This window comes from Nocardia sp. NPDC019219, assembly GCF_040632645.1.
Lineage (GTDB): Bacteria > Actinomycetota > Actinomycetes > Mycobacteriales > Mycobacteriaceae > Nocardia > Nocardia sputorum.
Genome location: NZ_JBEYCG010000012.1, coordinates 57281 through 170177, shown reverse-complemented (window position 1 = coordinate 170177; position 112897 = coordinate 57281). Strand labels below are relative to the sequence as shown.

At 66.8% G+C, this 112897-nt stretch carries 108 protein-coding genes and 6 pseudogenes (2 of these 114 cut by a window edge); 46 read left to right on the top strand and 68 right to left on the bottom strand.

Annotated elements, in window-relative coordinates:
• Both ABZ552_RS22505 and ABZ552_RS22500 read left to right on the top strand, forming a co-directional pair.
• A protein-coding gene (locus ABZ552_RS22505) for a hypothetical protein (RefSeq protein ID WP_039798577.1) crosses the window boundary here: on the top strand, nt 1–78 show its 3' portion. Its footprint begins 270 nt before the window's first position; only the last 78 of its 348 coding nucleotides appear in the window; the start codon falls outside the window, past its left edge; it ends in the stop codon at nt 76–78.
• Entirely contained in the window at nt 71–766 is a 696-nt protein-coding gene (locus ABZ552_RS22500) for a Dabb family protein (protein WP_281880296.1), read from the top strand. The genes ABZ552_RS22505 and ABZ552_RS22500 overlap by 8 nt, the downstream gene beginning before the upstream one ends.
• Here ABZ552_RS22500 and ABZ552_RS22495 read toward each other — a convergent pair.
• From ABZ552_RS22495 to ABZ552_RS22445, 11 genes and pseudogenes are all read right to left on the bottom strand, one after another.
• Complete coding sequence (locus ABZ552_RS22495; protein WP_281880295.1) at nt 763–1629, bottom strand: alpha/beta fold hydrolase; 867 nt, start codon at nt 1627–1629, stop codon at nt 763–765. The genes ABZ552_RS22500 and ABZ552_RS22495 overlap by 4 nt on opposite strands.
• 342 nt (nt 1630–1971) lie before the next feature.
• Nucleotides 1972–2526, bottom strand: a complete 555-nt coding sequence (locus ABZ552_RS22490) for a flavin reductase family protein (RefSeq protein ID WP_281880292.1) — start codon at nt 2524–2526, stop codon at nt 1972–1974.
• Between the two features lie 177 nt (nt 2527–2703).
• Entirely contained in the window at nt 2704–4671 is a 1968-nt protein-coding gene (locus ABZ552_RS22485) for an NAD(P)/FAD-dependent oxidoreductase (RefSeq protein ID WP_281880290.1), read from the bottom strand.
• Complete coding sequence (locus tag ABZ552_RS22480; protein ID WP_281880289.1) at nt 4668–5552, bottom strand: SDR family NAD(P)-dependent oxidoreductase; 885 nt, start codon at nt 5550–5552, stop codon at nt 4668–4670. Before ABZ552_RS22480 ends, ABZ552_RS22485 begins: the two co-directional genes overlap by 4 nt.
• On the bottom strand, nt 5552–6439 hold the full coding sequence (locus tag ABZ552_RS22475; RefSeq protein ID WP_281880288.1) for an SDR family NAD(P)-dependent oxidoreductase: 888 nt from the start codon (nt 6437–6439) through the stop codon (nt 5552–5554). Before ABZ552_RS22475 ends, ABZ552_RS22480 begins: the two co-directional genes overlap by 1 nt.
• A pseudogene (locus ABZ552_RS22470) lies at nt 6436–7173 on the bottom strand (alpha/beta hydrolase); the annotation flags it as partial. The pseudogene ABZ552_RS22470 and the gene ABZ552_RS22475, both read right to left, overlap by 4 nt.
• Before the next feature lie 228 nt (nt 7174–7401).
• Nucleotides 7402–8997 (bottom strand): annotated as a pseudogene (locus tag ABZ552_RS22465) (NAD(P)/FAD-dependent oxidoreductase); the annotation flags it as partial.
• Nucleotides 8998–9185: 188 nt separating this feature from the next.
• Nucleotides 9186–10136 (bottom strand): VOC family protein, encoded by a 951-nt coding sequence (locus ABZ552_RS22460; protein ID WP_281880287.1) that lies wholly within the window; start codon nt 10134–10136, stop codon nt 9186–9188.
• Between the two features lie 27 nt (nt 10137–10163).
• Entirely contained in the window at nt 10164–11348 is a 1185-nt protein-coding gene (locus ABZ552_RS22455) for an acyl-CoA dehydrogenase family protein (RefSeq protein ID WP_281880286.1), read from the bottom strand.
• 43 nt (nt 11349–11391) lie between these two features.
• Nucleotides 11392–12591, bottom strand: coding sequence for a Rieske 2Fe-2S domain-containing protein (locus ABZ552_RS22450; RefSeq protein WP_281880285.1), 1200 nt, complete (start codon nt 12589–12591; stop codon nt 11392–11394).
• Between the two features lie 131 nt (nt 12592–12722).
• Entirely contained in the window at nt 12723–13805 is a 1083-nt protein-coding gene (locus tag ABZ552_RS22445; protein WP_281880284.1) for a ferredoxin--NADP reductase, read from the bottom strand.
• A 246-nt stretch (nt 13806–14051) separates the two neighbouring features.
• Here ABZ552_RS22445 and ABZ552_RS22440 point away from each other — a divergent pair, with 246 nt between their 5' ends.
• A complete protein-coding gene (locus ABZ552_RS22440) occupies nt 14052–14855 on the top strand; it encodes an IclR family transcriptional regulator (protein ID WP_281880283.1) in 804 nt (267 codons plus the stop codon).
• Nucleotides 14856–15124: 269 nt separating this feature from the next.
• Here ABZ552_RS22440 and ABZ552_RS22435 read toward each other — a convergent pair whose 3' ends face one another.
• The 4 genes from ABZ552_RS22435 to ABZ552_RS22420 all read right to left on the bottom strand — a co-directional run bounded on the left by ABZ552_RS22435 (nt 15125) and on the right by ABZ552_RS22420 (nt 19208).
• The gene (locus tag ABZ552_RS22435) at nt 15125–16087 is read right to left on the bottom strand and encodes an alpha/beta hydrolase (protein ID WP_281880282.1); all 963 of its coding nucleotides are present in this window, start codon (nt 16085–16087) and stop codon (nt 15125–15127) included.
• Nucleotides 16088–16389: 302 nt separating this feature from the next.
• On the bottom strand, nt 16390–17955 hold the full coding sequence (locus ABZ552_RS22430) for an FAD-dependent oxidoreductase (RefSeq protein WP_357439509.1): 1566 nt from the start codon (nt 17953–17955) through the stop codon (nt 16390–16392).
• 96 nt (nt 17956–18051) lie between these two features.
• The gene (locus ABZ552_RS22425) at nt 18052–18453 is read right to left on the bottom strand and encodes a VOC family protein (RefSeq protein ID WP_281880280.1); all 402 of its coding nucleotides are present in this window, start codon (nt 18451–18453) and stop codon (nt 18052–18054) included.
• Entirely contained in the window at nt 18450–19208 is a 759-nt protein-coding gene (locus tag ABZ552_RS22420) for an SDR family oxidoreductase (protein WP_281880279.1), read from the bottom strand. The genes ABZ552_RS22425 and ABZ552_RS22420 overlap by 4 nt, the downstream gene beginning before the upstream one ends.
• 134 nt (nt 19209–19342) lie before the next feature.
• On the opposite strand from ABZ552_RS22420, the gene ABZ552_RS22415 reads away from it, so the two are divergent.
• From ABZ552_RS22415 to ABZ552_RS22390, 6 genes are all read left to right on the top strand, one after another.
• Nucleotides 19343–20143, top strand: a complete 801-nt coding sequence (locus ABZ552_RS22415; RefSeq protein WP_281880278.1) for an enoyl-CoA hydratase-related protein — start codon at nt 19343–19345, stop codon at nt 20141–20143.
• Complete coding sequence (locus ABZ552_RS22410; RefSeq protein ID WP_357439505.1) at nt 20140–21297, top strand: acyl-CoA dehydrogenase family protein; 1158 nt, start codon at nt 20140–20142, stop codon at nt 21295–21297. Before ABZ552_RS22415 ends, ABZ552_RS22410 begins: the two co-directional genes overlap by 4 nt.
• Complete coding sequence (locus ABZ552_RS22405) at nt 21294–22394, top strand: acyl-CoA dehydrogenase family protein (protein ID WP_357439502.1); 1101 nt, start codon at nt 21294–21296, stop codon at nt 22392–22394. The genes ABZ552_RS22410 and ABZ552_RS22405 overlap by 4 nt, the downstream gene beginning before the upstream one ends.
• Nucleotides 22391–23650 carry a CaiB/BaiF CoA-transferase family protein gene (locus tag ABZ552_RS22400; RefSeq protein WP_357439499.1) on the top strand — a complete coding sequence of 420 codons (1260 nt, stop codon included), beginning with the start codon at nt 22391–22393 and terminating at the stop codon, nt 23648–23650. Before ABZ552_RS22405 ends, ABZ552_RS22400 begins: the two co-directional genes overlap by 4 nt.
• A complete protein-coding gene (locus ABZ552_RS22395) occupies nt 23647–24372 on the top strand; it encodes a GntR family transcriptional regulator (protein ID WP_281880274.1) in 726 nt (241 codons plus the stop codon). The genes ABZ552_RS22400 and ABZ552_RS22395 overlap by 4 nt, the downstream gene beginning before the upstream one ends.
• A gap of 61 nt (nt 24373–24433) precedes the next feature.
• On the top strand, nt 24434–25345 hold the full coding sequence (locus tag ABZ552_RS22390; protein ID WP_357439562.1) for an alpha/beta hydrolase: 912 nt from the start codon (nt 24434–24436) through the stop codon (nt 25343–25345).
• A gap of 69 nt (nt 25346–25414) precedes the next feature.
• On the opposite strand, the gene ABZ552_RS22385 is transcribed toward ABZ552_RS22390, so the two are convergent.
• The 5 genes from ABZ552_RS22385 to ABZ552_RS22365 form a co-directional block, all read right to left on the bottom strand.
• Nucleotides 25415–26698 (bottom strand): FAD-dependent oxidoreductase, encoded by a 1284-nt coding sequence (locus tag ABZ552_RS22385; protein ID WP_357439496.1) that lies wholly within the window; start codon nt 26696–26698, stop codon nt 25415–25417.
• Nucleotides 26699–26701: 3 nt separating this feature from the next.
• Nucleotides 26702–27022 carry a 2Fe-2S iron-sulfur cluster-binding protein gene (locus tag ABZ552_RS22380; protein WP_281880270.1) on the bottom strand — a complete coding sequence of 107 codons (321 nt, stop codon included), beginning with the start codon at nt 27020–27022 and terminating at the stop codon, nt 26702–26704.
• Between the two features lie 8 nt (nt 27023–27030).
• Entirely contained in the window at nt 27031–28005 is a 975-nt protein-coding gene (locus ABZ552_RS22375; protein WP_281918401.1) for a cytochrome P450, read from the bottom strand.
• A gap of 281 nt (nt 28006–28286) precedes the next feature.
• Nucleotides 28287–29192, bottom strand: coding sequence for an SDR family NAD(P)-dependent oxidoreductase (locus ABZ552_RS22370; RefSeq protein WP_281918400.1), 906 nt, complete (start codon nt 29190–29192; stop codon nt 28287–28289).
• A gap of 36 nt (nt 29193–29228) precedes the next feature.
• Nucleotides 29229–30176, bottom strand: a complete 948-nt coding sequence (locus ABZ552_RS22365) for an SMP-30/gluconolactonase/LRE family protein (RefSeq protein WP_281880265.1) — start codon at nt 30174–30176, stop codon at nt 29229–29231.
• 294 nt (nt 30177–30470) lie between these two features.
• Here ABZ552_RS22365 and ABZ552_RS22360 point away from each other — a divergent pair, with 294 nt between their 5' ends.
• Nucleotides 30471–30911 (top strand): nuclear transport factor 2 family protein, encoded by a 441-nt coding sequence (locus ABZ552_RS22360; protein WP_357439491.1) that lies wholly within the window; start codon nt 30471–30473, stop codon nt 30909–30911.
• Nucleotides 30912–31059: 148 nt separating this feature from the next.
• On the opposite strand, the pseudogene ABZ552_RS22355 reads toward ABZ552_RS22360, so the two are convergent.
• The 8 genes and pseudogenes from ABZ552_RS22355 to ABZ552_RS22320 all read right to left on the bottom strand — a co-directional run bounded on the left by ABZ552_RS22355 (nt 31060) and on the right by ABZ552_RS22320 (nt 40635).
• A pseudogene (locus tag ABZ552_RS22355) lies at nt 31060–31850 on the bottom strand (SDR family oxidoreductase).
• Nucleotides 31851–31912: 62 nt separating this feature from the next.
• Complete coding sequence (locus tag ABZ552_RS22350) at nt 31913–33385, bottom strand: FAD-dependent oxidoreductase (protein WP_281918398.1); 1473 nt, start codon at nt 33383–33385, stop codon at nt 31913–31915.
• A gap of 303 nt (nt 33386–33688) precedes the next feature.
• On the bottom strand, nt 33689–34414 hold the full coding sequence (locus ABZ552_RS22345; protein ID WP_281880260.1) for a 3'(2'),5'-bisphosphate nucleotidase CysQ: 726 nt from the start codon (nt 34412–34414) through the stop codon (nt 33689–33691).
• A gap of 6 nt (nt 34415–34420) precedes the next feature.
• Nucleotides 34421–36343 carry a sulfate adenylyltransferase subunit CysN gene (cysN, locus tag ABZ552_RS22340; protein ID WP_357439487.1) on the bottom strand — a complete coding sequence of 641 codons (1923 nt, stop codon included), beginning with the start codon at nt 36341–36343 and terminating at the stop codon, nt 34421–34423.
• A complete protein-coding gene (gene cysD, locus ABZ552_RS22335) occupies nt 36343–37272 on the bottom strand; it encodes a sulfate adenylyltransferase subunit CysD (RefSeq protein ID WP_281880257.1) in 930 nt (309 codons plus the stop codon). Before cysD ends, cysN begins: the two co-directional genes overlap by 1 nt.
• A gap of 55 nt (nt 37273–37327) precedes the next feature.
• A complete protein-coding gene (locus ABZ552_RS22330; protein ID WP_357439484.1) occupies nt 37328–38071 on the bottom strand; it encodes an SDR family oxidoreductase in 744 nt (247 codons plus the stop codon).
• Nucleotides 38068–39306: an alkyl sulfatase dimerization domain-containing protein gene (locus ABZ552_RS22325; RefSeq protein WP_357439559.1), complete on the bottom strand. Its 1239-nt coding sequence runs from the start codon at nt 39304–39306 to the stop codon at nt 38068–38070. Before ABZ552_RS22325 ends, ABZ552_RS22330 begins: the two co-directional genes overlap by 4 nt.
• A 57-nt stretch (nt 39307–39363) precedes the next feature.
• Nucleotides 39364–40635, bottom strand: a complete 1272-nt coding sequence (locus ABZ552_RS22320; RefSeq protein WP_357439481.1) for a sulfotransferase — start codon at nt 40633–40635, stop codon at nt 39364–39366.
• A gap of 134 nt (nt 40636–40769) precedes the next feature.
• Between ABZ552_RS22320 and ABZ552_RS22315 the strand changes: the two genes are divergently transcribed.
• From ABZ552_RS22315 to ABZ552_RS22305, 3 genes are all read left to right on the top strand, one after another.
• Nucleotides 40770–41792: a zinc-binding dehydrogenase gene (locus tag ABZ552_RS22315; RefSeq protein ID WP_357439479.1), complete on the top strand. Its 1023-nt coding sequence runs from the start codon at nt 40770–40772 to the stop codon at nt 41790–41792.
• Between the two features lie 56 nt (nt 41793–41848).
• Nucleotides 41849–42748 carry a helix-turn-helix domain-containing protein gene (locus ABZ552_RS22310; RefSeq protein ID WP_281918392.1) on the top strand — a complete coding sequence of 300 codons (900 nt, stop codon included), beginning with the start codon at nt 41849–41851 and terminating at the stop codon, nt 42746–42748.
• A 454-nt stretch (nt 42749–43202) separates the two neighbouring features.
• Nucleotides 43203–43580: a nuclear transport factor 2 family protein gene (locus ABZ552_RS22305; protein WP_281918391.1), complete on the top strand. Its 378-nt coding sequence runs from the start codon at nt 43203–43205 to the stop codon at nt 43578–43580.
• Nucleotides 43581–43588: 8 nt separating this feature from the next.
• On the opposite strand, the pseudogene ABZ552_RS22300 reads toward ABZ552_RS22305, so the two are convergent.
• A pseudogene (locus ABZ552_RS22300) lies at nt 43589–43996 on the bottom strand (VOC family protein); the annotation flags it as partial.
• Nucleotides 43997–44468: 472 nt separating this feature from the next.
• The gene (locus tag ABZ552_RS22295; RefSeq protein WP_281918390.1) at nt 44469–45320 is read right to left on the bottom strand and encodes a TetR family transcriptional regulator; all 852 of its coding nucleotides are present in this window, start codon (nt 45318–45320) and stop codon (nt 44469–44471) included.
• Between the two features lie 117 nt (nt 45321–45437).
• Here ABZ552_RS22295 and ABZ552_RS22290 point away from each other — a divergent pair, with 117 nt between their 5' ends.
• Complete coding sequence (locus tag ABZ552_RS22290) at nt 45438–46343, top strand: hypothetical protein (RefSeq protein WP_357439476.1); 906 nt, start codon at nt 45438–45440, stop codon at nt 46341–46343.
• On the opposite strand, the gene ABZ552_RS22285 is transcribed toward ABZ552_RS22290, so the two are convergent.
• Nucleotides 46340–47146 carry a metal-dependent hydrolase gene (locus tag ABZ552_RS22285; protein ID WP_357439473.1) on the bottom strand — a complete coding sequence of 269 codons (807 nt, stop codon included), beginning with the start codon at nt 47144–47146 and terminating at the stop codon, nt 46340–46342. The genes ABZ552_RS22290 and ABZ552_RS22285 overlap by 4 nt on opposite strands.
• 1071 nt (nt 47147–48217) lie before the next feature.
• Nucleotides 48218–48853, bottom strand: coding sequence for a hypothetical protein (locus tag ABZ552_RS22280; RefSeq protein WP_357439471.1), 636 nt, complete (start codon nt 48851–48853; stop codon nt 48218–48220).
• A gap of 99 nt (nt 48854–48952) precedes the next feature.
• Here ABZ552_RS22280 and ABZ552_RS22275 point away from each other — a divergent pair, with 99 nt between their 5' ends.
• Genes ABZ552_RS22275 through ABZ552_RS22265 form a run of 3 tightly spaced genes read left to right on the top strand, consistent with a single transcriptional unit; the run spans nt 48953 to nt 50889 of the window.
• Nucleotides 48953–49627: a TetR/AcrR family transcriptional regulator gene (locus ABZ552_RS22275; RefSeq protein ID WP_357439468.1), complete on the top strand. Its 675-nt coding sequence runs from the start codon at nt 48953–48955 to the stop codon at nt 49625–49627.
• Nucleotides 49624–50262 carry a polysaccharide deacetylase family protein gene (locus ABZ552_RS22270; protein ID WP_281880245.1) on the top strand — a complete coding sequence of 213 codons (639 nt, stop codon included), beginning with the start codon at nt 49624–49626 and terminating at the stop codon, nt 50260–50262. The genes ABZ552_RS22275 and ABZ552_RS22270 overlap by 4 nt, the downstream gene beginning before the upstream one ends.
• 54 nt (nt 50263–50316) lie before the next feature.
• Entirely contained in the window at nt 50317–50889 is a 573-nt protein-coding gene (locus ABZ552_RS22265; protein WP_350356391.1) for a Tn3 family transposase, read from the top strand.
• Here the strand turns inward: ABZ552_RS22265 and ABZ552_RS22260 are convergent.
• From ABZ552_RS22260 to ABZ552_RS22250, 3 genes are all read right to left on the bottom strand, one after another.
• The gene (locus ABZ552_RS22260) at nt 50790–51650 is read right to left on the bottom strand and encodes a fumarylacetoacetate hydrolase family protein (RefSeq protein ID WP_357439465.1); all 861 of its coding nucleotides are present in this window, start codon (nt 51648–51650) and stop codon (nt 50790–50792) included. The two genes, ABZ552_RS22265 and ABZ552_RS22260, sit on opposite strands and share 100 nt — an antisense overlap.
• Nucleotides 51651–51735: 85 nt before the next feature.
• The gene (locus ABZ552_RS22255; protein ID WP_357439463.1) at nt 51736–52422 is read right to left on the bottom strand and encodes a VOC family protein; all 687 of its coding nucleotides are present in this window, start codon (nt 52420–52422) and stop codon (nt 51736–51738) included.
• A 5-nt stretch (nt 52423–52427) separates the two neighbouring features.
• Nucleotides 52428–53270, bottom strand: coding sequence for an alpha/beta fold hydrolase (locus tag ABZ552_RS22250; RefSeq protein ID WP_357439460.1), 843 nt, complete (start codon nt 53268–53270; stop codon nt 52428–52430).
• 95 nt (nt 53271–53365) lie between these two features.
• Between ABZ552_RS22250 and ABZ552_RS22245 the strand changes: the two genes are divergently transcribed.
• The 3 genes from ABZ552_RS22245 (at nt 53366) to ABZ552_RS22235 (ending at nt 55283) form a co-directional block, all read left to right on the top strand.
• Nucleotides 53366–54013, top strand: coding sequence for a TetR/AcrR family transcriptional regulator (locus ABZ552_RS22245; RefSeq protein WP_357439458.1), 648 nt, complete (start codon nt 53366–53368; stop codon nt 54011–54013).
• Nucleotides 53965–54648 carry a polysaccharide deacetylase family protein gene (locus ABZ552_RS22240; RefSeq protein WP_357439556.1) on the top strand — a complete coding sequence of 228 codons (684 nt, stop codon included), beginning with the start codon at nt 53965–53967 and terminating at the stop codon, nt 54646–54648. Before ABZ552_RS22245 ends, ABZ552_RS22240 begins: the two co-directional genes overlap by 49 nt.
• A gap of 281 nt (nt 54649–54929) precedes the next feature.
• Nucleotides 54930–55283, top strand: coding sequence for a DoxX family protein (locus ABZ552_RS22235; protein ID WP_357439456.1), 354 nt, complete (start codon nt 54930–54932; stop codon nt 55281–55283).
• Nucleotides 55284–55467: 184 nt separating this feature from the next.
• On the opposite strand, the gene ABZ552_RS22230 is transcribed toward ABZ552_RS22235, so the two are convergent.
• Genes ABZ552_RS22230 through ABZ552_RS22220 form a run of 3 tightly spaced genes read right to left on the bottom strand, consistent with a single transcriptional unit; the run spans nt 55468 to nt 58337 of the window.
• Entirely contained in the window at nt 55468–56373 is a 906-nt protein-coding gene (locus ABZ552_RS22230; protein WP_357439453.1) for a LysR family transcriptional regulator, read from the bottom strand.
• Nucleotides 56374–56423: 50 nt separating this feature from the next.
• Nucleotides 56424–57359, bottom strand: coding sequence for a dihydrodipicolinate synthase family protein (locus tag ABZ552_RS22225; protein ID WP_281880238.1), 936 nt, complete (start codon nt 57357–57359; stop codon nt 56424–56426).
• A gap of 24 nt (nt 57360–57383) precedes the next feature.
• The gene (locus tag ABZ552_RS22220; protein WP_281918384.1) at nt 57384–58337 is read right to left on the bottom strand and encodes an SDR family oxidoreductase; all 954 of its coding nucleotides are present in this window, start codon (nt 58335–58337) and stop codon (nt 57384–57386) included.
• Nucleotides 58338–58480: 143 nt separating this feature from the next.
• On the opposite strand from ABZ552_RS22220, the gene ABZ552_RS22215 reads away from it, so the two are divergent.
• Both ABZ552_RS22215 and ABZ552_RS22210 read left to right on the top strand, forming a co-directional pair.
• Entirely contained in the window at nt 58481–59494 is a 1014-nt protein-coding gene (locus ABZ552_RS22215) for a zinc-binding dehydrogenase (protein WP_357439449.1), read from the top strand.
• Nucleotides 59481–60641, top strand: a complete 1161-nt coding sequence (locus ABZ552_RS22210; RefSeq protein ID WP_357439446.1) for a DUF3500 domain-containing protein — start codon at nt 59481–59483, stop codon at nt 60639–60641. The genes ABZ552_RS22215 and ABZ552_RS22210 overlap by 14 nt, the downstream gene beginning before the upstream one ends.
• A 98-nt stretch (nt 60642–60739) precedes the next feature.
• Here ABZ552_RS22210 and ABZ552_RS22205 read toward each other — a convergent pair whose 3' ends face one another.
• A complete protein-coding gene (locus ABZ552_RS22205; protein WP_357439443.1) occupies nt 60740–61534 on the bottom strand; it encodes a TetR/AcrR family transcriptional regulator in 795 nt (264 codons plus the stop codon).
• 242 nt (nt 61535–61776) lie between these two features.
• Between ABZ552_RS22205 and ABZ552_RS22200 the strand changes: the two genes are divergently transcribed.
• Entirely contained in the window at nt 61777–62892 is a 1116-nt protein-coding gene (locus ABZ552_RS22200) for an MlaD family protein (protein ID WP_357439441.1), read from the top strand.
• A gap of 160 nt (nt 62893–63052) precedes the next feature.
• Here the strand turns inward: ABZ552_RS22200 and ABZ552_RS22195 are convergent, their stop codons facing one another.
• Nucleotides 63053–63250: a ferredoxin gene (locus tag ABZ552_RS22195; RefSeq protein ID WP_357439438.1), complete on the bottom strand. Its 198-nt coding sequence runs from the start codon at nt 63248–63250 to the stop codon at nt 63053–63055.
• 12 nt (nt 63251–63262) lie between these two features.
• A complete protein-coding gene (locus ABZ552_RS22190; protein WP_357439436.1) occupies nt 63263–64447 on the bottom strand; it encodes a cytochrome P450 in 1185 nt (394 codons plus the stop codon).
• A 235-nt stretch (nt 64448–64682) separates the two neighbouring features.
• Between ABZ552_RS22190 and ABZ552_RS22185 the strand changes: the two genes are divergently transcribed.
• Nucleotides 64683–65348, top strand: coding sequence for a TetR/AcrR family transcriptional regulator (locus ABZ552_RS22185; RefSeq protein WP_281880231.1), 666 nt, complete (start codon nt 64683–64685; stop codon nt 65346–65348).
• A 114-nt stretch (nt 65349–65462) separates the two neighbouring features.
• On the opposite strand, the gene ABZ552_RS22180 is transcribed toward ABZ552_RS22185, so the two are convergent.
• From ABZ552_RS22180 to ABZ552_RS22165, 4 genes are read right to left on the bottom strand one after another with little or no spacing between them, the layout of a single operon-like run.
• Nucleotides 65463–65798 carry a hypothetical protein gene (locus ABZ552_RS22180; protein WP_281880230.1) on the bottom strand — a complete coding sequence of 112 codons (336 nt, stop codon included), beginning with the start codon at nt 65796–65798 and terminating at the stop codon, nt 65463–65465.
• Nucleotides 65795–67384, bottom strand: a complete 1590-nt coding sequence (locus tag ABZ552_RS22175) for an FAD-dependent monooxygenase (protein ID WP_357439432.1) — start codon at nt 67382–67384, stop codon at nt 65795–65797. The genes ABZ552_RS22180 and ABZ552_RS22175 overlap by 4 nt, the downstream gene beginning before the upstream one ends.
• A complete protein-coding gene (locus ABZ552_RS22170; RefSeq protein ID WP_357439429.1) occupies nt 67381–68277 on the bottom strand; it encodes an alpha/beta hydrolase in 897 nt (298 codons plus the stop codon). The genes ABZ552_RS22175 and ABZ552_RS22170 overlap by 4 nt, the downstream gene beginning before the upstream one ends.
• Nucleotides 68274–69128, bottom strand: a complete 855-nt coding sequence (locus tag ABZ552_RS22165; protein WP_357439426.1) for an alpha/beta hydrolase — start codon at nt 69126–69128, stop codon at nt 68274–68276. Before ABZ552_RS22165 ends, ABZ552_RS22170 begins: the two co-directional genes overlap by 4 nt.
• 112 nt (nt 69129–69240) lie before the next feature.
• On the opposite strand from ABZ552_RS22165, the gene ABZ552_RS22160 reads away from it, so the two are divergent.
• On the top strand, nt 69241–69951 hold the full coding sequence (locus ABZ552_RS22160; protein WP_281918377.1) for a TetR/AcrR family transcriptional regulator C-terminal domain-containing protein: 711 nt from the start codon (nt 69241–69243) through the stop codon (nt 69949–69951).
• Nucleotides 69952–70134: 183 nt separating this feature from the next.
• Here the strand turns inward: ABZ552_RS22160 and ABZ552_RS22155 are convergent, their stop codons facing one another.
• Together ABZ552_RS22155 and ABZ552_RS22150 are read right to left on the bottom strand one after the other, a co-directional pair.
• A complete protein-coding gene (locus tag ABZ552_RS22155; protein ID WP_281918376.1) occupies nt 70135–71430 on the bottom strand; it encodes an amidohydrolase family protein in 1296 nt (431 codons plus the stop codon).
• A 487-nt stretch (nt 71431–71917) separates the two neighbouring features.
• Nucleotides 71918–72346, bottom strand: coding sequence for an SRPBCC family protein (locus tag ABZ552_RS22150; protein WP_281880224.1), 429 nt, complete (start codon nt 72344–72346; stop codon nt 71918–71920).
• 293 nt (nt 72347–72639) lie between these two features.
• On the opposite strand from ABZ552_RS22150, the gene ABZ552_RS22145 reads away from it, so the two are divergent.
• Nucleotides 72640–74475: an acyl-CoA dehydrogenase gene (locus tag ABZ552_RS22145; RefSeq protein WP_357439420.1), complete on the top strand. Its 1836-nt coding sequence runs from the start codon at nt 72640–72642 to the stop codon at nt 74473–74475.
• Nucleotides 74476–74619: 144 nt separating this feature from the next.
• Here ABZ552_RS22145 and ABZ552_RS22140 read toward each other — a convergent pair whose 3' ends face one another.
• On the bottom strand, nt 74620–75237 hold the full coding sequence (locus ABZ552_RS22140; protein ID WP_357439417.1) for a PadR family transcriptional regulator: 618 nt from the start codon (nt 75235–75237) through the stop codon (nt 74620–74622).
• A gap of 181 nt (nt 75238–75418) precedes the next feature.
• Here ABZ552_RS22140 and ABZ552_RS22135 point away from each other — a divergent pair, with 181 nt between their 5' ends.
• Complete coding sequence (locus ABZ552_RS22135; RefSeq protein ID WP_357439554.1) at nt 75419–75544, top strand: hypothetical protein; 126 nt, start codon at nt 75419–75421, stop codon at nt 75542–75544.
• Nucleotides 75496–75849: pseudogene (locus ABZ552_RS22130) on the top strand (integrase core domain-containing protein); the annotation flags it as partial. The gene ABZ552_RS22135 and the pseudogene ABZ552_RS22130, both read left to right, overlap by 49 nt.
• A 180-nt stretch (nt 75850–76029) precedes the next feature.
• Here ABZ552_RS22130 and ABZ552_RS22125 read toward each other — a convergent pair.
• The 4 genes and pseudogenes from ABZ552_RS22125 to ABZ552_RS22110 all read right to left on the bottom strand — a co-directional run bounded on the left by ABZ552_RS22125 (nt 76030) and on the right by ABZ552_RS22110 (nt 79334).
• Nucleotides 76030–76695 (bottom strand): hypothetical protein, encoded by a 666-nt coding sequence (locus ABZ552_RS22125; RefSeq protein WP_357439415.1) that lies wholly within the window; start codon nt 76693–76695, stop codon nt 76030–76032.
• A 20-nt stretch (nt 76696–76715) separates the two neighbouring features.
• Nucleotides 76716–77405 carry a hypothetical protein gene (locus tag ABZ552_RS22120; protein WP_357439412.1) on the bottom strand — a complete coding sequence of 230 codons (690 nt, stop codon included), beginning with the start codon at nt 77403–77405 and terminating at the stop codon, nt 76716–76718.
• 394 nt (nt 77406–77799) lie between these two features.
• Nucleotides 77800–78016: pseudogene (locus tag ABZ552_RS22115) on the bottom strand (DDE-type integrase/transposase/recombinase); the annotation flags it as partial.
• An 88-nt stretch (nt 78017–78104) separates the two neighbouring features.
• Nucleotides 78105–79334: an alpha/beta hydrolase gene (locus ABZ552_RS22110; RefSeq protein ID WP_281880218.1), complete on the bottom strand. Its 1230-nt coding sequence runs from the start codon at nt 79332–79334 to the stop codon at nt 78105–78107.
• Nucleotides 79335–79515: 181 nt separating this feature from the next.
• Here ABZ552_RS22110 and ABZ552_RS22105 point away from each other — a divergent pair, with 181 nt between their 5' ends.
• Nucleotides 79516–80076, top strand: coding sequence for a helix-turn-helix domain-containing protein (locus tag ABZ552_RS22105; protein WP_357439409.1), 561 nt, complete (start codon nt 79516–79518; stop codon nt 80074–80076).
• 455 nt (nt 80077–80531) lie between these two features.
• Nucleotides 80532–81932, top strand: coding sequence for a DEAD/DEAH box helicase (locus tag ABZ552_RS22100; RefSeq protein ID WP_357439406.1), 1401 nt, complete (start codon nt 80532–80534; stop codon nt 81930–81932).
• A gap of 448 nt (nt 81933–82380) precedes the next feature.
• Here ABZ552_RS22100 and ABZ552_RS22095 read toward each other — a convergent pair whose 3' ends face one another.
• Nucleotides 82381–83088, bottom strand: coding sequence for a hypothetical protein (locus ABZ552_RS22095; protein ID WP_357439404.1), 708 nt, complete (start codon nt 83086–83088; stop codon nt 82381–82383).
• Nucleotides 83089–83152: 64 nt separating this feature from the next.
• On the bottom strand, nt 83153–83527 hold the full coding sequence (locus ABZ552_RS22090; RefSeq protein ID WP_357439402.1) for a hypothetical protein: 375 nt from the start codon (nt 83525–83527) through the stop codon (nt 83153–83155).
• Between the two features lie 70 nt (nt 83528–83597).
• On the opposite strand from ABZ552_RS22090, the gene ABZ552_RS22085 reads away from it, so the two are divergent.
• Nucleotides 83598–83804 (top strand): hypothetical protein, encoded by a 207-nt coding sequence (locus tag ABZ552_RS22085; protein ID WP_357439399.1) that lies wholly within the window; start codon nt 83598–83600, stop codon nt 83802–83804.
• Nucleotides 83805–84277: 473 nt separating this feature from the next.
• Here the strand turns inward: ABZ552_RS22085 and ABZ552_RS22080 are convergent, their stop codons facing one another.
• The gene (locus ABZ552_RS22080) at nt 84278–84586 is read right to left on the bottom strand and encodes a DUF6802 family protein (RefSeq protein ID WP_043701241.1); all 309 of its coding nucleotides are present in this window, start codon (nt 84584–84586) and stop codon (nt 84278–84280) included.
• 547 nt (nt 84587–85133) lie between these two features.
• On the opposite strand from ABZ552_RS22080, the gene ABZ552_RS22075 reads away from it, so the two are divergent.
• Both ABZ552_RS22075 and ABZ552_RS22070 read left to right on the top strand, forming a co-directional pair.
• Nucleotides 85134–85781, top strand: a complete 648-nt coding sequence (locus tag ABZ552_RS22075; protein WP_357439396.1) for a hypothetical protein — start codon at nt 85134–85136, stop codon at nt 85779–85781.
• Nucleotides 85782–85801: 20 nt separating this feature from the next.
• Nucleotides 85802–86404 carry a hypothetical protein gene (locus tag ABZ552_RS22070; protein ID WP_357439393.1) on the top strand — a complete coding sequence of 201 codons (603 nt, stop codon included), beginning with the start codon at nt 85802–85804 and terminating at the stop codon, nt 86402–86404.
• A 283-nt stretch (nt 86405–86687) separates the two neighbouring features.
• Here the strand turns inward: ABZ552_RS22070 and ABZ552_RS22065 are convergent, their stop codons facing one another.
• The gene (locus ABZ552_RS22065) at nt 86688–87623 is read right to left on the bottom strand and encodes an AraC family transcriptional regulator (protein WP_281880207.1); all 936 of its coding nucleotides are present in this window, start codon (nt 87621–87623) and stop codon (nt 86688–86690) included.
• 130 nt (nt 87624–87753) lie between these two features.
• On the opposite strand from ABZ552_RS22065, the gene ABZ552_RS22060 reads away from it, so the two are divergent.
• Nucleotides 87754–88446 carry an NAD(P)H oxidoreductase gene (locus tag ABZ552_RS22060; protein WP_357439390.1) on the top strand — a complete coding sequence of 231 codons (693 nt, stop codon included), beginning with the start codon at nt 87754–87756 and terminating at the stop codon, nt 88444–88446.
• A 209-nt stretch (nt 88447–88655) separates the two neighbouring features.
• Here the strand turns inward: ABZ552_RS22060 and ABZ552_RS22055 are convergent, their stop codons facing one another.
• A complete protein-coding gene (locus ABZ552_RS22055) occupies nt 88656–90335 on the bottom strand; it encodes an RDD family protein (protein ID WP_281880967.1) in 1680 nt (559 codons plus the stop codon).
• A 976-nt stretch (nt 90336–91311) separates the two neighbouring features.
• Here ABZ552_RS22055 and ABZ552_RS22050 point away from each other — a divergent pair.
• Together ABZ552_RS22050 and ABZ552_RS22045 are read left to right on the top strand one after the other, a co-directional pair.
• Nucleotides 91312–92247, top strand: coding sequence for a hypothetical protein (locus ABZ552_RS22050; protein WP_281880204.1), 936 nt, complete (start codon nt 91312–91314; stop codon nt 92245–92247).
• A 47-nt stretch (nt 92248–92294) separates the two neighbouring features.
• A complete protein-coding gene (locus ABZ552_RS22045) occupies nt 92295–92894 on the top strand; it encodes a hypothetical protein (protein WP_357439386.1) in 600 nt (199 codons plus the stop codon).
• Between the two features lie 116 nt (nt 92895–93010).
• Here the strand turns inward: ABZ552_RS22045 and ABZ552_RS22040 are convergent, their stop codons facing one another.
• Both ABZ552_RS22040 and ABZ552_RS22035 read right to left on the bottom strand, forming a co-directional pair.
• Nucleotides 93011–93379: a hypothetical protein gene (locus tag ABZ552_RS22040; protein WP_281880201.1), complete on the bottom strand. Its 369-nt coding sequence runs from the start codon at nt 93377–93379 to the stop codon at nt 93011–93013.
• Between the two features lie 68 nt (nt 93380–93447).
• Complete coding sequence (locus ABZ552_RS22035) at nt 93448–93915, bottom strand: MarR family transcriptional regulator (RefSeq protein ID WP_357439383.1); 468 nt, start codon at nt 93913–93915, stop codon at nt 93448–93450.
• Between the two features lie 99 nt (nt 93916–94014).
• Between ABZ552_RS22035 and ABZ552_RS22030 the strand changes: the two genes are divergently transcribed.
• Together ABZ552_RS22030 and ABZ552_RS22025 are read left to right on the top strand one after the other, a co-directional pair.
• Nucleotides 94015–95142, top strand: coding sequence for an NADH:flavin oxidoreductase (locus ABZ552_RS22030; protein ID WP_357439380.1), 1128 nt, complete (start codon nt 94015–94017; stop codon nt 95140–95142).
• 351 nt (nt 95143–95493) lie between these two features.
• A complete protein-coding gene (locus ABZ552_RS22025; RefSeq protein ID WP_281880198.1) occupies nt 95494–95952 on the top strand; it encodes a hypothetical protein in 459 nt (152 codons plus the stop codon).
• An 81-nt stretch (nt 95953–96033) separates the two neighbouring features.
• On the opposite strand, the gene ABZ552_RS22020 is transcribed toward ABZ552_RS22025, so the two are convergent.
• Entirely contained in the window at nt 96034–96501 is a 468-nt protein-coding gene (locus ABZ552_RS22020) for a hypothetical protein (protein WP_281880197.1), read from the bottom strand.
• Between the two features lie 154 nt (nt 96502–96655).
• Nucleotides 96656–98068, bottom strand: a complete 1413-nt coding sequence (locus tag ABZ552_RS22015) for a PQQ-binding-like beta-propeller repeat protein (RefSeq protein ID WP_357439377.1) — start codon at nt 98066–98068, stop codon at nt 96656–96658.
• A 594-nt stretch (nt 98069–98662) separates the two neighbouring features.
• On the opposite strand from ABZ552_RS22015, the gene rox reads away from it, so the two are divergent.
• From rox to ABZ552_RS21995, 4 genes are all read left to right on the top strand, one after another.
• Nucleotides 98663–100099, top strand: a complete 1437-nt coding sequence (gene rox / locus ABZ552_RS22010; protein ID WP_357439374.1) for a rifampin monooxygenase — start codon at nt 98663–98665, stop codon at nt 100097–100099.
• Between the two features lie 206 nt (nt 100100–100305).
• Nucleotides 100306–100701, top strand: a complete 396-nt coding sequence (locus ABZ552_RS22005) for a nuclear transport factor 2 family protein (RefSeq protein WP_281918356.1) — start codon at nt 100306–100308, stop codon at nt 100699–100701.
• Nucleotides 100702–100889: 188 nt separating this feature from the next.
• Complete coding sequence (locus ABZ552_RS22000; protein WP_281880190.1) at nt 100890–101426, top strand: VOC family protein; 537 nt, start codon at nt 100890–100892, stop codon at nt 101424–101426.
• On the top strand, nt 101419–102222 hold the full coding sequence (locus tag ABZ552_RS21995) for a MerR family transcriptional regulator (RefSeq protein WP_281880189.1): 804 nt from the start codon (nt 101419–101421) through the stop codon (nt 102220–102222). Before ABZ552_RS22000 ends, ABZ552_RS21995 begins: the two co-directional genes overlap by 8 nt.
• Nucleotides 102223–102321: 99 nt before the next feature.
• On the opposite strand, the gene ABZ552_RS21990 is transcribed toward ABZ552_RS21995, so the two are convergent.
• Nucleotides 102322–103158 carry a glutamate ABC transporter substrate-binding protein gene (locus ABZ552_RS21990; RefSeq protein ID WP_281880966.1) on the bottom strand — a complete coding sequence of 279 codons (837 nt, stop codon included), beginning with the start codon at nt 103156–103158 and terminating at the stop codon, nt 102322–102324.
• A 261-nt stretch (nt 103159–103419) separates the two neighbouring features.
• Between ABZ552_RS21990 and ABZ552_RS21985 the strand changes: the two genes are divergently transcribed.
• Nucleotides 103420–104526: a class II histone deacetylase gene (locus tag ABZ552_RS21985; RefSeq protein WP_281880188.1), complete on the top strand. Its 1107-nt coding sequence runs from the start codon at nt 103420–103422 to the stop codon at nt 104524–104526.
• 108 nt (nt 104527–104634) lie between these two features.
• Here the strand turns inward: ABZ552_RS21985 and ABZ552_RS21980 are convergent, their stop codons facing one another.
• Nucleotides 104635–105846, bottom strand: coding sequence for a glycosyltransferase 87 family protein (locus ABZ552_RS21980; RefSeq protein WP_281880187.1), 1212 nt, complete (start codon nt 105844–105846; stop codon nt 104635–104637).
• On the opposite strand from ABZ552_RS21980, the gene ABZ552_RS21975 reads away from it, so the two are divergent.
• Entirely contained in the window at nt 105839–106093 is a 255-nt protein-coding gene (locus tag ABZ552_RS21975) for a hypothetical protein (RefSeq protein WP_281880185.1), read from the top strand. The genes ABZ552_RS21980 and ABZ552_RS21975 overlap by 8 nt on opposite strands.
• 127 nt (nt 106094–106220) lie before the next feature.
• Here the strand turns inward: ABZ552_RS21975 and ABZ552_RS21970 are convergent, their stop codons facing one another.
• The 5 genes from ABZ552_RS21970 to ABZ552_RS21950 form a co-directional block, all read right to left on the bottom strand.
• The gene (locus ABZ552_RS21970; protein WP_357439368.1) at nt 106221–107039 is read right to left on the bottom strand and encodes a class II glutamine amidotransferase; all 819 of its coding nucleotides are present in this window, start codon (nt 107037–107039) and stop codon (nt 106221–106223) included.
• 120 nt (nt 107040–107159) lie between these two features.
• Entirely contained in the window at nt 107160–108209 is a 1050-nt protein-coding gene (locus ABZ552_RS21965; RefSeq protein ID WP_357439365.1) for an ABC transporter ATP-binding protein, read from the bottom strand.
• Nucleotides 108206–108964 (bottom strand): molybdate ABC transporter permease subunit, encoded by a 759-nt coding sequence (gene modB / locus ABZ552_RS21960; RefSeq protein WP_357439549.1) that lies wholly within the window; start codon nt 108962–108964, stop codon nt 108206–108208. Before modB ends, ABZ552_RS21965 begins: the two co-directional genes overlap by 4 nt.
• 50 nt (nt 108965–109014) lie before the next feature.
• Complete coding sequence (gene modA, locus ABZ552_RS21955) at nt 109015–109797, bottom strand: molybdate ABC transporter substrate-binding protein (protein WP_281880182.1); 783 nt, start codon at nt 109795–109797, stop codon at nt 109015–109017.
• 5 nt (nt 109798–109802) lie between these two features.
• Nucleotides 109803–110201, bottom strand: coding sequence for a TOBE domain-containing protein (locus tag ABZ552_RS21950; protein WP_281880181.1), 399 nt, complete (start codon nt 110199–110201; stop codon nt 109803–109805).
• A gap of 310 nt (nt 110202–110511) precedes the next feature.
• Here ABZ552_RS21950 and ABZ552_RS21945 point away from each other — a divergent pair, with 310 nt between their 5' ends.
• Nucleotides 110512–111708, top strand: a complete 1197-nt coding sequence (locus tag ABZ552_RS21945) for a helix-turn-helix domain-containing protein (protein ID WP_357439360.1) — start codon at nt 110512–110514, stop codon at nt 111706–111708.
• A gap of 167 nt (nt 111709–111875) precedes the next feature.
• On the top strand, nt 111876–112897 hold the 5' portion of the coding sequence (gene lpdA / locus ABZ552_RS21940) for a dihydrolipoyl dehydrogenase (RefSeq protein ID WP_357439357.1). The gene runs 430 nt beyond the window's last position; 1022 of the gene's 1452 nt are visible here — the first part of the coding sequence; the start codon lies at nt 111876–111878; the stop codon falls past the right edge of the window.

Genomic DNA, 112897 nt, shown 5'->3' with positions numbered 1-112897 from the left:
ATGGCGCCGATGATCGTCGAGCGCACCCGGTCGATGGCGAGCCGTTCCGAGGACGTGGAAGGACTTTGCGATGTATAAGGTGACCCGCTTGCTGCACCTGACCGATCCCGGCGACGACATGGTCACAGAGGTGACGATCAAACGCATCACCGCCGCGGCCGAATCGGCCGGCGCACGGCAGTCGCTGGTCATTCGCACCCTGCCGGGAGCGCGCAATGGCGGAGATGTCCTCGCCCACTTCCAGTTCCCATCGGAAACCCGGTGGAGACGCAGCCGCGCCGCGATCGACGAGGCGATGTCCGTGCCCACGATCGGGCACATCGACGGAGTGGAGTATGTGGGCGGGTCGCCTGCGGACGGGCGCGCGGGACGGCGGTGGACATCACGCCCGCCGCGGGTATACCGGACGCTGCTGCTACGCGTGGACGCCGCGGCAGACCCGGCGGAGATCCGCCGGTTCGAGCACGCCACGCTGCAGATGCCCCGCCACATCCCCGCCATACTGGCCTGGCAGCTGAGCCCGGTGCGGCGCGCCACCGGGATGTCGCAGTGGACGCACGTGTGGGAGCAGGAGTACGCCGATGTCGACGCCCTGCTCGGGCCCTATATGAATCACCCGATCCACTGGGGGCATGTGGACCGATGGTTCGATCCGGAGTGCCCCGAGCAGATCATCAAGGACCGGGTCTGCCACAGCTTCTGCGCGATCCCGGCGCCGGTCATCGACGCGGCGCCGGTGATGCCGCCGGCCGCGGGCGAAGGCTAACGACCGAGGAAGGCCAGGACGGTGGCCTCCCATGCCTGCTTCTGCTCGATCATCACCCAGTGCCCGCAGTTGGGGAAGATGTGCACCTCGCCGTTGCGCAGGGTGCGCATCGGCAGCAGGGCCATGTCGACCGGGCTCACCCGATCGTCCCGGCCCCAGGTCACCAGCACCGGGACCGTGATCCGGCCCAGCTTCGCCCACCCCGGGACGGTGTCGGCGTTGCGGCCCGCCTCGGCCATCCGGGCCAAGGCGGCCTTGCCGTACATGCGCCGCGAATTCTCCAGGGTCGCCGGATCTGTCGCCTGCTGCCAGCGCTCCTCGATCAGTTCCTCCGTCACCAGAGCCGAGTCGTACACCATCGAGTGCAGCCAAGCTGTCAGCGCTTCACGAGTGGGGTTCTCGACGAACTCGCTCAGCCGCACGATCCCCTCCCCCGGCTGGGCGCTGAAGACGGGCGTTCCGATCCCGCCGATGGTGACCAGCCGATCGACCCGGTCGGGGTTCGCGAGGGCGAAATCCGTAGCGACGAACCCGCCCATGGAGTTTCCGACGACGCGCACGCGGTCCAAGTCCAGCCCGTCCAGGAAGGCGCCGACCGCCTGTTGCGCGGACATCATGGGGTGTGGGGCGCCGAAATCGTCGCTGACCCCGAAACCGGGAAACTCCAGCACCAGTGTGCGGTAGTGCTGCGCGAAAACCGGGACATTGGCTCCGAAGTTGCGCCATCCCGTCACCCCGGGACCGGAGCCGTGCAACAGCAGCAGGGGCGGACCGTCACCGATCTCGCGGTAACGCAGGACGCCGTGCTCGGTGGGCAGTTCACGCAACTCGGGAACTACTCGGGATTCGACTGAGGTACTCATGGCCTGAGCCTGCCACCGCCGAGACAGACTGTCCGGCAGCGTTCCCGGTGAGCGGCACACCCTTTCGAGCTGGTCGCGCCCCTGCTCAGTGCAGGCGTGGAATAGCGTCGCCGGTGGGGAGCTGTATACGGGACTCGGGCAGTTCCTGCGCCCGTACCGCCCGATCGATGCTGCGGTGCAGCGCGTCGCACCCGCGCTCCTGGTGACCGACTCCCCGATGCTGGGCCGCGATCACAGGGCAACGGCCCGCGTCACCGGTCCACTGGACCGAAGTGTGTGCGGGACTGAATTTCTCGATCAGGACACGCTGGCCGCAGCGCTCGCAATCCAGCGGGCGCATCGTCATCGCGGTCTACCAGCGCTCGGGCCGACACTGCCGTAGCGGCCGCGGAAGAAGATCAGCGGAGCCGAGTCGGAGGCGTACAGGTGCCGCACCCGGGATACCACGATCGTGTGGTCGCCCGCGGCATGCTCGGCCTCCAGCTCGGCTTCGATCCAAGCCAGGCAATCCGCGAGAATCGGCGCCCCCGCCGGCGACGGCTGCCATTCGATGCCCTGGAACTTGTCGGCGCCGCGGGTGGCCAGCTGCCGGCACACCGGCTCCTGAGCCTCGGACAGGATGTTGACCGCATAGCGGCCCGCCGCCCGCACCCGGGGCCACGAAGTGCTGGTCGCGGCTACACAGAAGGCGATGAGCGGCGGATCCAGCGACACCGAGGTGAACGAGTTCGCGGCCAGGCCCGTCGGCGCCCCGTTGTGCGGATCGATGCCCGTGATCGCGACAACGCCGGTGGCGAAGTGCCCCAGGACAGTGCGCATCAGAGCCGGATCCAGCTCCGGAAGATCCGTTCCACCCGTGTCCCGGGGCGCCTCGCGGTCGATGCCGATGGATGTCATCCCCTGCTCCTCATGGGTTGATGGACACACGCCGTGACGGTATCGGCCGGCACTACATCGGGGCCGGACCTCTCCCGTTGGCCGGAACACCCGATGCCGTGCACGCGGCAGCCGGAGACGACTTTTCCACCAGCGGGTTTCACGGCCGACCGGCGCATCGGAAATCGAACTTCGGCATCATGACGCGGTCCGATGCGGAAGGAAGATCAGATCCTCGGGGTGCGGCTCGCGCAGCATCGTCCAGTAGTCGACCAGGCGCCACGGGCACGGCACGACCGCCCGGCCCGCGCTGTTGCGGTAGTAGCCGTTGACCTGCGCACCCGGATGCACCCACACGGTTTCATCGAGCGCTTCGTCGACGCGGCGGTTGTACTCGTCCAGCGCTTCCTGTTCGACGTCCATGGCGGCATGGTCGTTCTCCAACAGGTACTGCAGGCACTCGATGATGTAGTGCACCTGTTCCTCGCCGGTGATGTTGTGCCCGGCGCCGTGGTTCGGCGCGGCGTTGGGCCCGGCGGTGACGAACAGATTCGGGAAGCCCGACGCCTGCACACCCAGGTAGGCGCGCGGGTCCTCGCCGCCCTTCCACACCTCGGCCAGGGTCCGGCCGTCCCTGCCGGTGATGTCGATCGTGGTGGTGAACTGGAGTTTGAACCCGGTGGCAAGAATGATCACGTCGGCGGGGATGAACGAGCCTTCCGTGGTGACTACGCCTTCGGGCGTCACACGCTGGAACGAGGCGCGGTGCAGGGTCACATGCTCGCGGTTGAGTGCCGCGAAGAAGCCGGGGTCCTTCACGATTCGCTTGGCATACGGGCGGAAGTCCGGGGTCAGCTTCTCGACCAGGTCGGGACGGTCCGGGAAGCTCTTGTCCAAGTACTCCAGTGCGGTGCGCAGCACCATGTCGTTGGCGGGTGACGCGGACAGGTGGGTGGCCGCCCACTCTTTGTCGATCCGCGGCAGCGGGTAGAGGTTGTCCGAGGCGAACCAGTAGGTGCGCAGCCGGAACCACTTGTCGTAGAAGGGCAGGTTGGCCATCGCCCACTTCTCGCCCGCGGGCACGTCGCCTCCGACGGTCTTCTCGGGCACCAGCCAGTGCGGGCTGCGAACGACGACATCGAGGGTGTCGACCTCGTCGACGATGCTCGCCACGACTTGCACCGCCGTGCAGCCGGTGCCCAGGACCACGACCCGCTTGCCGTGCAGGTCGATGCCGGTGTCCCATTCGGCGGTGTGCGCGATCGTGCCCGCGAAGGTGTCCAAACCCTCCACGTGGGGAATATTGGGCGCGTTGAGCATGCCGAGCGCGGTGATCACGGCGCGAGCGCGGTGACAGGTGACCATGCCGTCGCGGTCCTCGGTCACCACTTCCCAGCGGTTGTCCTCTGCCAGCCAGGTCGCCGACCGCACCCGCTTGCCGAATCGGATGTGCTCGCGCAGCCGGTACTTCTCGACCACATCGAGCAGGTAGTTCTGGTACTCGGGGCCGGTCGGATAGTAGCGGGTCCAGTTCGGGTTGAGCTCGAACGAGTAGGAGTAGTAGTGGCTGGGAGTGTCCACCGCCGCGCCGGGATAGGTGTTGCGATGCCAGGTACCGCCGATATCTTCGCGTTCTTCGAAGATGGTGAAGGGGAAACCGGCCTCTCCGAGCTTGATTCCCGCGTTGATGCCGACGATGCCCGCACCGATCACGATCACTTCGAAGTCGGCAGGCGGTGTCACCGTCACCGGGACGTGGCGTCGATCCTTGGTGAATCCGGCCTGCTCCAGCAGGATCGGCACGAACTCCGCATCCACCCGCTGAGCGGTGCAGACGGTCGCCATTCGGCGGAACAACTCGTCGTCCGGCACCCCGAGCGCGGCGACGGAATCCGGGGTGAGCACCTCGCGGGCGCGGGCGCGGATGTCGGCGGCGACGTCGTCGGGATAGGTGCCGGGCGGTACCGTCGGCCGTGTGCCGGTGCGGTAGTGGTTACCCGGCTCCTCGAGCGACAGGCGCGCGCCGAACTCGTCGAGCAGTCCGAGATCACCGGTCACGTGCACCATCGACATCAGAAGCGGCGCCGGCTCGCATTCCGCGATCGCCTGTTGCAACGCGGCTTCTCGGCCTGCGGCGGAGACGCCGGCGACGATGGTCTCGGTCATGAGCTACCTTCCGGGAGTGGCACGCCCATCCGGGCGAGCATGTCTCGTGGGTTGGAGGGCGGGCTGAGCGACAGCAGTTGCTCACCGCGCCGGGTCGCCGAGGCGGTGCACATGGCATCGTCGGAGAAGACCCAGAAGTCGCCGCGGGCGATCTGTTCGACCATGTGCTCGGCGGCCTCGAGCGGGTCGAGCCCCTTCTCCACGTTGTCCCGCTGCATCGCGGCGAACACCGCGTTGGCGGTCGGGTCGGTGGTGGGCGCGTCGCGCTGGGCCGCGAGGAAGATCTCGCTGCGGATCGAATGCGGCACCACCGCGCTGACTTGGATGGGAGCGCCGACGACCGCTAGGTCCTGCCACAGGCACTCCGTCATCGCCTGCACCGCGAACTTGCTGACGATGTAGGGCGACTGCACGGCGACGGTGTTCAGACCGCCGACCGAGGACAGGTTGGCGATGCATGCTGGGGTACCCGCCTCGATCATGCGCGGCACGAAGGACTTTAAGCAGTAGAAGACCCCGTCCACGTTGATCTGCATGAGCCTGCGCCACCGGGCGGGATCTATTTCCCACAGCAGTCCCGCCGACTCGACCCCCGCGTTATTGATCAGTAGTTCGACGCTGCCGTGCCGGGCGAAGATCGTCGCGGCCATGTCCTCGACCGCGCCCGCGTCGGCGACATCGACCCCGAAGCCCTGGGCGTTGCCGCCGTGCTCGACGATCTCCGCGGCCACACCGGCGGCGCGGTCCTCGTCGATGTCGGCGACGACGACGGTCATGCCGAGGACGCCGAGGTGGCGGGCCAGGCCGCGGCCGATTCCTGCCGCCGCACCGGTGACCACGGCCGTGCCGTGGGAGAACCGTTCTCGTGCGGTCGTGGCCATCACACTCCCTCCGGGAGGATGTGGGGGTTGGCCCATGCCGGTGGTTCTCGCCGTGGCAGTTCGGTGCGCCCGTCGAGCGACATCACCGGGGTGTTCGTCGCCCATGGGAAGTGCAAGCTGAAGGCCACCAGGCCGGTACGGCCGACGGCGGGCATCGTGCACATCTCCAGCACCGTTTGGGCGAGGTATTCGACCGGCTCGGTGTCGTAGTCCTCCGGAAGGAGCGTCGCCGCTCCCGGAGTCATGATGGCGGTCGAGGGTCCCACGGCGTTGACCGCTATGCCCTCGTCGACCAACTCCGCGGCCAGCCCCTGGGTGAAGCGGTGCAGCGCGGCCTTGACCGAGGCGTACACGACGTCGCCGGAGGTTTTGTTGTACTCGCGGAACGGCCGGATGGGGCTCAGACCGGTCGATGATCCGATATTGACGATCCAGCCGCTGCCCTGCTTGCGCAGGTGCGGGATCGCGGCGCGGCAGAGCGCGAACGGCACCTCGAGGTAGTGCTGGACGGTCCGGTGGAACGTCGCGTCGCTCATCTTCTCGATCACGCTGTAGTCCGCGAAACCCGCGTTGTTGACCAGGATGTCGATGCCGCCGAGTTCCTCGACGACCTTGTCGACAAGGCCGGCACGTTGTTCGACGTCCTCCAGGTCGGCCGGGATGGCGATCGCCCGACCGCCTGCCGCTTCGATCAGCTGCACGGTTTCCCCGAGGGAGCCGGACAGCACGTGAGTGGCGCCGTCACGGATCGACGGTCGCGGGGAGTTCGACCGGGCCGTGACGACGACGGTCGCGCCTTCTGCGGCCAAACGCTGCGCGATGGCCCGGCCTATCCCCCGGCTGCTGCCGGTTACCAGGGCGATCTTCGTCGTAAGTCGCTGTGTCATGACACCTCCAGCACGTCGCGCATCAGCTGCCAGAGCACCTCTCGCGCCGGACCGGTCAGCGAGAGGCTCGGGAAGGTCAGGAATCCGTGGAATAATCCGTCGAAACGATGAGCGGTGACCGGGACACCCGCCTCCGCGAGCCGCCGGGCGTAGTCTTCCCCCGCCGAGCACGGCGGATCCAGCTCGGCGGTCGCCACCACCGCCGCGGGCAGCCCAGCCAGCGATTCGGCCCGGCTCGGCACCAGGTACGGGCTGTCGGTGCCGTGCGGCGCGTACTGCTGCCAGTACCAGCGCATGGCCTTGGTGGTGTTGTAGTAGCCCTCGCCGTAGAGCCGGTAGGACTCGGTGGTGAAGTCGTCGTCGATCACCGGATACAGCAAGATCTGGGCGGCGATCGGCGGCCCGCCGCGGTCACGCGCGGCCAGGCTGACGGTGGCAGCCAGATTGCCGCCCGCGCTGTCACCGGCCACGGCGAGCCGACCCGGGTCGCCGCCGAACTCGGCGGCATGCGCGGCCGCCCAGGTCAGCGCCGCGTACATGTCCTCCATCGCCGCGGGGCCGGGATGCTCGGGCGCGCGCCGGTAGTCCACCGAGACGACCACGACGCCGACCGCGTCGGCCATCGATCGGCAGAATTCGTCATGGCTGTCCAGATCGCAGAAGACGAATCCGCCGCCGTGCGCGAAAACCACCACCGGCAGCGGCGCTTTCGCGTCGCGCTCGGGCACGTACACGCGCACCGCCAGATCACCGCCAGGGCCTTCGATCACCCGGTCCTCGGCGATGCGCATGCGGGGCAGGCGCGTCAGCGGCGCCCGCCGGGACACGATGAGCTCGCGCAGTTCGGCGGCCTCGTGCTGCGTCACATCCGGGAACGACTCCAGTGCCGCGAGCATGGCCTCGACATCAGGGTGCAGGTCCGGCCGTCGCCGCGAGCCCGCCGCTGGGACCCTGGCGCCGCCGAGGTCGAATCCTTTGTATCCGGCGGCGGCCACCTCCGAGCAGATGCTGTTGTAGTTGCCGAACCCGCCGATGTAAGGCATGAAGACCCGCGGCTTGCCCGGGATGTTCGCGCCCATGTACCAAGAGTTGGCGGAGGGGAACAACGTGGCCGCCGCCTTCGCGTTGCACTCGGCCACCCACTCCTCGACCGACTCCTCGGTCGCCTCGATGGTGGTGTGCCCGTGTTCGTCGAGATGGTCCAGGCAGCCCGCGATCCAGTCCACGTGCTGCTCGGCCATCAGCACCATGTTGGCCAGCACGCTGGGGCTGCCCGGACCGGCCAGGATGAACATGTTCGGGTACCCGGCGACCGCCAGCCCGAGGTAGGTCCGCGGGCCCGCCGACCAGTCCTCGCGCAATTCTCGTCCGCCGCGGCCGCGGATATCGATGCGCGACAACGATCCCGTCATGGCGTCGAAACCGGTGGCGAAGATCAGCACGTCGAGGTCGTAGGACTGCGCCGTGGTCCGCACCCCCGTCTCGGTGATCTCCTCTATCGGCGTGCGCCGCAGATTCACCAGGGTGACGTTGTCGCGGTTGTAGGTCTCGAAGTAGCCGCTGTCGGTGACGATCCGCTTGGTACCGATCGGATGGTCGTTCGGGATCAGCTGATCGGCGAGCTCCTGATCGCGCACCATCTCGCGGATCTTGGCCTCGACATACTCGCGCGCGGTGTCGTTGGCGGCCAGGTTCGTCGTCTGGTCCGGAAATGCCTTGGCGAACAGGTAGCCGCCGCGCTGCCACCACTCGTCGTAGATCCGGGTCCGCTCGGCGGCATCGATCTCCAGTGCGCCCTTGGGGTACGGGCTGTTCGGGGTGCCGCCGCCGCTGATTCTCGACAGCCTGCGCCGCTCGGCGTAGTTCGCCTTGACCTCGGCCACGAACTCCGGATCCAGCGGGCGGTTGCCCGCCGGGATCGAGTAGTTCGGCGTGCGCTGGAAGACATACAGGTGCTCGGCGTGCTCGGCGATCACCGGGATGGCCTGGATGGCGGAGGAGCCGGTGCCGATGACGCCGATCCGCTTGCCGGTGAGATCCACGGACTCGTGCGGCCATTCGCCGGTGTGGTAGACCTCCCCGCCGAAGGTGTCGCGGCCCGGGATGTCGGGCATGTTGGTCGCGGACAGCACACCGGTGGCCAGGATGCAGAAGCGCGCGGTCACGGTGCGGCCGGTGTCGGTGGAGATCGTCCACCGCTGGGCCTGCTCGTCGTAGACAGCGGCGGTCACCCGGGTCAGGAAGTCGTAAGCAGAGCGCAGATCGTGCCGGTCGGCGACGTGATCGAGGTAGCGCAGGATCTCCTCCTGCGTCGCGAACCGCTCCGACCAGGTCCACTCCTGCTGCAACTGCTCGTCGAAGGAGTAGGAGTAGTCGATGCTCTCGACATCACAACGCGCACCGGGGTACCGGTTGTGGTACCAGGTGCCGCCCACGCCTTCGGCGGACTCGAAGCCGTGCACGCGCATACCGCGGCCGCGCAGCTTGTACACCGCGTACAGGCCGGATATCCCCGCCCCGACGACGACGGCGTCGAAATCGCTGTCCTGAGTTGTCACTTGATTCACTTCCCTCGATGAGGTGATCGTCGGCTGGAGCCACACCGTAAGTCGCGCAATGCCTTCCGGAACGGCGCGCTCCCATCCAGCGGTCTTCGGGTTCCCCGAGCCGGCGGCACTGCCCGCGGCGACGCCGGGGCGGGCGGCGCACTCCCGCCCCGGCACTGGTCATCCGATGCTGGTCGCGCTCACGCGCCGACCGACTCCCCCGTGTCCGCGGCCGCCGCGGCCTTCTGCGCTTCCTTCATCTCCCGCATCCACATCCACTCGTGACCCCAGTAGCTGTCCGCGGTGATCTCTTCGGCGGTGTAGTAGCTCTCGTCGACGAGCTTGCCGCCGTAGCCGTACTCGATGTCCCAGCCGCCGGGCACCCGGACGTAGAAGGAGATCATCTTGTCGTTGGTGTGCCTGCCCAGCGTGGAGGAGACCGGGAAGTCCCGGGCCAGCACCTGGTCGTAGGCGCGGCCGACCGCGTCGAGTTCGTCGACCTCGACCATCACGTGGATCAGGCCCGGATCGCGGCCTTCCAGGCTCGGCATGATCGCCAAGCTGTGGTGGCGCTGATTGACACCCATGAACCGGATCCGCAATGGCGGGGCCTCCGGCGGCGAGGGCATCCGGAACGCGCCACGAGACAGGAAGCCCAGCGTCTCGTTGTAGAAGGCGAAGGACTCGTCGAAGTTGGTCGTCGGCATCACCACATGGCCCATGCCTTGCTGTCCTGTGACGAAACGCTGACCATACTTGGTGAGCACCGGGCTGTGCTCGAGCACCGGGCCGTGGAAGAACTCGAGCGGGGTGCCGCCGGGATCCTTCATGCTGAACCCGGCCTCGACCTTGCGCCGGTCGGCCAACTCCTGTGACATCGGGGTGGTCTCGAATCCGGCGGACCGCAGATGCTCGGCCAGCCGGCGCAGCGCGAGGCCGTCGCGAACCTCCCAGCCGACGGCGGTAACCCGGTCGACGTCACCGCGTTCGACGGTGATGCGGGCCGGCCGCTCGTCCATCCGGAAGTGCAGGGCATCCTCTTCCGGACCGAAGCCCGGCGCGAATCCCAATACCTCGAAACCGAGTTCGCGCCAGCGCTCCATATCGGTGGCGAGAACCCGGACGTAGCCGAGCCCCTTGATTTCGGTCATCGTTGCTCGTGTTCCTTTCCGAACCGGTCAGATCATCACGCGCAGCGGTCCCGGCGGGACCTCCACGCCCAGCGACGCCAGGGCAGCGGCGTGGTAGGTGGTGCTCGTGACGTGAATGGCGTGGTGCAGGCCCGCGTGGGCGTCGCGCCAGAACCGTTGCAGCGGGTTGTCCATACGCAGCGCGTTGCCACCGGCCCGGTCGAAGATCTCGTCGGCGGCGCGGACCGCGCGCCACGCCGCACGCGCCTGGTCCCGGCGCACCCGGGCGCGGGTCTCGAAGTCGATCTCCTCGCCCCGGTCGACACTGTCGTAGATGCGGTCGACGTTGGCGAGCAACTGCTGACGGGCGGCGTCGATCTCCGAGGCGGACTCACCCAGCGCGTGCAGCACGTACGGATCGTCCTTGACGACCGTGCCGGTGGCGCCGACGCGGTTGCGCTGGTAGGCGATTCCGGCGGCGAGCACGCCCTCGCAGATGCCGATGGTCGCCGAGGTGATGCCCAGCGGGAACATGGTCGACCAGGGCATCTTGTACAGCGTCTCGGTGACGCCGTACTCCTTGGCCGCGGTGCCGTCCATGACCTTCGCCGAGTCCATCACCCGGTAACTCGGGATGAAGGCGTTTTTCACGACGATGTCCTTGCTGCCGGTGCCGCGCAGCCCGACCACATCCCAGGAATCCGCCACGATCTCGTAATCCGAACGGGGCAGGATGACATGCAGGCCCTGCGGCGGCATCAGCGGCTTGCCGTCCGGGCCGCCGACCATGGCGCCGAGGAAGATCCAGTCACAGTGGTCGGTGCCCGAGGAGAACTGCCAGCGCCCGTTCATCACGTAGCCGCCGTCGGCGGGCACCGCGACCCCGCCCGGCATGTAGGGCGAGGCCTGCCAGGTGTCGCCGTCCGCGCCGAGCACCTCGTCCTGCACCTTCGGGTCGGCGAAGGCAAGCTGCCAGGGGTGCACCCCGACGATGCCGCCGACCCAGCCCGCCGAGCCGTAGATGCTCGCGGTCTTCATGACGGTCTCGGCGAACTCGCGCGGATGTGCCTCGTAACCGTTGTACTTCTTGCGCTGCAGCAGCCGGATGAGGCCGGCTTCCTTGAGCTGGGCGGCCATGCCGTCGGTCAGCCTGCCCAGCGAATCGGATTCCTCCGCGGCGGCGCGGATCTCGTCGGCGATGGCGACGATGTTGTCGAGGACGGTGTAGGACATCGGAACTCCTGGTCCGTGAAGTCTGAATGGGAGGATTGGATTGTCAGGAACCGGTGGAAGCGGCCTCGCGGTTCGCCGCCAGGTTGGGGGCGATAGCGCTGCGGCCCGCGGCCAGGTTGGCGTCCACCTCGGCCTGCCAGTTCTGCAGGGCGCGTTCGGTGTCGATTTCGAACTCGAACCGGTTGACCATCTGGGGCTTGACGTCTTCGACGTCGACGTAGAACTGCTCGTACCAGCGGCGCAGCTGATAGACCGGGCCATCCTCTTCGCACAGCAGCGGATTGTCGATGCGCGCCTTGTTCTTCCAGATCTCGACATCCTGCTCGAAACCGATGGCAATACCCCGGCCGACAGCGGCGGCCATCGCGTTGGCGGCCTCGTCGTCCATCCCGGCAGGCTTCTCCACCAGCACGCCGTACTGGAGCCGAAACGACGTCGGGGTGATCGGGTAGTGGCAGTTGATCAGGTAGATGTTCGGCTCGTCGCGGTCGGCGTACTGGGCGCTCCACAACTTGTCCACCATGTAGGAAGGACCGTAATAGGTGGCGTCGGAACGGCTCTCGGTGCTCAGGTCGGTGGTGTTCGTGCTGACCCCCACCGCGTCGGCACGCGGCCGTGAGCGCATGAGTTGGGTGGCGGTGTGCCCTTCGAAAACGTTGCGGAAATAGGTCGGCATGCCGTAGTGCACGTAGAAGAAGTGCGCCATGTCCACGACGTTGTCGACGATCTCCCGGCAGTGCGAGTCCTCCACCAGGATCGAGTTCCACACCCAATCGGTCCAGCCCGGGTCACCGTAGGTGGGGATCTCCGGGATCGTCAGCTCGGCCGGGGGCTTGCGGCCTTGCGGGTCGTTCCAGACGAACAGCTGCCCGCTGATCTCCATCGTCGGCCATGCTTTGGTGCGGGCCAGCGGCGGCACCCGCCGGGCGTACGGGATTGCCGCACACTTGCCGTCACCGCGCCAGCGCCAGTCGTGGAAAGGGCATGCGATCGTGTCGCCTTTCACGGTGCCGTGCGCCAGGTTGCCGCCCATATGGGGGCAGAAGGCGTTGAGCACGTTGATCTTTCCGTCCTCCCCGGCGAATACGACGAGCTCGGTGCCGAAAGCGGAGATCTGGTGGGGCTTTCGGTCGGCGAAGTCGCGAACCAGGCCCAGGCAATGCCAGCCACGGGCGTACCGCTCGGGTGGCAAGCCGGTGTCGATGACACGGACCCGGTCTCCGGTTGCAGGGGTGGCAGTCACGATTCCTCCTGGTCAAATGGGCTGCGACCGCAGAACTCGGCGCACTACCACCAGCTTGGCAAGCGCGATTCCCGGTGTGACGTGGATCTCCTGCTGAGTGGGACGGCGATTCCATCGGGTGCCGCCAGTCCTCAGTACTCGATCGCGATCTCGTCGCTCACCGGTTCCGCCTGGCAGGCCAGAATGTAACCCTCGGCGAGGTCGTCTTCGGTCAGGATGTCGTTGCGGGCCAGATTCACCCGGCCCTCGGTGAGTGAGCAGACACAGGCGCTGCACGCGCCCTCCCGGCACGAGTACGGTGCTTCCACGCCGGCGTCGAGCAGAGCGTCGAGCAACTTGCGTCCCGCCGTCCATGGCACCTCATGCTCGGCACCGTCGATGCGCACCCGAACCTGGGCGACCACCTCACCCCCCGCGTCCGGACCGGTGTCGGCAGTTCGGGCGGTGAACGGGTCGCTCTGCAGTGAGAGGAACCGCTCCGAGTGCACCCGGGAAGCCGGGAAGCCTTCGGCCGCGCACACCTCGGTGGTGAGATCCATCAGCGGCGTCGGCCCGCAGATGTAGACCGAGCGGTCGAGGAAGGGACGCAGGAGCAGCGACAGGGTGCGCCGAGTCGGATACCCCTGTACGGACTCCAGCACGTGGATCACCGAGAACCGGTCGGCGAACCGCTGCTCCAGCTCTCGCAGTTCGCGGCCGAAGATGACCGAGTCCTGGTCCCGGTTGGCGTAGATCAGCACCACGTCGCCGCTGCCGGCGAACAGGATCGACTTGGCGATCGCGATCACCGGGGTGATGCCGCTGCCACCGGCGACCAGCACCACCGGTTGGTCCAGCGAGGCAGGGGTGAAGGTGCCCGCGGGCGGCAGCACCTCCAACTCGTCGCCGGCCGAGACGGTGTCGCACAGCCAGTTGGAGCCGTGGCCACCCTCGACCCGCTTGACGGTGAACTTCATGGCCGCGTCGCTGTCTGGTGAACTCGACAGCGAGTAGCACCGTGCCGAGCCGGTGCCGACGTCGGGCACCCGGACGGTGAGGAATTGCCCGGCCTGGTAGCCGGTGTCCGTTCCGTCGAGCGGCTCCACGACGAAGGACCGCGCGTCGGCCGTCTCCTCGACGACCTCGAGCACCCGGACCCGACGGCCGCGCGATTCCGGCGTGATCGTCACCGAGTCCGCGAGGGCCTCCAGACCGGCACTCGTATCCGTGGACATCCGCCCTCCTGGTCGTGTCGATCATGCATGCTCCAGGTCCGGCCGGATCGGAGCACCCGGAACGCTAGGCGCGGGATCGCGGGTCCGGTCCGGAACGTCTCGCTGATCGGGAAGTTTGTGCGATTGTGACGGCGCTCTCGTGTGATCCTCGGTGCACACACGCGGTGCGGGCCGTTTGAACCGCACATGTACGTGGTAGTACCGTGACTCCCGTCACAGTGATGTGACGAGGTGCTGGGAGGTCGAGTGAGAACATCAAGTCCCGCGGGCGTGCCGGTCTCGGTCGTCGAGCGGATCGCGCTGGTATTGGAGACGTTCAACGGCGCGGGCCCGTTGACCCTCGCCCAGGTGACTTCCCGAACCGGTCTGCCCCGCTCGTCCGCGCATCGCCTGCTCGAGCAGCTCGCCACCGCCGGGTGGCTCGCTCGCTCCCCGGAGCAGACCTATGAACTCGGCGTCAAGGCTTACGAGCTGGGCCAGGCCGCGCTGAATCAGAACCGGCTGCTGCAGGGAGCGCGGCCGGTCATGCAGGCATTCGCGCACCGGACCGGCCTCACGATCCAGCTCGCCGTGGTCGACCACGGCGATACGGTCTACCTCGCCAAGTTCAACGGTCGCGCCTCCGGCCCGACTCCCACTGCCGTGGGGCAGCGAGTGCCCGCGCACCTGACCGCCGTCGGCAAGGTTCAGCTGGCGATCACCGAGACGACCCGCAATCCGCACGTCGCGCATGGGCTCGTGCGCACCGACGCCGGTGAGCTGGTCCGGCGAACGACGCAGAGCATCGCCTCCGACGCCCAGCTCGAGGACGAGTTCGCCGTCATCAGGGACCGGGGGGCTGCCTTCGATCGCGGGGAGGCGTTCTCCGGCCTCGGTTGCGTCGGCGTCTCCATCGGCCCACCGGACCACCTTTACGGCAACCTCGCCGGTCTCTCCATCTGCGCGCCGGTCACCGCGCTCGACTACCGCAAACTGGTCGGACCCGTCCGCGTAGCCGCCCGCGAGATCTGGGATCGCTGCACAGCCGCGGAGCTTGCCGCCCACCCGTAGGGACCGATAGCGGGTCCGGGCAAATGGCGCGTACACAGCTGGCACGGATCAGACGAGCAATTGCCATATGGAAAGCGGGCACAGCGCCACGATCGGCACCACCGAGGCCGCCGCTTGCGGCACCGCGCTCATAGCGCCACACCCTTTCGCCCCGCTGTGCTCGGATCAGCAGCGGACACCACGTAGATAGTGCTCGACGCCCCACTTCTCACCGAGCCTCGCGACCATGGAACCGCCGATCTGCCGCAGTGCCCAGAGATGCCTGGTTTTCAGTCTCCTCGGGTCTCCGACCACGGCAGTACATGGCCGAATTTGGCACGTAGCAGAGCCCCGATCTCGGCGATCGCGAGCATCGCTCGGGCCGAGTTCTCCGCCCGCATCAGGAAGCCGTGCAGCACACCGGGATACCGCGTGAGCGTGGTCTGCACGCGGGCATCGCGCAGCCGCGCGGCGTAGCGCTCGCCCCAGTCCCGGATCGGGTCGCCCTCGGCGGTCACCACGATCGCCTGCGGCAGACCGGAGAGGTCCGTTGCGTAAGCGGGAATCCGGTAGCAGTCCGGTGGCGTGGGGGCGCCGGTCTCGGCGAGCTCGTGCAGGTACGTGATGTCCTCGCGGAGCAGCATCGGCGCGTTGGGCATCGCCACCACCGACGCCGCCCCCATGTCGCGATCCAACCCTGGATACAGCAGTACCTGGGCGAACAGTGCCGGGCCGCCACGGTCGCGGGCCAGCAGGGTCACTCCGGCGGCGAGACCGCCCCCGGCGCTGTCCCCGGCCACCGCGAGGCGGTCGGCGTCGACACGCAGGTCACGAGCGTGCTCAGCCACCCACACGGCAGCCGCGTAGGCCTCCTCCACCTGCACCGGGGCCGGCCACTCGGGTGCCAGCCGGTAGTCCACCGCGACGACCGTCGCACCGCTGGACATCGCGAGGTTCCGTGCCAGTGGTTCGAACGATCGGTTCGAGCCCATGGCGAGTCCGCCGCCGTGCAGATACACCATCGCCGGCGCGGCGGAGTCGACCGTCGGCCGATAGACCCGCAGGTCGAGCGGACCGTAGGGCCCCGAGATGGTGACGTCCTCGATCTGGGCCATCGCGGGCATCGACTCCGGCGCCGGCATGGCCTCGACGCCCGCGCGGACCGCCTCGATGCCGCGGGAACGCATCGACGGTATCAACCCGAGCGCCGCGATGCGTGCCGCGACGTCGGGATCCAACGGGGGAACGGGCACGAGACCTCCTCATCTCGGTTCACGTAAGCGGCTCCATGTGACGTGGTCGATCCGCTCGGCCTACTACCGGACCATTCGGGGTGCGGGAAGATGTGAGGTCCTGCGTTCCGCCGTACCGCGCACGAACCGGATCGGCGACCCGCAGGCCGTCTTTCGGAAACCGGGTTGAGTGTCCGCCGATCTCGATCGTGGTACCGGTGACGACGGCGATCGGGCGCATCAACTCACGTACAGCGCTGCGGTTCTCGCGGGCGGTGACGGGCGGGCCGTGGCGCGGCGTTCGCGCTGCGGCCCGCCTGCGGTCAGGAAGCGGTGGCGTCGGCGCCGCTGAACTTGCCGGCCATGTCGGATACGGCGCGGTAGGCCATGACCATGCCGGAGCCCAGCGGCACGCCCGGGCCCGGATACACCGGCCCGGCCACCGAGGCCGCGGAGTTGCCCGCGGCGTAGAGACCGGGGATCACGGTCCCGTCGGGACGCTCAACGGCGCCGACGTGGTCGATCACCGCGCCGCCCTTGGTGCCCAGATCGCCGAGGACCAGGCGCACCGCGTGGAGACGGGATCCGTTCAGCGGCTGCAGGCATTGTTCCGGCGACGCGGCACCTACGAAGAAGCGGCCGAACGGATCCTCGCCGCGGCCGAAGTCTTGGTCGCGCCCGCGTTCGGCGAAGTCGTTGAAGCGGCGCACGGTCGCGGTCAGCCGATCAGTATCGACGCCGATCGCGGAGGCCAGTTCCGCGATGTCGCCGGCGGTGTGCCACAGGCCTGCGGCCGACAATTCCTCCCGGTTCGGCGTGGGAGCGCAGATGGCGGGCAATTCGTCACCGGTCCGGTTGTCGAAGATGTACCAGAATACGTCGCCGTGGCCCTGCCGCATCCGTTCGCGCATGGCGCGGCCCATCCGGTCGTAGGGCAGCATCTCGTTGGCGAAACGCTGTCCGGTGCCGTCGACGACGATGCCGGCCCGCAGGCCGAGGGTGAAGGCGGCGTGCCCGTTCGGGAACAGGGTGGCCGGGCACCACCACGACTGGTCCAGCAGATCTGTTGCTGCACCGACGGATTCGACCAGCGAAAGAGCGTCGCCGGAGCCGGTGTCGGGGTGCGAGGAGGTCCAGTCGGCGCTGGGCATGTCTTGCCACTTCGCGCGCAGCTGCGCCGACCGCTCGAAACCGCCCGCGGCCAGCAGCACCCCGGCACGTGCCCGGATGCGGGATTCGGTGCTGTCCGGGCCGGTGACGACGACGCCGGTGACCCGGCCTTCCTCGTCCTGCACCAGTCCGGTGACGCGGGTGCGCAGCTTCAGCTCGGCGTGGCCGGAACTGTCGAGGGCGAGCAGCATCCTGGCGATCCAGGCCTGGCCGCCGTCGAGCACAGACTGGTCCATCTGGATGCCGAACTGGTCGACAGGCACCATCGGCCGGATGTCGCCGAGCCGGTCACCGACCTCCTCCGCCGAGATCGGGTGCGCGAAGATGCTGCGGCCGTTGGCGCTGCGCCCCGGCGCGTCGAAGTAATCCGGGAAAGGGCGGTGCTCGAGCGGGATGCCGATCGTGTTCTCCAGGAAGTCGGCGACGACCGGGCCGGTCTGCAGGTAGGCGCGCTGCACCTCGGGCCGGGTGCGGTCACCGACCAGGGCCGAGAAGTAGGCCAGGCCCTTCTCGACGGAGTCCTCGACGCCTTGCCGGGCCAGCACGTGGTTGCCCGGAATCCACACGCTGCCACCGGAATACGCCGACGTGCCGCCAAAACGATCGGTCTTCTCGAATACGCAGGTGGACAGACCGCGATGGGTCGCGGCCAGCGCTCCGGCCAGGGCGGCGGCACCCGAGCCCACCACTACAACGTCATAGGTACTGCCCCAGGTCATCGTCGACTGCACTCCATCTCTGCGTTCGGTGTGAACGGCGTCACGCTAGCCCGCGCGCGGCGCCGTCCCACCGGGCCATCCCGCTCAGCGGTCGGGCTATTCCGGCGCAGGGCTGGCGATCTCGATCAGGTGGCCGTCGGGATCACGGACCTTGCCGATGGTGCGTCCGCCGAAGCTGGCGGACGTCGTGGCGGGCATCTCCTCGGTGCCCCCGTGCGCACAGGCCGCGGCCAGCAGGCCGACCACATCCGCGGTGTTGAGCACCAGTTTCACGAACATCGTGCCGTGCTCGACCGGCGCGGGATCACCATGCGGTGCGATGAGTTCGACACCCGCCCTCCCCGCGCGCAGAATCACCGCGTCGAACGTGCCGGTGGAGAACCCGCTCTCGCGGGCGAAACCGCAGCCGGCGGTGTAGAACTCGGTGGACCTGGCGAGGTCGGTGACCCGGATCGCGGTGAGCGAGAGGGTGACCGGCGCTGTGGGCGTGCCATTCATCGGGTCTGCGATCCGCCGTTGAAATCGAGGGTCTGCCCGGTCATCCCGCCGGCCTCGTTCGACGCCAGATACGCGCAGAACGCTCCGACCTCGAAGGGGTCGCCCAGCCGGCCGATCGGGATCCCCGCGATCAGCCGCTCGAGCTGCTCAGGCGACATCTTCTCCGCCAGATTCGCCTGCAGGCCGAGGGCGACGATGTTCGCGGTCACGCCGAACTGGCCGGTCTCGGCGGCGAGGTGACGGATGAAGCCCTCGATGCCGCTCTTGCCGGTCGCGTACATCGAGTAATTGATGTTCTGCCCGGTGCGTGCCGACCCCGACGAGATCTGCACGACGCGACCCCAGCCGTTGTCGCACATACCGTCGATGACCGCCTTGATGCAGTTCAGTGCGCCGTAGATGTTGAGGTTGATCGACGGCGGCCACTGTTCGGGGTCCAGTTGCCGGAAGGGCTTGATGACACGGTCCTCGGCGATGCCCGCGTTGTTCACCAGAATGTCGACGTGGTGGCCGAATTCAGCTTCGGCAGAGCGCACCGCGTCCACCGTCGCCTGGTAGTCCGTGACGTCGAAGGGCCGGGCGATGGCCTTGCGCCCTTCGGCTGTGATGGCCTTGGCCACTCGCTCCGCGCGATCAGCGAAAAGGTCGTTCACCACGACTGTCGCCCCTTGGCGCGCGAGCACCATCGCGATCCCCTCGCCCACGCTCTGGCCCGCGCCTGTGACCAGGGCAATCCGTCCGTCCAACTCGAACACGAGTTCACCTTTCGATCGATTCCGCCACCGAATCGCAGGGTGGCGTCCTGCCTCCGCCCACTCTCCGAGGCCTAGGGCCAGATTGTCAATCATTATTGGATTTTATTTTGGATCCAATCTGCTACGGTGCCCGTATGACGCCAGACAATCCGGCCGAAACGCCGCCCGAGCCGCCGGTTCTGACCGACTTCACCGACGGTGTCGCGCAACTCACCTTGAACAACCCTCGCCGCAAGAACGCCATCACCCTGGAGATGGCCGCGCTCATCGGCGACTTCTGCGCCCGGGTGGAGACCGATCCCGGCATAGGCGCGGTCGTGGTGCGCGCTGCAGGCTCATACTTCTGCAGCGGCGCCGACACCAGGGACCTGGCGACCTCCTCGGCCGACCCCGCCTCGCCGGAAGCGGTGAGCCGCACATCCGCGGTCTACGGGGCCTTCGTGCGAGTGGGCATGCTGCCGGTCCCGACCATCTCGCGGGTAGTCGGCGGCGCCGTCGGCGCCGGGCTCAACCTCGCGCTGGCCACCGATCTCATGGTGGTCACCCCGCAGGCGCGGCTGGAGAGCGGATTCCTCGCCCGCGGCATCCACCCGGGCGGCGGGCACCTGGCCCTGCTCGGCCGAGCCGTCGGCTGGTCGAGCACCATAGCGCTGGCCGCCTGCGGCCTCTCGCTGTCCGGCACCGAGGCCGTCGCCCGCGGGCTGGCCCACCTGGCCGTCGACGAGTCCGAATTGGACGCGCGCATCGCCGAGCTGACCGCACCGGCCGCCACCGATGCGGAGCTCACCCGCCGGATCATGAACAGCGCCCGGCTCGAGCTCGGCCCTCCTGCGGTCAGCTGGTCGTCGGCCCTGGAAATCGAGCGGGGCGTGCAGATGTGGTCGATGTCGCGCAAGGGCGAGGGCTCTTGGTCGTCACGGGGACCGGGCCGATGACCGCCGTCGTCACCGATTCGGTCATCGACGACGCCGCCCTGCGGCGGCTCCGTGACGAGGTCCGCGCCTTCTTACGCACGGAACTCGACACCGGTGCCTTCTCCCCCGCGCCGGACAACTGGATGAGCGGCTTCGACCCGGCCTTCAGTGCCCGGCTGGGCGCGCGCGGCTGGCTCGGCATGACACTGCCGCGCCGGTACGGCGGGCACGAGCGGCCGCTGCTGGAACGCTTCGTGGTCACCGAGGAACTGCTCGCCCACGGCGCGCCGGTCGCCGCGCACTGGGTGGCCGACCGACAGATGGCGCCCGGCATCCTCGCCAACGGCACCGAGGAGCAGAAGCAGCGCTACCTGCCCGGCATCGCCGCGGGCGAACTGTTCTTCGCCATCGGAATGAGCGAGCCCGACGCCGGCTCCGACCTCGCCGCCGTGCGGACCAAGGCGATCGAACACCCCGACGGCTCGTGGACGATCAGCGGCACCAAGGTCTGGACCACCGGCGCGCACGTGGCGCATGCGATGGTCTTGCTCGCCCGCACCGACGGCGGCCCGGGCGACCGCCACGCCGGCCTCTCCCAGTTCCTGGTCGACCTGGACCATCCGGACATCGAGGTGCGCCCGCTGCGCAGCATCGATGGCGGCGCGCATTTCAACGAGGTCGTCTTCCACGACGCGCACGTCACCGCGGCCGCCCTGCTGGGCAGGCGCGGCGAGGGCTGGGCACAGGTGATGAGCGAACTGGCCTTCGAGCGCTCCGGCCCGGAGCGCTACCTGTCGACCATGCCGCTGCTGCGCGCCTGGGCGGCCGAACTGCGGCGCACCGGCGCCACCGAGCAGCAGCGGGTCACCCTCGGTGCGCTCACCGCCCGCGCTTGGGGGCTGCGCCGGATGTCTCTGGCGGTCACCACCGAGCTCACCGCCGGGCGCAAGCCCGACGTGCTCGCGGCGATGGTCAAGGATCTCGGCTCCACCTTCGAGGGCGACGTGGTCGAGGCGATCCGCGCGTGCACGGACGTCACACCGCGCCGCGAGGGCGGTGACCCGTTCGCCCGGCTGCTCGCGACCGGGATTCTGCACATCCCGGCGTTCACCCTACGTGGCGGCACGAACGAGATCTTGCGCGGAATCGTCGCGCGCGGAATGGGTTTGCGATGACGCACTGGAACACCGAATTGATCGAGGCGGTCGCCGTGATGGCCGAGCGCGTCGGGATCGACACCACCACCCCCGCCGCGGGAACCGACGGCGCGCTGTGGGCCGCCCTCACCGAGGCGGGCTTCACCGAGATCGGCATCCGGGAAGAGCACGGCGGCAGCGGCGGCAGCACGGCCGACGCGCTGTCGGTGGTGCACGCCGTCACCGCGCGGGGCGCGCTCACGATGCTGCTCGAGCACACGATGCTGGCCGGCCGCCTAATCGCCGAGTGCACCGGCAGCCCGGCGAGCGGTCCCGCAACCCTCGCTGTCGCAGGAGACCACTGCACCGCGCGCGACACCACCGGGGGCACGGTGCTCGACGGCACCGTCACCGGCGTGGTCCACGGGTCCGACGCCGCCATACTGGTGGTGCTACTACCCGCGCCCGGTGCGGGCGAGCGGCCGTCGGTCGCGATCATCGCGGCCGACGCGCCCGGTGTCACCGTGGAGCGCGGCAGTGACCTGCTCGGCGCCTCGGTCGATGACTACCACTTCGAGGCGACCCCGGTCCAGCTGCACGAATCAACTTTTTCCATAGAAGAATTGAACGAGCGTGGCGCGCTGTCCTACGCGGTGGCGCTGACCGCTGCGGCGGGTGCGGTTCGCGATCGAACACTGCGCTATGCCGCCGAACGGGTCCAGTTCGGCCGCCCGCTCGCCAAGTTCCAGGCCATCCAGCAACGGCTTGCCGGGCTCGCCGCGCTCACCGCGTTGATGGAGGCGGCGACCGAGGCCGCCATGACCCACGACGCCGCGAGCGAGGATTCCGCGGCACGGCGCAGCGCGATCGCGGCTGCCAAAGTGGTGACCTCCGCGTCGGCCCGGGAAGTTGCCGCCGCCGGGCACCAGATCCACGGGGCCATCGGCTTCACCTCCGAGCACATGCTCGGGCGCTCCACCACCGCGTTGTGGAGCTGGCGGGACCGCTACGGTTCGGAGCGGTATTGGGCCGAGGTGCTGGCCGGGCAGATTCTCGATGGAGGCGCCGATCCGTGGGAGCTGATCACCGGTACCGATTCGACCGGAGCCGTTGCCGCAGAGAGGACTTCACGATGAGTGTCACCACCACCGACGAGACGGGCGTCGCCGGCCGCGCCGCTTGGCGCGCAGCGGACACCGCGACCGCAAACGGCGTGCTGAGCGGGCTACGCGTGCTGGATCTGAGCCGCGTGCTGGCCGGCCCGTACACCGCGCAGATGCTGGCCGACCAGGGCGCCGAGGTGATCAAGGTGGAGGGGCCCGGCGGCGACGAGACCCGCGGCTGGGGGCCGCCGTTCGTCGATGAGGGCGCCAGCAGCGCGTACTACGCCAGCCTCAACCACAGCAAGGACAACATCGGTCTCGACCTGCGCACCGACGAAGGGCGCGATATCCTCGCACACCTGCTCGCCGGCGCTGACGTTGTGATCGAGAACTTCAAGGCGGGCACCATGGCGCGTTGGGGGTTCGATTTCGAGACGGTGCTGGCACAGCGGCATCCGCGCCTGATCTACTGCCGCATCACCGGTTTCGGCGTGGACGGGCCGATGGGCGGGCTGCCCGGTTACGACGCGGTGTTGCAGTCCTTCGGCGGACTGATGAGCATCAACGGCTACCCGGACGGCAATCCGCTGCGGGTGGGGGTGCCGATCGTCGACATCGTCACCGCCAACTTCGCGGTCAACGGCATCCTGCTGGCGCTGCTCGAACGCGAGCGCAGCGGCCGGGGCCAACTGGTCGATCTGGCGCTGCTGGATTCGGTCATCTCCCTCCTGCATCCGCACGCGGCCAACTGGGTCGCCAGCGGCAACGTGCCGCAGCGGACCGGGGACTTCCATCCGACGGTGGTGCCGTACCAGGTATTCCGTGCCGCCGACGGCGACTTCTTCGTCAGCGCGGCCAACAATCGTCAGTTTCGTTCACTCGCCGAGACTCTCGGGGTGCCCGAACTCGCAGATGACCCGCGCTTCACCACCAACGGGCAGCGCTACGCCCACCGTGAGGAACTCGTCGCGATCCTGGCCGAACGGATCGCACCGTGGTCGCGGAAGGAACTGGCCCTGCGACTCGAGCAGGTCGGCGTGGCCGCCGCGCCGGTCAACACCGTGGACGAGGCGCTGCAGGCCCCGCAGACGCGCCATCGCGGCCTGTTCCTCGAGACGAAGGACTATCGAGGTGTCGGTGTACCGGTCAAGCTGAGCCGATCACCGCACCGCACCCCGCGCCCCGCTGTGCCGCGCGGCGCCGACACCGCGGGCGTGCTGAGCGCCATGGGCTACAGCGCCGAGCGGATCGCCGCGCTGCGGGCAGCTGGTATCTTCGGAGACCCGTGAGCGAGCGAGCCGAGAGCACGGCAACGGATGGAGTGCGGGACGTCGGACGGGCAACCGGCCGGGTCGTCGAGGAAATCGAGCGCCTGATCGTGTCCGGGGAATTGTTGCCCGGCCAGCCGATCCGCCAAGTCCTGATGGCCGAGCGGCTCGGCGTCAGCCGGTTGCCGATCCGGGAGGCGCTGCGCCATCTCACCGCCGAGGGTTTGGTCGAGCACGAGCCCAACGTGGGCTACACAGTGGCGCGTCTACAACAGTCGGACTTCGACCAGATCTACCTCATGCGTGCCGCGCTCGAGCCCGAGGTGCTGCGGTCGCTGCCGCCGTTTCCAGAAGCCGCCCTCGCCGAGGTCAGCCGGGCCGCCGAACTGGTGGTCTCCGCCGCCGAGCAAGGCGACGTGCTCGCCATGCGGCTGCACAACCACGCCTTCCACTTCGCGATCTTCGAGCGATCGCCACTGAACCTGGTGGTCGCCGAGATCCGGCGGCTGTGGACGCTGGCCATGCCGTACCACGCCGCCTACCTCTACGATCCGGCCGCCCGCGCCCGCGTGGTGGCCGAACACGACCAGATGATCGAAGCGCTCGCCCGCCACGACAACGAGCGGCTCGTCGAGTTGATGAACGAGCACCGCCGAGGTGGGGAGACGAGCACCGGGATCATGTTGCGCGCCACGCGCACAGCTACGGCTCACCCGGCCGATCCCACCGTTCCCGAGGAGTAGAGCAGTGACTGTTCCGACCGAGCATCCGCCGTACCGCTTCGCCTGGGATCCCGATGTCGCCATGCTCGTCGAACGGATCGAGCGCAACGCCGCGGCCCCGGCGCGCACCGTCGGTGTCGAGGCGGTCCGACGTTCGCTCGAGTCCATCGTGCGCCCGCCCGGCCCGGAGATGGCGGCGGTACACGACACGGTGGTCGATGGTCCACACGGCACCATTCCGCTGCGCGTCTATCGCCCGTACGCGGCCCCGAAGACGGGGGCGCCCGCACTCGTCTGGTTCCACGGCGGCGGCATGATCATGGGCACGCTGCGCTCCTTCGACCGGCTCGCCCGCGATGTCGCCCACGTCACCGGTGCGGTGGTGTTCAACGTCGAGTACCGGCTCGCACCCGAGCATCGCTACCCCGTCGCCAACGACGAGGCCTACGCGGCACTGGGCTGGGTGAGCGCGAACGCCGCGGCTTGGGGCGTCGACGCCGCCCGCATCGGCGTCGGCGGCGACAGTGCGGGCGGCGGCCTGGCAGCGGCGACCGCGCTGCGCAGCCGGGACCTGGCCGGGCCCGCCATCGCCCAGCAGGTGCTGTTCTATCCCGGCGTCGAACGACGCACAGAGCGTCCGTCGATGCGCGAGTTCGGCGATTCCCCCTTTCTCACCGCTGCGGACATCGACTGGATGAAGGGCTTGTATCTGGGCGAGGACCCAGCCGCCGACGACGCCTATGGCGTACCCGCGCTGGCGAATTCGCTCGCGGATCTGCCGCAGGCCATCATCGCCGTCGGCTACGGCGATCCGATCCGCGACGCCGTCGAGGCCTACGGCGACCGGCTGCGCGACGCCGGCGTACCCACCGCACAGCTGCGCTACCCGGGCGTGGGCCATGGCTTCGCTATGCAGACCGCCTCGGTCGCCCGCGCTCGGGCGGCGATGGCCGAGGTCGGTGCCCTGGTGGCGGCGCGTTTTCGGCAGGCGTAACCGGCGCGACAACATGACACCGGCCCCGGAGCGGATGCTCCGGGGCCGGTGTCATGTTGTGCCCGATGCTCAGCCGCGCACCGGCGCCAGGAGCTTCTTGAGCGGAACGGTGTTGTCGGACAGAACCTCTGGACCGGGACGATGGCCCTTGCCGAGCGCTGACCGCAATGCCACGAAGTCTGCCGGAGAATTCAAGCATTCGGCGGCGATCAGCACGTCATCGGTGAAGTACAGCGCGACCCGGCGACGCGGGCGATCCGGGTCCACCCGCACCAGCATCGAAGTGTGGCCACCGATGAGACCCGTGATCTGCAACTTGTGATCGCCTTGATCGGACCAGAACCACGGGGCGGCCCGATCCGGGACCGCCCTGCCCAGCAATACCGCCGCTGCGGTGTTGGCCTGCTCGACCGCGTTGTCCACCGACTCGAGCCGGTAGCGGCTGCCGGTGCTGGACACGTGAGTGGTGCAGTCACCCACCGCCAGCGTCCACCCGTCGGAGGCCAGGCACCGCTCGTCGACGACGATTCCGCCATCGCATTCCAGCCCGAACTGTTCGGCCAGCTCGGTGCGCGCTTCGGCCCCGATCCCCACCAGCACGGTCACGGCCGGTATCTCACGGCCGTCATCGAGCCGCACCGCGCGAATCCCGTTGTCCCCGTGCAGGATCTCCACCGGAGCCGCGCCCAGCACGACCTCGGTGCCCATCGCGCGATGGGCGGCGAGCAGGACACCGGCCGTGTCCGGGCCCACCGCGCGAGCGAGCAGCCGCTCACCCGCCTCGATCACGGTTACCTGCGCCCCCAGTGCCCGCGCGGTGGCGGCGACCTCCAAGCCGACGAACCCGCCGCCGACGACGACCATGGGCCCGGCCTGCACCCGGGTGGCGAGCGACCGGGCGTGGTCCAGGTCTCGCAACACCAACACGTCGGGATGGTCCGCGCCCGGCAGCGTCAACCGCCGCGCCCGCGCCCCCGTCGCCAGCACCAGCCGGTCGAACCGCCGGATGAGGCGCTCGCGGTACCGGGAGAACTCCACCTGCACTCCCGCCGGGGTCCGCTCGAGTTTCTCCACCCGCGCCCCGGTGATCAGTTCGATCTTCTGGTCCGCGTAGTGGGCGGCGCCGCGCAACAGCACCGAGTCACTGCTCGCCTCGCCCTTCAGCCATGCCTTGGACAGCGGTGGCCGCTGGTACGGAAGGTGTGGTTCGTGCGAGATCAGTGTGATCTCTCCGGTGTAGCCCTCGGCGCGGAGGCGATCGGCGAGCTGCACACCAGCGTGCGAGGCCCCGACGACCACGACGCTGTGCGGCGCCGACGCCTCCGCACCAGGAATGTCCTGCGCTGCGGTCATCGTTCAGACCTGTTCCTCGGGGATGGTCACGTGCAGGTCGATCCCCTCCGACAATTCGAGCTGGCAGGACAGGCGTGAGTTGTCCTGCCGGTCCGATGCCGTGCAGTCCAGCATGTCGTCCTCGTCCTCGGTGGGCTCCGGAAAGAACCCGAGCTCCTTTTGATCGAGGTAGACGTGGCACGTGGCACACGACAGCGTGCCACCGCACTGGCCCACGATGCCGTTCACGCCGTTCCGTACAGCGGTCGACATGACCGAGTCGCCGGCGACGCCGTCGACGACCTTCACCACGCCGTCGGGCTGGGTGTAGAACACTTTCGGCATCGCTGCTCCTACCAGCTGACCGGCAGATCGACGACCGGCTGGGTCAGATTGTCCATGTCGACGACGGCCTCCCCCTCGAGCTTCAGCCCCGGCAGGCGCTTGAACAGCTCGGCAAGGCCGACCTGCATCTCCATACGGGCCAGCGGCGCCCCGAGGCAATGGTGCAGGCCATAGCTGAGGGTCAGGTGGGGATTATTGCTGCGGCGGATATCGAAGACCTCGTCACGTTCGAGGGCCACCCCGTCGTGATTGGCGCCGGCTGGATCGACAAGCACCGCTTCGCCCCGGGCGATCAGCTGACCGTCCAGTTCGATGTCCTCGGTGGCGACGAACGGAACGAGGGCACCGGAACCGATGACAGTTTCGCCGAGCGCCATTCGTCCGTGCCGGAGGATCTCCTCGACCGCGGTCGGCGCAATGCCGTCCGGGTCCTGCAGAAAGAGCTCGAGCTGATCGCGGTTGCGCAGCAGCGACAACACACCGGCGCAAATGAAGTTCGCCGTGTTGTCGAAGCCGCCGATGATGAGCACCAGCGCGATCGGCAGGATCTCGGCGTCGGTGAGGCTGTCGTCCTTGTCGCGGGCGTTGGCCAGATCGCTGAGCAGATCCTCGCGCGGGTTCTTCCGTCGTTCCTCGATCAGCCCCATCATGTACACGACCAGCTCGGTCATGTTCGCGACGACCTCTTCTTCGGGCATGTTCGCCACGGCGAGGGTCGACGAGCTCCACTTCTGGAACTTGGGCCTGTCCTCCGGCGGCACACCGAGCAGGTTGGCCAACATCTGGATCGGCAGCGCCACCGCGTAATCGTGCACCAGGTTGGTCGGCGCGCCCTTCGCGACCATCTCGTCGATCAGATGATTGGCGAACTCCACCGCCGAATCGCGCATGGCCTTCACCCGCTTCGGCGAGATCGAGCGCTGCACCAGCTTGCGCAGCTTGGTGTGATGCGGCGGATCCTCGAACTGCAGAGTGGTCCGCAAGAAGTCCGGGAACTCCACGAAGTACGGGGTCACGCGCTCACCGGTGCGGAACGGCTCACGCACGAACCGGGGGTCGCTCAGCATCTGCCGCGCTGCGGCGTTGCGATGGATGATCCAGGCGTCTCCGCCGAACGGCAACGTCATCTTCGTCATCGGACGATCCGCGGCGATGGCGTGGTACCGGTCGGACGCTTCCTCCGGAGTGACCGCACCGAAGGGGTATTCGGTGGCCGCTGTCTCGGTTGTACTCATGTGATGGCTCTCCAAGGTGACGTCGGGACTCAGGAGACCGGCAGCTGGGGCGGGGCGACGACCTGCGGCACGGCCTGCGGCGTGATCGCCATGATCTGCTCGAACTGCTCGGCCACGGTCTCGACGGTGAGCGAGGGATCGTGGATGCCGACGGTGTTGACCAGGGCCAGCCGGTTCACGATGCCGCCGGCCACGTTGAACACCTCGCCGGTGACCTGACAGTCGGGATGGACCAGGTAGGCCACGACCGGGGCGATGTGCTCGGGCAGCATCGCCGTGCGCATGTAGTCCATGATCTCCGGTGTCAGCGTGTCGGCGGCGGCCTCGAGCATCCGGGTGCTCGCGCCGGGAGCGATGGCGTTGACCTTGATGCCCGCCTCCAAGCCCTCGAGCGCGAGGTTGCGGGTCAGGCCGAACAGCGCGCCCTTGGAGCCGCCGTAGTGCGACATCCCCGGGTTGCCGAGCATGGCCTGCGAGATGGTGTTGACCACGCGCGGAGCCTCGGCCTCGAGCAGGTGCGGCCAGGCCGCACGGCACAGCCGCATCGCGCCGAAGTAGTGCACGTTCAGGTGGCGCTGGTACTCCTCGTCCGGCACCTCGCGAAACGGCGCGGCGCGGACGATACCGGCGTTGTTGACGACGGCGTTGAGCGCGCCGAACGACGACACGGCGGCGTCGACCAGGGCGCGTGCGCCTTCCTCGGTGGACACATCGGCGGTGCAGGCGACGGCCTTGCCGCCTGCGGCGGTGATCTCGTCGACCACGGCCGCGGCCGGATCGTCACCCTCTACACCGGAACCGTCGGCGCGGGCGCCCAGGTCGCCCACCACCACGGCAGCGCCGCGCGAGGCGAGCAGCAGCGCGTTCGCCCGGCCGATGCCGCGGCCCGCGCCGGTCACGATCACGACGCGATCGCTGAAATCCAGAGTTGCCATTGTCTTTTCCTCATGTTCCTGGCTGTGTCGGTCGGATCAGGGGCGGGTGTCGCCGCCGCGGTGCGCCACATCGGCGACCCAGATGCTGCCCAGGGCCTCCCGTGCCGACTTCTCGAAGTCGAAGACCTCGAAGCCGACCGTCATGTAGAGCGTGTTCCGGTCCGGGCCGCCGAGCAGGCACGCCGAGGCGATGCCGTTGTCCAGCGGCATGGGGACCGCGTCGGTGAGGCCCTGCTCGGTGAAGCGCGCGACGTAGCCGCCGCCCGGCAACGCCGCCCACACGCCGCCTTCGGCGTCGAGACCGATGCCGTCGGGCATGAACGGGCAGGTGGCGAATTCCCGTGGGTTGGAGAGGGTGCCGTCCGCGGCGCGGTCGATCACGGTGATCTTCAAGGCCATGACCTCTGCGGTGTAGACCTTGGTGCCGTCGGCGCTGATCGCGATTCCGTTGGCGCACAGCAGCGGACCCACCTTCTCCGGGGTGCCGACAGTGCCGTCCGGCTCCACCACGACGAGCGGCGACGGCTTCGGCTCTTCGCCTTTGAAGAGGTCGAAGCCGAGCTGGGTGATGTAGGCGCGGCCGTCGGCGTCGACCACCATGTCGTTGGCGGCGGCCGAACAGTACTGCGAGATATCGGCGTACACCGACAGGTCGCCGGGGTCGCCGCCACCGTGCACCAGCACCAGCTTCTCGTGCATGGACACCACGATCAGGCGGCCGTCGGGCAGCCAGCCGAACCCACCGAGCACGATCGGGACGTCGGTGTCCGCGGCGCGGCCGGTCGCGTCGACAACGACGGTGGCGTTGCCGTCGGCGTCGAGCGTCTTGAGGGTTCCGGTGTACATGTCCGAAAACCAGAAGGTGCCCTCGTGCCACCGCGGGCACTCCGGCCACGAGTATCCGCTCGAAACCCTGCGGGCCTCGAAGGTCGTGGCGCCGGCGGCGTTGACGGCGGCAGCGACGGTGTCGACGGGATTGGTCATTATCTGGGCCTTCCGGGGAAACGGTGACCGATGTCGCCGGCTCCGCTGACGGCGAAAACCGGTACGCGCGGGCTGGAACTCACGCGTGAACTGGGTCACAAGGACTTGGCATGTCAGGACGATAGGGCCCGCATCACTCCACGAGCGCCGCGCTCCCATTCAGCGGGAGCACCGTCGAGCCGGGTGGTTCTCCTCCCGACGAGCGGAACGGGCGGTGTGCACGCGCTGCCCGGCCTGCTGTCATGAACGAGCTGCGACGAGGGGGACGGCACCGCACGGAAAGGACCTGCCACCATGCCCGATCATTCCGACCATCAAGCCATCATCGATGTGCTGAACCGCTACAGCTACGCACTCGACACCCGTGACTGGCCGCTGCTGGACGAGGTCTTCCACCCCGACGCGTCCGGCGACTACGGCGGCTTCCAGGTCGAAGGTCGTTCGAAACTCATCCGGATCATCTCCGGCTATCTCGACCCGTGCGGCCCCTCGCAACACCTGCTGGGCAACCACCGCATCACCGTGGAAGGCGACAAGGCGCAGTCCAGTTGCTACATCCGCGTAGTGCACATCGGCGCGGGTGAGCGCGCGAATCTGCAACCGTACGAGTCCATCGGCACCTATTACGACCGGCTGCGGAGGACCCCCGAGGGCTGGCGAATCACCCACCGCCGCTTCGACGTCCGAATCGAACTCGGCGATATCACCGTACTCGGAGCGCCGCAGAACGCATGAGCACACGACCGGTGAGAGGATACGCCCACAACTATCTCGTGCCAGTTGTGCGAGCCTTCGCGCTCGCTACCGCTCATCCGAGCCAGGACCCCACCCCATTCACGCGCCCAAGCACAGTGGACGATGCGAGGTCAGTCGACCGGGATGGTCAGAGCACGCTTTTCATCTGTTTGGCGACAACGTCCGCCGCGCGCCGAGGTGCGAGCCGCACAAGCCGATCCAGCAGGCTGGCATCCCGGCCGACGAGTACGCGGAAGCTGCCCTTCTCCAGGCCCGCGACGATCGACTCCGCGGTTCGCTCAGGTGTCGTGACCGGAACCTTGCGACCACCGGTGTCGATCATCTCGACTCCGGAGTTACCGGTCAGGGCGGTGCTGATATTGCCGGGAAAAACTGTGGTGACAGCGACATTCGTGTCCAAGAGTTCCTGGTACAGACCTTCGCTGAACTGTTTGACAGCTCCCTTGGTAGCGCTGTAGAAGGTCTGACCGGCAAAGGGAACCAGCGCCGACAGGCTCGAGATGTTGACCAGCCCGGCTTGCGGCCGTTGCCGCAGTTCGGGCAAGAATGCCAGGCACATGTTGACCGTGCCCCAGAAATTGACCTGCATGACCCGTTCGATCCGGCTGCGGTCGAGGTCTGTGACCGGAGCGAACGGGTGAATGATGCCCGCGACATTGATCAGCGCATCGATCTGCCCATGTGCGGCGATGACCGCGGCGGGCAACGCGTCCACCACGGACACATCGGTGACATCGGCGGCATGCAGCGACACCCGATTGCCCCGCGGTCCGGCCAGCGAGCGAGTTTCCGCAGCCAACCCTCCTGCACGTCGATCAGTGCGACGCGTGCTCCGCGTTCGAGTAGTCGCAGCGCTGTGTGCCGCCCGATTCCGTTGCCGGCGCCGGTGACAGCGACGACCTTTCCCTCGAGTCGCATGTGCCTCTCTTTCCATGTCGTTACGTGCTGGTCCCGCTGCGTGTCTCGGAGTGCCCTGTGCCTCAGGATCCAGCGGCCGCGCGGCCGGCCCGGCGGCCGTAGAAGCTGCCGTCGCCGAGCGAAGCGCCGCTGACGTAACCCCCTGCGGCGATACCGGAAGTGCACCGCCCCGCAGCGAAAAGACCAGGAATGGGCTCCCCGGACACATGCAGAACCCGCGAGTCGAGATCGGTCCTCAAACCGCCGAGGGTGAAGCCGCCCGTGCGATTGCGCAGGTCGTAGGCGGCCAGGGGGGTCCCGATCGGCTTGACCCACTGGGACTTCTTGCCCAACAGCGGATCGGCGCCGTCCTTGGCATGACGGTTGTAGACCTCCACGGTCGCCTGCAAGACCCCAGCGGGGAAGCCCATCTCGGACTCCAGCTCTTCCACGGACTCCGCTACCCACGTGGGCGGTTCACTGCGCATCGCCGCGGTCGTGGAAACCGTGTCCTGCGACTCCTCCAGCGCGGACTCATCGATGATCAGGAATGCCTGGTTGCTCTGGCGGATCAGCGTCGCCTGCCCGATGTGACTGGGATAGGAGTCCTCGGGGATGTATCGCTGACCGCGCCCGTTGACCAGGATTCCGCGCGCCATCATCTGCGGATCGGCGAAGATGGCAACTTCGATGGCATCCATATGGGCCAGCTGAGCACCGAGCGCTTGGGCGACCCGGATGCCGATGCCGTCGTGCTCCTCGATGGCAGCCGCGGGCCGGTTGATCAGCAGCGGTGTGTACGCCTCGACCATCTGCTGGTTGTAGGCGAAGCTACCGGTCGCCAGCACCACACCCCGGCGGGCGCGAATATGGACGAGCCTGCCGTAGCGCTTGGCGACGACGCCGACGACACAACCGCCGTCACCGACGATCAGGCGCTGCAGACGAAGGTCGTACTCGGCGCGCACACCCAGTGACTCGGCCATATCGGCGAGCGGCTTCATGAGCATGTAGCCGCCCCCCTTCTCACCGGTGTGCTTGTCCGCCATCTGAGGAAGGTGGCCGCGCGGCGCCGGGGTGGCGATGGTGTTGTACGGCGCGGCGTTCTCGCCGCCGGAGAACATCAGCCCCTGGTCGGCAGGCGGCTCCCAGCCCGGTTCGCCCCAGAACTCCTCTTTGAACGGGACACCCTGCGCGACCAGCCAATCGAAGTGCTCCACACTGCCCTGGCAGTAATCGTGGATCTTCGCCTCGTCGACGCCGGGCCCGAGGGCGGCCGTCATGAATTTCTCCATGTTCTCGGGCGTGTCCTCGAAGCCGAGCGCCTTCTGCAGCGACGTGCCTCCGCCGAGATAGATGAACCCACCCGACAGCGCCGCCGCTCCGCCCCACCCGCCGGTGCGCTCGAGCACCAGGACGTCAGCACCCGCACGGGCTGCCTCGATCGCCGCACTGACCCCGGCGACTCCGTAACCGACGACGACCACATCGGCTTCGTAATCCCACTCGGCGACCGCTGCCATCTGTTCCGGGTGGACACTTCCGACGTCCGACATATATCACTCCTATTCCGTATTACCGGCGATCAATACCGCCGATCGATCGAGGGCTGCGGTGATGCACGAGAGCGGGACGAGCCGATTCGCGTCGCAGCGGTCGGCAAAGCGGCTTCATCCGGAGCCGACACACCGCACAGGAACGAGCAGGTAGGGCCGTCCAGCCATCCTCGTCAACTCGATCGCGCCCAGTATCGTCAGTGCCGGATCGGCGACGTTCGGAGATTCCCACTCAGTGAGAGGATTCCGCGCCGTTCGCCTGGCACGACGCGAATGGCCCTCAACCCGTGGCGTCGCCACGATTCACGGCCGGGCTGGTTCGGTTCGAACGGCCCCGACGATGATCTCGACCAACTCGGGTCGGCAGATCAGCAGATCGGGCAGGTACGGGTCCGCCTGGTTGTAACGCAGCGTAGTGCCGTCCAGACGGGAGACGTGCAGGCCCGCAGCGGCGGCGACCGCGACAGGGGCGCAGGAATCCCACTCGTACTGGCCTCCGGAGTGCAGGTAGGCATCGGCGACGCCTTGCACCACGGCCATCGCCTTCGCCCCGGCCGACCCCATCGGCACGGGCATCGCCGACAGCGAGGTGACGACACGTCGCACCAACTCGGACGGGCGGCTACGTGAGATGGCGATACGCAGGGGACCCGCGGACCGCGATGGTGGCGCCGGAGGTTCACCGGTGTGCAGAACGAGCCCGGTTCCCGGCAGAGCGACAGCCCCGGCCACCGGAACATGGTCGACGGCGAGCGCGACGTGCACTGCCCAATCGGTGCGCGGCGGTTCCCCGTATTCACGGGTGCCGTCGAGCGGGTCGATGATCCAGACGCGTCGTCTGTCCAGCCGGGAGTGATCGTCGGGGCTCTCCTCGGACAGGACCGCATCGTCGGGGCGTAGGCGATGGAGGAGTTCGAGCAACAGTTCGTTGCCGTGCCGGTCACCCGCGGCGCCGCCCTGCTCCCGAATGGCCAACAACCGCCGACCGACTTGCGCGGCCGCCTCGGCGGCAACAGCGTGGTCGTCCATCACCGTCTACCGCGCACTGTCCGGATCGAGTTTTCCTGCTGTTCGCAACAGATCGATGACCTGCTCGGCCAAAGCTTCCGGGGTGTGTGCTCCGCCGGAGTCCAGCCGCAGCTCCGGGGATTCCGGTACCTCATAGGGGGAATCGATGCCGGTGAAGTTGGTCAGCTCGCCGCGGCGCGCCTTGGCGTACAGCCCCTTGTGGTCACGGGACTCGACGACCTCGAGTGGAGCGTCGACGTGTACTTCGAAGAAGTCCTCTGCGCCGATGCGTTCGCGTGCGAGATCGCGCTCGGCGCGGAACGGGGCGATGAACGAGGTCAGGACGATGAGTCCGGCGTCGGCGAACAACCTGGCGACCTCGACCACCCGGCGGATGTTCTCGACCCGGTCGGCGTCGGTGAATCCCAAATCCGCGTTGAGACCGTGCCGGACGTTGTCTCCGTCGAGCAGGTAGGTGTGGAATCCCTGCTCGTGCAGGCGCTTCTCGACGAGATTCGCGATGGTCGACTTACCCGCGCCGGACAATCCGGTGAACCACACGACCGCGGGTTGCTGTCCTTTGGCCTGCGCTCGCACCTGCTTATCGATGTCGACGTGCTGCCAATGAATATTGCCGGCCCGGCGCAACGCGAACTTCAGCATCCCCGCTGCCACGGTATCGCGGGTGAGCCGGTCGATGAGAATGAATCCACCCATGTCCCGGTTCGCGGCGTACGGGTCGAAGGGGATTCGCCGATCCAGATGCAGATCGCAGACCCCGATCTCGTTGAGTCTCAGGGCGCGAGCGGCGGTGTGCTCGAGGGTATTGACGTTGATCGTGTATTTCGGCCGGGCCACCTGGGCAACGGCGCCGCTGGTGGCCAGCTTCATCTCGTAGGTGCGGCCGGGAAGCATCGGGCGCTCGCTCATCCACACCAGATGCGCTTCGAACTGATCGGCGACCTCGGGGGGCGCGCTCGCGTCTGCCAGGACGTCCCCGCGGCTGACATCGATCTCGTCGGCGAGTACGACTGTGACGGACTGGCCGGCCACGGCGAGGTCGAGGTCACCCTCCGCGGTGACCACCCGGGCGATCGTGGTGTCGCGTCCGGAAGGCAGGACCCGAATGCGGTCGCCGGGACGGACGGCGCCGCCGACGATCTGGCCGCTGTAGCCGCGGAAGTCGAGGTCGGGCCGGTTGACCCACTGCACCGGCAGCCTGAACGGCCCGCTGCTGACGCCATCGTCGACCGGAAGCGATTCGAGGTGGCCCACGAGCGTGGGCCCGGTATACCGGGGTGTATCGGCGCTGGTCTCGGTGATGTTGTCTCCCCGCAGCGCCGAGATCGGAATGCAGGTGATTTCGGTGAGGCCGATGCCGGCGGCGAACTGGCGATAGTCGGCCTCGATCTCGTCGAACCGTTGTTGCGAGTAGCCGACCAAATCGAGTTTGTTCACCGCGAGCACGATGTGGCGGATGCCGAGCAGCGAAACCAGGAAGCTGTGTCGACGGGTCTGCGTCAGGAGCCCCTTGCGGGCATCGACGAGGATCACCGCGGCGTCGGCGGTCGAGGCGCCGGTGACCATGTTGCGGGTGTACTGCTCGTGTCCGGGAGTGTCGGCGACGATGAACTTCCGCTTCTGGGTGGAGAAGAAGCGGTAGGCCACATCGATGGTGATGCCCTGTTCGCGCTCGGCGGCCAATCCGTCCACCAGTAGCGCGAAATCCAGTTCGCCGTTCTGGGTTCCGACTGTTCGGGAGTCTTGCTCCAACTGGGCGAGGTGATCGGAGAAGACGAGTTTGCTGTCGTAGAGCAGTCGGCCGATCAGCGTCGATTTGCCGTCATCGACGCTGCCACAGGTGAGAAACCGCAACAGCGACTTGCGCTCGTGGCGGCGCAGATACTCTTCGATGTCGGTCGAGACGAGGTCGTCGGTGGTGTGCGCCATCAGAAGTAACCCTCTTGCTTCTTCTTCTCCATCGACGCCGAACCGTCGTGGTCGATCATCCGGCCTTGCCGCTCTGAGCTGGTGGTCAGCAACATTTCCTGCACAATGGCGGGAAGAGTGGTCGCGGTGCTGGGAATCGCGCCGCTGAGTGGGTAGCAACCCAGGGTCCGGAAGCGCACCATGCGTTGCTGCGGTTGTTCCCCTGGCTGCAGCCGCATCCGATCGTCGTCGACCATGATCAGCGTCCCGTCACGCTCCACCACCGGCCGGGGCGCCGCGAAATACAAAGGGACGAGCGGAATTTGCTCACGGTGGATGTACTGCCAGATGTCGAGTTCGGTCCAGTCCGACAGCGGGAAGACGCGCACGCTCTCGCCTGGGCGTTTGCTCGCGTTGTAGAGCCGCCACAGCTCGGGGCGCTGCCGTTTCGGGTCCCAACGGTGCATTTCGGAGCGAATGGAGAACACCCGTTCCTTGGCCCGGGACTTCTCCTCGTCGCGACGCGCTCCGCCGAAGGCGAGATCGAAGCCGTACTCGTCCAGGGCCTGTTTGAGCCCTTCGGTCTTCCACATCTGGGTGTGCAGAGCCGACCCGTGGTCGAAGGGGTTGATGCCCTGGGCGACACAGTCGGGATTGCGGTGCACGATCAGATCGAGATCGGGTTCGGCGGCAACCGCGTCGCGGAAGGCGTACATAGCCTGGAATTTCCAGGTGGTATCGACGTGCAGGAGCGGGAAGGGCAATCGCGAAGGCCGGAACGCCTTGCGCGCCAGATGCAGCAGGACCGAACTGTCCTTGCCTATCGAGTACAGCATCACAGGACGCTCGCTCTCGGCGACTGCCTCACGGATGATCTGGATGCTGTCGGCTTCCAGCCGCTGCAGGTGGGTGAGACCCGTTGCGGGCTCGTCGTGGACCAGGGTCGTCATGGTGACTCCAGTGATTTCGATTGAATGCGACGCTCCGAGGTCGCAGGCCGGATCGTCAGACGCAGTCGGACGCGCCGTCGACGACGAAGACCGCACCGCTGGTGTACGAGCTCTGCGCTGTGCACAGGAACGCGATAGTGGGGGCGATCTCGTCGACAGCGCCGAAACGCCCGACAGGTATGTGCGCGAGTTCCGCGGCGGCGGTCTCGGGGCGCATCGGCGCCGTCATCGGGGTCCGAATCGTTCCCGGCGCGACAGCGTTGACCCGTATCCCCTCACCCGCCCAGGCAACGGCGAGGTTGCGGGTGAGGCTGATAACGCCCGCCTTGGCCGCCCCATACCCCGGCACGATCGGCACGGCGCGCAGCGCGGCCATCGAAGCCAGATTGATCACGCAGCCGCCACCCGCCGTGGTGGACGCGGCCAGCTTCTCCCGAAGCGTCAGTGTCACCCGGTACGGGCCGACCAAGTTCAGTGCCACCGAGCGTTCGAAACCTTCGGGCGACCTCTCGTCGAGGCCGCCGGGGAAGTTGGCCCCGGCGTTGTTGATCAGAACATCGAGGGTCGAGATACCGGCGACCAGCTCGTCGATCGACTCCTCGTCGGTGAGAACCAATCGCCGGTAGTCCAAACCCGTCAGGTCGGCGTCGTACTGCGCCGCATCCGACCGGGTTCCGGTCACGATGACATCCGCGCCCGCGTCGCGGAACAGCAGCGCGGTCGCGTGTCCGATACCACTGGTCCCACCGGTGACCAGAACCTTGGTTCCGGTGAAGTCGAAACGGATTTCGTTGGTCACGAGTGGATTCCGATCTGCTTGGTGAGCCAGGCCGATTCCCAGAAGTTCGTGCTGTCCTCCAGCAGCTTTCGGTGCGCCCGGACCAGCAGATCCTTAGCCGCTTGGTGCTCGGGTTGCACCTGAACGATCGCTTCGACGAGGTGGAGTGCGTGGATCGGCCGACCGGCTTCCAGGTGGGCGGCCGCCCGATCGATCAGGGCGTCGGCCCCTGCCAGCTCCACGAGGTCGGCGGCGACTTCGGCGGGTGCGACATCGTAGAGTTCGGTTGTCGAACGGTGGTGGAACCACCCCGAGTAGTTCTCCCAGATCGCGCGCACGTTCCAGGGCACCTTGCCGTAGCCCTCCCCTACCGCCAAGGCAGGTGGAAGGGTGATCTCGCGCATCAGGGTGTAGACGTCTTTGCCCGCGTTCATTCCCGCGACGACCGCGTCGTGCAGGTATTCGACAGCGTCACGCAGTCGGGTGAGTTCCGCCCGGATCCGCTCCGCGCCGACGAGGGGCTCGAAGTGTCCCGTCAGAAGGACTTCGGCGTCGAGGTCGCGGACACGGTCGATGGAATCGATCACTGCGAGTGCGTCGCGGTAACGGTCGCCCCGCATGGTGACCAGGTTCGGAATGTGCCCGAACAGTGCGCCGAAGGTATTGCCAGACAAGCAGATCCGCTCGTCCGGCAGCCACAGGACCAGGGAATCGGTGGTCTCGCCCCCGGGTGTGGCCAGAAGCTCGAGCGTACGGCCGCCCACGGTCAGCGTCAGATTGTCGTTCACCTCGATGTCGACGTTCGGGGTGCTCTGATCGGGCACATGGCCGAAACGGTTCTGGGTCGCGATTCTGCCGGCCATGACCTTTTCGGTGAAGGCGAACGAGCTCCTGCTCGCCCGGTAGGCGGCGAGGCGCTGGTTGTCGTCGCGCCAGCGCCGCCAATCGGCCTGGGCCACGACAAGGGTGTCGGGATCTCGCAGTTGATCGAGGCCACCGACGTGGTCGTAGTGGCCCTGTGTCAGCACTACGTAACGAATCGGCGAGTCGTCCACCGCATCGAAATTGGCACGGTGCACAGGGGATTCGAAGCCCATGCCGGTGTTGACCACCACGCGGCCGCTGTCGGTGGTCAGTAGGTAGGCATTACTCAGTCCCGGTGAGCACCAGATCCCTGGCGCCACTTCGGTTGCCTGTTCCGCGGTGGCGGCGGCCATCTGGTCGGCGCCCGGGCGGCTGAGGTGAATCGGCGGCAATGTTTCGAGTTCGCTACTCACGCCATTGTCCTTTCAGAAATATTCGGATCACTGCTGCTATGAACTCGCGCCTTCGACGCGCACATCGAAAGCGTCGAAGTAGTAGTCGAAGCGCGTACGCAATTCCTCGGCGGTGACGCCGAAGTGCCCGGGCAGGTCGTATCGGATGCGCCCGTGCTTGCCGCGAGGGTTGTTGTCGAGGTAGCCCTGGAAACGTTCGCGGACCTCGCTGGTCAGTTCCACTCCGGCACGGTCGTACAGCTGCTCGAGCAGCGGGATCTCGTTGCCGTTCAGATGGTGGAAGCCGATATCGATGCGCCGGTCGGCGGGCACGAGATCGCGGTCGCGCACGCTGGCGCCGAGCAGCCGATGCACCCGGTCGGTCCAATACTCGAGCAACCACGCCGGTTCGATGCTGCGACGGCGCAGCCGATCCGGGTAAGCCATCATGGTGATCGTGGACTGGATCACCGCGACCGGATCCCGGTGGGTGAAGGCGACGGTGGCGTCGGGGAAGGTCTGCATCAGCGGACCGAGCTGCTCACTGTGCTGCGGTGACTTCAGCACCCATGTGCGCGGGCCTCGCAGGAACGTCAACGCCTGCAGAACGTTTCGCATGTACGCGTAGTGTCTGTGCTGGTCCAGCCCGAGATAGAAATCCCGCCAAGCCGGCACCCGGGCGTACCACTCCAGAACGTAGCTCGCGCAATCGAGGTCGAGCAGCTCCACCTCCTCCTCGATCGCTTCGGGGTAGCGATCGTGCATCGCCGCGAGCACCGGCGAACTGGCTTGCAGCGCGTCGTGCTGGTCCTTGGCCTGGCGGTAGCGCACGTCGAGGCCGTCGAGGCCGGGCCCCTGACCGGGCACCGGCAACGGCTCCTGACTCTCCCAGTACGGCAGCGACCGACGCCGGGGGTCGGCGGCGATCAGGTTGACCAGATGAGTGGTGCCCGAGCGCGGCATTCCGACCACGATGATCGGCTTCTCGATCGGGATCGACTCGATCTCCGGATAGCGCCTCAGCAGATCCACCAGCGACAGTCGGTTGCGCAGCAATCGCACCACGCGCGAACGCAGGGTGCGGCGGCCGAGCTGCGTCAACCCTTCGTCCTGCTCCACTGCGTCCACATACGCGGAGAGGCGCTGCCCGAAGCCATCACCGTCGTCCAGATCGGTGGCGCCGGCCTGTGCCGCCGCCTCCTCGACGATTCGGTCGATCTCCAGGCTCACCGGGTTGGCTTCGGCGTAGGCAAGGACTTTCCGCTGGACCTCGCTGAGGCGAGGGGTAGTCAAGTCGTCCAGGACTATCGGTCGGGCGGCATCGGCCATCGAGGGGCCCCTTCACATCTTGCGTACGTCGGATATTCGACTTAGCATTCGAAAGTACGACGCCAATATGGCAGGTACCGACCCGGGCCGTCAAGGGATCCGAGTTCGGCGTCGAACCCGACCAGGAGGTTGCAGTGAGTTCCACCATCAAGCAGGTCCGCGTCCACGGGCCGGGCGCGGTCAGCCTGGACCGTGTCGAGCTGCCGGAGTGTGGACCGCGGGACGCGGTCGTCGAACTGCGCGCCTGCGGAATCTGCGGTAGCGACCTCGGCTACATCCGCCTCGGCGGCGTCGCCGGTCCCGGGCCCGCCCCGATGCCCCTCGGCCATGAGATGTCCGGTGTGATCACCATCGTCGGTTCGGAGGTGACCGACCTGCGGCCGGGGCAGCGCGTCGTCGTGCACCCCGGCCGAGATGACATCGGCCGCATCGGGAACGGCTCACCCGAAGGTGGATTGGCCGACGCCGTGCTCGTACGGGATGCCGCCGCCGGCGATCGGCTGTTCCCCGTCCCCGACGACATGCCCTTCGAGATAGCTGCACTGGCCGAGCCTGTAGCGGTGGGCATGCACGCTGTCGACCAGGCCGATCTGGCGCCCGACGACGCGGTGGCGGTATTCGGCTGCGGCCCCATCGGTCTGGCCGCCATCGCCACGCTCGCCGACCGCGGTATCGAGCGCATCGTCGGCATCGAACCGTCGGCCACGCGTCGCCGCCTCGCCGAGGCCCTCGGGGCGAGCGCGACCATCGACCCGACCACCGACGACGTGTGGAAGCGGCTGCGCCTGCTGCATGGCACCACTCCGACGATGTCCGGCGACACGGCTGCCACTACCGGGTTCATCGAAGCGTCCGGGGCCGGGAAAGTGCTGAGCGACATCATCGCCAATGCCGGGCGGGGCTCGCGTATCTCGGTGGTCGCGGTCCACTATGCCCCGGTAGAGGTCAACTTCCTCCACGTGCTGACCAGCGAGCTCACCATCCGCGGCTCCATCGAGTACCCGCCCCGCTTCCGCGACGCCATCGACCTGCTCGAGCGACGGGACCTCACCCCGCTCATCAGCCACCGCTTCCCGCTCGAAAGCATCGACGACGCGTTGAACACCCTGAAACAGAACCGTGAGTGCGGCAAGATTCTGATCGAGATCAACCAGTGACGGCCGCACTCGACGCTCACTCTGACGCGTCGAATATCCGACGTATAGTTCGCGCCATGACCACCGACGCACCGCAGCGGACCGAACGGCAATCCCCGTCGCCACCGACCGATCGCGTCGTCGCGATCATGGAACTGCTGGGCAGCACACCGCAGCGGTCCTACTCGCTGGCCGAGATCGAGCGCACTCTCGGTATCAGCCGCGCCACTGCGCACGCGATCCTGTCCGCGCTCGTCGGTCACGACTGGATCGTGCGCGACCACGACAGCGGTCACTACAGCTGGGGGCCGGCGATCGCCGCCCTCGCACGCCCGGCCGGCGCCACCTCCCGCCGCATACGCGCCCGGCTCGGGGAACTCGCCGCCACAATCGGCTGCGAGGTGCTGCTGTTCCAGCCCCAGGGCGACGCGCTCGTCGTCATCGACACAGCCGGGTCGACAGCCGCATCCCCCCCGATAACCGCCGGATTCACGGTGCCGCTGGTCGCACCGTTCGGCCGGGAGTACATCGCCTTCAGCACACCCGAAGCGCAACAGGCCTGGCTCGATAGAGTGGGTCCGACCGAACCGGCCTTCGTCACTCGCATGACCAGGGTTCTCGCGCGGGTCCGAGACCGCGGATACGCCATCGAACGGCGTAGCCATGCCTTCGGCCGCGTCTATGCCGCCCTGCACGCACTGAGCGGCGAGATCGACGCCATCACCGCGCGCCTGGCCGGCGCCGTCGCCGATCTGACCGTTGTCGACTTTCTCGACGACGAGCTCATCGACGGCAACGACCACACCGTCGCGACCATCTCGGCACCCGTCCTCGCCGGCACCGGCGTCATCCCCCTGACCATCACCGCAGTCGTGGTGCAACCACTGACCGCCGAGGCGGTGACAGCCCTGGGCTCCGAGATCCTCGCAGCCACCGTCGATATCAAGGACCTGGTGAACACCTACGGCGACGCCTGACCGGCGGGCCCGGCCTTCTTCAGTCACGCATTCGGCACTACCGGGGCTGGCGTGCTGTCGGCGGTCATGAGGTCGTGCCGGTCCGGTTGGTGACGAGCACACACGCAACGGGCGGGTCGCGGTCGAGGGCGTGACTCGGAGCTGAGTGAAGCCGGCGTGGGAGAGCATGTCCTGGAGCTCTTGGGCTGCTCGGACCGTGGTGTCCCGGGTAGCGCCGGGGCAGCGAGGCTGGCTGACAACGGTGCAGTCCACCAGGCGGTGTGGAGACTACACGGCGGCACCACCTGCCGCCCCGGCGCGTTATGCGTACCTTCACCGCCCAAGCTGCGAACAGTCGTTCGCACCAAATTCGCCGGGCCACTCCCACCGAGCGGAACGCATCCCCCACACGTGGGAGCCGGTCTGCTGCCATGAGCAGGTCGAGGTGGCGAGAGCGCCGCCGGGAAAGGACTCCATGTCATCGGTCGAGCAGATCACCGCGGTGGTGCGCGAGTACGTGTCCCGCCTGTCCACCGGCACCTCGGCGGACATCGCCGCCCTTTACGCCGACGACGCCACTGTGGAAGACCCCGTAGGCGGGGAAGTCCGGCGTGGACGCGATGCCATCGCCGCCTTCTACGGGCCGCTCGACAGCGTCGACAACAGCGCGGAGCTGCTGGTAATCCGGGCTTCGGACACGTGGGCGGCATTCCACATGCGAGTCACCACGACGACGCCGGACCAGGTGATCACCGTAGAGCCCATCGATGTCATGACCTTCGACACCGACGGGCGAATCACCAGTATGCGCGCCTTCTGGAGCCCCGGCGATTTCGTCATCTCAGCCCGCTGAGGGCGGCGTCACCGCCCCGCGGCGAGCCTCGCCGCCACGCGCTCCCACACAGTCGCGTCGGTGCGCGGGCCGCCTGGGGTGGTGGCACCGTAGCGCGCGATCTCGGCCGCGATATCCAACGGAGCGGTCATAGCGGCGCCCGGCCGCAGCGCCTCCTCGACGTGTTCGTCCGGAACCAGCCAGCACACCTCGAACTCGATACCGTCGGGATCGTGACCGTACAGCGCCTTGGTCGAGCCGTGGTCGGAGGCACCGGTCTCGGCACCCGCACACACGAGACGTTCCCAGACAGCCGCGAGCTCGGACAACGTCGCGACCTCCCAGGCGACGTGATACAGCCCAACGGTGCCGGCTGCCGGGACAGCACGATCCCTGGACTGGAACAGCCCCAGATCGTGGTCATTGACCGACCCCGCGCATATTCCTGTGACCTCCTCGACGACTGCTTCGCTCGTCCGTCCACTCGGCCCCGCAGCACGTTGTCCATCTGTCCGACAACCATTCTGGTCGACCAGCGAGGGCCAGGCAGACGAGCCGGTCGAGCGGGTGCACGTCCTGCCCGACGAGCACCCCGGGACGCTGTACTTCGCTCTCCCCGCGATGACGAGTTCGGCCGTTCGTTCAGGGCTGGTCGCCCTGACCATTCGACAGCAGAAGCACGGAGAGTATGTCCCGACGTCGAATATCATTGCACGATTGCACTATTGAGAGAGTCCGAGACTATCGAGCCAACTCGAATAGCGGGCTTCGCTGCGTGAGGGGTGGCACCAGATCGTGGCCATCGGATTTCGGTAGAAGCAGGTCGAGCAACTGCCACTGCTTGTCCGTCAGAACTTGATGCCGATTACCTGCCAGCGTCGCCACGGCGACCATCGGGCACGATCAGCATCATTGGTTCCAGGGCAGTAGCAGTCGGGTGAGGACTTGACGCAGTTCGGCCGGCGGTAAGGGGGCGGCGCCGATCATGACTTGGCGTTGGATCAGTCCGTCGACGACGACGGTAACGGCCTCGGCGGTCGGAGCAGGTTCGGGCACCTCGAGCGTTTCGAGCAGCCGTTGAGTGAACTGCACGAAGGCTCGACGTTGCTGATCGAACAGGTCCCGCAGTTGTGGGTGGAACTGGGCTTCGCCCAGTAGGAGGTGTCTTGCCAGAGTCCGCCGACGTGCCGGTCCGGTGGTCATGGCTTCGATCAAGGAGGCCATGAGTTCGGCCAGTTGCGGGATCGAGGTCGGGTCGAGGGCCGACACATCGGTGAAGTGGGTGACAACGAGTTCGTAGTCGCGGGAGAACAGCTCTTCCACAGCCAGGGCGATGAGCTTGCCGCGGGTGGGCGCGTGATAGTTGACCGCGCCGGGGCTCATCCCGGCCGCGGCGTCGACTGCCCGGTGGGTGAGGCCGCGCACGCCGTGGTCGGCGAGCACCTCGATCGCCGCCGAGGCGATGCTGCGGCGCCGCCGGGCCACGTCCGGACGGGTGGGCTCGCTCATGACGGCATCGTAGAGCGCAGCTGCAGCACCGCCATCGCTGCTGGTTGTCGAAAACGGGGGAAGCCAGAGGCACGACCAGCGACCGGCGCGATCGAGACGCGGCCTTGAAGTGGCCAGTTGTGATCCGGTGCCGCGGAAATCGGGCGTACGCGACGTGTCGGTGAACGGGCCAGTCGACGCACCGGAAGGCATCGACGCCTGGTCGCGGAGAGACCGGATCGAGGCCGTCGTCAGGCTGGCGGGCGAGGTCATGTGGGGTGCTGGCCAGTGCGCGAGCTCAGGGCTCTGTGTTGTGTCACAGAGCTTGGTCGACAGCCAGCGGTGCCGACGCACCTCTTCTAATTTCAACATGTGTTGAGAAGCTGGTGGGTGTCGCGGCGCGCGATGCTGTCGATGATCACGACTGTGGGGGCGATATTGATGATCGAAGAATCGACCGGCGCCGGGCATGCCGCCCCTGGGGGAGAGACGCGTTACCGGGGGTATTGCCCCGAGGACCGGCTCCTGCCCTATGCGCGGTTCTTCACCGAGCGCACGCTGCCCGCACCCGCAGAGGTCGCCGTGGCCTATGCGGGGCGGGCTACTGATCCGCAGCTGATTCCGGAGTTCGACTGTCTGCCCGGCGATCTGAGCCCGAGCGGATACTCCCCGGTGGAGACCGGATACGGGCATACGCGCTCGGGCGTGATGTGGGTTGCCGTGCGGACGGTGATGCCGAGGGTCAGTGCGGCGATGTGGGACTGGTGGTTCGGCTGGCATATCGCCGAGCCGGCTCGCTACAAACTCTGGCATCCCGATGCCCATCTGTATGTCGGTGCCACACAGTCGCGGACCGCCGCGGGGCTCGGTGACCGTGACAAGTACATCGGCAACACGGTCTATGTCGATGAGTACATCGGCGCCAAGCTGCAGCAATTGGCCATCAGCTTTCATGACCCGGCGTTGCTGGGCCTGGAAGTGCCCGATGGTCACACGATCATTTCCGGCCGGGTGGGCAGCAGCGTGGCTCCGTTGGATGTGGGGTGGCTGGCGCATCAGGTCCGCCCCGTGCCCGGCGGGTGCGAGATGCGCAGTCGGTTCTATCTGAATCTGTACGGTCCGCGCGTTCCCGATGCGGGGCAGGCCGCGCGGGCGGTAGCGCGCGGAGCCGCTGTCGATCCCGCCGATCTGATACTCGGGCTGGATATGGCCCGCGAGCTTCTGCTGCACTGCGGACAGGAAATGAACCATCTGGCCACGTTCCTTCCCGAACTCCATCGCGAATTCGCAAGCTAGGTCTCCGCCGCCCGTGCGGCCGCCATGTCCTGCCCGGTCGCGGCGCCGGGGAATGCGCCAGGTATCGCAGCGCGGTGTCCATCGATGTCCATCGACCCGAGCTGAGACGGGTGGAATCCGGGCCGCAGATACCGCGGGAGTTCGGTGAAGAACACCGTCCAGCTCGGGATCACCCCGCGCCGGGTGGCGCGCCAGAACTGCCACAGCCAGAACCGGCCCTTATCCGGGGAGGGGTCGCTGCGATGCTCGACCTCCTCGGCGCCATGCCAGCGCACCAGATCCAGCATCGCCGGATGCATACCCCTGGCCTCGAGAACTTCGGCATCGAGCAGCCATTCCCCCAGCACCGCGGTGTAGTGCTCCATACCGGCGAACAAGCCCAGCCGCTCTTTGAGCCATTGCTGTTTCGCGCGTCCGCCCAACCAGTGATCACCCAGCACGCGATCGACCAGCCAGGCGATCTTGGCGACGTAGGAGTCCACGCCCAGACCGATGGACTGCAGGTGGCGCCGCGCGGCTTCGTGACTATTGGCGTGCATCGTCTCCTGGCCGATGAATCCCACCACCTCCTCCCGCAGCCGTTCGTCCTCGATGCAGGGCAGCGCCTCCGACAGCGCCGCGGCCATCGCCCGCTCCCCCTCGGGCAGCACCAGGTGCATGACGTTGACGATGTGGGTCGCCAGCACCTCACCGGGGATGTAGTGCATCGGCACCGAATCGAAGTCGAAACGCACATCGCGTGCGTTTATCGCGTGCGCCTCGTCGCGGTAGAGACGCTTCGTCGCGTCGTCGGTGGGGGCCATGTCGCCAAACCGCATCGTGATGATGCGGGTGTCGAACCTTGCGGTGAATTACAGAGCCGACGCTCGACGGGTGGCACGCAAGTCTTCGGTAGCCGTCTCGGCCACCACGCCGATTCTCACGAGCGGTCTGCCGCTATGCGGACCGCCGACCCACGCACGGACTGCTCACCGAGTCACCGTGGACGGCCGCCCCGACGGCTTGCGACCTCAACCGGCCTCAACTTCGACAGGGCTATTCTCCGATCGTCATCGCGGCGGACGGACGCACCCGATCGGCCATGGCCCTCGATAACCCTTCGAGGTGACCAGCTACGGCCCGAGGAACAGCCGTTCACACGGCAGCCGCGGCGGTGGGTGCGCGGCGCTCGGATTTTGGAGCAATTCAATCGTGCACCATCGCGATTTCCTCCAATCGTGAAGGAGATTTCCCACTGCCGCCGCCGAGGCGGTGTAGTCGAAAGCGATGCCCGCCAACCACATCCGCAGATGCACATCACCCGATGTCGGCAGGCCACAATCGTGGGACTTTCGATCTCCGCCCGAGAGGGGATGCCTCGACACCGGCTTCGCGCACCGGCAGGTTGGTTGCCGACCCGGCGAATCGGCACGCGCCCCGCGCTGGATCGACCTTCTGGGACCAGGCACCGATGGGGAGGCGGCCAGGTCCAGGGGGGTGATGGTTCGCGTCGCTGTCGCAGCCATGAGGTCTCACAGTCGGGGGTGCGGGTCGTGCCATGGAGCGGAATCCTGCCCAATGCTATACGGCAACAAATATGGTTGCAATGTTGCAGCGAGAGACCGCCTAATGTGTCGTCGACGACATCGGATCCGCATTCCGATGGCGTGAACGCACGTCGGACTCGCTGCACCGCTCACCGCAGGGCGTGAGGTCGGCAGCCCGCCTGGGTCGGGCAGCTCCACGCCCTGCTGTTTTACCTGGGCCAGCAGCGGCGGGGCCAGCTTCTTCTGATCCACCGCTCCGGGTTGAACAGCAACGAAACCCCATGGCGGTACGTCACAGCAGTACGTCGGTGGCGGATGCCGCCGTGTTGGAGCGGATGTGAAATGGGCTCATCGGTCAGCGGGTGGTACGTCGAGCACGGATCCGGGACGGCCCGGCTCGGTCCGGTCCGGGGTGTCGATGAACGCCGAACTCCACTGGCCGTCCTCACCGGAGGTGTGGTTGGCCTGTTCGCGCGCCCAGACGAAGTGGTGGCGCGCCGAAGTCAGCAGCAGCGGCCCGGTGAGCAGACCGGCCGCGACGAATTTCAGATCGGCGCGCCGTGTCTCGGTCAAGACCGCTCCCACGCCGCCGATTCCCCACAGCCACAGCACCGTGTTATAGGGAGGCAGCAGATTGTGGTCCATGCCCTCGGCCTCATCCAGCCAAGGGAAGATGCCTAGTCGGCGCGACCACGGCCAGTCCACGAAGTGGACAACTACCGATGCGATCGATACACCGGCGTTGAACGCCAGTACCGCTTCGTCGGCTCGACCGCGCGGACGAGCGCTGCGCAGCAGCAAGGCCGGTGCCACCGCCCACAGGACGTTGGTGGCCCGCCTGCCCAGCCACGGTTCCAAGAACACCCCGACCCCCGCCCAGCGTTCGAACCAGTTGTGCCCGGTCCCGCCCAGGGTCGCCAGCACACCGAATGGCCGAAGCGCGGATCGCTGCGCACGCGGTCGACGGCTACGTTGCCGTGTCATGGTCCATCCTCCTAAAATTGATGACCATCAATTAACTGAGACAACCTAGATTAGCCAGAAAAATTGATGATCGTCAATATTTTGTTCTAGACTGGCCGCATGACCACTGCCAAGCGCCGCGGGCGCCCCTCGTCGGCGGAGGACTCACCCGCCGCGACGAACGACATCCTGGCTCGGGCGCTGGCGATGTTCGCCGAGCAGGGCTTTGAGGGCACCTCCGTCGCCGCGCTCAACCGGGAGCTGGGCGTAAGTCACAATCTGATACATCAGCGCTTCGGTTCCAAGGAGGGGCTGTGGCGCGCGGCGGTGGACCGGGCCTTCAGCGCGGTCGCCGAGGAACTCGATCTGGAGTTGGAGTTGGCCGCGGTCGGCGTTCTCGACGCCGCTCGCCTGGCGATCGTGCGATTCCTCGAGGTGCACGCACGCCACCCCGAAATCCTGCGCCTGGTCTCGGTGGAGGGCGCGGCGGCCAGTGCTCGATTGGACTACCTGTTCGAGGTGCACGTGCAACCGCTCTACACGCGACTGACCGCGCCACTGAAGGTGCTCGTCGGTGCCGGGGTGATGACCAGCGCCGATGTGCGCAGTCTGCATTTCCTTGTCGCGCACGGGGGGACCTCGCCGTTCAGCCAGGTGCCGTTCGCACGGATGCTCGACCCCCTCGACCCCCTGGGTCCGGATGCGGTGCGGCAGCACGCGGAGTTCGTGGCGGACATGATCGTGGCGGGACTGCGCGCCCGGGGTGCCTGGAACAACGATGGGACTATCGCGTGAAGCTCACCCTCAGTTTCGACAACGGGCCGACCGAGGCGACGGCCGAGGTGCTCGACGTTCTCTCGGAGCGCGGCATCAAGTCGAGTTTCTTTGTCATCGGTGATCGGCTCGCGGGTGAGAACGAACGTGCGCTGGCGGAACGCGCTGTCCGCGAGGGGCATTGGATCGGCAACCACACTATGAGCCACTCGGTGCAGTTCGGCGACAGCGACGATCCGGATCTGCCCGACCGCGAGATCGGTGCGGCCCAGCAGCTATTGGGTTCTTTGGCGCATCCGGGCAAACTGTTCCGCCCCTACGCCGGTGGTGGTGTGCTGAGCCGCCGGGTGTTCAGCACCGCGGCTATCGATTACCTGTGCCGAAACCGCTACACCTGCGTGCTGTGGTCGGCGATCCCGCACGACTGGGATGAGCCCGACCGGTGGGTGCGGCGCTGCCTCGACCAGATCAGCGACCAGCAGTGGAGCTTGGTCGTCATCCACGATCTGCCGACCGGCGCCATGAAGCACCTACCCGAACTGCTCGATCGTCTCGACACCCTGGGTGTCGAGGTCGTCCAGGAATTCCCGCACACCTGCATGCCGATCCGGGACGGCGTGCTGACCGGCGACCTCACCCCTTTTACCACGAACTGACCACTCACCGAGAATTTCGATCGGAAGAAGCCCCCTGACATATCAGAATTCCCCGTGGGCCGAGTTGTCGGGACACTCACGTTGCTGCGGTTCCCGTCCGCATCGACGTTGCGGGACCGGATCACGGCGGTCACCAACCGGGTGGAGGCGCTCCACAGATTCGCCGCGGGGCTGATGTCCGGGGGCAAAGCTGATCGGCCACACCGATCCGGATCATCAGGAAAGGCGGTGACGCCCAACGAGCTGGTCGCCGACTGCGCGATCTACTCCACGGCCCTGGACATCGCCGATGCCACGAACGCACTGGCCGCCGAGAGGCATCCGGTGGACCCGCAGGGCCTGGCCACCATCACCCCGTACGTCGCGGGCATGATCCGCCGCTTCGGAGACCGGGTTCTCAACCTGATCCCATCGGACAGCAGGGCGGCGACCTGTCTCGATCCGAACCCCGCGCTTCGTTCCCGACCGGCGCGAGTTGCCGCCGTATTTGCGTCCCGTGTTGCCGGTCTGTCGAGGTCTTCGCGTCGCTATGGGACTGTGCAGGGGTTGCGCAGCTCGCCGAGGCCCTCGATCGTCGAGCGCAGCATGTTGCCCGGGGCGAGGAACCGTGCCGGGGTGCGGGAATAGCCGACACCGGCCGGGGTGCCGGTGAAGATCAGATCGCCGGGGAACAACTCGCAGATGCCTGACAGGTGGGAGACCAGCGTGGCGACGTCGAAAATCATCTGCTTGGTGCGGCCCGATTGCACGGTCTCGCCGTCGAGGACGGCTTCGATGGCCAGATCGTTGGGGTCGTCGAGTTCGTCGAGAGTGGTCAGCCATGGGCCGATCGGCGCGAACCGCTCGTAACTTTTGGCGAGGCTGAATTGCGGTGGGATGCCGGCCATTTGTGATCGACGCTCGGAGATGTCCTGACCGATGCAGAATCCGGCGACGTGGTCGAGGGCCTGTTCGGTAGCGATGTGACGTCCGCCGACACCGATCGTGGCGACGAGTTCCACCTCCCAGTCGCAGGCGTCGGTAGGCAATGGGATCGCGTCACCGGGTCCGGTGATCGCGGAGGCGAATTTGGTGAACACCAGTGGGTTCTCGGGCAGGGCGAGCCCGGTTTCGTCACTGTGGTCGGCGTAGTTCAGCCCGACGGCGAAGATCTGGCGCGGCGCACGCACCGGCGGCCCGAGCCGTGTCAGATCGGCGAGCAACTGCGCGCCCGTCACACGGGTATCGACATGGGGCCGATTGCCGCTGAACCAAGCGCGGATCTGCCGTATGTGCGCGACGGCCTGATCGGGATCACTGGGCAGGACGCCGTCGGAGGCGTTGGCGAGGTCGATGATGCCGGTATCGGTGACGAGCGTGGCACGACCGTCGAGATTGGCGAGCTTCATGAGAGGGGCGGATGTCCTTTTCGGTCGGGTGGGCCGTGCACCGCGGCGACGGTGCGGTGCACGGTCGGCCATGGGGTCTCTGGGATCAGTCGAGGCGGACCGGCGGATCGGTCTGGCTGGCCATCTGCCACACCAGCTCGTCAGGCATGGCGATGATCTGCCGGTAGACCTCGTCGGGATAGGCCATATGGGGTTTGGTCTCGTCGTAGGCCGGTTGGGCCACCGGCTCGGCCGGCCGGGTGAATGGTGCGGGGTGCTTGTAGGTTTCGAGTTCCTCGGCGCTGATGCCGTTGATCTCGACCACTTCCGGGTCGATCCAGGTGCGGTCGTCGATAGCGTCGCCGGTGGTGAGTTCGACCAGCAGACCTTCTGGGCCCGCGAGGTAGACCGACCGGCAGAATCCGTGGTCGATCGGGCCGAGCACGACGATCCCTCGACTGCGGATGCGGTCGCGCAAACTCAGCAGTTCGTCGAGATCGCGGACATGCAGTGCGACATGCTGCATGGCACCGGGCGCGACCGGTCCGGTCGGTTCGGCGGCGTGGGTGACCCCGAGCTCGCGAGTGTCGGGGTTGTCGGGGTGGTACACGAACGCGATGTAGGACGTGGGGTTGAGTTCGACGAACCCGTGCCAGGCGCCTTCGGCTCCGTGCATGCGGTACAGCGCCTTGAGCGGCAGGCCGATGACATCGGTGAAGAACGCGATCTGAGATTTGATGTCGCGGGTGGCGATGGCCAGGTGGTTCACACCGATGGGTTGGGCGGCGGTCATGATGGTCAGTCCTTTTCGGTGGCGGAGTCGAGCAGCTGCTTGTGGCACCAGGTCCGCACGACTTCGGCGTAGTCGGCGGTGTGGAACAACATCAGCTGGTGCACCCCTTCGGGGTGAATGTGCAATTCGACGGGGCCGGTGGTGGCGTCGACGACGGCCTGGGCCGCGGCGGGAGGGAAGATCGGATCTTTCTCCCCGACGGCGAACAGGATCGGTTTGGTGTTGGCCGACAACGGCACGGCGGGGTCGTAGCGCAGGATCGACGCCCACGAGGCCAGGTCGTAGGTCCAAGTGTTGAGCGGATCCTGATGCTTCTGCTTGCCCGCGCCGCGGAACCCGTAGTCGGTGTCGAAATCGATGTACTGGTCGATATCGAAACGCAGCGCCGGACCGAACAGGGCGACGATCTGATCGAAAGCTTGTGTGCGGAAGGCGTTGTCGGTCGGGATCAGCGGTGAGGACGGGATGGCGAATCCCATCAAAATCGCGCCCGCGAAATCCTGCGACGCGGCGTAGGCGCCGTAGGCGGCGGACGCGCCGAGCGAGGAGCCCTTGATGAACACCGGCAGCCCGGTGGCGGCACGAATGTGATCGGTCAGCTGCAGTGCCGCTTCGATCCACTCCTCGATGGTGAACTGGCCGGCGCGCCGGTCCACGCACGAGCGGCCGTGGCCGGGAGCGTCCATGCACCAGACCTCGGCGCCCAACCGGGCATAGTGTGCGGCGAAATTGTCGTAGATGCCGCCGTGGCCGCCGATTCCGTGCTGAACCAGCAGCACGTGGTCCGCGGCCGGATCAGCGAATCGATAGGCGAATGTGTTGCCGACTATCTGTTCTTCTCTGCGCATCGGCCACCTCCATGTGTCCCGCGTCATAAAAGTTGATGACAATCAATAAACCATACAAGTTGATGGTCGTCAACATATTGACTTAAACTGGGCAGATGGCGACGCAGACGCGAAGAGGACGACCCCCGGCAGAGCTGTCACCAGCCTCGTTGACCGATATCCTGGCCGCGGCGTTGAGAGTGTTCGCCGAATACGGATTCGACGGCACCTCGGTGGCGGCGCTCAATCGTGAGTTGGGAGTGAGCCACAACCTCGTCCATCAGCGGTTCGGCTCCAAGGAGAGGCTGTGGTACGCCACGGTCGACTGGGCATTCGGCGAAATCGCCGACCACATGAGCGTGGATGCGGAGTTGGCCGAGCGCGACCTGCTCGAAGCGGTACGCGTGACGATCGTGCAATTCCTCCAACTGCACGCCACCCACCCACAGATCCTGCGGCTGGTCACGGTCGAAGGCGCCACCGAGGGGCCTCGGCTGACGTATCTGTTCGACGCGCACGTCGGACCGCTGTATCACCGGATCACCGCGCCACTGAAGGTGCTCGTCGACCGCGGCGTGCTGGCCGAGGAAGACATCCGCACCGTGCATTTCCTGGTTGCGCACGGCGCTACCGCGCCGTTCAGTCTGGTCCCTCTGGCGGAGAGGCTGAACCCACTCGATCCGCTCGACCCCGCGGCGGTTCGCCGGCACGCTGAATTCGTCGCCGGCATGGTCGTGGCCGGGCTCCGCGCCCGCGGCGCCTGACCGGCGAGGGCAGACCCAGCTCGGCCACCGACACCGTGCTCGATACACTCGCCGACCACGGCATCCGCACGACCTTCTTCGTCGTCGGTGCCGAGCTCGCACGATCGGGCGCGCGGCGAGCAACCGAACGCGCTGCGGCCGAGGGACATTGGATCGGCAATCACACCATCACTCACTCGATCCAGTTCGGCGACGACGCGGGCCCCCCCGATCTGCCGATCCGGGAGATCGAGGGCGCGCAGGAGGTCATCGGGAGGCTTGCCCACCTCGACAAGCTGTTTCGGCCCTTCGGCGGCGGAGGTGTCCTCGATCGGAGGCTTTTCTCGCCGAACGCGGTGGACTACCTGTGCCGACACGGCTACACGTGCGTGCTGTGGAACTGCATTCCCGACGACTGGGACCGCCCCGACGACTGGGTCGAGCGATGCCTGGCCGACATCATGTCGCGGCCATGGAGTTTCGTCGTCCTGCACGACCTGCCCACCGGCGCCATGCGGCACCTGCCCTGTTTTCTGCAACGGCTCGATGCCCTCGATGTCGAGGTCGTGCAGGAATTCCCCGAATCCTGCGTCCCTATCCGGCGCGGCCGCCTGCAGGGCTCGCTCGATCACCTGATCACAGCGCCCGACAACTGAGCATTCGGACAGGATTCACGACCGGCCAACCTGGGCCGGCGCACTCATCGATGACTTCGTCCACCCGATCCGGGTGTGGTCGCGCGCTGCTCGCTCACGCTGCCATGCCCCGCGATGGGCACCCGATGCGTGGCGCCCATCAGATGTTGACGGCCATCAATAAAGCGCACTATATTGATGCCCATCAATATTTCGAGCTGGTGTTGGGACACGTCAACGAAGACGCGTCGTCGATCTCGGCACGAACGCCTACGACACCTCTGAGAGGAAAGGAGCGATCGATGACGATCGCATCAATTGTCCTGGCCGCATTGCTGGCGCTCGAGATGATCGCCGTGGGAGCACCGAAGGTGCTCGCAGTCCAGGCCATGCGCGAACGCGCAGCCCACGCCGGGATCCCCGTGTCCGGCTACCGAGTCATCGGAGCCTTGGAAATCGTCGGTGCAGCAGGGCTTTTGATCGGTGTCGGCTGGCATCCGATCGGCCGGCTCGCTGGGGTCGCAATCGTGCTACTGATGGTCGGGGCGCTCATCACCCACGTCCGGACCAAGGACAAGCTCGCCGACATGATCCCGGCCATCGTCACCGCCCTGTTGGCGGTGACCTACCTCGTCGTCGCATCAGTCGCCCGCTGAGCGCCGGTCACCGAAGGCGCTCGGGCGTCCTCGCCGACCTCTGAGATGCCACACCAGGCAGGATGCCCTGCGTTCCGGCGCGCCCCACCGCAGCCGTCGTGGCGGGAGGCGGTGCTGCTGTTCGGCGACTCATCTCTTCGTCACAATTTCGGGAACGCGCCGGCCCGGACGATGACCCGACTTACTAGCAGCGCAAAGCGCCTGCGGGAAGATCCGTGGCCGAGGTGAGTGGCAACTCGAGAGCGATGAGCAGGTCTCGATACCGCTGCGCGAGTTGCGTCGGCGTGCTGCGGCTGTAGGCGACGATCTCCCGGTAGACCCCGGGACCGATTCTTCTGGCGTGCTGTATCCAGCCGCCGGGTACGGCGTTGTTGGGCACCAGCGCGACTCCCAAGCCCTCCATGGCGAACAGCAGAGCGGCCGCCACCTGTCCGGTGCGCGCGACGGCGCGTGGAGCGAATCCAAGGGCGGTGGCCGTCCGGCCCACTATCTCGCTCATGCCTTGCTCGGGCTCGTAGAGAATCCAGTCGGCTGCGACCAGTTCGTCGAGTTCCACCGTGGAACCCGTGTCCCGTCCCGCCGGGCCGACCAGCACCATCTCCTCATAACCGAGTGAAACGACAGGGCCCTCCCACAGTTCGGGCCGCGGTCCGACCGCGATGTCGCCCTGTCCGCTGCGGACCGCCTCCTCGAGAGCGCGGCGGTGCGAGAAGTCGTGCACCCGAAGGACGGCCGTAGGGAAAAGAGAGTGCCACCGGACAGCGCTCGGGGGCAGGATGCCGGAGGCGATCGACCGGACGGTCAGCACGTGCACGTCGCCGCTTCGCCCCTCCACCACTTGGTGCACCGCATCCGCGGCTTCGCCGACAGCCCGCAATACCCGCTCGGCGTGCGGCAGGAAGGCCCGTCCCGCGGGCGTGAGGGCCAGGCCATGGCGGCCGCGTTCGAGCAGTTGCGCGCCAAGTTCCTTCTCCAATAGACGCATCTGCTGCGACAGCGACGGCTGCGAGACATACAGCCGTGCCGCGGCGGCGCTGAACGATCCGCTTTCCCAGACGGCGAGAAAGTACTCCAGCTGGCGCAGTCGCATCGGAGGAGGTTACCGCCGTCGCCGTTGGCGGCAGACGTAGAACGAGCGCGTCATGCGACCGGCTTCGCCCGACTGTCCCGGCGAGCGAGGCGGGCGAGCAGATGGTCGACTTCCGACCGCGCTCGGCTCGAGAGCACGCTGCGGGGCGCGCGCTGGTTGTCGGACGTGAGCAGGCCGCGCCGTTGCATGACGTATTTGCGCACCGCCAGGCCCACACCCGGCTGCTGTTCGTATCGCAGCAGCGGCAGATGCGCATCGAAGATGTCATGGCTTTCCTCGGAACGACCCGCTGCGTTATGACCGACCACATCGACCAGCATCTCGGGGAAGCAGTATCCGGTCATGGCGCCGTCAGCGCCCCGCGCGGTCTCGAAATCGAGGAAGAGTCCCCCGTTGCCGCACAGGATCGACAGTCGTGGCATGTCGCCCTCGGCTTCGAGGTGCCGTAGTGCGCTGATCTTCTCCAGTCCGGGCCAGTCTTCGTGCTTGAGCATGACGCAGTTCGGTACGGCGCGGGAGATACGCGCGATGACCGGGGCGCTCATGACAACCGAGAACGACAAGGGATAGTCCTGCACGACGAGGGGAACCGCGTCGCCGAGCGCGGCAGCGACGCCCTCGTAATAGCCGACGATCTGGTCATCGGTGCGCAAGGTGTTGGGCGGTGCGACCATGACGCCTGCCGCTCCCGCCGACATGACCTCACCGGTCAGTGCGCGCATCGCGGCGTAGCCGGGAGCGGAGACCCCTACGACGACCGGGAGTCGAGTCCTCCGCAGCACGTGCCGCACGATTCGGGTCGCCTCGTGATGAGCCAGTTTGGGCGCCTCGCCCATCTGGCCGAGCAAGGTGATCCCGGTGACGCCGACCGATTCGTAGAAATCGACCAACCGGTGCAGCGAGTGGAAGTCCACCGCTCCTTCCTCGTCGAAGGGGGTGGGCGCGATGGCGAAGACGCCCTTCGCCTCACGGGTGAGCACGGCCATGGTGGAATCCTTTGTCGCTTGGTATCAGAGGCCGGGAATGAGACCGCCGTCGACGCGCACCACCGTGCCGGTGATGTACGACGCCGGAACGCTCGCCAGGAACGCCACCGTCGCCGCGTATTCGCCCGGGTCGCCGTAGCGGCCGACGGGGATGGTGGCGATGCTGTCCGCCACGACCTGTTCGACGGTTCGGCCCTCGGCTTCGGCTTTGATCCGGTCGAGACGCTCGACGCGACGGGTGCCGATCCGGCCCGGCACGACGATGTTGCATGTGACACCGTCCGCACCGACTTCCCGCGCCAGCGTCTTCGACCAGCCGAGCAGTGCGGCACGAAGACTGTTCGACAGGCCGAGGCCGGGAATCGGTGCGACGACCCCCGAGCTGGTGCTGGTGATGACGCGGCCCCATCCGCGCGCCCGCATACCCGGGACGATTTCGTCGCTGATGGCGATCACGGAAAGCACCATGGAGCGGAAATGATCGAGCCATATCGCGGATGGCCGGCCCAGGATCGGCGCGGGCGGCGGCCCGCCGGTGTTGTTGACCAGGATGTCGACCGGGCCGAGGGTTCGCTCGATCAGGGCGACGTTGCCTTCGATGGCATCGAGGTCGGCGATGTCCCATGCCACCGGTATGGCCCGGCCGCCGGCCGCGACGATCGCGTCGCTGCGGGATTCGGCGGCTTCGCGATGGATATCGGCCACGGCCACCTCGGCGCCCTCGGCCGCCAATTTTTCCGCGATGGCGCCACCGAGGCCACCACCCGCGCCCAGAACCAGCGCGGTTCGACCGGCAATCTCGAGATCCAAAGTCCACTCCTCGACTGAACGCCGATAACTCCGGCAATTTCCAGATGCTTCGCACCGTAACCCCACGCCGACGAGCGCGCCCAATACGAATATTCGCCGTGACCTATAGGCAGGACTTATACGTGCAGGACAGCGAACGATTGGCGAGAGTTCTCCGCCATCGGCCACCCGCCGACCGTTGGACAGAAAAGAATTCGCTCACATAGCCTCCTGTGGACCATAAAAAGCCCTTGAAAGGCAATGTGATGTCCTTTCCGGAAACAATGCTCGCGGCAGTAATCGGTGAGCCGGGAATAATCAGGACCAAAACCATGCCGGTGCCCCGCCCCGGCCCGGACGACGTGCTTGTGCGGGTCCACCGGGCGTCGCTGTGCGGCACCGACCTCAAGGTCCGCAGCCGTCGCTTCTTCCACGGGGCCGGGCCGGCGCCGGACACCTTCATCCCCGGCCACGAGTACGCGGGCGTCGTGGTCGCGGTCGGCAGCGCCGTCGACGAGTTCACTGTCGGCGATCGCGTCGTCACCGAGGCGCATCGGGGCTGCATGCGATGCGTCAACTGCCTGTCCGGCTCCTACACGGACTGTTTGAACTACGGCAACCAGGCCAAAGGCCATCGGGTACAAGGGATGACGGTCAACGGCGGCTTCGCCGAGTATGTCGTCAACCACGTCTCCACGCTGTACCGGCTTCCCGATGACATCGACTTCGACTCGGCCGTCGTGCTGACCACCGTCGGCACCGTGATGCACGCTTTCGACGTGCTGGACTCGCTGCTGGTGGGCGCCGGGGTCGCGGTAATCGGTCCCGGCCCCATCGGATTGATGGCCGTCCAGGTCGCCCGCGAACTCGGAGCCGACCCGGTGATGCTCGTCGGCACCCGCAACAGCCGACTGGAGATCGGGAAGCAATTCGACGCGGACTATCTGATCAACTCCCGCGAGGAGGACGCCGTCGTGGCGGTTCGGGAGATCACCGGCGGACTCGGCCCCGACATCGTCGTGGAGTGCTCCGGGGCTGCGGGGGCCGTCGACGACGCGATCCACATGGTCAAGCGCGGCGGCAGAATCGTTTTGGCGGGATTCTTCGGACAACCGGTGACGGCTGACCTCAATCATGCTGTCATGAACGGCATCTCGATCAATACCGTCCGCGGCGAGGGCGCACGTTCGGTGGCGAGGGCACTGTCGCTGGCATCGCGGGGACGACTGCACACCAGCGCCCTGGTGACCCATCATTTCCCGCTCGAAGACATCGCCGAAGCGTTCGACACCTACGCCGAACGGCGAGACAACGCGATCAAGGTCATGCTCGATGTCACCGGATGAGGACATGCTTGCCCCGGTCCGCGAGCTGGTCGGCGCCGACATGGCTGCCTGCGCGGCAGCATGGCTGGAATCGCTCGCCTCGGATCAACTGCCGCAGGCGCAGTTCGACTCGCCTTTGGCTCCTGACGCGGAGGCCGAGCGGCTTCGTTGGTTCTACACCCCGACCGACCACGGTGGACTCGCGCTGCGCGACCAGACCGCACGTCAGCAGGGCTTGGCGATGCGACTGGTCGCCTCGGGACTGTCCGAGGCCGGATACGCGACTGTCGCCACCGTGATGGGTCTGGAGAACGTCCTCGATCAGGTCGAAGGATGGCAAGTCCGCTGGGGTCGGCAACGCGGCCGAGACCCCGGCCTGTACTGGCTGAGATTGTTCGGCAGACCAGGTGACCGGGTTTGGGCATGGCGCTTCGGCGGCCACCACATCTCCCTGAACAACCTGATCATCGACGGGCGCATCGTCTCGACGACACCGTGCTTCATCGGAGCCGATCCAGCCGGCGCCGCGTTGCTCGGCGGCACGCTGCGGCCGCTGGGCGGGCCGGAAGAAACGGCGCGGCGCCTGGCCCGGTCGTTGGACTCCGACCGTTACCACACGGCATTACTGCACACCAGCGCCATATCCGACATCGTCTCCGGCAACCGGCCGACCATCGCTCACGGCGACGCGATGATGCACATGCAGGATCTCTGGCGCGGCAGGTTCACCGATCCGGCGCTGCGAAAGCTGGTCGACGACATCGACATGCGCGCCGAAAGCGGTAGCGGATACACCGCAGCCGACCATGCGGCCATGGCGATTTCCTTTCCCCCGAAAGGTCTGGCCGCACGCGACCTCGCCCCAGAGCACCGGCACCTACTACGGCAGCTGATCAGCCTGTACACCGGTCGCGCGCCGAGCGCACTCGCCGAAGTCCACGCCGCGCACTATGCAGTCGACGACGTGCTCGACGAGGTCCACTTCGGATGGGCAGGCAGCCTCGAGGCCGGGCAACCGCACTACTACCGGCTCCAGGGACCCGACCTGCTCATCGAATACGACAACACCCAGCGCCAGGCCAATCACGCCCACTCGGTCTGGCGCAATCCGCGCGCCGATTTCGGGCTCGACAGTCTGGCCGAACACCGCCGCCGCTCCGCGCATTGAGAAGAGCAGCGGGGAATGCGGGGCAGGAACGGCGGCGGAGACCGGATCGATGGGCTCCGCCTGATTCGTTCAGCGTGACGCCGGCTCGCTGCGTCGCGTCAACGGTGGCCCAGCGAGTTGAGCGACTGCTGGGCGAGGGTGTCCATCCATGCCGCTGTCAAGGCGGCCGGTTCGCGCTGCGACGTTCGCAGCATCGCCAGGACGACGCCGCCGAGCAGATCGAGAGCGGCGCTCAGGTCGTGGATGTGGAAGCGCTCCGCCGACATGCCCGCACGGATGCCTGCGACCAGACGTGATCTGATGTTCGGGTCTTCGAGGATCCGGTATCTCATCGAGAGGACGATCGCGGCGATATCAGGATGGTCGCTGCCGACCTTGCCGAGCGCATGTAAGTGCGCGAGGACAATGCCGGCAGGGTCGTCGATACCCGCGGCAGAGCTGTCGAGGATCCGCGCCACCTCCTCGATCACCTCGGCGATGACTGCATCGAAAAGTTCTTCTTTGCTACTGAAGTGGTTGTAGAAGGATCCGGTCGCGACACCGGCCTCCCGTGCCAGACCGGCGATGCCGATCCTCCCGGCCAGATCGCTGGCCAATGCCCACCGCCCGGAGCGAATCAGTGCCGCACGTGTACGAAGAGCGCTGCGCGCCCGCGCGTCCAACCGACCGGCGATCTGCTGCGGCGATGGCGCGGTGTTACCCCCGTCGAGGGGCCGGCCCCGAAGGATTGAGTCCGGGCCGATCTGCTCACCGACAGCAACGCGTCCACTCATAATGGTTACAGTGTCGCCGTTATAGTTGCGGCCGTCAATGGGCGGCCGCCGCAACGCTGCCGCCCGGCTCGGCGAGCGCGCGAGATTCGATCGCCGCTCCACCGACGAGGCCGCAGGCACGGCCGGGACGGGGCGACCCGCTGCTGCGATATGCGTCGACAGACCTTCAGCGACTTGGCAACGCCCTCTAATTCGGATACGGTGTAGCCGAATCGGTTGGACCGTCGAGCGAGGGAACGCTCCCGCCGCGAGTGTCCCAGCACAGGAGAAGGCACCCGGCGGGATTCCGCAAGATCGCTCCCCCGCAACCGGGCAATCTTCATCCCCAAAGGGGGGTGACGTATCAGGCAAGACAGTGAGGCGTGTTCGTGCTGAAGTTCCATTCGGCGATCAAGTTCGGGCCGGTCAAAGCTCTCGCGATCAGCGCAACGGCGATTACGATGGGCAGCTGCTCGCTACTGCCGAACACGGCCGACGACGCGTGGCGGGACACCACGCACATCACCGCTGATTTCGACAATATCGCTGGCATCTACGAAGGAAACCCTGTCACCGTCCTCGGACTCGAGGTCGGCAAGGTCGAGAAAATCACACCGAAAGGCACGCTCATCGAGGTGCACTTGTCGGTCGAACCTCAGGTGAGGATCCCGAAAGACGCGGTGGCGGTGATTATCTCGCCATCCATCGTCACCGATCGCCACATCGAGCTCACCCCCGTCTACACCCAGGGCGAGACTCTCTCCGACGGCGCGCACCTGCCGAAGTCGCAGACCAAGACCCCGGTCGAGTTGGACACCATGATCAAGACCATCGATCAGTTCGCGGCGGCACTGAAGCCGCAGCAAGGAGCCGAGGGCCTCGGCCCGATGTCGGGTCGGGTGCTCTACCCCATGCTCGACGGCAACGGCACAAAGATCCGGGATACCCTCGAAGCGCTGTCGGCCGCACTGAAAGTCGGCGTCGACAACAAGGACGCGGTCTCGAACATCGTCCTCAGGCTCAACGAGCTCACCACGATACTCGCCGAGAACGATCAGATGATCCGCGATTTCAGCGACCGGATGACCCAGATGTCCGGTCTGCTCGCCGGGCAATCCCCCGGTTTGCAGGCGACACTCGACCAGCTGACCGCCTTCCTGGCCAACACCTCCGGCGCGCTCGGGCAGTACCAGGACCAACTCGCGGGCACCTTGACCGGACTTACGAACGTAACCCGCCAGCTTCGCGACAACGCCTCCGGTCTTACCGAAGTCGCCGACCTCGCACCCATGGTGCTGCAGAACTTCGACAATCTGATCGACCGCGAGAACCGTCGTGCGCGAGTTCACTTCATTATTCCCACCGCGCTCAACGGTGAAATCATCAGCTTGTTCTGCGAGCGTATACAGATGAAGGCCGACGGCTGCCGTACCGGGAACATGCAGGACTTCGGCCCCGACTACGGTCTGACCGCCGCGCTGCTCGGACTGACGAAGTAGCGTCGCGATCGTCGTCCCGGCCGACGCCTGTGCGGTTCGGAACGGACCAGCAGGTCAACCGCGCAGCGCATCGGCCATGGCCCGCGACTTGGGACCGGTTCGCGTATTCCATAAGCCACGACAGTCGATCCGGCATCGCCGAGATTCCAGCGGGGCGGTTTCATGACTGTTCTCGGAGGGCGGCTACCGGGCAGGAGTCGACGGCGGCTCGGGCAACCGGGACGTACTCCTCGGGGACGTCGGCGCCTTCGAATCGGTAGTTCAGTTGGGCATCGTCGTCGAGGGCGAACACGGCGGGGGCCTGTTCGGTACACAGGCCATGGCCTTCGCAGCGGGGGTAGTCGACGGAGATCTTCATCGCGAGCGCCTTTCAGGCGGGAATCAATCGGAGGGGGAGATGTTCGAAGCGGTGGATGATGTTGTTCATCGCCCATTCGTCTGGACCGGCGATCTCGATGCGTTCGACGCGGTCGACCAGCGCTCGGAGCACGGCTTGGGTTTCCAGCCGAGCCAGGCCCTGCCCGGCGCACCCGTGGGTGCCGTGTCCGAAACCGAGTTGACGGGAGGCGTCGCGGCGTATGTCGAACGTGTCCGCGTCTTTCCACTCGCGTGGGTCTCGGTTGGCCGAGGCATAGATGACCACCACCCGCGCGCCTCCGGGGATCGTGGTGCCGGACACTGTGGTATCGCGAATCGCCATGCGCGAGAAGGCTCGCAGTGGTGACTCGTACCGCACCACCTCGTTCACAGCGTTCGGAATCTTGCCCGGGTCCGCCCGCAGCATCTGCCACTGGTAGGGGTGGGTGGCGAAGAGATACAAGGCGCTGGCGATGGCGCCGATCGTGGTGTCCAGCGATGGAGCGAGGTAATCGATCAGCAGGGCCGGGCATTCGGCGCGCGGGATATTACCTTTGTCGGCAGCTTGGAGGACCTCCTCCCCCGCACTGCCGGGGAGAAAGTTTCGGTCGCGGGCGAGCCGGCGGGTGAAGCGCATCATTTCCGCGCTCGCCGGGGCGGTCCGGATCGATCGGCCGTTGATCGGGCCCAACGAGTCGAAGGTCGCTCCAGCCCAGCGCAGCAGGTGCTCGCGGCCGTGTTGTGGCCAGCCGATCAGGTCCGGTACGACCGACATCGGGAGGGCCGTGGCGAGTTCGACACCGTCGATCACCCCGTGCGAGACCGCGGCCTCGACCGCTGCCACTGCCTGCTGGTCGATTGTTGCTCGCATCGCGCGCAGCGCCCTGGGTGTGAGTCGGTGCGCCAGTAGGGCACGCCGACGGCGGTGGTCCTCGCCGTCACTGTTGAGGGTGGTGCCGCGGGAGAGCCGGTTGGCCACCGGATTCAACGCGACGCCCGCGCCGGAGATGAAGGTCTCGTCATCCAGCAGCACGGCTTTACATTCCGCGTAACGCGGCAAGGCGTAGGCACGCTGCTTGGCGAGCCACACCACCGGACCGAGCTCTCGCAGCCGCGCATAGTGCGGATACGGGTCGTGTATCGCCGCCCGGGAGTAGAGGTCGGGCTCATAAGCCGGGGCCGCACTGCGATTACGCATCGAAACTCCTCCAACACAGGACAGTCAGCAGCCGGTGACGACCGAGCCCGGCTCCGCGCGACGTCGGAGCCCGCTGGCCGCTGTGCTCGGCGCCGGAATGCGGCGAGTCACCTGGGGTGCCGATATACAGGCTAGGGTCGACATTGATCCTGTGTCAATGACTTAGAATCAATTTGTGGTTGCGCTAGGCGACCCGCCACTATCGGATTGGTTACCGTCGATGGAAGGGAAACCGATGACCTCGGCAGCACCGAAAGGACGCACGACGCGCGCGGCGCAAGCCGCCGAGACCAGGCAGCGCCTCATCGACGCCGCGGTCGAGATGTTCTCCGCGCAGAGCTACGAGGAGGTGGCCGTAGCCGATATCGCCAAGACGGCCGGTGTCGCCCACGGCTTGCTCTTCCACTACTTCGGCAACAAACGCGGCATCTACTTGGAGGCCATGCGCGACGCCTCCGACCGGATCGTGCGAGTAGAGCGGTCGGAGCCCGACCTTCCGGCCGCCGAGCAGATCCGCGCCGGTCTGGCCGCTCACTTCCGTTATCTCGCCGCACACCGCGGATTGGCGCTGCGTCTGGTGCTGAGCGGCCGCGCCACCGACCCTGAGACTTGGGAGGCATTCGAAGCCGGGCGTTGGCGCGCCATCGAGAGGTGGACCGCCCTGCTCGGACTCGATCCCGAGAATCTCGCCTTGCGGATGATGATGCGGTCGAGCATCGGCGCACTCGATGAGGCCACCGTCCACTGGTTGCAGAACGACGAACCGTTCGATGTGGAGGATATGGTCGACTGCATCCTTCAGATGACCGTGGCCGGATTGCGTGCCGCCGCCATGCTGGACCCCCAGCTGGATGTCACCGCCGCAGTGACCACGATGCTCGACGCCGTTCAGGATCGGTGAACTCGCCCGACCGCCGGTGGCCCGTCAACCGCTGAATTCCGCGCGGGATCTGGGCGGCGAACCTGTCGGGCTGCCCGCACAGCCCACGGTTCCGTATGCCATCTCGCACAGGTGTCAGAGACGATGGCTGCTACGTGTGCGATCCGCCGCGCTCTGTACTGGGTACAGTCTCTGGCACGGCATCGCTGGATAGCTTTCGTCCACCTGCTGGTCGACCGCGGCCGACCGCGCCCAACCGCCTTCGGTGGACTCGCGAGCGAATGCGATGGCCGCCTCGCGCGGGGCGACGAAATGTAGGGGTGCACCCAGTCCGAAGTCCACCGCTAGATGCCACAGCATCGAGGCCCCAACGTTCGACGAATCGGCCCTGGCCGAAATGATCGCCGTATCGCTGTCCTCGCACTCCCAGCTGGCGAGCGGGTGATTCCAGCGAATGTCGTTGCGGGTCATGCCTGCGTCTCCGGGGTATGCAGCGCAGAGGTAGCCGCCAACTCCGGGGTCATCGCGCTGAGGGCCTTCAGCGTCCGTGACGTCCGGTCGGTGGTGGCAATGGCGCCGATGTAGCCGTCGGGGCGGATCAACAGCAGCGTGGAGTCACTCACGCCATAGATCCGCGCGAAGGAATCGGTGATGTCGACAAGGACCGCATCGAACGCCGCCTGCTTCCCGCTGTCGACGGCGACTCGTCTCAGTTCCGCGCCGGCCGCGGGCCAGGGTAGTGCTGCCAGGTCCGCGGCCGCCGCGGGACCGTAGGCGAGCGCCGTGAAGTGCGGACCGGAGAAAAGGTCGAACAGCCGCTGCGCTCCCCCTGTCGCATGCAGCAGTCTCGCGTCCGGGGCACGGTCACCGACCTGCAGGGTCGCGGTCCGTTCGGCCTCGGCCGTCGTCAACGGTCCACCACGGTAATGCAGGCCGAGTTGGCGTTCGTCATTGCCGCGTTTGATGGACGACGGGTCGAGTTTGGACAGTCCCTCGTATTTCTTGGTCGACAAGCCCAATACACCGGCCGCGATCGGCTGCCGTTCGGCCTCGTAGCTGTCCAGGAGGCTGCCGGGCGCTCCCGCGAGCACCTGAGCGAGTTTCCAGCCGAGGTTGTAGGCGTCCTGCAGGCCGGTGTTGAGTCCCTGCGCACCCGCCGGGGTGTGTACATGAGCGGCGTCACCGACGAGAAGTATCCGTCCCGACCGGTACTGCTGGGCCAGACGGATATTAGGGCGGAACACCGTTTTCCAACTGATCTGCGACAGGCGGATACGTGTGTTCCCGGTGTGGGCGCGGATTCGCGTGTTCAGGTCGTCGTCGTCGAGGGATGGCTGTTCGTCGGGCGCCAGCCGGATCATCCACTGGAACTGCTCGGAATGCGGCAGCGGGCACGCGCCGACGAATCGACCACCAGGCCGGGGCCACACATGCCAGCGGTCCCGGGAAAGACCTTCCACCACGGCATCGACGATGATCATTCGATCGGACTCGTCTGTCGAGCCCTCGAACGCGATACCCGAGTTCTTGCGGACTGCGCTGGCCCCGCCGTCGGCGCCGACGAGATAGCGAGCGGCGATCTCGCGCACGCCGGCGGGTCCGGCTACGGTCGCCACCACCGCGTCCGGACGCTGCTCGAATCCGAGCAGCTCGCACTCTGTCTCGACCGTTCCGCCGAGCCGCCGCAGCCCGGCGCGCAGCGCGGCGTCGGTGCGGAACTGGGGGATCAACCACGTGTTGGGATGTGGCACATCGGATGTCACCTCGTTACGCGACTGCATGTGCCAAGGGATGGTCACTGGACCGGCATGGATGCCCAACGGCGGGTAGGTGGCTCCTCCCGCGAGGATGTCATCGAGGACGCCCAGGTCCTCGAGCACTTCCAGGCTGCGCGGCTGGATGCCTTTGGCCCGCGAACCCTCGAACGCGTGCGCGGCCTTGTCGATGATCCGTATCGCCAGCCCGCGACGAGTCAGATCGATCGCCAAGGCGGTGCCGGCGGGCCCGGCGCCGACGACGAGAACGTCGATGAGTTCTGTATCAGGCGGTGTCGTCATCGCCGTACCCCATCCTTGACTCCGTGGACGAAAGCGGTGAACCGCTTGCCCATTTCGGCCGGTTCCTCATAGGGGACCATGTGCCCGCACGGCGAGAGAATGTGTGACTCGGTGGGCGCCAGCAGCGTGCTCACCTCGTCATAGCTGGTGATAGGTGTGACTCGATCTTCGTCGCCCCACAGCAACATGCGCGGCACGGGTAGGTGTCCGGTACTCCGGTAGAGGTCGTGGCGGCCCGAGAGCGGGAAATCGGCGAGCGTGGCCGCCAAGGCATAGATCGAGCCTTCGAACTGGTAGCACTCCCGCACCATCGCCGTCAGTGCCGCAGATCGTTCCGGGTCGCGAACATTGTGCGAGAGGTGCCGGTCGAGCATTCTGCTGCCCAGAACTCTGGCCAGGATGGTCCCCCACCACTCGTGGCGCAGCAGCCGTGCCGCGGCAGGTTCGGGCTGTAACCCAGCCGGGCCCGCCAAGGTCAATGTCGCCAGTCGGTCGGTGTGCTGGGCGGCGAAGGCCATGGCGACCAGCGCCCCCATCGAGGTTCCGACGAGGTGGTAGGGCTCGTGAAGTCCCAGTCGTTCGGTCAGATCGGTCAGTTGCCGCACGAACAGTGATTCGTCGTAGGCGGCTCGCGCACGCTCGGAGTAACCGCGGCCGTAGGCGCTGTAGGTGAGGGTGCGAAACCCGCGCCGCAAGAGTTCGGCGGCGAGGTCGTCCCAGTAGAACAGGGGGACGGTCAGCCCACCCACGAAGACGACAGTCTCAGCTCCGATGGGTCCGGTCAGCTCGTAGTGGGTGACTCCGTCGCGGCATCGGAGGAAGTCACCGCGCAGTCCGGCGCGGCTGTTCTGGTTCAAGCGGCGGGTTTCGCCGCGGGCCACGAAGTACTTCATCGCAGGCCTTTCGTCCGCGTGGTCGGCTCGGTGGTCAAGAAGTCGAGGACCGCGCCTGCCACCCACCCCGGGTCTTCGTCGGGAAGCAGGTGCCCGCCGCCGGGGTGCACCTGTTCGCGGGAGCCGGGGATGTCGCGGGTGAAATGCTGACCGTCGATCGACGCGCTGCGCAGTACCAATGTGGGCGCGGTGATGGCCGGGATCTCGGCGGTGCGGTCGATCTGGTCGGTATTGGCGAAGTCGATGAATGCCTGCTGGTTACCCGGCCGGGTCAGCATGGCGTGCACCCGGTCGACCATCGCGTCGTCCACCACCGACGACCGTGATCCCACGGCCGAGCGCAGATTGCGCGCGGTGGCCGCGCGGGATGACAAGCGCCGCAGCAGCACCCGGCCGACAGGGTTCCTCGCCAGACGCAGCGCCAGCGGAAGCGATTTACCCGGATAGCCCGTGGCATTGATCAATACCAGACGATCCACCCGGCCGGGGTAATCCAGAGCGAAGTTCCAGGCGATGTTGCCACCCAGCGAATTGCCCACCACCGAAGCCTTCGGTACCCCCAGCGCGTCCAAGAACGCGGCGACAGTTCTGGCGAACGTTCGCACCGTGTAGTCGCGGTCCGCGCGCGGCCCCGTGAGGCCGAACCCGGGCAGGTCCAGCCGGATCACGTCGAAGGACGACGACAACGTCGAAGCCACCTGGTCGAAGCAGTGCAGCGATGAACCGCTGCCATGGAGCAGCAGCACGGACGGCCCCGCACCAGCCCGCTTGTAGTGCAGTTTGCGGCCCTCGACGAGCGCGAAGCGCGAATCAGGGTCGATGTAGTCATCGACGGCTACTCGTCTACTCATAATGGCAACAGTGTTGCCGATAATTTCCCTCGAGTCAACCCATAACGGCAACGACGTGTCCGATATTGCGGCGGTCGGATGCCCCGGTCCGCCGGTACGAGAGAATGAGGTGGTGACCGCCTCCGATTCAGATACCGCAGAGACTCCGGCACGCCGCTCCCCCGGCCGCCCACGGGTGCCGTTCGACCGCATCGTGGCCACCGCGACGCGCATCGTCGACGAGGAAGGGCCCGACGCCTTGTCGATGCGCACCCTGGCCCAACGTCTCGACACGGGCACGGCGGTGCTGTATCGGGCCGTAGCCAATCGCGCCGAACTCATCGGCCACGTGGTCGACCGGGTGCTCGGCGAGGTGGAGATCGAGGACAACGCACCGGAGGGCGACTGGCAGCGCGCGTGCGCGGCCGCCGCCGAAGCCATGTTCTCGACCCTGCACCGCCATCGCGGTGTCGCACCCCTGCTCATCGAGCAGGTACCGACCGGCCCCAATGCGCTCATGCTGCGTGAGCGGATCTTGGCGATGTTGCTCGCCAACGAATTCTCCCCGGAACGCGCGGCTTTGGTGTACACCACCGTGGCCCGCTATGTCATCGGGTTCGCCGCCCAGCTACAGGGCCACAACACCGAGGCCAACATCGAGCCCGCCGGTCTCACCGCTCTGTATCGCCGGCTCGACCCGGCGCAGTTTCCCGCCACGGTCGCCGTCGCCGACTGCCTACCCACACAGACTTTGGAAGACGAGTTCCGCTTCGGTCTGCGATTGCTCGTCGCGGGCCTCGTGGACCTGCACGCCACGGGGAGGGACTCGACCGGCTCGACCTGACGCGGGGCGCGTTTCCGGTGTGTCCACGCTCCCCACCTCGAGATCTCGCGACGGCGGCGCCCCTGTGCCAGATCGGCGAGGCCGATGCGCGGGTGGCGACCGCTGCCCCGGACGCATCAGCGCTGCGCGTGGATGCGCATGCCGAGCGCCCGGCCGTTCACCCGCTGGTCGTGCGAGGACGACCTATCGCTGTCGGCAACCGGTCAGGAGCACATCTGCTGTTCCGGAGCGCCGTACGATACCGGCCGCCGATCGGTGCAGGTGCTCGAGCACGTCCTCTACATCCACACCGACCAGTCGGCCGCCCCGTTTGACCACCCACCCGTCGACGATGACCGTGTCGACGTTGCTTGTGTCCATCAATTGGACGATGGCGCCGGGCGCGTGATTGACCGGGCCCGCGTTGAGCGTGCGTGCGTTCAAGACGATGACGTCGGCTCGTTTGCCCGGAGTGAGCGAGCCGACGAGATGGTCGAGATGAGCAGCCTGGGCTCCGCCGAGCGTCGCCATCCGAAGGATGTCGCGGGTCGATACCGGCGACACCCTTTCCGGCGCTTCACCCACCAGTGGCGGGATTCCGCTTCGTTGCAGCAGATACGCCGTGCGCATCTGCGAGAAGAAGTCCACGGGTGCGATGCTGACGGCATCCGTGCCGAAGCTCACCGGGATCCGGTGATCGAGTGCGGCTTGCAGCGCAGGCTGCCCCATCGCGAGGGACTGTTCGGCGACGGCCGAGACCGAAACCTTGCCACCGGTACGCTCGATCACCCGCCACGCCGAATCCTCCAGGCCGAGGCAATGGATGTAGGTGATCCATGGCCCGAGGAGTTCTCGCGTCTCGAACTCTTCGAGTGCACGCCCCCAGTTGACATCGTTGACATGCGCGAAGACGGGCAGCTGCAGTTCTTTGGCGAGTTGGAACAGGTCTTCATCGACGTGATAGCCCAACGCCATGCGGACAAGATCGCCGTCCCTCGTCGCGGCGGTCTGTTGCAGGCGATGGATGTCTTGCGGATGGGCGTACGACGGCGAGGGTTCATGGTCACCGAAACACGGCGAGAAACTGAAAACACAACGGATGCCGGAGCGGCGGATGCCATCCAGCGCCGCGTCGGTGTGTTCAGGAGTGTAGGAGCATTGCGAGGTATCGACGACGGTCGTGGTGCCCGCTGCCAAATTCTCCAGCGCTCCGCCGAACTCACCCCAGTACACGTCCTCGGGCGTGTACTGATGGAACAGTGCGTCGGCACCGAAGCGCGACTGCAGGAAATAGTCGGAGTCCAGCGCATCGGACCAGTACGACCGTAAGGCGGTCTGAAACATGTGATGGTGTGAGTTCACGAACCCGGGAAGGACGATCTTCCCTTCGCACTCGACCACCGTGCCGCCGTCGGCGCCCAGATCCGCTCCGACACTTGCGATCCTGCCGTCTTCGATGAGCACGTCGGCGCGTTCGTAATCGCCGAGATCGGCATCCATGGTGAGAACGATCCCGCCACGCAACAGCAGTCGACTCCCGGTTGTCATCGCTCGTCCACCACCATCGCTTGATCCCAGCCGCTACCGGTAGCACCCGAAGCCCGACGCCGACAACGAGTCGTGCCGTACGGCAAGCGGTGTAGCGAGAGCGTTCGGCCGTCCAAAGTTCTCCTCCAGTTCGGATACAGCAGGGCAGTTGCGTGATGCTCCACGGCCCCTCGGCCGAACCGTGCGTGTCGACCGAAGGAAGGGTGAGGGCGAGCCGAGGGGGCAACGGAGGTCATCCATGCCGGTCAGCACCGGCGAGTTGCCCGGACCGGACAGCCGATGCGGTGACTCGCCGACCCCTTGGCCTCCGGTCGTCCTCGCGAGCGCAGCCCAACTATATCGGCAACAGTGTTACCGATACAAGTATCGGCGACGAAAACAGTTCGCCGCGAACGAGGAGTCGGCTACGACCGTCGCTCGGCGGCCACATCTGCACTGCCTACAGAAGCGCCTCGGCCTTCTTCAGGGACTTGTCGAGCGCGCCGACCAGCGATCGCTTGAACATGCCCCCCATCGGCCCGTCGATCATTCCCCCCTCGATTTTCGCCGTCATGGCGACAGTGGTGCCCCCCGACTCGGCCCGAAGATTGACGGCCAAGGCCAGCTTGACGCCGGCCCTGGTGATTCCGTCCAGCACGAGGGAGTGCGGCTCCGCCACATCCTCGACCGTCCAATCGATGGAGATCGGCATATTCATGACCGTCGCAGCCGCCGTCACCGCATCACCTCTGGTGACCTGATTCGGGACGTCACTCTTCCACGTCTTGTGAATCATCAACCATTCACTCCAGCGGTGCAGATCGCAGAGGATCGCCCAGACCTCCTCCGGTCGGGCCCCGTACCTGGCGTTCACTTCGACAGTACGCATGCTGATCACCCTCTCCTCGAACTTGGATTATCGGCAACACCGTTGCCAATATGACTGTGGGTTCAGAGGGTAACGGACGCACCGTCTTAGGCGCGATGCGGGGCGTCTGGCCTCCACCTTGCCCGTCGGCAGGACCGATGACCGACCGCGCCGAGCCGGCATGTCGACGAGGCTCCTCCCTGCTGCTTGCGGTCGGGCCATATAGGTCACTAGTTTCATAGTCAGATAGTTGAATAACAATGGATGCGTGTCCGGCCGTCCCGGAGTCGCCTATGCGCCACGAAAGGTCCCCTATGGGTCACTACAAGAGCAACGTCCGCGACCTCGAGTTCAACATGTTCGAGGTCCTGGATCTCGATGCAATCCTTCGATCCGGCAGCTTTGCGGGATTGGATTCGGACACGGTCCGCTCCATGCTCGTCGAGGCCATGCGACAAGCCGAGGGTCCGGTCGCCGCTTCTTTCGCCGATGCCGACCGCAATCCGCCGATCTTCGATCCGGACACGCATTCTGTCGCGCTACCGGACGACTTCAAGAAGTCGGTGCGGACCTGGCAGGACGCGGAGTGGTTCCTCCTGGGGCTCCCCGACGAACTCGGGGGGACTCCGGCGCCGTGGATGGTGACCTGGGCGATCAACGAGCTGCTGCTCGGCGCCAATCCCGCCGTCTTCTTCTACATGCTGGGGCCGGTGATGGCCGACGTGCTGTTCCGGGTCGGTAATGACGAGCAGCGACGGTGGGCGAAGATCGCGATCGATCGACGGTGGGGCGGGACGATGGTGCTCACCGAGCCGGACGCCGGATCCGACGTCGGGGCCGGCCGCACGAAGGCGGTGAAGCAAGACGACGGCAGCTGGCACATCGAAGGCGTGAAGCGGTTCATCACCGGAGCCGAATCGGACGACCTGGCGGAGAACATCTTCCACCTCGTTCTCGCACGGCCGGAGGGAGCTGGACCGGGCACGAAGGGTTTGAGCTTGTTCTTCGTGCCGAAATTCCATTTCGATTCGCACACAGGCGAACTGGGCGCCCGCAACGGCGTGTTCGTCACCAACGTCGAGCACAAGATGGGTTTGAAGGCGTCCGCCACGTGCGAACTCACCTTCGGCGGCCACGGCGTTCCGGCCAAGGGCTGGCTGGTCGGTGACGTACACGACGGGATAGCCCAGATGTTCAAAGTGATCGAGAACGCGCGAATGTCGGTGGGTACCAAAGCGATCGCTACACTGTCCACCGGCTATCTCAACGCGCTCGAGTACGCGAAGACCCGAGTGCAAGGCCCCGACTTGACCCAGATGGCCGATAAGACCGCCCCGCGGGTGGTGATTCTCCGCCATCCCGACGTACGCCGCAGCTTGATGATGCAGAAGGCGTACGCCGAGGGGCTACGCGCTGTTTACATGTATGCCGCCGCGCACCAAGACCCCGCCAGCGCCGAGCAGGTGTCCGGTGCCGGCGCCGACCTAGCTCGCCGGGTCAACGACCTGCTGCTACCGGTCGTCAAGGGCGTCGGCTCCGAACGTGCGTACCAGCTTCTGACCGACTCGCTGCAGACTTTCGGCGGTTCCGGTTTCTTGCAGGACTACCCGATCGAACAGTACATCCGCGACTCCAAGATCGACTCGCTGTACGAGGGCACCACCGCTATCCAGTCCCTGGACTTCTTCTTCCGCAAGATTGCCCGCGACCAGGGCGTCGCCATGACCCATCTACTGGGCCGGATCTCCGACTTCCTCGAACGCGACAACGGTGACGCAAGCCTGAGCGATCTGCGCATCGTCCTGGCAACGGCACTCGGCGATGTACAGGCCATGACCCAAACCCTGTTCGGCTACCTGATGGCCGCCCAGGAACGGCCGAGTGAGCTGTACAAAATCGGATTGGCGTCGGTGCGGTTCTTGACGGCGTTCGGTGACCTCATGATCGGATGGCGACTGCTGGAGCAAGCCGAAGTCGCGCTCGCCGCCCTCTCCGGCGAACCATCCTCCAACGATCGCGACTTCTACGAGGGCAAAGTGGCGGTTGCCGACTTCTTCGCCCGGACTGTCCTGCCGGATCTGACCTCCGCGAGGCGATTCGTGGCATCTGTGACAGCAACGCTGATGGACGTGTCTGACGGCGCCTTCTGAGACCGGACGGAGACGAGTTCCGTTCGGCTCCTCCCATCTCCTGCTTGCCGCGGCCATTCCACTATCGTGTGCCCAGACCTTGGTGCGAGGCAGTCTCGTGATCAGCGTTGCAGACCCGGCAGCGCCTGGGAATGTGGAGAACGTTCACGAGCGCGTCTCGACAGCGCCGCGGTCGTTTCGATGGTGGTGCGGATTCCGGGTTCGGACAGTGCGGAGTCGGCGATCGAGGACCGAGAGCGCGAACTCGGCCCAGCGAGTATTCTCCTGCTCGAAGCAGATACCCCGCATGAGTGTGAGGTAGGGCCCGACTCGTTCGGCCTCGGCAAGGTAGTCCTGCTCGCTCCGCCCGTCGAGCAGGCGGGTCCGTAGGCGCTCGTACCGCGCGAGCTTGGCCGCCGACCACTCGAGCCGCTCGGTGAGGGCGGCCCGCACAGCGGGGGCGTCCTCGGTCTCCATGCCCTGCACTTTGACCATCATCTCGTCACGGATCGCTGTCGGCTTCGACGGCGCCTCGATGAATTCTCGCAATGCGGCATGTCCGGCCTCGGTGATGACATGGACACGCTTGTTCGGCCGGCGTTCCTGCTGCACGACCCGAGTCTCGATGAGCCCGTCGGCCGCCATCCGCTCCAGCTCCTTGTACAGCTGCTGCGGCGTGGTCATCCAGAAGTTGGCGACCGAGGCGTCGAAGCCCTTGGCGAGGTCGTATCCGGAGGCCTCTCCGTCCAGCAGGGCGGCCAGGACCGCGTTGCGTAATGCCATTACCACAGGTTATCACCCATGACTATTCAACTTATTGTCCATATCTGGCCGACGACGTCGTCTTCCCCGATGGGCAAGGGGTTCGAGCAGATCAAGACCGAGGCCACCGCCGAACCACAGCGTCAAGCGGTGGCGCGTGAGCGACTACGACGCGATCGTCGTGGGTGCGGGCAATGCCGGGATGACCGCCGCGGCGATCCTGAACGGGCCGGGGGTCCGAACCTTGCTAATGGAACGACACAACGTTACGGGACCGAGGTACTCCAGCACGCAACGGCGTGGTTCGCCGACCACGGCGTCACCATAGAACGAGTACTCTCCGACAACGGGTCGGCCTACCGGTCCCACGCCTGGCGCGAGGCCTGCGACGAACTGCGCATCACCCACAAGCGGACCCGCCCCTACCGGCCCCAGACCAACGGCAAGATCGAACGCTTCCACCGCACCCTCGCCGACGGCTGGGCCTAGGCCCACTTCTACCAATCGGCCGAACACCGCAACCAAGCCCTACTCGGCTGACTCCACTTCTACAATCACCACCGAGCCCACTCCGCCATCGGCGGTCAGCCACCGGGCACCCGACGGACCAACCTCCCCGGACACCCCGACTAGTCCAGGTAACGTTGGGCCGACGCCCTGTGCTCGACACCCGACCTGACTCCGGACAGATGTTGATATTGATCGGGGTTCGCGGCCGTGTGAGCTGCGGCTTGTTGCGGGGTGGTCGAAATTTGCGCACCAACTCGATCTTCGTAGTGGTACACGTGGACATCCAACATCCACACCCCGTGGCTAACGCAGGCGGGCGAGCAGAGTCTTCATCTGATGCTCGCATTGTTGTTTTACCTCGTCGCTGGTGAGGTGACCGGCGCGATCGCGCACGGTGAAGGTAACAGTCGCGAAGAGGTTTCCGTCGGCGACGTCGATCTCGGTGCTGAATTCGTGAGGCTTCGAGTTCAAACCTCGCTCCCGCAACACGGCAAAGGCTTGCACCCCCGAACCCACATCGCCGATGCTTTCGGTCCTGACTGCGGCACCGACCGCGGCGCGGGTGATTCTGTCGAACTCGGCATGCCCACCGGCCGGGTCGAGCGTGTAATCGACCCGCATCTGCAACGTAGCTGTGGCATCGACCCCGGCGAAATCGGCCCGGCATTCCAGGTGGCTGTCGGTCACATCGCCGGCGACGAGCTCTGCGCCCGCCGGGGGCTCCGTCTGCCGCATGCTCTGCTGGTCGATCGCGGACAGGTCCAATGCCGCACAGGCGTGTGGAACCTTGCCCGGCCGATATTTCACAGCTGCCGTCGGCTGCACCGGTACGACGAGGTTCGGCTGATAGGGGCTGCCGGGGTGGTAGCCGGTAAGGACGAGTACGGCGGTCGCCACAGATAGGACGAAAACCGTGGCGGCGGCGCCGACCATGTACCAGGGCCGTGCGCTGCGTGTGGAAATCGGCATGTCACGCGAATCATCTGTAGTCATCGCAACCTACCAGCGGCGGTTCGAAGCTGCTGCTCGCACAGGTCGGCCAGGTCGTGGGCACTGACCTCCGCCGATATGAACAAGTGGAATCGGATCTCAACCGAAACGTTGCGCTGGATCAGCCCCGCCTCGCATCCGCGCCTCGTGATGCCCAAGCCTTCGACCGAAGCCGACAGGTACGCGTCCTCGCCGATACCGGGTACCGTTCGTGTGACGATATCGGTCCCGGAGCGCCCCAACGCCAGTGTGCGTGCTCTGTCGTACTCCGGGCGCAGATGGGTCGTCTTGGTGGGCCGGTCGGACACCTGCACCTTCAGATCCACGCTAGCGTGGTCCAACTCGACACTGTCACAGGAGAGCCTTACCGGGGGTGCGATGTCGATCTTTCCGGGTACGGGCGGCTGTTTCGCAGGGCCCGCGACCCGCTCGAAAAGCGGCAGATCGATCATGGCGCAAGGGTTTCCGAGACCACCGACGGTATACAGTGCGGGCTGGTCGGCTGTCCGCACCCAGGCCGTTATTCCCATGGCGACGAATATGACAACGCCGGCGATCCCGAACGCCGCCGTGATGACCCTGGGCAGCCGGTTGCCCAGATCGGTACGCCGCACTGGCGATTGCGGTGTTATAGGGCCGGGATCGGACGAGCCGTCCGATTCGGCGGACTCACCGGATCCAGAGGGCATCCCCACCTCCTGATGATCGCCGCGTCGCGTTCCAGATCGTCATGTTCCTCCTGTCTCGGTTGCCTGCCTCGCACAGCAGCACTTCGGGCACCGAGCGGTCGCCCCAACGACGAGGTTCGGCGGTCCACATCCCGTGGTCGCACAAACCGCCGCTGTCGCTTCAGCTTTGCCGCATCCGATTGTTCGCCGACGGACTTAACGGGCACTTGTAATCCCCATAAAGCTCCCCGATCATCGGCTCCGATCGGAAATGTCATCGGCCACGACCTCCGCACCGCTCACACAGATCAGGAATCACCGAGCCGTGAGGTGGGTTCAGCCACAGCTGGTGATCCACCGGAAACCACCCTGCCCTCGTGACCAGGGCGATCGATGGACATCAGCCGGGTACGGGGCAGGCTCCGACTCTGCCCATTGACGTGTAATCCGTTGACCAACAAGAAATCCACGAGCTTTTGTCACCGGAACTGGCTACTGCGATCCGAATGCACAATGGTGCCGGCCGGTACACGCAGCGCAACCGCGCTCCGCAGTACCGACACCGCGAGTGCGGCGGTCATGCGGTCGTTGATGGAGTAGCCGACGATCCGGTTGGAATAGCAGTCCTCGAGGACCAGGGGATAGCTCAGTTGGGGGCAATTCACGGGCGAAGAACGCTGCTGCCCGACGCGGAATCTCGTCTCCTGCTCCACGGTGGGCTCACTCGGTGCTCGCTCGAGCGAGCGCTTCATCGGCGAGCGCTACCGCCGCCTCGGCCGGCGCGTACGCGGCCAGCGCGGCGACGAGGTCACGGATATCGCTGCGAATCGAGGGTGCCAGCCGGGCGTGGCGGGCGACGTCGAGCTCGTTCGCGATGGTCAGGACGGCGAAATCACGGAGTTCCGTTCCTCCGATCGTCTTCGAGCCGCCGTTGAACCTGTCGGTCACGGGCAAGGGCCGTCGGCCGAGCTCGCGGTAGGTGCGCGAGCGATCGCATGCGCCGTAGAGGTACACCAGCGCCGCCGCGTCGGGGCCGATGACGTGATCCAGCCGCCGGCGATCCGTGCTCGGCAGCAGGGCATGCGGCAACCCATCGGTGCCGAATGACGCGTGGCAGATCGACGCCAGCCGGGTTCGTGGCGCCGAGTTCCATTCGACCGTGAGGGCGTGCACCCGGCGAAGGTGCTCGAACAGGGTCCCCCCTGGATGATCGATCTGTTCGGCGCCGAGCGCGCGCTGTAGCTCGAACGCGCGGCGGACGACGTCGTCGGTTCCGAGCCACTTGGTGGCGTGCGCCGAAACGATGCGCGCGAGTTCCGCCGGGGCGTCGCGAGCGATCAGGTGCCCGGCGTCCGGTACGCGGGTAACGGTGACACGCCGGTTGGCCATGCGTAGCCGGTCCACGTCGGCGTCGCCGAGCGGAGACCGCGGTCCTCCCCGCACGAGCAGGATGGGCAGGTCCGATGCCGCGATGATCGCATGGAGTTCGGAGCGGGACGCGAGAATGTCGTCGGTGAGCTCGGTCTCGCGGGCGAGGAGTCCGTGGTCGTCGAGCCAGCGCCGGGCGCGATCCGCATCGATATCGGGGACGACGTCCACGAGCACGAGGCCGGCGACACGCTGCGCGACGGACGGCTCCGCGAGGGCGGCGACGGCGGCGAGCCCTCCGAGGGAGGCGCCCACCACGACGATAGGCGCCGGTTCGCGAACCACCATCTCGACCACGTCGTCGGCGATCGCCCGCAATGTAGTCGCCCGCCCGGAGCTCTCGCCGTGCCCGCGCAGATCGTAGGCCACCGTCCGCAGTCCGCACACGGTCATCCCCGCCGTGACCGGTGCCCAGACGTCGCGACGCTCTCGGCCCGCGTGAAGCAGCAGAACCGTGGGGCCCGCGCCGGTCACCGTGGCTCGAAGTGTGACGTCGGGGAGGGTGAGGGTCATGTCTGTCATCGCTGATTCACCTCCGTGCCGAATCCCCTTCTCAGCACCATGATTTCGACCATCAACGTACCCTCTCCGATCTACCTTGAGTCATCAAGGTAACGATACTCAGCGACACCTTGGCTAGTCAAGGTAAGATTCCGAGGTGACCAATTCGAGAACGCGCAGACCACCGGACGAAGCCCGTCGGTTGATCCTCGATGCCGCGGCTTCGCTGCTGGCCGAGGGAGGCGTCCCCGCTGTACAGGTGCGCGCAGTGGCAGCGCGGGTCGGCATGACCGACGCCGGCGTCTCGCATCACTTCGGCAATCGCGAGAAGCTGCTCGCCGAACTCCTTCGCCATGGTGGACGCCGGCTTCGAGCCGCGCTCCACGACGTCATCGCCGCATGGCTGGAGCACGGCACCGACGTCCTCGAGCTCGTCGAATCGCTCGAGTCCGTGTATCGGGGCGGCTACGGCGAACTCGCGGTGGCGCTGCGCGCGGCGGGTTGGCGCGACCCCGGTGGCGGCATGCTCGACCCGGTCGTCGACGCCCTGCATCGGAGTCGGCCTCCCGGAAGTTCCCTCGACGAGACACGACTCGCGGTCGCCGCCCTCCACCAGGCGATGGCAACCGAGCCCCTCTACGGCAGCGATTTCCGTCGGAGCGCCGGCCTCACCGGCGCGGCAGCGCAAGACTCGACCGCTCACCTGCGCTGGTGGGCAAGCCAGCTTCAACGCGCGCTCGACATCGAACCGGCGCGCCATTGACCCGAGCGGCAGTCAACACCCCCCCGGAATCAAGAGTGGCCACCACCAGCGCCTTGTCCCAGTTCCGGACGAGAGGCGAGCTTGCTGGAAGCCTTGTCGAGGAAGATCGGCTCGCACTCAGCGACCGCAAGGGCGTCATGCGGAGCCTCGGGAGCTGATCGCGGGTGGAGATTTCGAACACGAACCTGCCGACCCAGCCCCGGCCGGAAGCGAGAAACCTCACCCGATGAGTACGAACCGCCCATCACAGGCTATTGTTGATCAAGTGCGTGACATGTCACGCCAAGCGTCGTAGATCGCATTCGCTTCGCAACCAGCGCTTGCCGCATCCGCTCTTCTTACGGCGATCGATTTTGCCCATCGGCAATCTCGCCACTTCGTGCCCCCGGCGCGGACCCGGAAGGTCCACAGACGGCTCGGGCACCACCTGATGTCCGAAAGGCACCGCAACACCTATGAGTTCTGCTGACATCTCTTTCACCGCGCTCGGCGTGAGCGCACCGCTGGTGAAGGCGTTGACTCGCGCCAAGATCACCGAACCTTTTCCGATCCAGACCGACACCCTGCCCGATTCGCTGGCCGGACGCGACGTGCTGGGCCGTGGCCGGACCGGCAGCGGCAAGACGCTCGCCTTCGCCATCCCCATGGTCGACCGACTCGGCCGCGGTCTCGCCGGTAGGCGCGCACCGAGCCGCCCGACCGGCCTGGTGCTGGCGCCGACTCGGGAATTGGCCACCCAGATCACGGCCGCGCTGGAACCCCTCGCCGCGGCCTATCGCATGACCGTCACCACGATTTTCGGTGGGGTCCCGCAGAACCGCCAGGTCCGGGCGCTGCGCGCCGGGGTCGACATTGTCGTCGCCTGCCCCGGCCGGCTCGAGGATCTGATGAACCAACGTCTGATCTCCCTGGATGCCGTCGAGGTCACCGTGATCGACGAGGCCGACCACATGGCCGACCTCGGGTTCCTGCCAGGCGTGACCCGCATTCTCGCGGCCACCCCGAATGACGGTCAGCGCCTGCTGTTCTCGGCCACCCTGGATAATGGCGTCAACAAGCTGGTCAGCCGCTTCCTGCCGGATGCCAAGCTGCATTCCGTGGATGAGGCGAACTCCCCGGTCGCCGCCATGACCCATCACGTCTTCGAAACTGCGAGCGTCGAAGCCAAGCGCGAGGTCGTACACCGGCTCGCCTCGGGTTCGGGTCGGCGAATCCTCTTCATGCGCACAAAACATCAGGCTCGCAAACTGGCCAAGCAACTGACCCTCGCCGGAATTCCGGCCGTCGATCTGCACGGCAATCTCTCGCAGAGCGCCCGCGACCGCAACCTCGCGGTCTTCGCCGCCGGTGATGCCCTGGTGCTGGTGGCGACCGATGTGGCCGCCCGCGGCGTGCACGTCGACGGTGTCGAGCTGGTCGTGCACGTTGATCCGCCCGCCGAACACAAGGCGTACCTGCACCGCTCGGGCCGCACCGCGCGGGCAGGCAACTCCGGTGAAGTGATCACCCTGGTGCTGCCCGGCGAACGACGCGACCTGGCCGACCTCATGCGCAAGGCCAAGATCACTGTGACCCCGCAACGAGTCACCGCCGATTCGCCCGTGGTGGCCGAGCTCGTCGGCACGATCGCCCCATTCGTCGCGCCCTCCTACAGTGAGCGGGCGGCACGTGAAGACGACCGCCGCAGCAGCGGCGGACCGTACCGTAGCAGCGGCGGATCGCGCCAAAGCAATGGCGGAACGCGCAGGGGCAGCGGCGGAACGCGCCAAGGCAGCAGCCGTCGCAACGGCAGCGCGGCGCAAGGACAGGCGCGCGCCAAGACGCGCGCTCACTCCACGCGCGGAACGGCCGCATAGCGCCGGTTTTCGGTCGCTCCCCCCGGGGCCAGCCTATGCCGAGATCGCCGAGGCGCTGAGCCTCGCCGGCGAACTGCCGGGCAGCGAATGCTGTTGAACGTGGTCGATGACACCGGTACTGGCGGGCAACCCCGCCGGTACCGGTTCGTCCAACGGTTCTGATCATGCTCCGACCACCACCACGACAACAACATGGCCGAACACTGTGTGGTTGATCGGGCCCAGTGGTGGTGATCCCGGTCAGATCTGCACGTCCGACAACTGCTTGGCCGGGGGGTGGCCGGGATTACAGGAAGTCATCGATGTGAGGCTGATCAGCCGAGCAGCATGCGAGTGGACGACTCGATTCCGGACTTCACGCCACAGCTGCGTATACGAATTGCCTTTTTACCGTTGTGCGTAGGAAGCGTCGGCAGTACGGGAGTTCGCGGATCCGCCCGGCCGCCCCTTACCGCCGGAGTTGGTCCATCGCGCGGCGGGTCTGCTGTTCGGTGATGCGCTGGATGTCGTCGAGGTCGGCGGGAGTGTCGGGTGCGGCGCCCTTGTCGTCGTCGAATCGGGCGCGGATGGTCACCTCGATTGCGAGGTTGTCATCGAGGACGCCGACCTCATATTTGATCCAGGTAGTCCCGCCGTGCCTGATGACCTCGCGCCCGAAGTACGCCTCTTGCCCGAAATTCGGCAGGTCACCGTGAGAAGTGGTCTCGGTGATGTCGGTCTTCCGTGTCCAGAAGTCTCTCGCGGCCTCATAGGCGATGCGGGCTTTCCATTGGGCGGGCTCTACCGAGGCGTCGACGGAGATCGATGCCGATCGAGCCGAGCCGGGCGGAGCGCTCGATTCGGTGCACGATGTGTCGACCAGAGAGTTATCTCGTGTGGTCCTACTGTCGCCGGTCCATTGTTGTAGCACCGAGCCGTCGATGAGAGAGCACGGATCCGTGGCTTTTTCGGCGGCGTAGGTCCACCTCGCCCAGGGGAGTTTGCCGGTTTTGGCCGAGTGCAGTGCGATAAAGGCGCCCGCTGCGGCAGTGGTGAATGCCAGTCCCAGGATCAGCAGGATGATCCATAGTCGGCGGCGCGATGCACCGGGCGCCGCCATCGGCGGCGTGACAGCATGCCCCGGCTGTGGGCTGTAGGGGTGTTCGGTGTGTGACATCGGGGATCCATTCGTCTGCTGCGTTCCTACGCTGTCACGATCGTCGGTCGAACTTATGACGCTCTTAAGGCTGGGTTGTCACATCGGCCTGTGTGCTGCCCGGCCTGCGGCGCACAACACTGCGGATCCCCACCCTCTCCGAAGCCACCGCCATCGAAGCCTCGGCCTTCTTCCGCGCCACCGCCTCGAGTGTCGTCATCACGGCACCTTCGCGGCGCTTATGGACCGAGTCGCTGTCCAGGATCAGGTAGAACTTCTCACCCGGCCATCTGGCCCGCAGGGACTCGAGGAACGCCAGGAACTCCGTCCACCGTTTCCGGTCGCGGATGCGGTAGTACAGCTGCGCAGGGCGCAGGTCCAGCGCACCGAACATGTGCCGCACGCCCTGGGTGCGGTGGTAGGTCGCCCGCAACCGGGCTGGCCGTCCTGTCCTCGACACCGACGTAACTTGCTCCTGGCCAACGTATTTCAGGAGCGGCGCAGTAGTGTCACGCTATAAAATTCCCGTCATGTCGAAGTATCTGATCAGTGGGGCGATGATCGCGGTCTTCTCCTTCGGCGCGGCTGGTACGGCGGTGGCTGATGAAACCGTTGGCTACTACCCCACTCACGGAGCTTGTGTCGCGAATGGGGTGGCTAAATTCGGTCAAGAAGGGCTGGGTAAGACCTGGTTCTGCCGTCGAACTGGTAATCAGTTCGAACTGTTTCGCCGCTGAGGGGATTCAGGATCGGGGGTGGTTCCGCACCCCCGACGAGATCGATGCCGCCGCGCCCGACCGGAGACCGATGGGATCTCTAGGGGACCGACTACCAGTCGGCAGCTGTTTCAGACGCTGCAACGTGCTGACGGGGCCGCTATCTCGCCGAGTCGACAACCCATCCGCGTGGTCTCGTGCATCGAGTGTCGGCGCAGTTCCGACATGGCCGACCCGGCGCTGCCGCACCCTCCCTCACCGGGAGGGCTTGCCACCCGATCTGCTCAGGAAACTCCCGCGGCCCGCGCCAACTCCTCGTCCGCGAACACCCGCGTCGCCACGAAACCCCCGATCTCCAGCCCACCGACCGACCTCATCAGCAGCCAAGCAGAGCAGTTACAGCTTTCGCATCCAACCACTGCCGACTGTGCTGACTCATAAGGTTCGTTCCACGGTGGTGCTCTCGAACGTCAACTGCCCGAAAGCCGCACCGCTCACGTGCCCAGCCGCCCCTGATCCGTGCGAATCCACTCCGAGGTTCCGTCCGGGTGACGATGGAACTCCCAGGCGGTGTAGTCGCCGTCCTTCTCCACCACCTTGACGTGATCGGCGAAGCCGTCGTGATCGACGTCGGTCCACACCTGCATGGCATCGTCGCCGGTGATGGTCATGCTGTCGAGCAGACCGTCTTGGTCGATGTCCTGGGTGGGATGGTGCAGTTCAACGGCGCCGAGACCGCCTAATTCGGAGTGCGCGTCGATATGCGGGAGGTCCAGGCCCGGCAGATCACCCGACGTGACCATGGCCCCTGCTTTCGGACACCATGCCTTCGAAGAACTCGGCCAGCATCGGCCCAGACTATCGAGGTCTTGGCCGCCATTCAATAGCAATGGCTGTGCCAGCACTGCGGCCTGGCTCCTGACCCCGCCGCCGCGATCGTGTTCGTCGACGACAGCGGCTACTGCCTCACCCCTGCACCGCTACACCCGCACTGCGCGGAGACGTCGGCCATCATCGACGTTCGACCCACCAGTGGGTTGACGGTTGACGTGCCCGGCAACGGCACCCGACCTTCGAGGAGGTCGGGCAGTCGGAAATGTCCCAGTCACACCCGATCCACTCGCTGCTTGCCCCTACTCGCACGGGATCGTCGGTGAAATGCCACAGCTACCGCCAAACCATGACCTGCCCCCGAAATATGGGGCAGCACAGATGAATTGGCGGCTTCGCGGCGGAGGTTACGATGGGCCGCACGCGATGCGACCTCCAAATGAGCGTGTGTCGGCCAAAACTGTCGGTCAACTCAGCGTTGGCCGACCACGTCGGCGCCGGGAGATCAGCGGAAAACCGATGCGGTCGCGCATCGCCCAGCGTGAGACGAAGGGAAGAGACCTGATGCGCGTCATGGTCGGAATCCTGGCGGCGGCAAGCCTCCTGTTGGCGGGCTGCGGTGATTCCGAGGAGGGGCCGCGCTCGCAGGGCGTATCGGGGAACGGCCAGTCGCTGGCGTCTGTGAGCGACGAAGAGTTGTGCGCGATGGTGAGTTCCGCGACGATCGAGAAGGCATTCGGGCAGCCGTTCCCACTGCGCGCGCCGAGCGTGAATACGCTCGACCTGCCCGACGCCATCACCTGCTCATACCACCCGGAAGCATTCGCGAACGCCACCGGGTCGGCGCTCCTCGAGCTGCCGAGTGTCGAAGTCGCGGCGGGTGCCCCCAAGACTGATACGGCCGCTGCGGCATTGGCGTCCTACATGATCGATGCGCGGAAAGCGCCGGTGCGCTATCAGCCGGTGAACGGCTTGGGGACAATCGCCGGATATGCCGGTTCCGAACTCGGTGTCGGCCTGTACGGGGGAAGCCACCTCGCGGTCGTTCTCGAAATCAATGACACGTTGATCCAGGCGGTTGTACAGGGACATCCGAATGCCCGTGTGGAGCAGCTCCGCCCGATCGCCGATGAACTCATCAAGGGACTCGAGGCGGCCCTGCGATGACAAGTAGCAGCCCTGGGCGGATGGCTGGTATCGCCACCGCAATCGGCATTGCGATGGTCGCGGCTGGATGCACCGCGTCGAACTCGGATTCTGTTTCGTTCGCGACTACTTCGACCACGGCGCCGACGACTATCAGTGCGGCCCCGAACATTGTCGAGAAGGGCGATTGCCTGCGGGAGGGAACGAACGAATTCTTCGAGGTGCCGTGTAACAGCCCGGTCGCCACCCATGTCGCGCTCGAACGATTGCCCGGAGCCGATGCGGACTGCCGCCCCGTGCCGGGCGTGTACCACACGTATGTGGATCACACGGGAGGTCTGTCGACGAAGGTCTGTGTCGGCTTCGCCGGGCGCGATCCAGCGAAGGGCATCAACGTGGCGCAAGTCGGTGACTGTGTGATCCAGGGCGAGGGAGTCAAGGGAGAACAAGTCCCCTGCTCGTCCCCTGGTGCTTTCCGCATTCTGGCCCGTTTCGACAACGCCGTCCTGGCGCAGCAAACCTGTGCCGGCGTGCCCGGCACCGACAAGATCTCGGGATGGCGGCTGAAGATGGTCGGATTGGATCTCAACCCGCCGGGCAAGGGCATCTTCGACGTCGTCTTCTGCCTTACACCATCACGATGAGGTCATCGGTTGACCTCTCCTTGATACGCACCGCGGCTGACGGGATCACTGTGTCGCTATTTGCGACGACCGGGGTCCCCATGACATGGCGGCGCGGTTCCTCGGGTCGACACCCCGGAAAGACGGATCAATCTTCCCGGGGCCCACTTCCGGACATCCCTGGCCTCGGATGACTTGGGGGATGGGAGCTTCGGCGAGCAGCGCGCAGGCATCGAACAGGAGCGGCGGCCCGCAGATGCCGGGCACACTATTCTGCGCCCGCGAACCAGCCCTGGGCGCCGCTTCAGGCTCCGAGATCGGCGGTGGCGCGGAAGTCGCTGGGGCGGATACCCCGATGCCGCTTGAACGCCGCGCTGAACCCGAAGGCGTCCGCATAGCCGACGGCCTTCGCCACCTGCGCCACGGTGAGACTCCGGTCGGCCAGTAGTTCCTCCGCCTCATCCATCCGGCATTCGGTGAGATATGCCAGAGGCGACTGCCCCATGACCTCGGAGAACCGCCGCGCGAACAGTGCCCGTGAGACCCCCGCCGTGGCGGCCAGCGAGGCGACCGTCCAACCGGCGGCCGGCTTTCCGTGCATGGCCTCGAGTGCCGGCCCGACCACCGGGTCGGCCGGCCCGCGATACCAACCGGGCGCGTCGGCGTCCAGTCCGTCGAACCAGTCGCGCAGCGTGCACACCAGCGCCCAGTCGAGCAGCCGGTCCATCATCGCCTGCGCTCCGGCCGGACGCCGAGCCGCATCCGCGGCGATCGACTCCATCCACGCGCACACCTCCACATCGTCGGACACGACCAGGGCGGGGGGTAACGCGCGCAACAGTCGTTCGTGGCGTCGGCCGGACGCCCGATAGGCGCCGACGATCAGAGCGGTCTCACCGGCGGGGTCGCTCCCCCAGCGCCCGCCGTCCAGCACGGGATGGCATTTCGCGTCCGGCGCGAAGCAAGCGACCTCGTATTCCTCGTGCGGCAGGCCGACAGTCTCCGCGCGGTCGACAAGGACGAACGCCTCCGGGCCCCGCACTACCGCGGTGTCCCCCACCGCGATCCGACGCTCGAGACCACCCGGCAGCAGCAGTGTTCCCCCACCGCGCAACACGGTGACCATGGTCAGCGGCGCCTCGTCGGCGAACCGGATGCTCCACGGCGCTTCCAGGACCGCGGTGGTGAGCACAGCTCCCTCGGCACGGATACCGCCCAGCAGTTTGCTCAATGGATCCACATCAGCAAGCGTAGACGAACTCCTATCCAATGTAGATTTTCACCCATAGATCGTCCATCGCCCGGGGTGTGGAATGAAACCAGACCACACAACCGATCGTCCGAAACTTCGGACGCGCAAGGGAGGCCCCGTGCAACACAATCCGACCGCAGACACCGCGACCACCCGCACCGCGCTGGTCGTCGTCGCACACCCCCGGCCCGATTCGCTGACCGCCCATATCGCCGGACTGGCCACCCGGCGGCTCGCCGGGGCCGGCTACCGGATCGACCTGCTGGACCTGCACGCGGAGAATTTCGATCCCCGGATGACCGCCGCCGACCTCCCGGATTGGGGCAACCGTGAGAAGACATACTCCCCCGAGGTCGAGGTCCATATGCGGCGCGTCCTCGCAGCCGACGTGATCGTCGCGGTGTTCCCGGTGTACTGGATGCAGGTCCCTGCGATTCTGAAGGGCTGGATCGACCGAGTGTGGAACTACGGATTCGCTTACGGCCGCAGCAAACCTCAGCTCGCGGGCAAGCGGATACTGTGGCTGGGTCTGGCCGGCGCGGCAGATGACGACGCGGTCGTCGAACTCATGCAGGATGCGCTCGGCGCGCAACTCAACGACGGTATCGCCTACTACTGCGGCTTCACACAGTCGTCGGTGGGACTATTGCCCGGCGCGGAAGAAAAGCGGCAGCGCCTGGATGCCGCGGGCAATCTGATGCTCGACGAAGCCCTCACCGGCGCGGTTCGCGAAGCACACTATGCGGGCTTCGAAGACCGGGCGCTGGGCTTCGTCGAAAATTTCCTCGCCGCCGACCGGGTTCCGGCCTGACCCCGGATGGTCGGCGCCCGGCACTGGGCGCCGACCATCCGGAGCACTGCGCCAGCCGCGATCGCCGCCTCTGTTTCGGCACTCATACCGGCCCCGGTGGCAAGGACCGCGACTTCTGGGGCGCGATCTCACCGAAAGCACAACGGCCGATGGAAGCGGAAGCCGCACAACTGGCCACGACGCGTGGATTACTCAGCCGCACAACCTCATCAGCGGTAGTCAGAGACATCGATGACCATCAGATGTTCATCACCGACGGCGTAGACCCAGTGTGCGTCCGGCGACATAGCGAGCATTCTCACCCGACTACCGGTGCTGAGGCTGCCGACCCGAGAACGAGTGACAAGATCGATGACGTCGATACCGGCAGGGGTTGTGTCACGCGATTTGAGCGGACCGCCGAGAAAGGCGTACCGCCCATTGGGCGTCACCACCATGTCCTCAGCGAAGCGGTACACATGGTACGCGCCGAGCGGAGCACGACTTCTTGTGTCGTAGAACTCGATGTCGCCGCCCAGCATCGAGAGCAGCGTTCCGCCATCCGGGCTCACTGCGAGCGAGTCGGCCGGGGATGACTGCGGGATCAGACCGAGATAGGAGTTGGAAGCTGTGTCGATGATCGACAAGCCTCGTGGTCCGCTGGCGTACAACCTCGATCCATCGGGTGCGGGGACCAAGTCGGTGAGGTAATCGGTCCCATCCTCTTCGATGGTGATGGTGGTGATCACCGCCAACGCTCGAGGGTCGATGACCGCGAGACGGACATCTGCGGCCGTGACGTACACCGTGACGTACACCCGGGTACCGTCACGAGACACAGCAACGTCTCCCACTGACGACCGCCGGACCGGCACCGTCCCGACGATGCGGTGCGTCGCGGTGTCGACGACCACCACCGAACTGAGTGTTGCGACATAGACCTGCGTACCATCAGGGCTGACCACGAGTTGCCACGGCTCGTCCGGGAGTGACACGGTGGCCGCGACGGACAGGTCCGCGACCTTCAAGATCGTCAGAGACTTGCTTCTGTGGCCGGCCAGGAAGATCTTGCTTCCGTCCGGGGCCACCGCGATGTCATTGGCTCGGGGTATGCCCACCTCCCCGGGCCGAGCCACGCCAGACGGCTCCGAGGCTCCGGCCGCATTTCCAGGCGCTCGCCCCGTGGACGAATCGTGACTCGAGCCAACGAGCAACGCCCCCACCACGACCACCACTGTCAGCACGGCACCTGCGGTGAAGGCCGCGACGAGCAATCCGCTGTGCCTCGAGACTTCGGCGCCACGGTCGGAATCCGGCGGCGCGGCAACCGGCGGCGGGAAGCCGGTCGACCCGGCATCGGCCGCCGCGGCGGTCCGATGTGCTGCCTGCACGACAGTGCCGCAGAGTTTGTCCGCGAAAGTCTGACCTCGCGCGTCCCACAGCGGCCACAAATACCCCAGACAGAACGGCAGAGCGTCGGTGACGTGGGCGACCTGACGCACGAACGCACGACCGACCCCGACTGGCGCACCCGAACGCGCATCTACCAGGCGCAACCCCACCGCCTGCTTGCCCAGACTCTGCCCGGTCCGTCCGGGCCGGAATGCCAGGTTCCAGAAACCAGCGGCCGCAATCGACAGCAGCGTTACCGGAACCAAGACCACGGTAATGCCGCGAGTCCGCCGCAACGCCTCGGCATACCCGAGCGAGCCTCCGTTGCCCGCAAGGTCTTCAGGTGAAGGAGCCAGCGCCCCATGGGTGAAACGCATCATGGCCACCGCCACGACAGACACTACGCACAGGAAGATGCCATCGATAACAGCAGCGACGAACCTCGCAGGCCAGGAGGCATAGCGGTGCGACACCGGGTACGCGGGCTCGGCCGATCCGAGAGGCGGTTCGGCAATCATCACTCATGGTTCCTTATCGCTTCATGGCTGTCGAAGATCGGCATACCCCGCGACCGGCGACTCGTCGTCGTAGGACATCGGTGGGCCAGTCGGTTGCGAGCAGGCTGCGGACCAGGTCTTCGGCGCGTGCAGCCGGCCCCTCGGCACCGAATTCCGCCACCGTGGTGTACACACCCTCCATGATCAGCGGTCTACACCCGTCGCCCTGATTCCTTTCCCATAGAGAAGGTTTCGGCCGACCTGGAGGACATGCTCCCGCGTCTCCGTGCCAGTACGGCGTTTCGTCACCATGCGAACAGACTACTGTGATGTTAGGGATCTTTCCCTAGCGTTCAGCAGTCCGGCCCTCGGGTGCCGGAGCGCCGGTCTCCACAAGCCGACGACCGCCTTGCCGGACCCGCTCGGCCCACGCCGGGCGCGACCCCGGCCGAGCCTGCTCTCCACCGAACTCGAGCTGCGCCGATTGGTCCAAGATATCTTGTGCCACTTGAGATCTGTGGGACGATTCTCGGCAACCTGGTGATCTGCGAGGGGGTCGGATGCGTGTCACCGCAGTGTTGTCCGCGATCGGCGCGGTAGGTGTCGGTGTCCTTTGCGCCTGCGCCGCAACCGATCCGGAGTCGCCGAACATTCCGCCCACGAATACCGTGCAGGCGAGCACATCGATCGCGTCCGTGACTCCAGGAGACCCGGCCCCTGAAGCCACCTCATCTGCCTATGCGACACGGAGAATTGTTCCTCTTACCGCGGCGCCTCCGGCGGCGCAGCAGAACGAGGGGGAGGGAGCGGTCGGTCCGACTGTGCCACCGGCGAACACGCCTCCCCTGCCGAGCACTACGGTCTCCAGTGTCATCCCGACGACGCCGCGGGTAGACCCCGGGCCTAGCCGATCAGGTGTGGGCATCGAAAGCGGGACACCTACCGCGACGCCGACCAAGACCGCGCCTCCCCCGACTTCCGCACCGGAGCCGCGTCGGTGATCACGACCGATCTCGGGCAGACCTCCCGCGCCGACGAGCAGCAATCGGATCTTCCGCACGGGCTCCGCCTCGTGTTGTCGGCCGCGGGTGCGATCACCTCGCAAGCGCTGGTCGTGACAGCGATGCTGTACTACTTCGGACAGGTGTACACGCGAACCTGGTTCGCGCACTTCGGGATCGACGTGGGCATGCTCGGCTATTCGATTCCTGATTACGTCGTGCGCAGTATCAACGGCGCTTACTGGCCCGCCTTGCTGGCTCTGCTGGCCGCGGTGGCGCTCGCCGGGCTTCGGCCGATCCCGATACTCGTCGCGGTCCGAACGCGGCGACCACGACGCACGTTGCGCCGCTGGTTCCTGTTCGTCGTCATACTCGGAGTGGGCTTGCAGGCTGGAGTTGCCATCGGAATCCTGCTTCGTGAGCGGTTGCCGGCGGCGATGAGTCACTATCTGCCGCTCATGCTGATCTCCGGCGCGGCATTGCTCGGCTACGCGATTGCGCTTCGGATGTGGCATCCCGTCCAACTCGGCCCCCGCCGACGCCGACGCGATCGCACAACGGACTTGCCGTGGGTGACCGTGCTGGCTCTACTGGCCATCGGCTTGCTCGGAGTCATGTGGTCGGTCGGCGGCTATGCCGCGGCACAGGCGAGCCAGGATGCTCGCACCGCTGAGACCACCCACTTCGCCGACCGCCCGCTGGTGTTGTTGTTCAGCGTCGACCGGCTCGCCATCGAAGGCGGCGCCTCCCGCGTCGACCCGATCACCGTGCCCGACGAGAAATTCCGATACGTCTACAGCGGCCTGACGCTGCTGGTTCGGACGCCCGATCGCTATTTCTTGATCCCTTATGACTGGAAAGCCAAGCGCGATCGCGTATTCATCATCAATACCAGCGACAACATTCGAATCGACATCGCCCGTCATCCTTGATCAGTTGTCATACGACGCCACCCGCTGGACCGGACCGAAGGGCGCGAATGAACGACACCTGGTACGAGATCTACCTTCCTTCCAGTGATCTCGACACGACGGACGGTCCTCTCACGGGGACGCGACCCCTGTCGAACGACAACACGCCGCTGAGCATTGCGGTGGCCCCGGCCGATCCGGAGCCCGTGCCCTTCGGCAGTCGGAGCGCCCTCGCTCTCGATCTGTTCCTCCACGGCAGCGCGGGGTCCGTCGACGAGGACCTGCAGCACTACCTCGACGACCTCCGAGAACGACGGCAACACCCGATCGAGTTCGACAGCCGGGGATTCGCGCGGATCGGCTCGATACGCCTGATCGTCTCGCCCCGGGCCGAGCGCGATCCCGACTACGCCTGCCTGTCCTTCTCCGCCACGAACTGGTCGATGGCGCTCATGTTCTACCGTTCGGACAATCTGCGGGACATGTTCGTCGGCCTCACCGAGGCGTTCGGCGGGGTGTGCTGTGCGTGGAGCATCGCGGGTATGGACGCCATCCAGGTCTGCTGGCTGGCCGGACAACTTCTCGATCCCCCGATCGCGGTCCCCGAGGGCGGCCCACCGGTGGTGCGAACCCTCCTCGCCTCCGTCAGGCGGGACGAGCCCAGGTGAGGTCGGATGGGGCCCCTCGAGCCGGTGCCGCCCTGCTGGGCACGCCCGGGCACCGGGTTACCGAAGAAGCGGAACCGCCACGGTCCGAGGATGGTTCGCCCCATCATCAGCTCGCGCTACAGAAGCTCGATCCGACCGGGCTCGGGCAGCGCGTCAGGGGGTTGGTCCGTATACCAGGCGTACTCGATTCCGCTGAGCCAGCCGTTCTCGACCCACAGAATGACCTCGCCGATCGGTGCTCCGTTGCGGTCGGTGACCGCTCCGTCGGCGAAGATGCCGTCCGGCGAACCGGATGCTTGCACGGCACCGGGGCGCACCGCCAGATCGACACTAGGTGAACCGACACCCCACGTTGCGACGACCTGTGAGTACGGCACCTGCGTCAGATATTCGGAGGCGCCGGGGGCGTTCGACGACAGCAGCCTGGTGACGACGCTGATTTCCAGGTCGGTCAACGCTCGGGGCGGATCCGGTGTGCTACTCATCAACCTCCTCGTTCTCGAGCTACATCATGTGCCGGACGGTGCGGGCGGTGTGACCGGAGTGGTTGGCGCTATCGACCGGCGACCGACGTAGGTAAGTCCGATCGGGTGCTGGGCCGGTCGACGAAAACCCGTTCCAGCAGTGCGTACAGGCGATCCCGGTCCTGGTCGCCGAGTCTGTCCAGGCCGTCTCGGGTGGCGCGCATTCTCGCCCGAATCGTATCGACTACCTGCTCACCCTCGGACGTGATCACGAGATTGGTCACGCGCCGATCGGATTCGTTGACCTCCCGTCGCACGAGGCCACGCTTCTCCAGCCGGTTGATGATCCCGGTGACGTTGGAGGCGTCGCAGGCCAAGGTCTCGGCTAGGGCGCGCATCGCGACGGGCCCCCGGCGCAGCACGGTCAGCGCCTTGCCCTGGCTCGCCGTGAGGTTCTCACTCGCCGCCGCGACGGTGAAGTCGCCGTAGTAGACGCCGAGCGACACCGAGAGCAGCTCCATGAGCTGGGCCGTGTCGACGCGGGGAGCTTCTGCCATGGCAGCCAGCCTATCCGGAGAAACTTGACTATCTCAAATATTTACCCCTAGCGTGTGGCCATTGCTTGAAGTTCTCAACCATCGAACCAGGAGTACCCAGTGATCGTTACCGCGTCCGACGCCTCTCGTACGGCCGAGATCCTGTCCCGGCCCGTCACGCTGAACGGCCTGACCGTCCCGAACCGCATCGTGATGGCGCCGATGACGCGCATGTTCTCCCCTGGCGGCATTCCCGGTGACGACGTGCGGTCGTACTACGCCCGCCGCGCCGCCGCCGGCGTGGGATTGATCGTCACCGAGGGCACCTACGTCGGGCACGCGTCCGCCGGACAGAGCGATCGTGTGCCACGGTTCCACGGGGAAGAGCAGTTGGCGGGCTGGGCGAAGGTCGCCGAGGACGTACACGCGGCGGGCGGCACGATCGTGCCGCAGCTGTGGCACATCGGCATGGTCCGCAACCAGGGCGACGCGCCCTACCCGGACGCGCCTGCCATCGGCCCCTCCGGTATTCGCGTCGACGGCACCGAAGGTCTCGGCAACACGATGACGCGCAGTGATCTGGACGACGTCATCGGCGCCTTCGCCGAGGCCGCGGCGGCCGCCGAGCGCATCGGCTTCGACGGCGTCGAACTGCACGGTGCGCACGGCTATCTCCTCGACCAGTTCCTGTGGGCGCGGACGAACCGCCGTGACGATGTCTACGGTGGTGATCCCGTGGCCCGTACGAGGTTCGCGGCCGAGGTCGTGGCCGCGGTTCGTGCGGCCGTCTCGCCTGACTTCCCGGTGATCTTCCGTTACTCGCAGTGGAAGCAGGAGGCCTACGATGCGCGGCTCGCCGAGACTCCGCGGGAGCTGGAGGCGATCCTGGCTCCGCTCACCGCGGCCGGCGTAGACGCCTTCCACGCCTCCACCCGTCGCTACTGGCGCCCGGAGTTCGACGGCTCGGACCTGAACCTGGCAGGCTGGACCAAGAAGCTCACCGGCAAGCCCACCATCACCGTCGGCTCGGTCGGCCTCGACGGCGACTTTCTCCGTGCCTTCACAGGCGAGGGCGCCCAGCTCGGCAGCCTCGACAACCTCCTGGATCGCCTGGAGCGCGACGAGTTCGACTTGGTCGCCGTCGGTCGCGCCTTGCTCCAGGACCCCGAGTGGGCGTCCAAGGTTCTGGCGGGGCGAATCGATGAGCTGAAGCCGTACGACGCGGCGGCCCTGAAGACGCTGAGCTAGGTGTACTGACCATGGACGTTGGTGACGGCGTGCCGAGCTGACATGGCGAAGACCTCCGCGTCGGAGTGGCAGCCTAGGGTGGTGCAGACGTGACAGTCCGGTATACCTGCCGCAACTCTCGCGGTAGTGCGCGCCTGGCTCCGGTGCTCATGTGTTTACCTACTGAGGGAGAATGCGGAGGTGACCGACGCAATCAGCAATGAGCTCGAACATCGACTCGGCGTACCAGCGGTCATGGCGTCGACGGCTGCGGTGCCATTTGTCGGCTCCTAGCTCGATGTCGGAGCGGGAAGCTGCCGGGACGGAGTCCTTGCCAGGGCCCGGCGGAAGAAGTTCGACGAGCTGGAACGGTTGCGCAAGACGCTGGAAGAAGGAATGAAGGCTGTGGAGATTCCCGGAGCAGGAGACGACACGTCAAAAGTCACCCGACTACCGCGGCGCCCGCGGCGCGTGGCGGAAGAAGCCGGCGAGCGTCTCCACAAGACTTGGCGCTCGGAAGGTCGGTCCCTCTATGACCCCGCACCGACCAAGCCCGTACTCCGATCGGAACTGCAGCGGGAGACAGGGTGGTGGCCGGTCGACCCGGGCGCGGCGCGGCACCCCGCTTCCAAGGAAGATCTGGGCAGTGCCGAGCCTGATGGGAGTGTCATCGATCTCGAGGCGTTGCGGCGGAAACGAGCTGGTGACGACGCTCCGGCCGGCGGCCGCCGGCGCATGGTCAAACCGCGGCGAATCGGAAAAAGTGCAGGCGAAGGCACCGAAGACAAGCCCGACAGCGGTTGTAACGGTGATCCCGATTCACCACGGTAGACGGACCCGCTGGGACACTGACTCTCCGCGAGGCCGGCGCCGCGTCTGTCGTTTCGCCGCCGCCCTCTTCCCGCTCGTCGGCTACCGGGTCGTTCCAACCATGCGGCGGGCAGCCGCAGCGCGCACCCGACGAGTTCTTCCCTTGTCCGCGAGCAGGGCGAGGACAGCGGGTGACGTGGTGAGGTCGACGGCTTTGCGCTGAAACCAGTCGGAGGCCCCGCAGACCTGGTCGGCAGTCCACTCCTCGCCCGTGCGGATCGATCTGAGCAGAGCCCATTCGCGAAGCCTGCGGACGACAAACTCGCGCTCGCCGATCACTTGGCCGATAGTGTGCGCCCACTCGGGGAATGCGGGGGCGGTGAGCAGTTCCGTGGCCCGCCGGTCGAGGTGGCCGACCACGGCGGCCTCGGCCATCGCCGTATCCGGATCACCGAGGACGACACGAACCATGTCGCTTTCGGACTCCGGGAGAACACGTGACAGTTCCTGGCGGTAGCGGGCGTAGCGCTGATGCTCGTCGTCATCGAACGCCGGGTCGAGGTCGCTCACTTGTCGACTCCTCAGTTCGGGCCGGGGTCCTGGAACAAGTCGGAGCAGAGACGGATTTCTATCGCCGGGCCAAGACGGCGCGCGAGCCGAACCTGGGCATGCCGCCGTCTGGAGTCCACTTCGGCATCCGGCCCATCCGCATGGTGCGGTCACATCATGCCGGAGCGTATCCGGTGAATTCCTGCGCGGTCACCGTGACCATACGGCCACCCAGTGCCTTGACCGCCGAGCGGAAGTTGGGCCTACCGCTGGGCGGTAACGGCATCGACCAGGAAGTCGAACCATCCGCGGCGTCGATCGCGTGCACGGTGGTTCCGTCGGTCAGGATGAGGTGGCTTGCGTCGGTTATGCCGTCGTAGCGTGCGGGGTTCGGGAACGGCGTCGGCTGTTGCCAGATGCGGTGCCCGTCGGTGAGGTCGAGGCCGGCCAGCTCTGATCCGTCGAGCGATCGGACGATCACGGTGTTGTCCACTACCCCTGCTATCGCGCTCTTGCGCCCGATGGGTTCGTCGATGCCGATCTGCGCATTGGTCCACAGGACGCGGCCTGTCGTTCGCTCGTAGGCGCTCTCGCCGGTGAGAATCGGCGGCGGCGTCGCCGTCGCGGCCGGATACCAGTCGAACACGGAGCTGGCGTTGCCGACCTCGGTAATCGGATGGCCACTGCGACCGACGAGCGTGACCCTTCCCGCGCTCCAGCCGCGTTCGATCACCTGGGACGCGACGATGCCGCCCTCGAAGGTGTGGACAACGGGTCCGGTGAACAGCAACTCGCCGGTGCGCAGATCGTGGACGCGCACGCCGTGGTCGTGCCCGTCGAGGAAGTAGTCCCGCGCGAGCACGTCGATCCTGGGCGTGACCGGGTCGCCGGGAACAGGCGTCGGGTACGTTCGCTGCCACGTCGCGCCGAGACCGGAAACGGTTCCTCGCATGAGGACAGCGGTCATCCAATCGGCGGTTCGGCCGGCCACCGAAACTACGCCGTCTCGCACCGCCACGTCTGTGACCTCGAAGTCCGTCGTGTGGTCTCCGAGTACCGCCCCCGTCGCAGCCTCGATGATCAACACTCGATGCGCGCCGCGGCAGGCGAGCTGCCCGTCGAAAACCTGCTCATGGCAACCGAGGAGTTCACCGGCCTCGGTCGTCCATCGCACGTGGCCGGTATCCGGATCAATGCCGTGCATCCGCACCGGTCCGACGGTGAGTCCAGCGTTTTCACCCGGCCCAGGGGCGCCGGGCACCGCGGTCGCCGCCACGATCATCGTCCCGGCGTCCACCGGGGAGCCGTAGCCGTAGTAGCGGTGCAGGTTCTGCGGCGCTGCCAGCAAGACCGCGCCGGGCTCGCCGGACAGGTCGGCGGCGCGCAAAGTCCACTGCGGCACCGGAGCGGAGTCGAGCCGCTGCGAAATCAGGAACCGGCCGTGGGCGCCCGATACCTGCGGCGGGTGCACGGGCGATCGGTTCACCCACACGACCGCGCCGATACTCGCCACCACAACCACGATCAACACGGGAATCCAGAACTTGCGCTTGCCCTGATCAGTGAGCCATTCAGCGGCCTTGTTCATACGGGTCTCCTCGTGCATCTACCAGGACCAGGCACTGGACGGCGTGGATAGGCAAAGTATGAGCCGTCCTCGAGGGTGACGATCGCGAGCACGACCCGGGGCACGGATGGTTCCGTAGTTCTTGCCAGCCGGTGCGATTCGTCCTTGTCCAGGTGGATGTCCACCAGTGCCGGTCCGATCGCGGGCGGGGCTCTGCACTCGATTCAGCCACCGAGGTCATCTTCGTGGCCGAAACCAACTGAAGGATAACGGGTTTGAGTTGGTCCGGGTCGATCGCCACATCGTCGCCGGCACTCTGCGGCCGGTGCGGCGCTGATGTCCGCCGCTCCCGCGCAAAACTCAGGCCCACTCTCACCATATAACGCACCCGGGGCCTTGCGGCAAGGCCCCGGGTGTGCTGCAGAATCTCCAGCCGAAGTCAGAACCTGCGGAAATCAAGCTCTCGCGACGCGCGGGCGTTTCGGCGGCGGGCGCATCTCGCGGGATGACGAACCGCCCGTGAGACGCGCGGTGTGTGGCAGGTACCCGGCGGGCAAGTTCGGGTGCGCGCCGCCGAACCGCGCCGTCTGCCGGCGAAGAGGCAAAGGAGATTTTGTGATCGACGTGATCGTTGTCGGCGGCGGGCCGACCGGCTTGATGCTGGCCGGCGAATTGCGGCTGCACGATGTGCACACCCTCGTGCTGGAGAAGGAGGCGGAGCCGAGCGGGCAGTCCCGCGGCCAGGGCTTGCACGTCCGCAGCGTCGAGATCATGGACCAGCGCGGGCTGCTGGACCGGTTCCTCGCGGTGAGCGAGAAGTTCCAGGTCGGTGGTCTCTTCGGCGGCATCATCAAGCCGTGGCCGGAGCGGTTGGACACCGCTCACGCGTACGGGCTCGCCACTCCGCAGCCGGTCACCGAGCGGCTGCTCGATGAGCGCGCCCGAGAACTCGGTGCCGAGATCCGGCGCGGCTGCGAAGTGGTGGGGTTGAGCCAGGACGAGGACGGGGTGACCGTCGAACTGGCCGACGGCGCGCATCTGCGCTCGCGCTACCTCGTCGGCTGCGACGGTGGTCGCAGCACGGTGCGCAGGCTGCTCGGCGTCGATTTCCCCGGCGAGCCTTCCAAGGTCGAGACGCTGCTGGGCGTCATGGAGATGACCGAGGACCCGGCCGTGGCCGCCGCCATCGTCGCGGAGATCAACAAGACGCAGAAGCGGTTCGGCGCCGTGCGCGTCGACGACGGTGAGGGGTTGTACCGCGTCATCGTGCCGGCCGCCGGAGTGGCGGAAGAGCGCGCGAGCGCTCCGACCCTCGAGGAGTTCAAGCGGCAGCTGCGGGCGACCGCGGGCACTGATTTCGGGGTGCACTCACCGCGCTGGTTGACCCGTTTCGGTAACGCCACCCGGCAGGCCGAGCGTTACCGCGTCGGCCGGGTGCTGCTGGCCGGCGACGCCGCCCACATCCACCCGCCGACCGGCGGGCAGGGACTCAACATCGGCGTTCAGGACGCGTTCAATCTCGGCTGGAAATTGGCCGCCGAGGTCGACGGCTGGGCGCCGGAGGGACTGCTGGACAGCTATCACGCCGAACGGCACCCGGTGGGCGCCCGCGTGTTGGAGAACACCCGCGCGCAGATGACGCTGATGGGCACCGATCCGGGCGCGACCGCACTGCGCGAACTGTTCTCGACGCTGATGGACTTCGAAGAGGTGAACCGGTACATCACCGAGATCATCACCGCCGTCGGGGTCCGCTACGACTTCGGCGAGGGACACGACCTGCTCGGACGGCGGATGCGGGACGTGAGCTTGAAGCGAGGGCGCCTCTACGAGCTGATGCACGGCGGTCGCGGGCTGCTGCTCGACCGGACCGGCCTGCTGTCGGTGGCGGGTTGGGCCGATCGGGTGGACCACGTCGTCGACGTCAGCGAGGAGTTCGACGTGCCCGCTGTGCTGCTGCGACCGGACGGCCACGTGGCGTGGGTCGGCGACGACCAGCAGGATCTGCGCAATCATCTGCCGAAGTGGTTCGGGGCCGCCGCATCGTCATGAGCCGGTACCGCGCCTTCACCTCGCCGAAGCGGTAGACGCCCATCGGTGGGCCTGCGCTGCCACCTGACTCGGCGGCCAACTCGTTCGCGGTCATCCGTGCTTCCAGGAGCAACCCGGATCGTTGGCACGGCCAACTACTATGTGTATAGTTGGCGAGGCCAATGTTGGAGTCTCCAATGAATAGGGGTTTCATGTCCACGAGTACCGTGATCGCCGACCGCATCGAGATCGCCGATCTGTTCAGCCGCTTCGCCCGTCTGCTCGACGAGCAGCGGTGGGAGGATGCCGGCACCGTCTTCACCGATGATGTGGAGGTCGATTCGCCGCGCATTCAAGTCCGCGGCATCGACAAAGTCGTCGACTATATGCGCCGGGCCGAGGTCGAAGGGCAACATACTCAGCACACGACCACCGACCTGCTGGTGAACCTCGACGGCGACCAGGCCGATGTCTCGTCGAATTCGATCGTGTACTACTACCGCGACGGTCAGCCGCCCCATCAGACTGGAGGCCTCCGGCAGGCCTGCACTGCGGTGCGGACGCCGGCAGGCTGGCGAATCAGCGCGACACGGATCATGCCCGCCTGGATCCGCAAGGATTGACCGCTCCCCCGGACGCTTGGCATGCCTCTCGGAGCCGTTCTACGACGACATCGCAGAGCCGGGGATAACGAGGCGGAGTCGCACCCAGCGCGGTCCGGGTCCGTCGGCCGGACGCACTGCACGAGCCGCGAACGAACTCACGGATTCCGCTTGACCCTCACGTGGCGTGAGGCTGAAGGGTGGGGTCTATGAGCGATTACTACAACGCCTTCGAGATGAGTCCCGTACCCACCCCCGGCCCGGATGCCGTTGCGCCGGAGCCGTTCCGAGGAATCTATGGAATGCCGGCGTTCGTGACGATCCCCACGAGCGATTTGGCGGCGTCGGTGGACTTCTGGGTCCGTGGGCTCGGGTTCTTCGAACTGTTCGGCATCCCCGGCAGGCTCGTGCATCTGCGCCGGTGGGCCTTCCAGGACGTACTTCTCGTCGCGGCGGAGAGCGTTCCGGAGCAGGCGCCTGCGATCAGCTTCAGCTTCGCGTGCGTGCTCGGCCAGGTCGATTCCCTTGTCGAGGCCTGTCGCGCGTTGCGCCCGAACTCGGTCGACGGCCCACGGGATACTCCTTGGAACACCCGCGACGTCGTGGTGATCACCCCGGAGAACGCGCGGATCGTTCTCACTGCGGCGAAGCCCTTCGACCCGGCAAGTCAGGAGGCGCGGAATCTCGCGGCCATCGGGATCACCGCGCCGGGCGTCGATGGCGGCGACAATGGTGAGCATGCCTGATGCCACCGACGCCGATGGTGTGACCGTCGGTCAGGTCTCGACGCGTCTGGGCGTGACAGTCCGCGCGCTGCACCACTGGGATGAGATCGGTCTGGCGCGCCCGTCGCTGCGCACGGCCGCCGGATACCGGCTGTACACCGCTGATGATCTGGAACGCCTACACCGTATCGTCGTCTACCGTGAGATCGGTCTCGGCCTGGACGATATCCAGGCCATCTTGGACGATCCGACCGCAGACGTGCCCGGCGCGTTGCGCGCCCAGCGCACTCAGATCGACGAACGGATCGACCGCCTCCAGCAACTCGGCGCCGGAGTGGATCGGATGATCGACGCCCACGAGCGCGGCCTGCTGCTGAGCGCTCAGCAGCAGGCCGCGATCTTCGGCCCCCGGTGGAACCCGGACTGGCCCGCCCAAGCGCGTGAGCGCTACGGAGACACGACGCAGTGGTTGCAGTACGCCGAACGCTCAGCCTCGCGCGGTCCGGAGGAATGGCAGGCCATCGCCGACGAGATCGCCTGCCTCGATCGCGACCTCGGGGAGGCGATGGACGCCGGCGTCACCCCTGGTAGCCCGGAAGCGAATCGACTCGTCGAGCGGCACCGCGAGGTTTTCGCTTCGTACTTTCCCCTCACCAGGCAGATGCAGGTCTGTCTCGGCCGCAGGTTCGAGGCCGATCCGGCATTCGCTGCCCACTACGACGGCATCCGCGCCGGCCTCGCCACGTGGTTTCGTCGCATCATCGACGCCGGCGCGCGCGCCCACGGCATCGACCCCGACACCGCGACCTGGGACTAGAGCGCGGGTCCGGAATCCCGTACCCGTGGGATGCCTCCCCCCGCGCACCGCGTCGCGTGGGACCCGCCTTCTGCCGAGCCACCCGCGCGTGCGGGCGCATCAGTATCGATCGACCGACGGTGGCGTCAGAGTCGAGTCGCGGAGCGGGCCGATCGTGTTCTCGAACGCCTTCTGCCACGAACCGTCGGCGATCATCTGCTCGATCGCGTCATTGATCTTGGCGCGGGTCTGCTGATCGCCCTTTCTCAGGCCGATGCCGTATTTCTCGGTGGTGAACGTGTCGCCGACCAGCTTCAGTTCGCCCGATACCTGGCCCGCGAAGCCCGCGAGGATGATGTCGTCAGTGGTCACCACGTCGACCGCGCCGCTGCGCAGAGCTTGGATGCACTGCGAGTAGTTGTCCAGTTCGACCAGCTGAACGTCTTTGGCGTAGTGGTCCTTGACGTATTGCGCGGGAGTGGAGCCTTTGACCGAGCAGAGCTTCTTGTTACCGGTCAGCGACTCGACACCGGTGATATCGGTGGTCTCGTTCTTGACCAGCAGGGCCTGCCCGGACACGAAGTACGGTCCGGCGAAATCGACTTTCTTCTTGCGTTCGTCGGTGATCGAGTAGGTGGCCACGATGAAGTCCACGTCGCCGTTCATGATCATCGTCTCGCGTTGCGCCGTCGGCGTTTCCTTGAAGGTGATGCCGGCAGGTGGGACGCCGAGCTTGCCTGCCACATACTTGGCGATCTCCACGTCGTAGCCTTGGAACGAGCCGTCCGCCTCGCGGAAGCCCAGACCGGGCTGGTCGAACTTGATGCCGATGGTCAGCTTGCCTTCGCGCACATGATCTTCGGTGGTCGCGGCGTCGCTGCCGCCACCGCAAGCGGTCGCGACGAGGGCGACGGCGATCGCCCCGATGGCGAGGCGAAGTGTTCGGTTCATCCTCATCGAATTCGGTTCCCTCTCACGCTGAGCTGCCAGGCCGGGCCGGCCTCCGGGTGCTGACGACACGTCATCTTTCCCGGAAACTCCCAGCGCCCCGACCGAGAGCCTCCCCGCCAGTGGAAAGCTTTTCCGCGCCGCCGCAGGTGGCGATTTCTCGGGTTGCGGCGTGGTCGCCGCTGTGCTTGTAATGGGCGCGGTCACGCCCGAGACCAAGATCGGACCAGGCGGACGGTGTGGCGGTCCGCCAACTGCTAGGAGATCTCCATGACAACTGGATACGTGTGGAACACCCTCTACGGGTGGGCCGACACGGGTAGCGGAAGCCTGTTCCCGTCCGACGCCACGGCCGGCCTCCAGCCGATCGGCCATCACCTCGCGCATCCCGATACCAAGCGGCGGTTCCACGAATTGGTGGCGGTATCCGGCCTGCTGGAGAAGTTGCATCAGATCGAAGCGGTACCCGCTACCGAGACCGACATACTGCGGGTGCACACGGCGCAACATCTGGAGCGGATCAAGGCCGAGAGTCTGCAACCGAAAGGCGGGGACGCCGGCGACGGCGTCTCGTCCTTCGGCAGGGGCGGCTACGAGATCGCGGCGCTTTCGGCAGGCGGAGCGATCGCGCTCGTCCAGCGGGTGCTCGACGGTACGGTCGACAATGGTTACGCGCTGGTGAATCCGCCGGGGCACCACGCGACCCGTGCTACCGGCATGGGCTTCTGCATCTTCAACAATGTCTCCATCGCCGCCGCCTACGCGAAAGAAGTCCTCGGCGTGCGGCGCATCGCCGTGGTCGACTGGGACGTCCACCATGGCAACGGCACTCAGGACATCTGGTACGAGGACCCCTCGGTGCTGACCATTTCGATCCACCAGCACCTGTGTTTCCCGCCCGAATCCGGTTACCGGGAGGAGCGTGGCGCGGGCGACGGATACGGCTACGCGATCAATGTGCCGCTTCCCCCGGGCAGCGGTGACGCCGCGTATCTGCATGCGATCGACCGAGTGGTCGAGCCGGCGTTGCGCACCTTCACGCCTGAATTGATCCTCGTGGCATCGGGCTTCGACGCGAGCATCCTCGATCCGCTGGCGCGGCAGATGGTCACCAGCGGCGGCTTCCGGCACCTGACCAGGCGGATGCTGGAGATCGCGGACGAAACGTGCTCGGGCCGTGTCGCCTTCGTGCAAGAAGGTGGCTACAGCCCGCACTACGTTCCGTTCTGCGGGCTCGCGGTGCTGCGCGAGTTGCTCGGCGAGGAATTCGTGGACGACCCGTACACGCCGATCGTCACGACGCAGGGCGGCGACGTCCTACTCGATCACGAGGCCGCCGCGATCGAAGCCGCAGCGGGCCTGGTCGCCGAGCTCTGATCCGATAGGGCACCTGCGGCCGCGACTGTGCCACGCCGGAAGGCAGGGAATCTGCGGTACGTCGACGGCTGCGCCGGTCGGCTCGACTGCGCCGAGTCCTTCATGTCGTCAGCCGCCGGCCGGAAGCGCATTACTCTCGCGAACGCTCTCGACATGGGGAGCGGCGGCCGTCCGCGTGGAAGTGGCTCGTGATTTCATGCTTTCGCCGGATTGCCCAGACGTGTTGCGGCACAGCCGTGCAACCGACCACACAGTCGCGCCGAGCAGCAGGCTGTTGCGCACTGTCAGGACCAGTACTCCCGGCCAGCTTCCGGTGGCCACCCGGTCATAGACGAACGGGAATTCCACTTGGCTCACCAGCGCAGTCGCCAGCACCATCAGCAGCACAGGCCGTTGCGTGGTACGCGGGTCGAGCGCGCAGACCGCGGCCACCGCCACCGCCCAGACCAGGTATTGCGGGCTGAGCACCCGGCTGGTCAGCAAGGCGATCAACACCGCGGCCAACGCCAGATCCGCTGCCGGAGGCCGCATACGCCACCAGATGACCAGCAACACCGTGCCGCCGAGGATCGTGGCGGCCACGCACCCCCGAGCCACGGCCGACACCGCGGGCCCGGTCAACTCGTCAGCCCCGTATCGATGCACGATGGCCCAACCGCTGTGCGTCAACCGGGCAATCAAAAGTGGTGTGACAGCGACAGACTCGATCTGCAGTCCGCGCTTCGACTGGAACTCCAGAAATGACCACGCACCGGGGGCCCATGCTGTCAGTGCCACGGCCGCCGCCGCACCGACACCGATCGTCGCCGCACTTACGTGCGTGAGCGCCCGCCGACGCAATCCCAGCACGACCACCACCGGCCACATTTTCAGCAGCACGCCCGCGGCAGCGGCCGCGCCTGCCGCGGCGGGGCGGCGCGTCGACCACAGCAGTGCCGCCACCGCGGCCGCCGCCACGATCAGATCGAATCGGCCGTAACAGACCCGTCCCAGCAACGCCACGCCGACGGTCCATATCCACGGCCCGGCCTGCGCCGTGGCCGAGTCGTCACCCCGCGCGGCCCGGATCAGCAAGCCGAGGACGCTCGCGTCCGCCGCGCCGACCAGCGCGAAGAACAACCAGTTGTAACCGAATCCGCCGCCGAGCAGCCAAGGCACCGCCAGCAACGCGCCCGCTCCGGGCGGGTACTGCCACCGCTCGTCGTCCAGGGGGAAGACGTTCTGTTCCACGATGAGCTCGGCCCATTCCCGGTAGAGCGTCAAGTCCGCGGCCGAAGCGTCCCAAATGCTGTGCGGCAGTGCGGTCACTCCCGTGAACACCACCATCAGTATTCGGGTGACCGCCCACACCGACCACAATCTCGATACCGACGACAGTCCGCGCACAAGGCAGCCTAACCGTCGCCACATCCGTCCGGCCTGCGGCCCTGCCGACCAAACCTGTGATCCGGCAATCGGATTCGCCTTCTTCCACTGGGAAGTGTGCGACCGGACCCCGGACCCCGCTGCCGCCCCCTGGGACCGCACCGCCGTCGGTCGTCCCCGTCATTCGGGCGAATGGCTGTGACACCACGGTGCCCGTCGAAAATCACTTCGGAGAACGCGACAGCGCGCAGATGGTCAGCGCCACGCATGCGCGCCGACTTCATCGACGGCTGCGGAGCGGCGTACAAGGCGGCCGAACACCCCGGGTGTCAGGGGGCGATCGGCTGGAACGGGCGCGTTTCGTCGTGGCCGAGGCGGACGACACCGGCCGACGACTCCTCGACCTCGTTCCACGCCCCCGGCAGGTCGCGCAGCGGCTCGGAAACCACGAAGCGAGCCTCCTCACCCAGCTCGCGCAGCGCTTCAACCTCCGGATGCAGCGCACGCACCTTCGCGACGTCGTTGGAGTAGAACAGCGAGCGCGACCGCCGTTCGGTGGAGTACCGGAAGAACCACATCGAGTCGCCGTCGGTGGTCGCGACCGTCATCTGTACCGGGGCATCGACCTGGTACGCGCGACCGACGTCTTCGACGAAGCCGACCGCGCGGGCGACCGCGGTGAACGGGTCCTCGACCAGCCCGAAGGTGAGCGCCAGGAAGAAGAGCACTTCGGAATCCGTCGAACCCTCGATGTCGGCGAACAAAGCCGGCTCGACCGCCGTCATCAGATCGCGCTTGAACTGGTGGAAACCGAGCACGGATCCGTTGTGCATCCACAACCAGTGTCCGTGCCGGAACGGGTGACAGTTACTGCGTTGCACAGCGGTTCCGGTCGACGCGCGCACGTGCGCGAAGAACAGCGGCGTGCGCACCTGCGCCGCGACCTCCCGCAGGTTGCGGTCGTTCCACGCCGGTTCGATGTCCTTGAACACCGCGGGCTGCGGACCTTCGCCATACCATCCGATGCCGAAGCCGTCACCGTTCGTGGTCGTCGCACCCAGCTGGGAGTGCAGGCTCTGATCGATCAACGAGTGCACCGGCCGGAACAAAAGGTCCTCGGCCAGGATCGGCTCCCCGGAATAAGCCATCCACCTGCACATATATCGATTCAAGCAGAGTGGCCGTGGTTCGGCTGGAAAATCTCGGCACTCGGCGACCGGTCGCCTGCCGTCCTCGCGGACTCGACACCGCGTCGACCCGCTGACATGTCATGCCGGATACGCGCGGGTTTCGGTGGCCTTCACCGCGGCCCACAGCCGCTGCCCAGGATGCAGGTGCAATTCGGCCACCGTGGCCGGTGTGATGTCGGCGAGGACGGGTGGCGCCCCGTCGAGACGAATGCGCATGATGTGCGCGTGCTGCTCGATCCCGGTGATGATGACCGGCCAGCTGTTGCGGGGGCTGCCGGCAGGTTGTCGCGGGTGCAGGCTCACCGCGGTGGGGCCGAACGCCACGTGGACACGCCCCTGCGTGGGTTCGGCGAGGGTGATGCTGCCGCCACCGTCCAGATCGACGCTCATGCCACGGGCGGTGCCGCGGTAGAGATTGAGGCCCATCAGGGTGGCCACGTAGTCCGAGCGTGGCCGCGCCGCCACCTGCGCGGGCGGACCTTGCTGGACGATCGCGCCGTCCTCCAGGATGACCAGCCGGTCGGCGAGGACCATGGCGTCGAGCGGGTCATGGGTGACGAGAACGGTGTGGCCGGGATAATCGCGCAGGTGGTGAGCGAGGTCCGAGCGCACTTGGACTCTGGTGCCCGCGTCCAGCGCGGCGAGCGGTTCGTCGAGCAGCAACAGTCGTGGTTCGATGGCCAGCGCACGAGCCAGCGCCACCCGCTGCGCCTGCCCGCCCGACAGCGCCCGGGGCTTGCGGTGCGCGTAATCAGCCAGTCCGACACGCGCGAGCCATCGGGTAGCGCGCTCCCGTGCGGCGGCGCGGCGATATCCGCGGGCGCGCAGGCCGAAGGCGACGTTCTCCAACGCCGACAGATGCCCGAACAGGAGATAGTCCTGGAACACGACGCCGACCTGCCTGCGTTCGGCGGGCACGAACGTCGACGGTGGCGCGTCCCAGGTGACGCCATCCAGCCGGATGTGCCCACCGGTGAGTGCGATCAGCCCCGCCAGGGCACGCAACGCCGTGGTCTTCCCCGCCCCGTTGGGCCCGAGTAAGGCCACCACTTCGCCAGGAGCGGCATCCAGCGGCAACTCGAGCGCGAAACGTCCGCGCTGGATGCGCAGATCGGCCGCCAAACTCACATCGCCCCCCGGATCCAGCGTTCGCGCAACGCGACCAGCACGGTGACCGAGACGGCCAGCAGCACCAGGCTCAGCACGATCGCGGCATCCGGGTCGGTCTCCAGCGCGAGGTAGACCGCCAGCGGCATGGTGGTGGTGCGGCCGGGGAAGTTGCCCGCGAACGTGATCGTGGCGCCGAACTCGCCGAGCGCACGCGCCCAGCACAGCACCGCGCCCGCCACCACGCCGGGCAGGACCGAAGGCAGCGTCACCCGGCGAAACGCGTACCAGCGGGTGGCGCCAAGCGTGGCGGCCGCTTCCTCGAAGCGGGGATCGGCCGCCCGCAGCGCTCCTTCGACGGAGATCACCAGGAAGGGCATGGCCACGAACGCTTCGGCCACGATCACCCCGGCCGTGGTGAACGGCAGGGAGACACCCGCCCATTCGTAGAGATACTGTCCGATCAGCCCGCGCCGGCCGAGCACGAGCAGCAGCGCGACACCGCCGACCACCGGCGGCAACACCAGCGGCACGGTGACCAAAGCGCGGATCAGCCCGCGCCCCGGCAGTGCGGCGCGCGCGAGCACCCAGGCCAAGGGAATGCCCAGAACCAGGCAGATCGCCGTGGCCGCGGTCGCGCACACCAAGGAGAGCCGCAACGCTCGGCCGACCTCGGCACTGAACAGCCGATCCGGCATGGTCGCCCACGGCGCTCGCCACAGCAGTCCGATCAAAGGCACGAGGAGGAACGCCAGCCCGCAGAAGGCGGGCAGCATCAGCGCGACCGGTCGCCGTCCGAGTACCGCACGCCGCCGCGAGGGCGCGATCACGGGGTGTCGAATCCCGCCGCGACGAAGACCGGCTTGGCCTTCTCCGATGTCACGAAGTCGACGAAGGCCGCGGCGGCCGTCGCGTTCGGCGCGTGCGCCAGTGGCGCGACCGGGTAGTCGTTGATCGCCGCGGCCGATTCCGGGAAGGCCATGCCCTCGACCTTGTCGCCCGCGGCCTCGACGTCGGTGCGGTACACCAGCGCGGCGTCGACTTCCCCGAGCGTGACCTTGGTCAGCACCGCCTTGACGTCCTGCTCGCGGGTGTCGGGTTGCGGGGTGATGCCCGCGGTCTCGAAGACCTTCGCGGCAGCGGCGCCGCAGGGTACCTGCTCCGCGCACAACGCGAATTTGGGCTCCGTCTTGCCGAAATCGGTCAGCCCCGTGATGCGTCCCGGATTGCCCTTCGGCACCGCGATCTGGAGCCGGTTGCGCACGAAAGTCACCGGCGCGGTGGCGACCTCGCCCTTGTCGCGGACCTGCTGCATGTTCTTCGGAGCGGCCGAGGCGAACACGTCGGCCGGTGCGCCTTGGATGATCTGTTGCGCAAGGGCGGAACTCGCCCCGAAGCTGTAGACCACCTCGACGCCCGGGTGCGCGGCCTCGAACTGCTTGCCGAGCTCCCCGAACGTCTCGGTGAGCGAGGCCGCGGCGAACACGGTCACCGTGCCCGACACCTGACGTCCGTCGGCGTGCTCGGTCGCGTCGTCCGAACCGCAGGCCGCCGCGGTCACGACAACCAGCACGGTCGCGACCGCGACACACCACTTACGAATTGCCATCCTCGTCAACTTTCCGGTATCTCCACGACGACGTGCGTGGACTTCACCGACGCGACAGCGACGCTGCCGACTTCCAGACCGAGTTCGTCGACCGATTCCCGGCTCAGCAGCGACACCAGCCGGAATGGTCCGGCCTGCATCTCCACCTGCGCCATCACGGTGTCCTTCACGACCCGGGTCACGATTCCGCGCATCCGGTTGCGCGCTGACGCGGCGACCGTCGTACCGGGTGCGGGCGCCTCGGCATTGGCCCGCAGAAATTGGGCGAGCTCGCGGCCGCTGACTCCTTTGCGGCCGTTGTCGAGTTGCGTCGCGGTGAGACGGCCCTGATCGATCCATCGACGTACCGTGTCGTCGCTGACTCCCAGCAACTCGGCCGCTTCACTGATCCGTAGATTCGACACAAGATACAGCATATTGCCGCATCCACGGATGTAGAAGCGGGCCTCGAACCGCGTATTGCCCATCCGTCACCGAACGCTCACCGGGCGGAGGTCTCCGCAGTGCGCCGGCCGCCCATGAGCGGGGAAGGCACATCGGCGCGATAGTGCGGTGGCCGTCGACCCGGGCCCGGAAGGACGCTGAGCATTCCGCTATGAGCAGGTAGTTCCCACGGATACCGCCATGGATGCCGCCTCCCGCCGGCGATACGGTCGTGACTATGCCGCCGCCCCGCAGTCGTGGGTACGGCCGACGAGAAGGGCCCCGAGCGACATGTCGACATCGAAGAAGGCGATCCCGGAGACGTGCACGCAGGAGTTGGTCGCCTCCTGCCGTGCGGAGATTCCGGCTCTGACCGACCGGCTGATAGCGGAGATCTTCACCGACAACCCGGAGTGGACCGACTACTCGACGGTCGCCCGTGCCGACCTGGTCGACGGCTGCCGCCGATACGTGACCCGCATCCTCGACCTGCTGGGTACTCCGACGACCGCGTTCGACGACGAAGTCGCCGCGTCCATCGGCCGCCGCCGCGCCGAACAGGGCGTGCCGCTCGAAGCCATGCTGCGCACCTTCCGGCTGGGCGGCCGAATCGTGTGGGAGGTCCTGCTGGACAAGGCGGACGAACTCGCTCCCGGCGAGATTCGTGCGGTCGGCACCGCGTTGTGGGCGGCGATCGATGGCCTGTCCTCGTCGCTGGTCACCTCCTACCGCAATACCGAACTCGAACAGCTGCGCAGCGACGAACGCCGCCGCCACGCTCTGCTCGAGGATCTGCTCGCCGGCCGCGCCCACGACACGACCTTCGCCACGCGTGCCGCCCGTGAGCTGAACCTTCCGGTCGCCAGCGCCTACCTCGTCGTCGTTGTCGACGGTGGCGGAGAGGCGGTACACACCGGCACGGAAGCCGCGTTGGCCGCAGTCGGTATCCGGTCCGTGTGGCACGATCGCGTCGACTCGACGGTGGGGCTGATAGCGGTCGAGCGCCACGACGTGGCCGCGGTGTTACGACGTATCGAACCCCGCATCCGCGGACGAGCGGGCGCCTCCCCCACGGTGAGCGGGCTCGCGCAGGTCGGCACCGCGCACGGCTGGGCACTGCTCACACTGCAGACCTTGCCCCGGGACGCGACCGGACTCGTGCCGCTGCACCAGCGCTTCCAGCACGCGCTGCTCCTGCGCTCGACCGATCTCACCGACATGCTGGTCGCGCATACCCTCGGGCCGGTCCTGGCCCTGCCCGCCACCGAACGCACGACTCTGCTGGACACCCTGGCGGCCTGGCTGGCGCACGACTGCTCCGCGGCCCATGCCGCGGCGCGACTGCACTGCCACCGCAACACCGTCATCAATCGGCTCCACCGCGTCTCGACCCTGCTCGACCGCCCGCTCGAGGGCCAGCGCAACTATGTGGAACTGTCCCTGGCGCTGGCCGCGCTCGACCTCGCCGAGGAACCGGACAGAGCCTGATCCCGTCGCGGCTACGTTGCCCGATTGGGCGCAGCGCCCAATTCGGAAACCGCACTACTGGGCTTCGTGGCGATTGTTTGTGCACTCCGCTGCGACAACACTCGATAGCGATGATCCACCCCACAACCGGCGGAGGATCCAATCATCGAGGACGAGGAGCACCACGAGTGCCGGATTTCGATCTACTGGTGGTCGGCGGCGGGCCGGGCGGATATGTCGCGGCCATCCGCGCGGCCCAACGCGGCCTGCGCGTCGGCTTGGTGGAGAAGGAGCGTCCGGGCGGAGTCTGCCTGAACTGGGGCTGCATCCCGACCAAAGCGATGCTGCGCTCGGCGGAGATCTTCCAGACCCTCACCAGCGCAGCGGATTTCGGCGTCTACGCCGACAACGTGCGCTATGACTTCGCCGCGGTGCGCCAGCGCAAAGACGGCATCGTCAAGCAACTCACCGACGGTGTGGCGAGCCTGCTCGCCGCGAACGGTGTCACGGTGATCGAGGGGCACGCCCGCTTCACCGGCCCGACCGGTGTCGAAGTGTTCGAGACGGGTCGATCGCCGATCTTCCCCGGCGGCCCCCGCTATGCCGCCGCACCGACCGCGACCGCCACCCGCACGATCAGCGCGAAGGATGTGATCATCGCGACCGGATCGGTGCCGGCGCGGTTGCCGATTCCGGGCGCGGACCTGCCGGGCGTCATCACCTCCGACGGCGCCTTCGGGCTGACCGAGGTGCCCGCACGACTGGTCGTCATCGGCGGCAGCGCGGTCGGCGCGGAATGGGCCAGCCTGTTCGCCGGTTTCGGCTCCCAGGTCACCATCGTCGAGATGCAGGACACCCTGGTCCCGCTGGAGGACGCCGAGGTGGGCGCCGCCCTGGGGCGGTCGTTCACCAAGCGGGGCATCACCGTGCTCACCGGTTCCACGGTCGAGTCGATCGCGCAGACCGACGCGTTGCGGGTGACCGTGGCAGGCGAGCACGCCCGGGAACTCGACGCGGACGTGGTCCTGGTCGGCGTCGGACGCCGTCCCAACACCGCCGACCTCGGCTTGGACATCGCCGGAGTCGGCACGGACACTCGCGGTTTCATCCCCGTCGACGAGCAACTGCGTACCGGAGTCGAGCACGTCTACGCCATCGGAGACGTCACCGGACGCGCCCTGCTCGCGCACGTCGCCTCGCATCAGGGGCT

What these genes read in the sequence shown, in the direction of transcription:
- ABZ552_RS22500 (WP_281880296.1), top strand. Translation starts at nt 71, where the DNA reads ATGTATAAGGTGACCCGCTTGCTGCACCTGACCGATCCCGGCGACGAC.
- ABZ552_RS22495 (WP_281880295.1), bottom strand. Translation starts at nt 1,629, where the DNA reads ATGAGTACCTCAGTCGAATCCCGAGTAGTTCCCGAGTTGCGTGAACTG.
- ABZ552_RS22490 (WP_281880292.1), bottom strand. Translation starts at nt 2,526, where the DNA reads ATGACATCCATCGGCATCGACCGCGAGGCGCCCCGGGACACGGGTGGA.
- ABZ552_RS22485 (WP_281880290.1), bottom strand. Translation starts at nt 4,671, where the DNA reads ATGACCGAGACCATCGTCGCCGGCGTCTCCGCCGCAGGCCGAGAAGCC.
- ABZ552_RS22480 (WP_281880289.1), bottom strand. Translation starts at nt 5,552, where the DNA reads ATGGCCACGACCGCACGAGAACGGTTCTCCCACGGCACGGCCGTGGTC.
- ABZ552_RS22475 (WP_281880288.1), bottom strand. Translation starts at nt 6,439, where the DNA reads ATGACACAGCGACTTACGACGAAGATCGCCCTGGTAACCGGCAGCAGC.
- ABZ552_RS22460 (WP_281880287.1), bottom strand. Translation starts at nt 10,136, where the DNA reads ATGACCGAAATCAAGGGGCTCGGCTACGTCCGGGTTCTCGCCACCGAT.
- ABZ552_RS22455 (WP_281880286.1), bottom strand. Translation starts at nt 11,348, where the DNA reads ATGTCCTACACCGTCCTCGACAACATCGTCGCCATCGCCGACGAGATC.
- ABZ552_RS22445 (WP_281880284.1), bottom strand. Translation starts at nt 13,805, where the DNA reads ATGTCCACGGATACGAGTGCCGGTCTGGAGGCCCTCGCGGACTCGGTG.
- ABZ552_RS22430 (WP_357439509.1), bottom strand. Translation starts at nt 17,955, where the DNA reads ATGACCTGGGGCAGTACCTATGACGTTGTAGTGGTGGGCTCGGGTGCC.
- ABZ552_RS22425 (WP_281880280.1), bottom strand. Translation starts at nt 18,453, where the DNA reads ATGAATGGCACGCCCACAGCGCCGGTCACCCTCTCGCTCACCGCGATC.
- ABZ552_RS22415 (WP_281880278.1), top strand. Translation starts at nt 19,343, where the DNA reads ATGACGCCAGACAATCCGGCCGAAACGCCGCCCGAGCCGCCGGTTCTG.
- ABZ552_RS22410 (WP_357439505.1), top strand. Translation starts at nt 20,140, where the DNA reads ATGACCGCCGTCGTCACCGATTCGGTCATCGACGACGCCGCCCTGCGG.
- ABZ552_RS22405 (WP_357439502.1), top strand. Translation starts at nt 21,294, where the DNA reads ATGACGCACTGGAACACCGAATTGATCGAGGCGGTCGCCGTGATGGCC.
- ABZ552_RS22400 (WP_357439499.1), top strand. Translation starts at nt 22,391, where the DNA reads ATGAGTGTCACCACCACCGACGAGACGGGCGTCGCCGGCCGCGCCGCT.
- ABZ552_RS22390 (WP_357439562.1), top strand. Translation starts at nt 24,434, where the DNA reads ATGCTCGTCGAACGGATCGAGCGCAACGCCGCGGCCCCGGCGCGCACC.
- ABZ552_RS22385 (WP_357439496.1), bottom strand. Translation starts at nt 26,698, where the DNA reads ATGACCGCAGCGCAGGACATTCCTGGTGCGGAGGCGTCGGCGCCGCAC.
- ABZ552_RS22380 (WP_281880270.1), bottom strand. Translation starts at nt 27,022, where the DNA reads ATGCCGAAAGTGTTCTACACCCAGCCCGACGGCGTGGTGAAGGTCGTC.
- ABZ552_RS22370 (WP_281918400.1), bottom strand. Translation starts at nt 29,192, where the DNA reads ATGGCAACTCTGGATTTCAGCGATCGCGTCGTGATCGTGACCGGCGCG.
- ABZ552_RS22365 (WP_281880265.1), bottom strand. Translation starts at nt 30,176, where the DNA reads ATGACCAATCCCGTCGACACCGTCGCTGCCGCCGTCAACGCCGCCGGC.
- ABZ552_RS22360 (WP_357439491.1), top strand. Translation starts at nt 30,471, where the DNA reads ATGCCCGATCATTCCGACCATCAAGCCATCATCGATGTGCTGAACCGC.
- ABZ552_RS22350 (WP_281918398.1), bottom strand. Translation starts at nt 33,385, where the DNA reads ATGTCGGACGTCGGAAGTGTCCACCCGGAACAGATGGCAGCGGTCGCC.
- ABZ552_RS22345 (WP_281880260.1), bottom strand. Translation starts at nt 34,414, where the DNA reads ATGGACGACCACGCTGTTGCCGCCGAGGCGGCCGCGCAAGTCGGTCGG.
- cysN (WP_357439487.1), bottom strand. Translation starts at nt 36,343, where the DNA reads ATGGCGCACACCACCGACGACCTCGTCTCGACCGACATCGAAGAGTAT.
- cysD (WP_281880257.1), bottom strand. Translation starts at nt 37,272, where the DNA reads ATGACGACCCTGGTCCACGACGAGCCCGCAACGGGTCTCACCCACCTG.
- ABZ552_RS22320 (WP_357439481.1), bottom strand. Translation starts at nt 40,635, where the DNA reads ATGGCCGATGCCGCCCGACCGATAGTCCTGGACGACTTGACTACCCCT.
- ABZ552_RS22310 (WP_281918392.1), top strand. Translation starts at nt 41,849, where the DNA reads ATGACCACCGACGCACCGCAGCGGACCGAACGGCAATCCCCGTCGCCA.
- ABZ552_RS22305 (WP_281918391.1), top strand. Translation starts at nt 43,203, where the DNA reads ATGTCATCGGTCGAGCAGATCACCGCGGTGGTGCGCGAGTACGTGTCC.
- ABZ552_RS22295 (WP_281918390.1), bottom strand. Translation starts at nt 45,320, where the DNA reads ATGACCTCGCCCGCCAGCCTGACGACGGCCTCGATCCGGTCTCTCCGC.
- ABZ552_RS22285 (WP_357439473.1), bottom strand. Translation starts at nt 47,146, where the DNA reads ATGGCCCCCACCGACGACGCGACGAAGCGTCTCTACCGCGACGAGGCG.
- ABZ552_RS22280 (WP_357439471.1), bottom strand. Translation starts at nt 48,853, where the DNA reads ATGACACGGCAACGTAGCCGTCGACCGCGTGCGCAGCGATCCGCGCTT.
- ABZ552_RS22275 (WP_357439468.1), top strand. Translation starts at nt 48,953, where the DNA reads ATGACCACTGCCAAGCGCCGCGGGCGCCCCTCGTCGGCGGAGGACTCA.
- ABZ552_RS22260 (WP_357439465.1), bottom strand. Translation starts at nt 51,650, where the DNA reads ATGAAGCTCGCCAATCTCGACGGTCGTGCCACGCTCGTCACCGATACC.
- ABZ552_RS22255 (WP_357439463.1), bottom strand. Translation starts at nt 52,422, where the DNA reads ATGACCGCCGCCCAACCCATCGGTGTGAACCACCTGGCCATCGCCACC.
- ABZ552_RS22250 (WP_357439460.1), bottom strand. Translation starts at nt 53,270, where the DNA reads ATGCGCAGAGAAGAACAGATAGTCGGCAACACATTCGCCTATCGATTC.
- ABZ552_RS22245 (WP_357439458.1), top strand. Translation starts at nt 53,366, where the DNA reads ATGGCGACGCAGACGCGAAGAGGACGACCCCCGGCAGAGCTGTCACCA.
- ABZ552_RS22235 (WP_357439456.1), top strand. Translation starts at nt 54,930, where the DNA reads ATGACGATCGCATCAATTGTCCTGGCCGCATTGCTGGCGCTCGAGATG.
- ABZ552_RS22230 (WP_357439453.1), bottom strand. Translation starts at nt 56,373, where the DNA reads ATGCGACTGCGCCAGCTGGAGTACTTTCTCGCCGTCTGGGAAAGCGGA.
- ABZ552_RS22225 (WP_281880238.1), bottom strand. Translation starts at nt 57,359, where the DNA reads ATGGCCGTGCTCACCCGTGAGGCGAAGGGCGTCTTCGCCATCGCGCCC.
- ABZ552_RS22215 (WP_357439449.1), top strand. Translation starts at nt 58,481, where the DNA reads ATGCCGGTGCCCCGCCCCGGCCCGGACGACGTGCTTGTGCGGGTCCAC.
- ABZ552_RS22210 (WP_357439446.1), top strand. Translation starts at nt 59,481, where the DNA reads ATGTCACCGGATGAGGACATGCTTGCCCCGGTCCGCGAGCTGGTCGGC.
- ABZ552_RS22195 (WP_357439438.1), bottom strand. Translation starts at nt 63,250, where the DNA reads ATGAAGATCTCCGTCGACTACCCCCGCTGCGAAGGCCATGGCCTGTGT.
- ABZ552_RS22190 (WP_357439436.1), bottom strand. Translation starts at nt 64,447, where the DNA reads ATGCGTAATCGCAGTGCGGCCCCGGCTTATGAGCCCGACCTCTACTCC.
- ABZ552_RS22185 (WP_281880231.1), top strand. Translation starts at nt 64,683, where the DNA reads ATGACCTCGGCAGCACCGAAAGGACGCACGACGCGCGCGGCGCAAGCC.
- ABZ552_RS22180 (WP_281880230.1), bottom strand. Translation starts at nt 65,798, where the DNA reads ATGACCCGCAACGACATTCGCTGGAATCACCCGCTCGCCAGCTGGGAG.
- ABZ552_RS22175 (WP_357439432.1), bottom strand. Translation starts at nt 67,384, where the DNA reads ATGACGACACCGCCTGATACAGAACTCATCGACGTTCTCGTCGTCGGC.
- ABZ552_RS22170 (WP_357439429.1), bottom strand. Translation starts at nt 68,277, where the DNA reads ATGAAGTACTTCGTGGCCCGCGGCGAAACCCGCCGCTTGAACCAGAAC.
- ABZ552_RS22165 (WP_357439426.1), bottom strand. Translation starts at nt 69,128, where the DNA reads ATGAGTAGACGAGTAGCCGTCGATGACTACATCGACCCTGATTCGCGC.
- ABZ552_RS22155 (WP_281918376.1), bottom strand. Translation starts at nt 71,430, where the DNA reads ATGGATGCCGATCTCGGCGATTACGAACGCGCCGACGTGCTCATCGAA.
- ABZ552_RS22150 (WP_281880224.1), bottom strand. Translation starts at nt 72,346, where the DNA reads ATGCGTACTGTCGAAGTGAACGCCAGGTACGGGGCCCGACCGGAGGAG.
- ABZ552_RS22145 (WP_357439420.1), top strand. Translation starts at nt 72,640, where the DNA reads ATGGGTCACTACAAGAGCAACGTCCGCGACCTCGAGTTCAACATGTTC.
- ABZ552_RS22140 (WP_357439417.1), bottom strand. Translation starts at nt 75,237, where the DNA reads ATGGCATTACGCAACGCGGTCCTGGCCGCCCTGCTGGACGGAGAGGCC.
- ABZ552_RS22135 (WP_357439554.1), top strand. Translation starts at nt 75,419, where the DNA reads ATGACCGCCGCGGCGATCCTGAACGGGCCGGGGGTCCGAACCTTGCTA.
- ABZ552_RS22125 (WP_357439415.1), bottom strand. Translation starts at nt 76,695, where the DNA reads ATGCCGATTTCCACACGCAGCGCACGGCCCTGGTACATGGTCGGCGCC.
- ABZ552_RS22120 (WP_357439412.1), bottom strand. Translation starts at nt 77,405, where the DNA reads ATGCCCTCTGGATCCGGTGAGTCCGCCGAATCGGACGGCTCGTCCGAT.
- ABZ552_RS22110 (WP_281880218.1), bottom strand. Translation starts at nt 79,334, where the DNA reads ATGACAGACATGACCCTCACCCTCCCCGACGTCACACTTCGAGCCACG.
- ABZ552_RS22100 (WP_357439406.1), top strand. Translation starts at nt 80,532, where the DNA reads ATGAGTTCTGCTGACATCTCTTTCACCGCGCTCGGCGTGAGCGCACCG.
- ABZ552_RS22095 (WP_357439404.1), bottom strand. Translation starts at nt 83,088, where the DNA reads ATGTCACACACCGAACACCCCTACAGCCCACAGCCGGGGCATGCTGTC.
- ABZ552_RS22085 (WP_357439399.1), top strand. Translation starts at nt 83,598, where the DNA reads ATGTCGAAGTATCTGATCAGTGGGGCGATGATCGCGGTCTTCTCCTTC.
- ABZ552_RS22080 (WP_043701241.1), bottom strand. Translation starts at nt 84,586, where the DNA reads ATGGTCACGTCGGGTGATCTGCCGGGCCTGGACCTCCCGCATATCGAC.
- ABZ552_RS22075 (WP_357439396.1), top strand. Translation starts at nt 85,134, where the DNA reads ATGCGGTCGCGCATCGCCCAGCGTGAGACGAAGGGAAGAGACCTGATG.
- ABZ552_RS22070 (WP_357439393.1), top strand. Translation starts at nt 85,802, where the DNA reads ATGGCTGGTATCGCCACCGCAATCGGCATTGCGATGGTCGCGGCTGGA.
- ABZ552_RS22055 (WP_281880967.1), bottom strand. Translation starts at nt 90,335, where the DNA reads ATGATTGCCGAACCGCCTCTCGGATCGGCCGAGCCCGCGTACCCGGTG.
- ABZ552_RS22045 (WP_357439386.1), top strand. Translation starts at nt 92,295, where the DNA reads ATGAACGACACCTGGTACGAGATCTACCTTCCTTCCAGTGATCTCGAC.
- ABZ552_RS22040 (WP_281880201.1), bottom strand. Translation starts at nt 93,379, where the DNA reads ATGAGTAGCACACCGGATCCGCCCCGAGCGTTGACCGACCTGGAAATC.
- ABZ552_RS22035 (WP_357439383.1), bottom strand. Translation starts at nt 93,915, where the DNA reads ATGGCAGAAGCTCCCCGCGTCGACACGGCCCAGCTCATGGAGCTGCTC.
- ABZ552_RS22015 (WP_357439377.1), bottom strand. Translation starts at nt 98,068, where the DNA reads ATGAACAAGGCCGCTGAATGGCTCACTGATCAGGGCAAGCGCAAGTTC.
- ABZ552_RS22000 (WP_281880190.1), top strand. Translation starts at nt 100,890, where the DNA reads ATGAGCGATTACTACAACGCCTTCGAGATGAGTCCCGTACCCACCCCC.
- ABZ552_RS21995 (WP_281880189.1), top strand. Translation starts at nt 101,419, where the DNA reads ATGCCTGATGCCACCGACGCCGATGGTGTGACCGTCGGTCAGGTCTCG.
- ABZ552_RS21990 (WP_281880966.1), bottom strand. Translation starts at nt 103,158, where the DNA reads ATGAGGATGAACCGAACACTTCGCCTCGCCATCGGGGCGATCGCCGTC.
- ABZ552_RS21985 (WP_281880188.1), top strand. Translation starts at nt 103,420, where the DNA reads ATGACAACTGGATACGTGTGGAACACCCTCTACGGGTGGGCCGACACG.
- ABZ552_RS21970 (WP_357439368.1), bottom strand. Translation starts at nt 107,039, where the DNA reads ATGGCTTATTCCGGGGAGCCGATCCTGGCCGAGGACCTTTTGTTCCGG.
- modB (WP_357439549.1), bottom strand. Translation starts at nt 108,964, where the DNA reads ATGCTGCCCGCCTTCTGCGGGCTGGCGTTCCTCCTCGTGCCTTTGATC.
- modA (WP_281880182.1), bottom strand. Translation starts at nt 109,797, where the DNA reads ATGGCAATTCGTAAGTGGTGTGTCGCGGTCGCGACCGTGCTGGTTGTC.
- ABZ552_RS21945 (WP_357439360.1), top strand. Translation starts at nt 110,512, where the DNA reads ATGTCGACATCGAAGAAGGCGATCCCGGAGACGTGCACGCAGGAGTTG.